Here is a 115,343-nt window from a genome sequence, read left to right as displayed (position 1 = left end):
GCTAGTGCCCGCAAGCTTGGCAACTCGCAATTTGTGTCAGAAACCGAACTGACCCGGCTGCAAAGTGAGCTGGCCCGGGCCGAAGCAGAGCTGGAAACGGCTCGGCTGGCCCTGACCCAAACGGAGCCGGCCGCCCCCTTTAGCGGGGTAGTCGACCGGCGCCATATCGAAGTGGGCGATGTGGTTCAACCCGGCAGCGAACTGTTGCAACTGGTGCAAATTGATAAGTTAAAAGTCACCGCTCAGATCCCGCAGCAACATGTAGCGGCTTTAGCTCCGGGGCAGGATGTTAAGTTGTTATTACTGGATGGCCGGGCATTGAACGGCACCCTCAGCTTTATCAGCTCTGCGGCAGATACCGCCACCCGCAGCTTTTATATTGAAGTAACAGTAGCTAACCCTGATTTACTGCGGATAGCCGGCGGCAGCGTCACGGTAGAAGTGCAGCTGGCGCCGGTCCAGGCCCATTTAGTATCACCAGCGCTGTTAAGCCTGGATAACCAGGGCAAGTTGGGTATCGCCGTGGTTGACGAGCAACAGCAGGTAGTGTTTTATCCGGTGCAGATTTTAGCAGCCGACAACGAGGGTGCCAGAGTCAGCGGCTTGCCCGAGCGGTCGCAAATCATTACTCAGGGCGCCGGCTTTGTTAAGCCCGGGAGCAAGGTGCGGGTGGCTGGAGCCAAGCCATGAATACCCTTATTCAGGCAGCCATTGGCCGCAGCCGCGCCAGTTTAATGTTACTGCTGTTCTTATTTATTGCCGGCATAACCGCCTATCTGACCATTCCCAAAGAAGCCAACCCCGATGTTGCCATTCCGATGATGTATGTGTCGATGTCGCTTGATGGTATCAGCCCCGAAGATGGCGAGCGTTTATTAGTGCGGCCGATGGAGCACGAGCTGCGCTCGTTAGAGGGCATTAAAAAAATGACCTCCACCGCCAGTGAAGGCCATGCCTCAGTAATGCTGGAATTTGATGCCGGTTTTAATGCCGATAAAGCGCTGGCTGATGTGCGGGTAAAAGTCGATGCGGCCCGGGCCAAACTACCAAGCGAGGCCGATGAGCCCACGGTAAACGAAATTAATGTCGGGCTGTTTCCGGTGTTATCGGTGGGTTTATCCGGCCCCATCTCTGAAAGTCAGTTAGTATATATCGCCCGCCAGTTGCAGGAAAATATTGAAGCCATTCCCGAAGTACTGGAAGTGGACATTGGCGGTGACCGCGAAGATATGCTGGAAATTGTGGTCGACCCACAGGTGCTGGAAGGCTATGGCCTGGATTACCAGCAACTGTTCAGCCTGGTGTCCAATAATAACCGGCTGGTGGCTGCCGGCAGTTTAGATACTGGCGCCGGCCGGATGGCCATGAAGGTACCCGGGGTGATTGAAGATTTAAACGACGTGTTGTCGATGCCAATTAAGGTCGATGGCGATACCGTTATTACCTTTGGCGATGTTGCCACCATCAGCCGCAGTTTTAAAGATCCGCTTGGCTTTGCCCGCATAAATGGCCAGCCTGCCGTAGTACTGGAAGTGAAAAAACGTGCCGGTGCTAATATTATTTCCACCATCGAACAAACCAAAGCATTAATTGACCAGGCCAGCAGCCAGTTCCCGCCCGGCATGCACGTTAACTACATTATGGACCAGTCAAAAGAAGTGGAAAACATGTTGTCAGACTTACTGAACAACGTGCTAACTGCGGTGGTACTGGTATTAATCCTGATTGTCGCCACCATGGGCATGCGCTCGGCGCTGCTGGTTGGCATTACCATTCCAGGCGCCTTCTTTGCTGGTATTCTGATGATTTTCGCCCTGGGCTACACCATGAATATTATCGTGCTGTTCGCCCTTATTCTGGTGGCTGGCATGCTGGTAGACGGCGCCGTAGTGGTTAGTGAACTGGCCGACCGCAACCTGGGCGAAGGTCAAAAGCCAAAACAAGCCTGGGCCAATGCCGCCGGCCGTATGGCCTGGCCTATCACCGCCTCTACCGCCACCACCGTCGTGGTGTTTATGCCGCTGTTATTCTGGCCCGGCGTGGTTGGCCAGTTTATGAAATACCTGCCGGCGACAGTGATCCTCTGTTTAGTGGCATCGCTGTTTATGGCGCTGATTTTCCTGCCGGTAATGGGTGGCATCAGCCGCGCTCAAACTGCGCCGCATCAGGTTGCAGTCAGCCGCGCCGGCAAGGCTTACCGCCGGGTGCTTAGTAAGTTGTTGCATAAACCCGGGCTAACCTTTGCCGGCATGCTGGCGGCAATGGCACTGATTTTCGCCGGCTACAGTAAATTTAACCATGGCCTGGAGTTTTTTCCGGCGGTTGAGCCGGAATCTGCCCAGGTCTGGCTGCGGGCGCGCGGCGATATGTCCATTTATGAGAAAGATGCGTTGCTGCAAAAAGTAGAGCAGCGACTGCTGGGTTTAGCCGAAGTCAAAGCACTGTACGCCCGTTCCCTGGCCAGCGCCGGCGGCGAGCTGGCACCTGATGTGGTGGGCACCTTGCAGTTTCAGTTTATCGACTGGTTTGAACGGCGCAAAGCAGCTGAAATACTGGCGGATATGCGTCAGCTAACCAGCGATATTCCCGGCATTATTCTCGAATTCCGCCAGCAGCAGGAAGGCCCGGCAGCCGGCAAACCGATCGAGCTGCAAATCAGCAGCATGGCAGCCGATGCCACCGAACAGGCGGTTAGCCAAATCATCCGCCAGATGCAGCAACTGGGCGGCTTTGTCGATATTGAAGATGATCGTAGCCTGCCCGGCATTGAATGGCGGATTGAAGTGGACCGCGCCGCAGCGGCCCGTTTTGGCGCAGACGTGCTGACAGTTGGCAATGCGGTACAAATGATCAGCAATGGCCTGCTGCTGGCTAAGTTTAGGCCGGAATACGCCAGTGACGAGGTGGATATCCGGGTGCGCTTTCCGCAAAACTGGCGATCCCTGGATCAACTGGGCCGCTTAACCATTCAAACCGCGCGCGGTCAGGTGCCATTGAGTAATTTTGTCAGCCTGGTGCCGGCACCAAAAACCAGTGTGATTAAACGGATTGATGGCAACCGGGCGGTCACCATTAAAAGCGATTTAGCGCCCGGGGCGCAGGTAAGCGAGCGCTTACAGGCGCTGCTGGCCAGTGATATGCAGCTACCTGACAATGTTATGGTGAAAACCGCCGGCGAAAGTGCTGATCAGCAGGAAGCCATGAGCTTTTTAATCAGCGCCTTTATTACCGCTATTTTCCTGATGCTGATGATTCTGCTGGTGCAATTTAACAGCTGGTATCAAAGCCTGCTGGTGTTGTCAGCTATTGTATTTTCCACGGCCGGCGTATTACTGGGCTTGCTGATCAACGGCCAGAGCTTTGGTATTGTGATGGTGGGCATGGGAATTATTGGCCTGGCCGGTATCGTGGTCAATAACAATATTGTATTAATCGACACCTTTAACCAGCTGCGTCAGAGCGGCATGTCCGCAATAGAGGCAGCGCTGGAAACCGGTTGTTTACGCTTACGCCCGGTATTGCTTACCTCTGTTACCACCGTCTTAGGTTTAATGCCGATGGTACTGGCGGTTAACGTTAACCTGCTTGAGCCCAGTCTCGGTTTCGGCGCCCCTTCCACCATGTGGTGGACTCAGTTATCCAGCGCCATTGCCGGCGGTTTAACCTTTGCCACCTTGCTAACATTGTTTCTAACGCCCTGCATGCTGGTGCTGGGTGAAAAACTACGGCCAGTTAGAGCAAGAATAACAGCTGATGTCGCAGATAGCAGTATTGTCAAAACTTCGCAGTTACCTAATCACGATCGCTAACTTAGGGTACCAGCCAGTACTGCAGCTGCTGTGTCTTTAAAAAGATTTCAGCCTCTGCTCCCTGCAACAAGGCGGTAGTTGCCAATATCCCCGCCAGTAGACAATTGGGGGCTGCCACCGTTACTGAACGCGGGGCGTTGGTTATGGGCCAGCCGGTTTTGGGGTTAAGGATATGGCTATAACGCACCCCATCTTTCAGTAAAAAGCGTCGGCTATCACCACTGGTAGCCAGCGCACCGTTACTTAAACCGACGGCCGATATGGCGTGTTCTGCCAATGAAGGGTTTTCAATGCCTATGCGCCATAAGCTGCCATCATCGCGGGGCCGGCTACAACGCATATCGCCGCCAAAATTAACCACCACGCTGGGCATCGCTGCGTCAACAAACTGCTGGCTGAGTAACTGCAGCACTTTATCTACCGCATATTCTTTGGCGATGCCACCCAGGTCCAGCTCCATCCCAGCTGGCAGCCACAGCCGGTTGGCGTTGCGTTTTACTTTATGCCAGCCAATAAAGGGCAGCAGCGCATCAAGCTGCTGCTGGCTGGCAATATTGGCCGAGCTATCAAACTGCCAGGCGCGGCGCAAAATGCCGCTGCTGATATCAAACAAACCCGCACTAAGCTGGTAGCAGCTGTCGGCGAAAGCCAACAACTGCATAGTTTCAACGTCCCGTGTCTGCCAGCTACCGGCCTGCCGGTTGAGCTCACTTAATACACTGTCACTGCGATAGCGGCTGTACTTTTGCTCAATGCGCTCGGCCTCAGCGGCAGCTAGCTCAGTGAGCTGCCGGCACAACACCATGTCATGCGGTTCCAGTAATATTTCACAAGGGCTGGCCATAGCTCGAAACTGGCCTACCACACAGTTTTTACCAGTACTAACCGTGATATCAACCATCTGGGTTCCCTGCCAATTGCTGCTTAGAACGAATAACTTACCTGTGCCGATATGGCAGTGACTTTTTCATACAGATCAATATCGGCCAATACTCCTGGCGCGGCTACACCATCATTTTGCGGGTTCTGCTGGTATAGCGCTATCCGAAATGACAACTCATTGCCTGCGGCCAACTTAGTGCCAAATTTTGCGCCCAGGGTGTAGGTATTCATTTTTCCAATGCGGTAATCAGCACTGGCAAACTGGGGCCGTGGGTCGGTTTGCAACATAAAGGGCATATAAAACTCAGCGGCACTTTGCTGGTAGTAACGCAACTGCGGCTCGGCATACCAGCCGCCTCCCACGGGCAAGCGCCACTTTAAATCAGCGGTATGCGATGTCAGCTCCCAATCGTCCCACATATAGCGGTATGAGGCATCTAAATAACTGCCACTTAAATGCAACTTGTTTTGCCAATACAGGCTGTGCTTAGTTCGTTTATCCGGCCGGTTTTCATACAAATTCTGCTGCACTTCACCATTACTGTTAACCACACTAACCAGCTTAAACGGGTCGGTCATATAGCCATCGGCCATACTTAGGGAATAGTTAAACTGCATTAACCAGTTGCGGTTTATCACCTGAGTTAAACCCAGTAATAAATCGACAGTATCTTTAGTGTCCTCTGCTCTGTCGCGAGTAGCATCAAACGCCGTCTGATAACTACCATCATCATCAAAATTACTACGCAGTAGCATGGGGGCAAATGCGCTAGCTATACCACCTTCTGGTGATACAGTGTCATGGCTTAAGGCCAGACCAAGCGATAGAGTGGTATTTTTCTGGTTAAAGTCCCGTGCCACTGAGCCATTCAGGCTAATCGATAAATAATCATACTCTTTTGATACATGGCCACCGCCGCTTACCCGCCAGTTCTGCGCAAATGGCTGCTCCCAATTGGCATCCAACTGCACCCGGGTATCATGGAAGGTATCATCCAACGGCGTGTCGCCCGGCGCTACATCATAGCTACCCCGGCCTGAGGGCCGGGTAAAACTTTGCACATAAGGCTGGCTGACTGCACCAGTGGCAGATGCGCCGGTCAGGGCATCCACTACCAGCCCCAGATTCAGATACTTATCATCACCAAAATCAGCGCGTGCAGTCAGAATGGCTTCTCCTGCACTTACCCGGTCAGTTTCGTTATACAGCAAAATGGCACTGTTAAACTGCCAGTCATCCAGCACGGTGCCTGCCTGCGCCGGCTGCCCGAGCAAAGCACAACTGGCAGCGGCCAATGCCGCGCTGATATTCGCCAGTTGTTTTAATTGCATCCGCAACCTCCACCGGCAAAACTACGGCCACCGCTGCTGCCTTCTTTGCTGAAGTAAATATGATCGTCCAGCCGGTTATCCAGCGGGGCACTGCTCAGCGCCATTTCTTCTTTTGCCAGTATGCCCCGCTCCCAGGGCTTAACGCCTAAACTGCTGCAGGCACTTAACTGGACCAACAGCAAAACGGCCGTAAATGCTTTAAAGACATTCCAGGGTTTCATTGTGCTTACTCCTCTGCCAGTAACTGGCGGATCTTTGCTTCATAGTCAGCAATATCAGCTTGTTTAAAACCAATATGGCGAAAGCGGATTTGGCCTTTTTTGTCGATCAGAAAGCTGCTCGGCATTCCCTGTAGCTGATATTGCTCGGCCAGCGCGCCAGCACGGTCATACAGCACCGCAAACTGGGCCGGAACTTGCTGTAAAAACCTGTTAGCGTCATCGCGCTCGCTATCTTCGTTTACCGCCAGCACCAGCAAGCCAGCCGCGGCGTGCTGTTGCTGCATAGTGTTTAACCAGGGAAAAGACCTGCGACAGGGTACACACCAGGATGCCCAGAAATCGACCAGTACCACTTTGCCTTGCAGCTGCTGCATACTGCTAACCGGGCTGCCTTCTAAATCACTGAGCTCGGTTGCAGCAACACTGCCAGATAGCAAACCACTGAGCAAACACCCGGCCAGTAACGTTTTGACAAACCGATACTGCATAACACCTCCGATACTTTGTGATGCAGGCTAACTTTGATTGCTTAAGCAAACCTTAAGCGCCACTACGGTTGGCTGGCTAAATGATATTGTTGCTGCCGGTACAGATAAGAGGGTAACAACACCTGGGCCAATGTATGCTTAACCTGCACAGCGTTCGGCGCCTGCTCCGACAGCACCAGCTGTTTCTGCTGCAGATGATAACGTGCACTGACCGCTGGCTGGCCGGGTCGCAAAATGGTCAGTTGCTGCTGCTCCATCAGGGCAAAATACTGATCGAACTGCATTAAGGCACGCCCCGGGCTGCTGTCATCTTTGCTAAAATCGCGGCCGGTTAGCGGGGTCTGGCCACTGATGCCCATCAACGATAATAAGGTTGGCGCCAGGTCTATCTGGCTGGCGACCGGCTTAATCCGTTTGGGTGCCACATCTGCACCCAATATCAACGCGGGAATATGAAACTTCTCTACCGGTACCAGATTGCTGCCGTATACCCGGTTGTCGTGATCGGCCACGATCAGAAACAGCGTGTCCTGCCAATACCCTTGCTGCCTTGCATGAGCAATAAATTTTCCTAAGGCAAAGTCAGCATACTTAACCGCATTGTTGGCGGTTTGCTTTGGTTGCTCATGCAACTCGATACGCCCATCCGGAAACTCGAACGGCGTATGGTTTGACGAGGTAAATACCAGACTGAAAAATGGTTTTTGTTGCTGGTGCATATCGGCCAGATGGCTTGCTGCAGCCGTGAATAAGTCTTCATCACTGGCGCCCCAACTACCAACAAAAACCGGGTTGGCCATCTGCGGTAAATCGATAATCTGGTTAATACCATTGCCGGTAAAAAAGCTGCGCATATTGTCAAAATGTGCCTCACCACCATAAATAAAGCTGGTGTTATAGCCCAGTTGGCTTAGCGTGCTACCCAAGGTATAAAAGTGCTGCTGCGATAACGACAGCTTGACCACGCTTTGCGCCGGTGTTGGCATAAAGCCGGATATTACAGCCTCAATGCCGCGAACCGAGCGGGTGCCGGTGGCGTACATTTGCTCAAACCACCAGCCGTCATGCTTCAGTTTTTCCAATTCAGGCGTTACCGGCACACCGCCGAGTGATGCCACAAAAGTGGCGCCCAAGCTTTCCTGCAGAATAATCACCAGGTTTAAGGGCTTATCACGTTGCACACTAGCTTCATGCTGATGCAGAGTCGGTAATTCAGGATCGTGAAAAATGGCTTGCTTTAACCAGGGCCAATCCAGTGCCAGCCTCAGCATCTCATCATCAGCCAGCTTGCCGTAAATTTCGCTGGAACGTGCCTCGTGCTTCATACTGTAAAGTGCATATAGCACTGAATACGGGGAGTTAATAATTAATGAATTGACCAGTGCATCACTGGTAATCGCAAACAGCGCCGGATTCGCAGGCCGATGTTCAGTGGTCGAACGCACTGCTGCAAACACCAGTAATAACACCAGTGGCCAGCTTAACCAGAAAGTTTTAGCCGGGTATGGCTGCGCTGTTGCTGTTACTCTGATGAAAACCCGATTTAGCAGCCACAACAGTAACGCAGTCACGGCTACACCACCCAATAGCATGGCGCGGTAACCTTGCCATAAGGTGCTGAATACTTCTTTCGGGTATTTTAAATATTCAATATAAAGCCGGTTCGGCCGGATGTCGTACTGCAAAATAAACTGCGGGGTCGATACTTCAATAAAGATAACCAGACAAAGCCCCAGCAACACCCAGCCATGGCTAAAGTAGCGCCACACAGTAAAACTGGCTTGATGGGCCAACAACGGCGCCAGCAATAACGGTATACTTAACCATAAGCCGGCCAGGATCAGATCGGCTCTTATTCCCTGTAGCAGCATGGTAGCGGTATCGCCGGCAGCGACGACTCTGTCGTACTGCCAGATAAACAAAACGCCCCGGCTGGTAGACAGCAATAATAACATTAACAACAGCAGAACCACATACTGCAGATAAGGGCCAAACAGCCTTACAAGTCGAGGGTCAACTCGCATACAACAACATCCAGATTACTTTTATTGCATGCTATTAGTTAAAGCTTAAGCAAAACTTAAGCTGCAGCGATTAGCCTTTGTGTAGTGCTAACTTGAGGGAGATTTAAATGAAATCTGAAGCAAAAGGGCTTAGCCGGCTGTGGTTTGCCAGCAAGTACTCCTGGCAGGGTTTAAAAGCTGGCTTGTACACTGAAGCGGCGCTCAGGCAAGAGGTCGTAGCCATGTTAGTACTATTGCCCGTGGCGATGCTAGTAAATGTCAGCGCCGCTGAGCGTGCCTTGCTGGTATTTTCACTATTATTCGTTTTTATAATTGAGCTGCTTAACACTGCCGTTGAAGTGGTGGTAGACCGGATTGGTGCAGAGCATCACCTGCTAAGCGGCAAAGCTAAGGATATTGCCTCAGCTGCAGTGTTATTTAGTTTACTAAGCGCCGCTTCGGTATGGGGCATTATTTTATGCTAGTGCTGCGCCAATGCATGCTTAACAGAACGTTTTGTATGCTGTTGACAGTTTATCTGGCATTTATGCTGCTGCTTGATATCGGTGGCGTCGACATTTGGCTGGCATCACAGTTTTATGCCTTAGAGGGCAACCAATGGGCACTCAGAAATCATTGGTTAACTGAAGAGATCATGCATAAAGGTGCGCGCAAACTCAACTACCTGTTTGCACTGGCCGTGCTGCACGCCACAGTCTATTACCATTGGCTGGATAAAACCAAACCTGCCTTGAGTAAAGCTTATCTGGCGCTAACACTCTCGCTGATAAGCGCTTTTGCACTTGTTGCTTATTTTAAAGCTATCACCAATATTGCTTGCCCGTGGAGCCTGCTGCTGTTTGGCGGTAGTGAGCCCTATATTCACTTATTGCAGCCACGCCCCTCTTATTTAACTTACAGCCGCTGCTTTCCGGCCGGCCATGCCAGTGTCGGCTATGCCTGGGTAGCGCTGTATTATTTTTTCCGGCACAGCCGGCCTGAGTACCGTTTTATTGGTTTAACTGCCGGTTTGGTTGGTGGGCTGGTGCTGGGCATTACGCAGCAGCTGCGCGGTGCCCATTTTATGTCACACGACATTACAACCTTATTTATCTGCATTTGCTGCGCCAAAATCGTTTTCTCATTGTTTTTCACACCTGAAAAAACACTAACAAACACCAAGCTTACTTAAGCTGCACTTAATGTCTGCATAGCATGATTGTATGTAAGTTTATTATGTTGCGCTTATTATGCTGACACACTCTGAAACATCTGCAAAACCGTTCCACGGCATATTTGCAGTGTGGCCGTTAAGTCCATGGCAACTAAATTTGCTAAGCGCTCTACTGCTTACCGCGGGCTATAATCAGATATTTATCAACAGTATGCTGGCAATAGCCAATACTAGTATCACTGTTAGCCTTACTACCCTATTACTTTTAATAAACTTGTTTTTATGCCAACTGGCAGGTGAAGGTCGCTGGCAAAAACCCTGGCTAATTACGCTTATTGTTGTCTGTGCGTGCAGTCAATATTTTATGCTTAACTATGGCGTGGTTATCGACAAGCATATGCTTAAAAACGCCATGGAGACGGATACCACCGAAATATACGGCTTGCTTAGCGTTAAGATGCTGCCGTATTTTCTGTTTAATTTAGTCTTGCCTGCGGCACTGTTATTGCTGATTCCGGTTGCTGCAAAAACGCCACTGGCAACAGCTAACAAAATCCGCTCAGCGCTTCGCTATTGGGCGGTGCTGCTCGGCACGCTAAGCCTGACTATAGTGCTGGTAGCCAGTCAGTTTCAAACTTATGCCAGCGTGTTTCGCGAGCATCGCTACCTTAAGCAGCAAACTTTGCCGCTAAGTGCCCTGACAGCAACTATTGGTTTGCTTGCTGCAACTCCCGCCAGCCCCCGCAGCCATCAGAGCTATGCCACAGATGCAGTGCAGCAGCTTCCCCCGGGGGCCAAACCCAGATTAATCATTTTTGTGCTGGGCGAAACCGTGCGAGCTGACCATTTAGGCATTAATGGTTACCCCCATGATACGACGCCTAACCTGGCACAGCGTAAGTTAATTAATTTTGGTGCTATCAGCGCGTGCGGCACGGCTACCGCGATCTCCGTACCCTGCCTGCTTAGTCATCTCACCAAAGATAACTACGATGAAGCCGTAGCAAAACATTCCGACAATGTGCTGGATGTGCTGCAACGCGCTGGTATTAAGGTGCTGTGGCGCAATAATAACTCTGGCTGTAAATCTATGTGTGATCGGGTTCAACCAGACAGCCAGTTTGCTATTAATAGTCGGTATCATTGCAACGATGGCGCTTGCCCGGACCTGGCACTGCTGGAGGGGTTAACACAACGCATTCTGCAGCAGGACAGCGCCAATTCGCAGTTAATCGTATTGCATCAACAAGGTAACCATGGGCCGGAATATTACAAACGCAGCCTGGAGCAACATAAGGTATTTTTACCGGAGTGCCGAACCAACCTACTGAATGAATGTGAGCAGCAACAGATTATAAACGCGTATGACAATGCTATCGTTAGCACCGACTTACTGCTGGACAATACCATCACTTTGCTAGAATCATTCAATGAGCGTTATGACACCGCGTTAGTTTACGTATCAGACCATGGCGAATCACTGGGTGAAAACGGCGTTTATTTGCATGGGCTACCTTACTGGATGGCTCCAGAGGCACAAACAAAAGTGCCGATGCTGTTTTGGTTGTCGGATAGTTTAAGCCATAACACCAAGCTGAACCACAACTGCCTGCAGCAAAAAGCCAACCTTAGTCACGATAATATTTTTGATACAATGCTATCGCTATTTGCGGTAAAAACGACAACACTAAGACCTGAACTAGACCTGCTATCCGCTTGCCGTAACAGCTAAAAGAAGAACAATCTGATGCGTATTTTACTGGTAGAAGATGATGAACTGCTGGCCAAGGGCATGATTACCCGTTTGAAGCGAATGGGCTATCAGCCGGAATTGTGTACCACAGGCAGCCAAGCACTGCTGGCGGCACAGGGCAGCAGCTTTGAGCTGATGATCCTCGATTTGGGCCTGCCGGATGGCTTTGCGCTGGACATTATCCGGCAGCTACGCCACGGTGGCGTAACGATGCCCATTTTGGTACTTACCGCACAAAGCCAGCTGGAAACCAAGCTTACCGCCCTGAACAGCGGCGCTGATGACTACCTGGTTAAGCCGATAGACGTATTGGAACTGGAGGCGCGGATCAGGGTACTTTGCCGCCGCCAGCAGCAGCGCACAGATGACAACCTGCAATTGGCTGGCATCAGCCTGAACCTGCAAAACCACCATTGTCAGTTTCAGCAGCAGGATGTCAACCTGACCCTGCGCGAATTTATGCTGCTGAAAGAATTTATGCTTAAGCCCGATCGGATTTTATCGCGCCAACAACTGGAAGAACTGAGCTACGGTTGGGATGGAGACAATGAAAGCAACGCTATCGAAGTGCACATTCACAATTTGCGCAAAAAACTCTCAGCCGATGTGATTAAAACAGTACGTGGGGTGGGCTATATGTTGGTAACTCAGTATGGCCATTAACAGTATTAAGTTTTATCTGTTATTGGGAATTAATCTGTTGATGCTGGGAACCCTGAGCTTAAATGCCTGGATATCTTACCATGATGCGCTGCACGAACTGGATGAAATTTATGATGCCGAACTGGCACGCAGTGCCAAGTTAATCAGCCTGTTGCTAAGCAGCAACCCTTTACCACAAACCAATACCGAACCGCTGGTAATCGCGGTGCCACATATTACCGAAATGGGTGAAGCACTAAGCGCCCAGCAAGAGCGGTTGCTCGATGGCCATAAGTACGAGGGCAAAATTGCTTTTCAGGCCCAGCAGGGTGACAAGCTGATTATGCTATCGGAAAATGCGTTGCAGTTTCCAACGCCAAAGCGTGAGGCCGGCTACCATGAAATCACCGAGCACGGCACCTTGTGGGTAACCTTTAGCTATTTTGTGCCCGAACATAATTTATGGGTGTTTACTGCCCAACGTGAAGATATCCGCGAAGAGCTGGGCGCCCACATTGCCCAGGCGCAGGTGCGGCCTATCCTGTTTATGATGTTACCGCTTAGCCTGCTAATTTATCTGGTTATTAAACTGGTACTACGACCGCTGAATCAGTTGCAGCAACAGGTTGCAAATAAAACACCTGAGCAACTGCATGAAATACAACTGGCGCTGCCAAGCGAATTGCAACCTATCCAAGGCGCAATTAATAGCCTGCTGCAACGGATCCGCCGCTATTTACAACAGGAAAAACGTTTCGTCGCAGATGCCTCACATGAACTACGCACACCGTTAAGCATTTTGCAGTTGCACGCACAAAACCTGAGTAGTGCCAAAGATCCAGTTGAGATAGCTGAAGCAATCAACGCCATCACAGAAGGCAGTAAGCGGATGTCGCATCTGGTCGATCAGCTGCTGTCTATCGCCCGACTGGACCACTTGCGGCAGATAAACTGCGCTATAGTGGCACTCACACCGCTGTTACATCAAAGCCTGTCACAGCTGCCAATAAAGTTGCTGGATAAAGTGAACTGGCAGTTGGAGCTGGATAATAGTTGTGAGGTCTACGGTGACAGTACCTTGTTGCAAAGTGTGCTGCGTAATGTGTTAGACAACGCGGCTAAATATTCTGTTACGGACGGTGTGGTGCAGGTAACCACGCAACAAAATGCAGAGATAACCACTATCCGCATCAGCAACGGTGGTGCAGTTGAACCTGATATCAGCCGGTTGGGAGACCGCTTTTACCGCCATCAACAACATCAGAACTCTGACGGCGCCGGATTAGGTTTATCCATTGTTAAACACATTGTTGCCTTGCACCATGGTCAGTTGAGTTTTAAACGAAATAGCGCCGGTGGCCTGGATGTTACGCTTACGCTGCCTGCAGCAGCGCCGGGGGAAAACCACCGCTAAACTCCGACCAGTGGTATAATTTCCGCTGCCACATTGTTAACCGGGCGCTTTGCGGTAGTATGAAGATAGATTGTTTAGCAAGGCTAATTATGCGTACATTACTGCTTCTGCTGCTATCTCTGAGTGTACAGGCTAATGCAGACTTTGAAATTCGCCTGGGAGTACATAATTTTCCACCCTATTTCGTGATGACCGATAATGATAATTGCGGCGGCGAAGCTGTAGAATTAACCCGCAATATCCTGCAACAAGGGAATATCAGGCTTACTACGGTATGCGCGCCACCGGCCCGCTTATATAAAATGCTACAAAATGGTGAGGTAGACCTAACCATCAATATCAAACACACCCAGGCTCTACCGGCAAATATTAGTTTTATTCAAACGCCCTTTGCACAGCTGTCATTAATCTTACTGTCCAACAGTTCTGCTGCAGCACCAGATAAACCCACTATTGCTGCCATTCGTGGCTTTGATTATCACGGCCAACGTGAGGTTATGGCAGCTAAGGGTTTTAGTTTCATTGACTTACCAGACAGTATTAGCGCGGTAGAAATGTTTGTAAGAGACCGCAGCACCGCTCTTCTGACTTACCAGGCCCCCTTTGATCATTATTTGCAACAACACAAACTGTCTTTTGAAAAACATTACCAGTATAAGGTACTGGAACATATTGATGCCTACTATGTTATTTCAGAGCAATCACCACATAAGGTCTATATTACTGAAACGCTGAACCGGTATGCCAGCAGCGAACAGCTAAGTTACTTTGCTCACTAACAATTAATTTTACAGCATGATTGCATGGTTAAGGTACAGAGTCGTCTTGCCGCCTTGCGCCCTGCTGTTGCAGTGCAATGGTGGCCAGTTGCAAATTGCTACTTTTTATTGCCGGGAACGGCCCGGCCAGGGTATCGATCGAATCTGGGTGTTGGCCAACACTTTCGCGGCGTAACTGCAGTATGATCTGTACCATAATATCCTGACGATTGGTGAACAAATGTCGCTGCAAGGCACTCAGCACCTGCACGTGCTAAATAGCTATCAGACTGACGATTACAGCATGAAAATTCCCCATTAAATCAACAACGGCTTTACGCCATTGACCAACATCCAGCAGCAACACACCGAAAAACTGACACCTTATATCGAAGCCTATCACCTGGCTGCAGACGATGTTCATCTGAGTGGAGGCCTGCCCAATGACGAAGTACCAAAGGCCGTGCAGCATTTCCAATGCCAGCTGGCCATCATTGGCAACAGCCATCAACGCAATATCAGTTCTGTGCTGTTTGGTGATACAGCGCACTATTTAACCCGGCATACGCCCTGTGATGTGTTGATAGTGAAAACCATGAATTAAAGTAAAAACTAGTGCTCTGGTTAGGCTTGTTCTGCGTATACTTTGCTCAATGTAATTGTGAGTAAGTAACCGGAGTATTCTGATGATCAGCTATGTAACCTTAGGTGTAAATAACTTAACCAGCGCTAAAGCATTTTATGGCGAATTGCTGGCAGAGCTCGGCGGTAAAAACCTGCTGGATATGGGTCGCATTGCCTTTTTTGGGAAAAGCATGGCGCAGCCGATGTTGGCAGTGTGCGAGCCGTTTAACCAGCAAGCCGCTAACCCGGGCAATGGTAATATGGTGTCGTTTCAGCCAGGCTCTAAAGAAAAGGTTGATGCCCTTTATCACAAAGCCATTGCCCTTGGTGCCAGCTGTGATGGCGCACCGGGTCAGCGCATTGCCGGTAAGTTTTACGGTGCCTATATCAAAGACGCTGATGGCAATAAGCTGTGCTTCTGCCACTTTGGTTAAGGGTTAAGGGCTAATGCAGTTAAACAGCGACTTTAGCCAGCGGGCACTGATACTGCCTGCTGCGTACACATTTATTGATTCACCGTTAGCCGGGGTCAGCCGCATGATGCTGGACAGAGCCGGCGGCGAAGTGGCGCGTGCCACCAGTATCGTACGTTATGCTGCCGGTAGCGGCTACAGCGGCCACACCCATGATGGTGGCGAAGAAATACTGGTACTGGAAGGTATCTTCAGTGATGAGCATGGCGACTACCCGGCCGGCACTTATCTTAGAAATCCACCCGGCACATCGCATCAACCCTTTTCAGCAAACGGCTGCACCTTACTGGTGAAACTCTGGCAGTTTGCCGCCACAGATCAGCAGCAGCTGGTGTTAAATACCCGACAGCAACAATGGCGGCCTGGCCTGGTGCCAGGCTTGTCGGTATTGCCGCTACATGAGCACGATGGCGTGAGTACCGCACTGGTACGTTGGGCACCGCACACCCAGTTTAACCGCCATACCCATGTTGGCGGTGAAGAAATACTGGTATTGGAGGGCCTGTTTTGTGACGAGCAGGGCCAGTACCCGGCAGGCAGCTGGCTGCGAAGCCCGCGCTACAGTCAACATGCACCCTTTACAGGCGCAGAGGGCGCGCTTATTTATGTGAAGGTGGGGCATTTAGGCGCTGGTTTGCTGGGCGATAAATTTATAACCTCTGAGCAGGCTAACTCAATATGAGCATCACCCTCAATGCCGCTGACTTATCAAGAGTCATTGAAATGGCCTGGGAAGACAGAACGCCGTTTGAAGCTATTGAGCAGTTGTATGGCTTAACTGAACCAGCAGTGATTAAATTAATGCGCCGCGAACTCAAGCCCGGCTCGTTCCGGCTATGGCGAGCCCGGGTCAGCGGCCGCGCCACTAAACATCTTAAAATACGCAGCCCGGAAATAAACCGGGCTTATTGCCCAACGCAGTATAAACGTTAACACTTGGCTTAGGGCTGCGCTAAGCGGGCTTGCTCCAGTATCGCCGTGAGTTCTGCCCCAAGGTGCTGCTGTAAAATCTGCTGATAACGCTCGGTATTACGATAACCCTGGCCGGCATTAAAAAACTCGGCCATTAACCCTGCCCAATCGTTATTCAGCGGCATAATAATACCAAAAGTTTCACCGCTGTCGTTGGCTACCGGGTGGTGGCGTAGTGGCATACCTTGTTGCTGAGCGCGCCAGAGGTTATAGGCATCAACATAGCTATACCAGGCACCGGAGGCCACCAGTTCCAGCAATTGCTGGTTAGAACCAGTACGGCCAATCTCTATGCCAGGCTGATATTGATCCCGCAATGCCCTGATCCGCACTTCATGCAGAGTGCCACTAAATGCCAGTGGTTGCATGCCGGCAAAGCTGGTTGCTAATTGCTCAAGGTTTTGAAGTTCTGCGATGTCAGCATGGCTAATCAGCACGGCCACATTATTTAAATAGGCCGGCGAAAACTGCAGCTGCTGCGCCCTGGCCTCGGTAATAGTAACATTACCCAGACCAAACACCCCACCATCGGCCGCCACTATGCGCTGATAAAAGCGGGTCCAGTCGGTTTCCTCTACAAAATTCAGGCTTACCGCCAGTTGCCCAGAAGCATTAAGCCAGGCAGCAAAATCACGCATTATCTCTACCGTCACGCCAGTTAATTGCTGCTGCTTATTGGTGTAAGCAAAGCCCTCAGCCGCCACATACAAGACAGTAAGCTCGCCAGCGCCCTGAGCTTTAGCCTGTTGCAGGCTAGCGCCAACATCGGTTGGCGGCATAGCCAGCTGTTGCCCAGCTTGCTGCGGCACCGGCTTACAGCTCATCAGCAGCAGTGATAAACCAATAATAACAGTGCTAAGTAATTGCTTTAACATGAGTCCCTCAATGTAGTGAATATCGCTGTTGTTTTAACATAGCTTAGCCGGCAAGGTTAATACACCGATAAGCCCAGTTGCCCGGCCAGCTGGGTAATCATATGCATACCACGGCACGAGTTACCAAAATTGTTCAGCTTCGGGCTCCAGGCGGCAATTACCCCATAGTTGGGGACTATGGCGGCGATACCGCCACCCACACCGCTTTTCGCGGGCAAACCGACGGTAAAGGCAAATTCGCCAGATTGATCATACATGCCACTGGTGGATAAAATGGCATTTACCCGGTGCGCATCGCGCCGGCTGCAGATGCTTTGCTCATTAACCGGGTGTATACCGCGGTTGGCTAAAAACAGCAGGCTCAGCGCCAGCTGTTTACAGCTCATTTCAACCGAGCATTGATAAAAATAATGATCCAATACATCCGGCACTTCCGCTTCAATATTGCCAAAGCTTTTCATCAGGTAGGCCAGCGCTGCATTGCGGTTACCATGCTCTTTTTCGGAATGATACACCGCATTATCTACCCATATTTGTTCAGTCAGCGCCAGCCGGCGGATAAAGGTCAGCGCTGCTGCTTTGCTGGCCGAATAATGGCTAACCAACATATCAGCAACAACCAGCGCACCGGCGTTAATAAAGGGGTTACGCGGAATGCCATGCTCCCATTCCAACTGCACAATAGAGTTAAACGGCTGGCCGGATGGCTCCATATGCACCCGCTGCCACAAGCTATCACCTTTGCGGTTCATCGCCTGCACCAAACCAAATATTTTCGACACGCTTTGAATGGAAAAGGCGGTATCGGCATCACCTGCACTGTGCACCTGACCATCAATGGTGGCGACCGCCAGGCCAATCTGATCCGGTGCCACCGCAGCCAGTGCCGGAATATAATCCGCCACCTTGCCAGCGTCAGGTAACTGTTGCGCTTCATCCAGCAAACTTTGCAGTAACAACGATAAATTTGATGGTTGTTTGGGTGTGCCTTCCATAATGCTCTCAGCGGCCAGATAAAGGCAGATTGTCTCAGCTCAGCCGCTATTTGCCAACCACTGTAATGCTTGGCTTTGCAATGCCGGAAAATTACATTAAAGTAACATTATCAGTGCAGGCCAATGTTTGATGGCCAAACCTTAAAGGGACTTACCATGAAACAAAACCTACTTTGCTGTTTATTTTTCACCCTTGGCTGGTTAGCGGGCCTAATGCCTTTAGTCGCTATGGCCAACCAGGCGGCACCGATATTCAGTGCGTACCCCAACGCCAAACTGCGCTCTTCGCTGGCTCAGGAATACGAGCAGTACCGCATATTCTTAACAGCCGATGTTGCGACAACAGACGCCAGCCTGGTTACCGCTGGCAGCTTGCATCAGCATTTTTATATGATCAGCAACAGCTCCAGCCTGCAACTGTTTCAAAACTATCTTGCAGCTGCTGAGCAAGCCGGTTTCCAGGTACTTTTCCAGTGTCACACTGAACAATGTGGCAGCGCCAGACAAGCGAAAGCCCTGGGTGATACGCTGTCACCTGAAAATGCTGTTTACAACTATCACCGTAATCCCTATTACCTGGTGGTGAAGCGCGACAGCGATCAGGGCGCGCTTTATGCGGCATGGTTTATTGGTGCCTTTAAAGATGATGTGGCGGTGGTACAGGTGGTGTTGCAGGAAAAACCACTGCGCACTGGCCTTATCAATGTTGCAGCGGACAGGCACAACGCAACCGACAGGCACAACGCAACCTATTGTTTACTTTTGGGCGATAAATAGATAATTTCACAATAAATATCAACATTGTTAACTTGTACTCACCCAAAAAGGATCAAGCCTGATGATACTGGCGAAAAAACTATTGTTACTCTGCATAGCGCTGTTACTACTGTTATCCTGCTCCGGCGATTCTGACGATTCCGTAAGCAATAAAGCAGCAGTAACACAGTATCTTGATGAGTTTATTGGTATTTTGCAGGCTAATGCCGTTACTCGTTATCAGGTGAACTGGCCGCAGCTGGAAAGTGAAGTAAAAACCCTGGCCAATTCAGCCGGCACCATCCCGCAGGCGTTTCCGGCTATTCGTCGGGCCCTGGAAATTATTGATACCAACCATAGCTTCTACCGGCCCGCCAATGGCGCAGCCATCATTTATCCCTCTACTGTTTCTTGCATAGAAACGGTACTTAGTGATGTTGCCGAGCACGAAGATATTGGCTACATCCGGGTTGACGGCTTTTCGGGTACCTCAGCCGAAGCCACTGCCCTGGCGACGAACATCCAGCAACGTATCCGTGAGCAGGATCATGCCGGGATCAGAGGTTGGATCGTAGACTTACGCCATAACAGAGGCGGCAACATGTGGCCGATGATTGCCGGCCTCGGCCCGCTGCTTGGCAATGGGATAGCCGGGTATTTTATTAACCCTGATGAAGTACAAACAAGCTGGGGTTATGAAGATGGCGTTGCCTTTATATCCAGCCCCATAGTGACCGTCCAACCCTACTACGAACTGTTAGTGCCAGCGCAAAAAATTGCGGTATTAAGCAGCCGCCAGGTGGCCAGCTCAGGCGAAGCGGCGCTAATCGCGTTAAAAGGGCTGGCGCATAGCCGAGTATTTGGTAGCGACAGCTGTGGTTTATCAACATCAAACAGTTCTTTTCAGTTGTCCGATGGTGCCCAGCTGTTGCTGACCACCGCCACCATGGCAGATCGCCATCTCAATGCTTATGGCGGACAGGTAGCGGTCGACGAGCATGTTGCGCAGCAAAATGTGTTAGCGCAAGCCATGGCATGGATACTTGCGCCTTAGCCACATACAAATTGCAATGACAGGTGCGGTACCATTTTTAGCTGGCCGCAATCTGTATTAGCGGTTGCTGGTTGATTTTTGTACAAAAGCTGATTATGGTGAGGGCGACGTTTATGCCTACGGCGTTGATAACGATTCCTTTTACATTGCTACCGGCCACTGGCGCCGGCACGACGACCAGTTCTGCCTTAACCTGACGTACAAAAATTTTGATATTGTTACAGAGTTACCCTATACACCTGATGATCAGAATATGTGCAGTAAAATGCTTAGTGCCAGCGATGAGCAATTAAGCTTGCGCACTGACCAAGGCACGGTTGAAACACTGTATAAAATAAGCGATAAGCCCAACCATAGCATGTCGCCAGCCCCCAGCCACCTGGCTGACAATGTCAGCAAAATAAAACCCAAACTGTTAGCGCTGAATGCACCGCCAGGCAGGTTTGGGCTTTATCCGTTGCCACCTGAAATGGCGCCGGCCAGTGTCAGCTTTAATATGTCACTAACACCACTGTCGTCAGAAGATATTGATGTTACTGCCTATGCCCACGTACAGATAGGCGACCCGGATAATGACTATCTGCGGGTGTCATTGCTGCAACCCAAAGCAGCCGACACAGCGCTGCTGATGATTGAATATATCATGCCGGGTTATAAACCTTTTCGCAAAGCCCTGGCCAGTGACATTGCGCCAGGTCAGCCGGTATTAATCCATTTAGCCTGGCAACCAGACGGCACCACCACGGTCAGCTATAAAGATCAGACAGTGCAATACACCTTGCCGCTGGTGCAATGGCAAAGCTATTTTATGGCGTCTAATACGCAAGCAACCTTTCAGCGGCTACCGGATGAGTAGTCTTTTCAGCTTGCTGCTCTGTTTGCTGCAAACTTTGTGGAATGAGCGCCAGCCATTGCTGAATTAACTCATGTTCTGGCTGGCTGATAACGGCCATTAACGCATGGTGGCGGCCGCTGATGTTATGTACAGTTACCGTTGGCGATTGCCAGGGAGCGTAGTAGTCAAAAGGCGCAATAGGGTCGGTATCCGAAGCCAGGAGCAGCGTTGGTGCAGTAAAATACTGTTGGTACAAGCGCAAATCGGTTTGCTCAGTGCTTACGCCAGCCTGTTAGCAACATTAGAACGGATAACAATAGGCATGGGTTTAAGCCATGAGTAAACAATTTCGACAAAATGCACACTTCCTTGCGGTACAATAACGGCTGAGTTGAGCTTATTCAGAAACAGCGCTGAACTCAACACCTGCGGCAAACAAAAATAACCGGATATTAACAATGCAAGATCTGCTGTACCTGCGTAATTACCCTGCCACTTTGCAACAGCAAGTGCGTCAGTTGCTGGCTGATAACAAACTGGGCACGGTGTTACAACAGCGCTATCCTGAGCAAAATCATGCGGTGCAAACCGACAAAGCCCTGTACGCGTTAACTATTGATTTAAAACGGCAATGGCTGAAAAGCAGCGAGCCGCTTAGCAAAGTGGTGTTTGACCCGAAAATTCATGTCATTAACAATGCCCTGGGTACCCATACCCAAATCAGCCGGGTGCAGGGCGGCAAATTAAAAAGCAAAAATGAAATCAGGGTTGCCGCGCTGTTAAAGCAACTGCCGCTGCCGTTATTGCAAATGGTGGTGGTGCACGAACTGGCGCACTTGCGTGAAAAAGACCATAACAAAGCCTTTTATCAGCTCTGCCAGCATATAGAGCCGGCCTACCACCAATTAGAGCTGGATTTACGCTTATATCTTACCTGGCTTGAACACAGCAACCTTAAAGCTTAATTAGCTGTGCTGGCCTGACGCAGCAACGCGGCAAAACGGTTTAGCTGCTCATCGTCAAAACAGGGCTCTTCAAACTTCTTCAGGTAAGTAGAGGTTGTATCAACATAGGTCACATTGGCCGGCATTTCGGTTTTAAACTGTGCTACCCGGCTAAAAGCAATCACTGAATGCACATGCTGTGCTAATGGCGTGCCGTGTAACTCTAAGTGATATTTTACCGCTTCCATATTCTTAAAATTCTGATGTAACGGGTTCATAAACTGCTTTTTAGCCCCAAAATACTGCCGCAGCCAGTTGGCCTCAGCCACATCGCCAAAAATACTGCCGCGGTAACCTTTCACCATAATGACAAAAATGCCAAATGGGCTAAGCACCAGGTGATCAACCACCACCAGTTCCTCTTTAGCCGTCAGCAGTTTCAGTTTACGAAAATGCCGGTAGCCCCGCGCCAGGCGCCAGCGCAACAGCCGGTTTAATTTATACTCAGCAAAGATGCCTTTAAAGCCAGGCAAATTCAGGCCAAGCCAGTTTGTCAGTAGAAACACCGCCAGCAACAAGGCAAAGATGTTGGCAATAATTAATGGCAGGTAATTCAGGAATTGGCTGATCAGCTTGTCAACGCTAAATTCAGTGTCAGCGCTTGCAGCATCATCAATTTGTACTGATACACCGGCAGCCGGCACCACTATGCGCGATGGTTCACTAACGGTTGGTACAGCTACCTCAGCCGTAGCAGTGTCTGCGATTTCGGTAGCAAGCTCCGGTTCAACAGTCGGCTCAGCCAGCAGTAACTCTGCCACTTGCGCGGGCACGGCAATTTGTTCAGCTGGCAACTCGGGCTTGGCTTGCTGATTGCTACCGGAACTTTGCTGAGGTGCTGGCACCGTTGTTTCTGCAGGTACAGGCGCGGGCCGCGCGGTAGGCTCCCGCGGCACTACCGGGTTTGGCTTACGGCAATACCGTTCATACTCGTTCTTGGCATTTCGATAATTGCTGCTTTGTGGCTGATGGCTGAAACGCTGTATTTGCTGATCCAGCAAAATGCAGGCACCCTCCGTATATTGCTGCTGGGCAAACGCCTGAGCACACATAAGTAGTAACAGCGGTATCAAAAATCGCACCCAGTGCATAGCATGTCTCAAAAAAAGTGTTAACTGATGCTAGCAAGGTAATCATAATGCAGCAATAGCTGTTTTATCAGAAGGTAGGGAGCATAGACTTTCTTTACTGATTGATAATCCTGCTACCCTTAACATGCGTAACTCAAAATAAAGGTGTCAATATGACAGGGTTATCATTAAACGTTTTAGGTCAACCATTGCAGGCATGTTGTTTTTCGCCGACAACAGGCTATTTTCGTGATGGTTACTGTCGAACCAACGATCAGGATATTGGTAGCCATGTTATTTGCGCTGAACTGACAGATGCCTTTTTGCAATTCACGCTGGCTCAGGGCAACGACTTAATTACCCCCAAACCAGAGTGGAATTTCGCAGGCTTGAAAGCCGGTGATCATTGGTGTTTATGTGCTCTCCGCTGGCAGGAGGCAGAAGCTGCCGGCGTGGCTCCACCGGTTAAGCTAAGCGCTTGTCATGGAAAAGCACTTAAGTACATTGAGTTGTCGTTGCTACAACAATACGCAGCTGGCTAATTTAGTAAAATAAAACCAGATTTTTAATCTAAGCAAGGTACAACAACTCTCATTACTGATGGCCCCAGGGCGCGGGGGGTAACTCAGCTAACGGTTGGCTTAGATCAAAATCGATACGCCAGCTCCACTCTTCTCCTCTTACCGTGCCATAGGTGTAACGCACGCCGGGCTCAATTTCGATACGCCAGCCCCGAAAATAACCCGACTCGGCAGTTCTTTCTAACGATTGAAACTGCTGTCGGATAACCGTGCCAGCGCCAACAGAAAAGCCGCCATACATAGTCACTTTGTCGTCATCGCCTTGTTGGGTGCGATGATCATGTCTTAGTTCCAATTGTTCGGGGTGTTTGGTAATAATCCAGGTACGCGAACGGTTCCAGCTCTGGCTGGCTTCCAGCTCAATATGAAACGGCAACTTTAACTGGGTGTCACTGCACTCCCGAAAATGAACTATCAGTAACTCCGTGCCGGTTAGCATATCGTCCCCCTCCGGCTCCAGCGTTAGCTTACCGGGGTAGGCGTTGCCACACTGCTTACTTAATTGCTGAAAAAACTGTTCAAAGGGTTGGCTTGCCGGCGCATCGGCCTGTGCTGACAGGCTAAATAGCAGCATGCTGCTTAACAGCGTTATCATTTTCATTGGCTTTATTCCACGTTTGCTAAATGCATTAGCCCGCAACAGTAACCAAAATCAGCCACTGGCGGAAGTGATTATTTTTAGCTATAGCTATCAGCACACTGCTGGCGTTTTGCCAATGTTCGCCGGTTTCTAAAAGAGGTGGTTATGTATATCTCAAAATGGTTGCTGTCACTTTTTATCATTATGTTTTTACTACTATTAAGCTGGACTTGCGCTCTGGTGATGCAACGTAACCCCCTGCCCTTTCCTGATCCGGGTTCCCGTATTTTTTCTACTCCCTCGGCCGAAGCAAAAGCCGCGGTGGTAGCCCTGCTGGCCCAACACGGTATAGCTGAACGGTTCCGGGCTGATAGTGATGGAGTATTGCGCTCCATTATGTGGGACGGCACCATTATCAACCAGCCAACGGCCGCAGTGCTGCAAAAAGTTGGCGGTGCCACTGCCAGTATTGGCATAGTGGTAACTGATCCGGTGCAAAGTGCCGAACAAGCTGCCGCCTTTTTGCGCCAGCAGGGCTTTCAGGCTGAGGTGGTGCTGGATGTCGAACCCACCCTGCCCATCGCCTTTGTGGTAACCGATGCGTTAAGCGGCACGGTGCTGAATTTTCGCAAACATATTATCCACCTGCCCAAACCCGACAGCCTGAACAACTAACAACATGGGGTTTTATGCTTAACTGCAATTTACATGATTATGTGGAAATTGTCTGCCTGTACCGCTACCCATTATGCCTGACGCTGGTTTCGGGCGAACAAGTGTATGGTACCGCGCTGGACACCCGCTATAACAGCGCCCGCCAGGAATGTCTGGTGCTTAGCCACGCAGGAACAGAGCAGTGGGTAGGACTGGACGATATAACGTTGCTGGAAGTAACTGTACCAAACCCGCATGTGCAGCAGATTCGGTTTAAGTAATTCAATCCCTGGTCCGTTGCAACAATTTGTCGCTTTGCCATTGCTGGCACTTTATGCTGTGATAAGCCCATAGCTAACCTGAAAGAATATTCTATGTTGAAGTGGTGTCGGCGCCTGCATAACTGGCTTGGTTTAATCCTTGTTGTCCAAATATTACTGTGGTTTTTAAGTGGCCTGGTAATGGCCATACTGCCCATAGAGCAGATACGAGGCGAGCATTTACGCACTAGCCCCACTGCTGCCTGGCACGATGCGCAAGTTAGCCCGGCAACACTGCTGGCACAACATAGTGCAGCAGCCAGTTTTAGTCTGAGCCAGCAATTAAGCCTGAACGATAGCAAACTTGGCGCCATGCCAGTCTATGTTATTGATGACGCTAACCAGCGTTTTCGCTACAGCGCGGGCAGCGGCCAGATATTATCAGCCCTGGCCGAATCTGACATACGCGACTTAGCCCAGGCTCAATACTTGGGCAGTGGCCAACTACGCCATAGCCAGCTACTCAGCGAGCTGCCTCAAGAAGTAAAAAACTTAACGCCACCACTGTGGCAGGTACAGTTTGCTGATAGTGATAACACCACTTTTTATATCGAGCCAGCCACAGGTGCCATCGCCAGAGTAAGAACCTCTGGCTGGCGGCTGTTCGACTTTTTCTGGATGCTACACATTATGGATTATCAGGACCGCAGCAACTTTAACAACCCGCTGCTTATTAGCACCGCAGCGGCATCATTACTGTTCACCCTTACCGGTTTAATCATGCTGTGGCAGCGCTACCGGCCAAGGCTGAGACTGAGGGTTTGACACAAAAAATGTAGATCTCAGGCCCAGAACAGACGGTAGCTAAGTAAAAGCCACGAAAAGGAAAACGGCCAATAATGCATAGTTCATCCGTGATATAGCGGCATAGCAGCAAAGCTGCGGAGTATTTAATCGTTATCTGACCCTAATTTTCTTTAATCATTATCTGACCCTAATTTTCTAAAAGCTATATATGCGCTGAAAGTAAGCAGCGCAATTCAACTTTTAAGGTTTACCCCGAGCGCATCAGGGCTGAAGGGTCAGGTCTTGTCAGGCTGAAGGGTCACAGGCTGAAGGGTCACACAGGCTGAAGGGTCAGGTCTTGCTTTTTGACTTTTTGGGTGGATAGCAAAAGGCAAGACCTGACCCCGAAAGTGAGACCTGACCCCGAAAGTGCTGTGACCCCGAAAGTGACCCCGAAAGCGCTTGGCAGATACCGCAAGCTATTTAATATTTGGCCAGAACGCCAATCGTTATGTACGCGTGGGAGTGCTGGTATTCGGCTTGCCCGTGCGGGTTTATGGTCGTGCATCCGCACTGGGTTTAGCTTTGATAGTATGGCGATTAAACTTACTGCTTTGATTGCCATAAGCCTGATATTTCATTGCAACTTATTTTAAGAATTTAAACAAGACTTAGCGGCATCAACAGTAACAGGTGGTAAAGTAAAGCCAGGTAATCTTTTTGCAACAGGAATTTATTATGGCTTTTGTACCACCGCTAAGCCCAGACGCCAACCCTGAAGTAGCTGAACTAGCAAAATTTTTTAACGAGACCCTGGGATTTTGCCCCAACAGTGTGCTTACCATGAGCCACCGCCCCGCCATCGCCAAAGCTTTTATTCAACTTAATATGGCAGTCATGGCCAACGAAGGGCGGGTAAGCTCAGCGTTAAAACGATTAATTGCTTATATGTCTAGCCATGTTACTGGCTGCCGTTACTGCCAGGCCCATACCATCCGGGCAGCCGAACGCTACGGCGCAGTCGATGATCAACTGCAAAATATCTGGCAGTTTCGCACACATCCGGCGTTTAACGCTGCCGAACGCGCCGCGCTTGAACTGGCTATTGCCGCATCTTCCGTGCCTAACGCCGTTGACGAAACCATTCAGGACGAGATGCGAAAACATTGGAACGCCGGTGAAATTGTAGAAATTATGGGGGTTATTTCGTTATTTGGTTATTTAAACCGTTGGAATGATTCAATGGCCACAACACTGGAGGAAGGTGCGAATGCCTCAGGTGAAGCCCTACTGTCAGCCCAGGGCTGGAACCCTGGCAAACACGGCTAAACTGATTTTTATGGCTAATACCCTATTTTGCAGTGTAACGCCGCTAACCTAATTAGACATTATGTAAACGATTGGTTCTTAGTATATATTGATAACTTAAATGTGAGTTTATAGTGAGTGAACTGCACGATGAAACTACCGTTTTGTTTTTGTATTTTGCTGTCTTTTGGGCTGCTTGCCCAGGCTAAAGCTTATGCTTCAGCACAGGAATATCAGTTTTATACTGAGCATCTTCCCCCTTACAGCTTTATGCAACAAAACCAGTTAACGGGCATCAATGTTGAATTAGTAAAACTCCTTTGCCAGCGCGCAAAAATAACCTGCAATATTAGCCTGCTGCCCTGGCGCCGGGCTTTTGATATGGCGCAGCACAATGTTTATAGCGGGGTATTTTCTACTTCAAGAAACGCAGAAAGAGAAGCGCTGTTTAGCTGGGTCGGCCCCATTGCCAGTGAACCCGGGTATCTATTTCGTTTGAAAGGCCGCACCGAAGTTAACCCTGCTAATTTAGATGAGGCAAAAAACTATATTCTTGCCGTTTCGCGTGGTGATAGATTGGAAAGTTATTTTCAGAGCAAGGGGTTTCGCTATGGCAGCAATATGATGGGCTTTTCCACCCGCACCGAACCCATACCGCTTTTTTTTGCACATAAAGTCGATTTACTGTCTGGCTCTAAACGATCATTACGCAGCTGGATGCTAGAGCATAATATGCCTGCTGACACTGCTGAGCCGTTATTTTTATTAGCAGACATCGGTGCGCACTACCTTGCGCTCAACCCCCAATTCCCTGCCGATGTTGCACTGGCACTACAACGCGAATTAGACATTATCCACCAAAATGGTGAACTCACGGCTATATTGCAACGCTACCCATAATAGTGTGCTCAGCATGAGCCACCGGCCCGACAGCCTGGCTAAAGAGAGTATGAGTAACCAACCCACAGGAGTGGCAATGCTAAAATGCGATTTACATGATTATATTGAGATTGTCTGCCTGTACCGCTACCCTCTGTGCCTGACACTGGCCTCGGGCGAACAGGTGTATGCTACCGCGCTGGACACCCGCTATAACAGCGCCCGCCAGGAATGTCTGGTGCTTACCCACGCTGGAACAGAGCAATGGGTAGTATTGGAAGACATAACGCTGCTGGAAGTAACTGTACCAAACCCGCATGTGCAGCAGGTTCGGTTTAAGTAATTCAATCCCTGGTCCGTTGCAACTGAGCAGCGATACTGCAGCACTAAATCTGCCCCTGATTTAACTAATTTTACGTCGCCCGCCAAAAACAACACCAAACGTTTAACATAACGTTAATCTTGTGATAATTTACATTCCTTTTATTTGTAAAGGGAAATTACCATGGCGACCAATAGTACTATCGATATCAACAGAATGAACAGCGAGCGCAAAGAGCTTCACATACTTTCGATGGAGCAGTTTGCCGAGTTTGCCACCACATTAAGTACACATACCACTATGGATAATGCCCGGTTTTCAGCTGGCATTGCCTCACAGCTTAGTGATGTGCGGCTGGCAAACCAGCTTATTGACGAATTGGGTCTTACCGGGAAAGCTGTTATTAAAGAAGTGAATAACCGAAGCTATGTTATTTTAAAAGGATACCCTGGCTTAAGGGAAAAGCTTACAGGCACCCGCTATCTGGCCAGCAACCCGAAGGTAGTAGATTTAGCCATTGGCCACAAAAGAGTTGGCAACGCTATGGTAAATGGTGCCAGACTAAGTATTTTTATCGCCGTGCCGATGACAGTGCTGCAATTTCTGATCACTGAACAGAGCACATTGCTGCGACTGGTTGGTACTATAGCAACAGATTTAGTAAAAATTGGTCTTAGTACCCTTGTCGCTACTGGCGCGGCAATGGTCGCGGGTACCATCACTACCGTTGCCGCCGGACCTATCATCGCCGCTATCGGTTTTGGTATTGCCACTGCAGTGACACTTGAATATCTGGACAGAACCTTTGGCGTAACTGACGCTTTGGTGAACGCTATGGAAAAAGCAAAACAACGCACATTCGGTGAGCTGGCTCGTCAGATAGTGACTTTTGAACGTAATTATATTAACGACGCTATTCGTCGTATGCAGTTCAGATAATTTATGCATCCAGTATTAAAAGTCGCGTTAGTTGTGCTGTTCGAGGCACTGGCCATCGCCTTTGCCTTGTTCTTTTTCTGGCGTATACAACAACAACATGCAGCAATTGCACAATCAGCCTTAGTTGAAATACAAAGCGGCACAGCGTTTTTGTTACTGCCGCTTATTTTGCCATTGCTGCATTTAATGAGTGTTGTCGAAAAGCAGTTTGCTACGGGCGCTAAACAGGCAAAATTCCGTAAATTACAAAGTAAGCTTTTTATCTTTTTGGTGTTAGTGTTGCCCGGTTCAGGTTTTGTCATAAACCAGATGGTCGTCTCGAAGCTAAAACATCAGGGATATCAAGCCTGTGATATGGTGGCATTTCAAACCCGTTCCAGCTTTACAACTTACAGTAAGGACACCGCTTTATGTCCAAAACCCTGATCACGATACTCTTACTATTCACCACGGCAACACAGGCGAGCGCTACGCAGCTGGAACTGAGTTGCAGCGTTATTCCTTTGGATTATCCGGGTTTTAGTCTGGACAATATTCAGGAAAGCGCAATAACACTTGATGCTTCAGGTACCGCAGTTATGCCTTTGTTTAACGTAAAGGATCATACTTTTATCGTTGGCGTGAACCGCACAGATATTACCGACCAGCCAGTTATTCTAGACTTCTATCTGCAAATACAACCGCCCGCCCCGGCGGCACCGGTTAGAGCCTATAGCGCGTCTTATTTCAGCCCGGCTACAGGCAAACACCATGCCCGGCTGGAACTGCTGCATTATGCTGATAAAGCAGAGCCCTATCCGTCAGGCCAGTTGGTGTTTGAGTGCTGGCAGTATGAGTAACAGCGGTGGTTTTTAGCCCAGCTACAGATTTGCTGCGTACGCGCGGCAAAACTGGCAGTTATAGCACTATCGGAGTAAACTTTAGCCACAGTGTGGAGGAAATATGACTCAGCCTTATTCCAACAGCGTTAAAGAAAAACCGGTGAAGTTTATGCCGAAAAAGCAAAACTATGAAACCAGTCTGCAGTACGAAGGCATGGCACTGAAAAAAGAAGACGCTAATAAGACTATTGAGCAACTCCATAAAAAGTATGCGCGATAAATACGGCGTACTACACGATGTATATTGTTACGCCGACAGTGACGTATTAATAAACTTTTTAAATATCAAAGATGCAGATAAGCTTGCTGAAGCTGAGGCCGCTTTTAGCGCAGCGCGTTACCGAAACTACCAATCAGCAGTTACTTCATTGGGTCAGCTTACACTGGCCCACCTACAACAATTACATCACTACTTATTTCAAGATGTCTATTCCTGGGCAGGACAGCTGCGCACCGTCGATATAAGTAAGGGCACCACACGCTTTTGCAATTGCCAGCGTATTAAGCCGGAAGCCGACAAACTGATGTTACTAATTCCAGCACTTGCTCAGATTAACAACAAAGATGCTATGGCTGACGCGATGGCGGATTTATATTGTGAGCTGAACATGCTACACCCATTCCGTGACGGCAACGGCCGGGCGCAACGTTTCTTTTTTGAGGAAATGGCATTTCTGCTGGACTACGAAATTCTTTGGCCGCCTTTATTACAGCAGGATTGGGTCAAAGCCAACGTTGCGGGTGTAAACCTTGACTTGGGACCACTGCAACATATCTTCAGACAAGCATTAGTGCCTTAACTGCCAGTTGCCAATTCCATCACCAATTTAATTTTGACCTGCCCCTAAAATTCACCGTTAATCAAGGCCTGCTTTAATTCGCTGCCAATACTGTTGCAGCACTAAATCTGACCCAGCCTTTCAGCAAAGGTGCCATGCTCTGCAATTTGCTGGTTATAAGTTGCGATGGCATCAGCATTCTGTGCCCGCCATAACTCTGCTTTCGCCTGGCTTACAGCAGTACGCAATGCGTTTTCCAACACGACAGACGGGCTGATGTTTAATGACTTAGCCTCAGCCAGCAAAGCTGCATCAACTGAGGTATTACACGCCGCCTTGGTATTCTGGCCCATGGTAAGCTCCAAACTAGGTTAAATCGATTCACATTGCACAAAAGTATAGCGCAAATTTCTTGCGCATAATAACTGCGCATATAAAAGCTATATATGTGCTGAAAGTAAGCAGCGGCATTCAACTTTCAAGGCCTGACCCCAGCTTTGGCCCTAGGCTGCCCAGCTCAAAAAAGGCGCATTTGACTCGTCATACCTGCATGCTACACTTTGTGTTAACTATTCACACAGGGGTTAAACCATGGCCAGAACAACCAGTGTTACCATTGGGTCGCAACTGGACGACTTTATTAGTGAATTAATTACAACAGGTCGTTATGGCTCAACCAGCGAAGTAGTGCGCTCTGCCCTGCGGTTACTGGAGCGTCAGGAAAAACAAATGGCAGCATTGCGACAGGCCGTTGCCGCAGGCGAACAAAGTGGAGAAAGTGACTTAACGCTAAGCCAGATTGCCGCGCAGGTGAAGCAAAAACACCATGTATAAGCTGTCGAAACTTGCCGCAGAAGATTTTGCCGCTATTTACGAATATACCTTGCTCAACTTTGGCGTGCGTCAGCACCCGGATCCGTGTCTTACTGGCTCAGCACCCGCTACAAAGTAAAACCTTTGTTGACGGATCAAACTTCAGTTGCTAGCATTACCAGTATTCAACCCTGAGCAGTAAGCTTGCATCAACTATCTAGATGCTTGCCGAGCCTCGGGGTTTTTATATTTAAGGCAATCGGAAATGTCTACAGCCATACTGATCGATGGCGCGTTTTTTATTAAACGGATCCGCCATTTTGAGCCCCATAACTATTTTAATGCCCAACGCATAGCCGACTTGGCGGTGCGCTGTGCACTGCTACATTTAAAAGATGGCGAAAGAGCAGAACGTTCACTTTATCGCATTTTTTTCTATGACTGCGCCCCACTTGAAAAGAAGATGCACAACCCGGTTTCTCGTCTTGCAATTGATTTTTCAAAATCTGACGAAGCTAAATTTCGACTTGAACTTCATCAGCGACTGCTGAAAAAACGCAAACTAGCTTTACGGCTTGGCGAACTGTCGAAAGCTTCAGAATGGGTGATAAAACCATTGGTTGCTCAGTCGATATTAAAAGGCCAGCGAAACTTAGCAACGACGCCTTTATTAGATTCAGAGGTTGCTATCAGTACGCGTCAAAAAGGCGTAGATATGCGTATTGGTATTGACATAACTACCCTGACATTAAAGCAGCAGGTTAACCAAATTATCCTCATTGCCGGAGACTCTGATTTTGTACCCGCGGCAAAGTTAGCTCGCCGTGAAGGCGTCGATTTTATACTCGACCCAATGAGGCAACCCGTACCACCTAAGTTAAACGAGCATATTGACGGGCTGAGAAGTACGTATTATGCGCGGCAGAATGGTTCCACTCCCGAAAGTGGTGCTAACAACGTTAGCTCTGAAAATCCTCCTCCTGGAAAATAACTCTGCTTTAGATTAAAACCCTGACAACAAATCTAAGCATGACTTATTGCTTACAGGTCGCAAAACTAGTCGCCAATGCTGCTGATTAAGCATCGAACTGCTGCATATGCAGCTTACTCAGTATCTTTTTGCTTTCTGCCGCCAAATTCAGCCTGGCGGCAAACTGGCGCAATTGCTCATCGCTAAAGCAAGGCTGGGTAAACTGCTGGATATAAGCAGCCACCTGCCGGATATAACATACCTGTGCCGGCAGCGGCGTTCTGAACTCTGCCCTATCACTAAAAGCCACTACCGACTTAACCAGACTGCTGTCGTGCATGCTTAAGCTCAGCGCAAACTTTACCGCAGCGGTGTGTTTATTGTTTTGCAGTAGTGGGTTTTGAAAACTGTGTTTGCGCCGAAAGTGCTGTACTGTCCAGTTTGGCTGGTGTTCACTGCCAAAAATCCAGCCCTGGTAGTTTTTCACTTCAATCACAAAAATGCCGTAGGGGCTTAATACCAGATGATCCACTTCGGTTAAATCGCCTTGGGCGGTTTGCAGTATCAGATTGCGATAATGTTGATTTGCAACAGGTAAATCACGCACTAACAGCCGGTGCAGCTGCCGCTCGGCCATCGCCCCCAAAAACCGCGCCCGGTTGCCAAACAGCAGTGCAATAAGCAAACCGGGCAGCACTAATAGCAATAAGAAGCCAATAATGTAGGGAATATAGGGCGTAAACAGGCTTAACATCATCGCGCCCATATCGAATTTTTGTGCCGGCGATGCAGCCTTAGCCGGCGCAGGCTCCGTAGCGTTATTAGCCACGGGCACTGCCGGTTTAGCCTGGATATTGGTAAGCACCAGCGGCTTATCCGGCGCCGGTATCGGGTTTTTGCAGTGGTTGGCAAACTCGCGTTTGCTGTCTAAATAGTTACGGCTTTGTGGCTGCGGGCTAAAGCGCGCTATTTGCTGCTGCAGCAAAATGCAGGTACCTTCAGTGTACTGCTGTTGGCCCAAAGCCAGCGGGGAGAACACTAACAACAGTGGTAAGGTAAAACGCCAACAGCGCATAAGTGGTCCCTGATATATGGAGTGCTGATGCTAGCAAGGTAGGGACTTAGCAGCAAGGAGCGGTGCACGTTTAATTGTTATCAACCCCAACTTTTCTAATTACAAATAATTAAAGTTTTGTTTTTCGTAGACACCAATCCCCCGCGACTGTAAATTACATTTAATTAACCACCCAATTACCAATTTAAGGGCAACCATGCTAAATGGGGCTATATCCAGTCTTGCTGCATACAAATTTAACATTCGCTCTTTTCATCCCGAACGAACCTTTGGCTGGAGCGGCATGATGTTTGAAGGCGATAACCGGGGTTTTTCATTACAATCCAGTGGTACCGGTGCCGTGACATCCCGGATTTGGCATATATTTCAGCTGAACACGCATAACTCTTCATACGCCCAAACGACGCGCTCTGATCCTTCCAGAGCGCCATGGAGCGACGAAGTTGAAGATTACCAGGGTGAGCTTGCACCACGCCACGAACTGCGGGAGTTCAGCAGTACAACCCAAAACAGCTATGTTAAGCATTACGCTGTTACCGGCAATTATTGGGGCGTTAATCATGCCATGCCATTGTCCAAAGAATTACAGCGAACCGTTGGCACCTCTTATGTTCCCAGGCTCGATGTGAAATACCAGATAAAAATCGATATCGACCGACTTAACCACCATATCGACCTTGTGGTGTATATCACCGGTGACGGCTTCCCCAATTGCGAAGCCTTTATTGTCGATCCCAGTGGCCAGAAAATTTTTATCGGGGTGCATGTCAGAAAAGGTGCCGCTCCGATAACACTGGCATTAAATCTGGATTACCCGATGATTGTTTGTGCATTGCGTATTCCAATCGATGTACACGGTAACTTTATGGAAACGGTTGGCGATGAGCTAGCCAGGCGCGCCAGCCATAGTCGAACTTTGCGATACCAGAATATAAATAGCTGGAACCATAAATTCCTTGCGATGAATCCAAACGACCGACGCTGCATGGTTGTGGAAAACTTTTCACTGGAGGGGTGCTTTAACTAATGCCAAAAATCCAAATCTTAGCGGGTATCAACAACATTGGGCGAAGCAGTCTGGCCGCCATATTATTGTGCTGTTCACTGGCAGCATGCAGCGAGGCTGTGCAACGCGACGCCGAAAGTTATGTTCTGCCGGCAAATTATGTCGGGGCCTTTTACATTATTTTCGACCAACCGACAGGTGCCCCTGCAATTAAACTTGAGCAAGCGCGGCTGTTTCAAATCCCGGATAACGGCGTATTGCTAACCCAGGAAAGGATTAGCGAAGGCGCTATTGCTGCCGATAAGCTACGTTTTTTCCGGCAGCAACCAGCCAACCAGCTTGCTGAAATATCCGCCCGCTGGTACAGCAGCATCGACCCCGAGCAAGCCTATCAAGACAGTACCACCTATATATTTGGCGGTGGTCCTGGTGTATACAGCAGCTCAGAGCTGAATTGCGATATCCACTTTCGCGGCTTTCATATCGGCACCCAAAGCCAGATCCTGGATCAGGTAAACCACTTTGAAATTGAAATCTTTATTAAGAACAATAAACTTGGCTGTGATTAGTAAAGTTTGTAACGGACATGCTGCAGGATCACCACTGACGCAACTCGGTTTAACAATTATTGGGCTCCCGGCCAGCCAGCGAAGGTAATTTTCTGTTCTGATAATTAAACAGATAACTCTGCATAACACGAAAAGCAAAGGTAGCAACCCCGAGCATTTCTGGAGATGGTTATGAGTGAAAACAACCCTATAAAGCCAAAGCTGGTGCATAGCAAACAGCCTGAAGCACGCCCTGAACCTGGCACGCCGGAATTTGATGCCTGGCTACTTAAGCGGGCGAAAGAGCGCGCTGCGAAGTATTTAACAGATGAGTACGATTTGGGTGACGATGAACGCGGCATACTCGCCGGTGGCTATGATCGTTTACTGATGTCTGAGGAAGAGCTGGCCGAGGAAGAAGAAGCCATGGAGCAAGCGCAGAAGCAAGAACGGCGTAAACACCTTAAGTCTGTTGACTCCAAGTAAGTAGGCCCCGGCTGCATTAAAGCTCGCAACCGATTTAATTTTCATCTGACCCTAATATTTAATTTAATTTTCATCTGACCCTAATATTTAATTTTCATCTGACCCTAATATTCACCCTAATATTCCCTATTGGCTCTGGCCGTCGTCCGGCTTTCACTACAATCGGGGTTTTAAAGGATACACAGGGTCAGGCCTTGAAAGCTACCTTAAAACTGCTGTCGAAACGCCTGCGCCATCAAGCCCAGTTGGTACATCAGTTGGTTAGACTTGGCTAAGTTATGGGCATCGGGTTGCAGGATGGCCATTAGCAGATAGCAGTTCTCGTTGCTAAAGCCTTGGCAGTAAACCAAATGAGTATCGCTGGTGCGCTTTAGCTGAGCCAGTAAAACCGGAAAGCCAGAGCCATTTGCTGCTAAGTGGATATGCCTAACCTGCTCTTGCTTAATGATATCGAGGTTAAACGGATGGTCATAGGCAACATCTTTGCCAAATAGCGCTGGCAGCATGCCGGATTTATATAGCCGGAAATCCTGAATTAACGCCGCGCGCTCTTCTGCAGTTAATACTTCATCCAGCACCTTGCTGGTAAATACCCGGATCACTCGCTAAATTCGCTCAACTTGGCTGTATCAGCCTCTAACAACAGTTTCTCACTAATCCGACTTATTTCTTGTAGTCTTGCTGCACCCGGCCGGAACAAACCAGGCTCTGCGGCGCCGGACGCTTCAATAATCCGCAACATTTTTTCGTATAGCGCGGCACTAAGCATATAACCCGTGGGCTTGTTGTTCGATAACACCGCCACCGGTTCATCAATAAAATACTGGCTTAAGTTTTTGCGGGCTTCTGATACTGAAACCGCCTTTTCGGCCAAAATTGCATGTGACGCCATAACACACCTCTAGTACAAAATTTAGTACATGATTAAATACAAAGCTAGTATGGTGCAGTGTGTGGCGGTTTGCAAGGCGTTTGAAAATAACAAAGGCCGCATTTGCGGCCTTTGTTATCTAACTACTTAAAGAGTTACTTTTGCTTTGCCTATTTAGCGGTATAGCCCTGATAAATCTTTGCTACCAACTCAGACTCTGCAAAATCGATACACTTCATCAGGTTATTTTGCTGACCGGCCTGGGTGGCGTAGTCTTTCTTTAACCACTGCAGTATTGGCTCTGCCAGTTCCTGATAAGCTTCAAGTGGCATGCCGCCAAACTCGCGATAGCCGTTTAATGCACTTACTGCCTGCTGGTGAATATCGCCATCGGAATAGGCCGTGGCTAAGCAACTGGCCTGGGCGTAGTGCTGAAACAGCTTAAGTTCGCTTTGCTGTTTAAACGCCATATCGGCCTGGACCATGCCAGACCCAGCCATCATTAAAATAAATGCCGTTAAAGCTGCTTTGGCTTTCACGCTTACTTAGTCATCATATTATCGAAAAAATCCCGGTATACTTTTTCATCCAGACCAATGTCTGGGCAGGTCAACGCATCTTGCCGAACAGCAGATAACTGCACCTTTCCGTCAGTTACCATTACCGCCTGCGATTGTAATGAGCAATTATCCGCTTCAGTAACAGACCATTTAGCTACCTTCGTCAGCGGTGCCGGCTTGCCTGCTACTATAAATACGTTGCTGTCCTCATACTGAAAATAGTCGTGATCTTTGTAGTCAATTTTAACCAGGTTGCACGGCGGCGTTAGCTGCAATTCTAAGCTCTTGCCCTCGCTGGTTACCGTACAAACATTATTGGCATAACTGACACTGATATTAGCCTGAGCGCACCAAGTAATCATTAGAATAACAGCCAGAAAAGCGAGGCGACTCATACTGAAATTTCCCAAAACACTACCTCGCATTTCTCTTAAAACGCTTCAAGAACGCCCCATACCTCACAAATCAGAATTTGGTGTCTGGCAAGTAAAACAAACTAAAGGGCATGCTACCCGTCACTTTGTTGGCGATAAGCGGGTTAACCATTTTTGTGCATCTCCTTCGCTAAAGTTGCCGATTAGCCGATAAACCTGTTCACTATTGGCCGCCGTAATAAAAATGGTGTTGTCCGGTGCATCGGCGTTTAGCCGAATATAAGCAGTGTAACGCCCATCGCTAAACACTTTAAGTTGAGTGGCAGCATCAATATTAAACACCCCAAGCAAGGCCTGCTGCTGTGCCGTTAACTCATGATTACCACGCCAGGAAAATAAGCGTTCTAATGCCTGCCCAGTGCTGGCACTTCCGGTACGGGCAGCCAAACCTGCCAAAGCTCTATCAGCACCTTCGTAACTCAGCACATCAAAACGGTTGTTGTTTTGCTCAAATACAATGGAAGGCGCAGTGCCTGCCAATACCTGTACGTTGCTGTAGGCGCCGGCTTTGGTACAAATGTTTAAATCGACAAAGGTCAGAACTAATTCATTGCTGGCGCAGTTAAACTCAGGCCACTCTGCCGCAACTGGCTGTGCTAGTAAGCTGCACGCTGACAAAGCCAGAAGTGATAACAGTAAGCATTTTCTATACAGCATTAATTGACCGTAAAGCCCTTAAACACCTGGTCAAGGTACAAGCACCTGCATCCCATGTGAGCTTTTTAGAAAATCAGCATAGCCATTCGTAACTTGCTGCTGCACATCATAATGCTTTTCAATATGCGAAAACTCCGCACAGCCACTGGTCATTACTATTGCGTCATCTTTACTAACACCGGACATGGCAAGCATTTTATCGTCTTTAATAATTCTAAGCGTGGCCACCATGATTGCTGTGCCAAAACTATCCTCTCGTACAAACGACGACACATACTTAAAGCTGCTTCCAGGCTGCGTTACATGCGACAACAGTAAAACATCGCTGTCGCTGCCTTGGCTAATGTTCCGGTAGTATTCTTGTTCTGACCCCGAGTAGGTAGTGAACATGATTGACGCCGGAACCCAGTTTTCTAAATCGTCTTCATCAATCCTGTTGCTGTACTCCAACTCCGCGATTTGATCGTAACCGGCTGGAATACGCCAGTCACAACCCATGTAATCCAGACTTGCAGCCTGACAGGCTGATGCGCATCCTAATAGGCAGATTACAATAAAGCTTGTAGCCGATTTAATTTTCATCTGCCCCTAATTCCCCTTAGGCAAAATACTGCCACAGATAAGCTGATAATGAACCGATGGCAATAACAGCAATAACGCCAAATAGGGGCCACCAGGAACGCGGCTTATTGTTGCTTTGCTGCGCATCAATCAACCGGTATGAAATAAAACCAAGCACTGCTGTTACCACAACAAAGCAAGCTATGGCGACATATACCAATCCAGTTTGCCACCAGGCAACCGCTGCAGAGATTAAGCCAGCATACAGAAAAACTTCAAATGACAAATCAGCGAGAAAGCGTCGCAAACCTTTAGTAAAGCCCGTGGCACGACTCATCTGCAAATGCCTTTCAAATTTATATTTTCTGGTTTAGCGCAAAACTCTTTAATCGGCAGCGGTGCCGGTTCCACTTGAGATAGCTCCATTACTTCTGCTACCCCCAGCTCTAATGTATGTACAAGTTCAAGCTCCTGCGATGTCATATTACTAACTACCAGTTTATTATAGCCAGGTGGCAAACCATCAGGGCGACCCGTTAAAACTGACTGAATAACTGCATCAAGCGATTTATGCCCTTCCGCGATAGCCTTAATACCAGCTCCGTAGGACGCAATACCAAAATTAGTAATTGCCACAGTAACTTTCGCACTGCCCGGCAGATTTTTATTACCTAACTTTCCGCCAGTACTGGCATAGTTGGTAAATTTACCGCCTAAAAGACGCCCGGCAATATCAGCTTTACGATATTTAAAGTTATAGCGAACAATGTCTGAAAGTATCGGCGTTTTACCATCTGTGATTTTACCAGTAATCTCATCACGCAATGGCTGAGTAATTTTCCAAAGTTCATTGGCTCTGATACTAGCAGCTCCCTTGTGCCCGTGTCCCCACATCCCCATTTGCATCTGCAGCTGAAATATTCCAATCCACCAAGTAATGGGATGGTTATATCCGCCTTTGATAAACCGGCGCCATGCCGCCTCGCTACTACCTGCAAAATTCGCAAGGAAGCGATCTTTCTCTACCTGTTCAACTTTTTGTAAAGATTCAACAAAATTTTGAATGTCCTGCTTTTCGGATGCATTTAAATTAAGTGCTGGCATAAATTCCTTTTTAATCACATAACCACATTTAACGTTACCGAATTTTACACATTTTGAAAATTAATTGAAACAAACATAGGCCAGCAAGTGAAAGTTAGTTTTCTGTTGTGGGTGGCTACCTGAAGCAAAACTACCCTTTGTGGACTGGCAATCGGCATTCCAACAAAAACCGGAAAATCGATGCGGTTGGATGTGATAGAAGCTAATCCCGACAAAACACCACTTTCAGGTCAGATTTTTACTATTGCGATGACCGCCTTTGAAGCCTATGCTGACGCTATTGGCGCGACACAAATTAAAATTATGCGCCCGTTAAACCAAAAGCTTATTTCGCTGTATCAGCAAAAAGGTTTTATTTATCAAAAGAGCTGGGGCAGCAACCCTGAACATCTGTGGAAATGGTTATGAGTAACAAAAAAGCAGACAAACCAAAACTGGTACATAGTAAAGACGTTGAAGCTCGTCCTCAGCCGGGCACGCCGGAATTTGATGCCTGGCTACTTAAGCGCGCTAAAGAGCGCGCGGATGAATATTTTACGGGCGAGTACGATTTGGGTGATGACGAACGCGGCATACTTGCCGGTGGCTATGACCGTCTGCTGATGTCTGATAAAGAGCTGGCCGAGGAAGAAAAAGCCATGGAGCAAGCGCATAAGCAAGAACGGCGTAAACACCTTAAGTCTGTCGACTCCAAGTAAGTAGGCCCCGGCTGCATTAAAGCTTGCAGCCGATTTAATTTTCATCTCACCCTAATTTTGTAATTTTGATAATTAAGTAACTATCTTAACAACAGCCCATTTTCACGCATGCTATTTTAATTAATTAGTATTGACAATTTTAAGGAAATTAAATGGCAACTACTCCCAAGAAAACATCTACAACTTCAAGAAAACCGGCTGCTACTCCCAAAAAGCCAGGTGCCGCCACTATTGTCAAAACAACTGACAAACAGGCTGAAGTAACTCTGAAGTCATGGAAAGATTTTTCCGATATTCTCTCATCACGAGTCAGGCCACATTTCAGCCTCTACGAAACGAAGAGAAAAATAAATAACTTACAATCAGAACTAAATATTAAAAACCAGATATCCAAGTTAGAACAAAGAGCGGAAAAGCTAAGTAGAGAACTATCTGAAGCTCTTGAAGAGCAAAAAGCAGCTGATACCCAAAGAGATGAGTTAAAGGGAATCATTGAAGAAATAAATGCCAAACAAAAACTGGAACATCTTTTTAGATGCCTCTCACCAGAAGCCCATGGAGTAATTGAATCTGACGCGAATTTTAGAGCCAACTTCGATGATGGCAAGCAGATCGAAGCTTTTGTGGTTTCAATAGATATACGCCGTTCTACTGAGTTAATGTTGAAAGCCAAAACTGCAAGTGCTTTTGCAAAATTCATAACTACGCTCTGTGCGGACTTCGATAATTTAATTAAAGAAAATTATGGTGTAGTGGACAAATTCACTGGTGATGGAATTCTTGCGTATTCTGATTTATGTGAACACCGATTCTGGTGAATGTGAACACCCAGATTTCCCCGCGTTGGGCTCAGTGCCTTTTTAACCTAGGTGTTCATTTTCAGTCAACTCTGATGTGACTTTTCGCATCGATTCCCCCTTTAATTTTAGTCTGTGAGCGTTGTGCATTAGTCTGTCTAAGATGGCATCGGCCAGCGTGTTGTCACCAATCGCCTGATACCATTCCTCCGTTGGTAGCTGGCTGATCATAATGGTTGAGGCATGCTGATGCCGGTCGTCCATGATCTCCATCAGATCATTACGCTGCGCCGCTTTTAAGGGTTCCAGCCCCCAGTCATCCAGGATAAGGATGTCATACTTAGCAATTTGCTTTAATGCCTTGCTGTAACTGCCATCGGCTTTGTGTTGGCTTAGCTCCAGCAGCAAGCGCGAGAGGCGGTAGTACTTCGCGCTATGGCCTTTCATAATGGCCGTATGGGCCAGAGCACAAGCCAGATAGGTTTTGCCGCTGCCACAGGGGCCGGTAATGAGGATGTTCTGGTGCTTAGCCACCCAGCCACAGCTGAGTAAACCCGCCATAGCCGATTGGTTTAAGCCGCGTGGTTGTTCATAGTTAATATCCCGTGCATTGGCCGCCACTTTCAGGGTGGCAGTGGTGAGGAGTCGCTGTTGCTTGCGGTTGTCGCGGCTTTGCTGTTCATGATCAATCAGCAGCTGTAACCGCTCATCGAACGCCAGAGCCTGATAGGTGCCGGGCTGCTCCAGTTGTTGCAACAGCGCCTGGGCCATGCCGTGTAGTTTTAGTTGTCTGAGTACAGTGATGTTGTGTGTTGTCATGGTGATTTACCTTAATGGAAGCTGTTGGGGCCGCGGATGTTTTCATGTTGCTGCGGTAAGGCTGGCAGGTTGTCGTCTTCCTGTACCAACGTATCGAGGTTGCTGCTGAGGATGGACTTGATGTTTTTTAGCCGGTCTAACTGCTGTTGGTTAGCAATGGCACAAGCCTGATTAATTCGCTCTGGTGGGTATTGCCGGGTCAGGTTGAGTAAGCCTAAACACACACGGTAGCTTTGCTGCTCATGGGCTTTGCTATCAAGCAAGCGCACGACCCAGGCTAAGGTGTCACTGCCGATATCTTTAGCCCAGTTCATTAATCGGCCACGGTTCCACTTATGGTGTTTTTCGTGGCGGATGGGCATGTGCTCTGGCGTGGTGCTTATTCCCCGGCGATGGATACGGGGATGGCTGGCGCCCCGTTTATTCTGGAAGTACAGCGTGATGAGGTTATCCGTGGCATGCAGCTCCAGTTTCTCGCCCACCAGCTGATGCGGAGCCGAGTACAGGTGCTCATCATATTGCACATGGTAATCGATGTTGAGCTTAACCATTTTGATGTACGTGTACTGATACGGCTCACGCGGTAAACGGCCAAGCGCAGGCTTATCTAACTGCTCGAACCATTCCTGGCGGTTGCCGGTAAATTGCTTAAACGGCCGGCTGTTGACGTCTTTTAGTAAGGCACTAATGCAGTGATTCAGCTCGGCCAGCGAGAAGAAGGTGTGGTGTCGCAGCCTGGCTAAAATCCAGCGCTCAATGATTTGCACGCCCACTTCCGCTTTAGCTTTATCCTTTGGCTTACGCGGCCTGGCGGGCATAATGGCGCAGCCGTAGTGGTTAGCCAGTTGCTGGTACGCGGCGTTGATGTCTGGCTCATAGCGACAGGCTTTGGTAACCCCGCTTTTTAAGTTATCCGGCACAATCAGCTTGGGCACGCCACCTAAAAAGCTGAAGGCCCTGGCATGGCTACCCAGCCAGTCCGGTAGCGTCTGACTTAAGGTGGCTTCCGCATAGGTGTAATTCGATGCGCCCATCACCGCCACAAACACCTGCGCAAAGCGGATTTCGCCGGTGCTGGCACAGACAATCGGTACCGTTTGGCCAGCATAATCCACAAACAGCACCTCACCGGCAATATGGGTCTGACGCATCGAGCGGCGCTGCTTTTTCTGCCACTCCATATACAAGTGGCAATACTGGGCATAGCTGTAGCAACGATTTGGGTAGTGCTGGGTGTATTCTTCCCACAGCAGATGTTTGGTCACACCCGGTTTATGCAGCTCTTTATGTACAGCTGTCCAATCCGGCAGTTCAAGTCTGCTGGATACGCATGAGTCAGCCTTGGGATAGATAAGCTGTGCCAGCGCACTATCATCGAGGGTGCAGATGGTTGGCCAGTCGATGCCTTGTTGCTCGGCTGCGCTGGTGACTTTTTGGATAGCGCCGATACTGACGCGCAGGCTATCCCTGACTTGACGAACGGATAGGCCAGCATGCAATCGTAGCCGGAGGATTTCACGAAGTTTACGCATTGATGTTCTCTGTCTGGTCATAACCGTATCCATCTGAAAATGAATAGGTTATCAGTGGTAACAATCAACGCGGGAAAAGCATTCTGGAATTATGTGAACACTGATTCTGGAAATCGGGCAAAAGTGTTCACTTTGCGCCAGAATAGGTGTTCACATTAAATCAGTACGGGTGTTCACATAAAACCAGAATCAGTGTTCACTTTGGGGCAGAATACGCAATTCTAGCGTACTTTACCAGATTCTACTCAGGCTCAGACGCAGGATTTTATGCATTAAAGGCTAGCCAGGAAGCGCATAAAGTGTTTTACGAAAGATACAAAGAGCATCGTTCAAGTTTCACCACGGTATTGAAAAACGTGGGTTTAGGTGTGGGTATCGATTTTGGAAATGTGCATTTGTTAAACATTGCTGGTGCTCTTACAGTAGTAGGGCAACCCGTGGTTTATGCATGCAGAATGGGTGGAGCTCCCGCAGGTGAAACTTACCTGAACCAACCAGCATATGAAGAAATTGCAGAAAAATATTCGGGAGCGACCATAATCGATGAAACAACTATAAACATAAAAGCTGAAGGAGAATTGCTGGCTTACTCAACAAAACTCAATGGAAAGCACGTTAAAATTCAAGTACCTGAATGGAACCATAAAGCTGAATGATTTTCATAAAGCTGAATGATTTTCATAGTAACAAAAAGGCCGCAATTGCGGCCTTTGTCTTATCTAACAACCCAGAAAATTACTTTTTCTTGGCTTTCGGGTTAGGTAAGTCAGTGATGCTACCTTCGTAGATCTCTGCCGCTAAACCGATAGACTCGTTCAGGGTTGGGTGAGCGTGGATGGTTAACGCGATATCTTCAGCGTCGGCACCCATTTCTACTGCTAAGCAGATTTCGCCCAGCATTTCACCGGCATTAATACCAACAATAGCGCCACCTAAAATACGGTGCGTTTCTTTGTCGAAAATCAGCTTGGTAAAGCCTTCAGTACGGGCAGAAGCAATGGCGCGGCCTGAGGCTGCCCATGGGAAGGTAGCGGTTTCTACTTTTAAACCCTGCTCTTTCGCTTCTTTCTCGGTAACGCCAGTCCAGGCCATTTCCGGGTCGGTGTAAGCGACTGATGGAATGCAGCGTGGGTCGAAGTAGTGCTTCATGCCAGCAATCACTTCAGCCGCTACGTGGCCTTCATGCACGGCTTTGTGCGCTAACATCGGCTGGCCGATAACGTCACCAATGGCGTGAATGTGGCTAACGTTGGTACGCAGCTGCTTATCAACATTGATAAAGCCGCGCTCGTCTACCTTAACCCCGGCTTTAGTGGCGTCTAACAGGTTACCGTTTGGCTTACGGCCAACGGCGACTAAAATTTTGTCATAACGTACTGCTTTATCCGGGGCGTTTTTGCCTTCAAAAGTCACGTATAAACCGTCTTTCTTCGCTTCAACCGCAGTAACCTTGGTCGACAACATAATGTTGAATTTTTTGCTGTTGTACTTGGTGTAGGCTTTTACCAGATCGGCATCAGCGGCCGGTACTAACTGATCAGCAAATTCTACTACCGATACTTTAGAACCCAGTGCACGATACACAGTACCCATCTCCAGGCCGATAATACCGCCACCTAATACCAGCATTTCGCCCGGAATATCTTTTAATTCCAGCGCGCCGGTTGAATCAATTACCCGGTCGTCATCTTTTGGAATAAACGGCAGCGCTACCGGCTCTGAACCGGCGGCGATAATGGCGTGTTCAAAGGTAATTTTGGTGTCGCCTACCTGTAAGGTGTTAGCACCGGTGAATTTACCGAAACCGTTTACTACCTTAACCTTACGCATTTTCGCCATGCCGCCCAGGCCATTGGTTAACTGGCTGACCACTTTGTCTTTCCAGCTGCGGATTTTGTCTAAATCAATTTTCGGCTCACCAAAAGTCACGCCGTGCGACGCCATATCGTGGGCGTCGTCAATCACTTTAGCAACGTGTAATAAGGCTTTAGACGGAATACAACCGACGTTTAAGCAAACGCCACCTAAGGTGCCGCGCGCTTCAACCAGGGTAACGTCTAAACCTAAATCTGCGGCACGGAATGCTGCAGAATAACCACCAGGGCCTGCGCCCACGACTACTAACTGAGTTTTGATATCGTTGCTCATCGTATTACCTTCATATTTGTCCGGTTTTCTGACAGCATTACTTTGTAGGGTACGGCTATCAGGCGAAAATAGTGGCGGAATTTTAACATCAGAGCCGCCGCTCTGTAACCCAAGATTGCGTTACTAATGTAAAATTACGCCAGTTTTTGCTGGCGTAAGCTACTTTTACATAATAATTTGCCGGATATCGGCCAGGTAACTGGCCAAAGTGGCAGTAAAGCGTGCTGCTAAGGCACCGTCAATTACCCTATGGTCGTAAGATACCGACAACGGCACCATTAACTTAGGTTCGAACTCTTTACCGTTCCATTTGGGTTTAATCTCAGATTTCGATACCCCCAGAATGGCCACTTCCGGCGCGTTAACTATCGGCGTAAACGCCGTGCCGCCAATGCCGCCTAAACTGGAGATAGTAAAGCAGCCGCCCTGCATATCGGCAGCTGTCAACTTACCTTCCCGCGCCTTGGCCGAGATGTCCATCAGCTCGCGTGACAGCTCAATAATGCCTTTTTTGTTAACGTCTTTTACCACCGGCACCACTAGCCCGTTGGGCGTATCTACCGCTATGCCCAGGTGAATATACTTCTTCATAATCAGGCTTTGGCCATCGTCCGACAGCGAGCTGCAAAAGGTCGGGTAATCTTCCAGCGCCTTGGCCACCGCCTTCATAATAAATACCAGCGGCGTGTATTTCACGCCCAGCTTTTTCTTATCGGCTAAGGCATTCTGCTCTTTGCGGAAGTCCTCCAGGCCGGTAATATCGGCTTCGTCAAACTGGGTAACATGCGGAATGCGCACCCAGTTGCGGTGCAGGTTATTACCCGACAGCTTTTGAATGCGCGATAACGGCTTGCTTTCTACTTCGCCAAATTTGCTAAAGTCGACTTTCGGCCAGGCGATTAAATCAAAGCCCATGCTATTGCCACCGCCAGCAGAACCAGCAGAGGCCGCACCACTTTCAACCCGCTGCACCAGCTGCTTAACATAGCTTTGCACATCTTCTTTTACTACCCGGCCTTTACGGCCACTGCCTTTCACCTTGGCCAGGTTAATGCCAAACTCACGCGCTAAGCGGCGAATAACCGGTGAGGCATGGGCATAGGCGCTGTTCTCAACAAAGCCGTCGCTGGACGCTGCGCTTTCTGGCGTTTTAGTTTCCGCTTTTGGCGCAGTGTCAGTTTTTGCTTCGGCTTTTTCTGCTGCTGGTGGTGCGTCGGCAGGTGCTGCCTCGCCATCAGCCGCAGCGGCAAATACCATAATCAGGCTGCCGGTCGACACTTTATCGCCAACGCTCACCTTAATTTCTGTGACCTTGCCATCGAACGGCGCCGGTACTTCCATACTGGCTTTATCGCCTTCAACACTGAGCAGTGACTGGTCAGCTTTAACGCTGTCACCCACTTTTACCAGAATTTCAGTCACTTCTACCGGGTCGCCACCAATGTCAGGCACTTCAACGTTTTTGCTGGCGCTGCCGCCTGTTTTTTTGGCTGGGGCACTATCCGCCTTTGGCTCGTCTGCTTTTTTAGCTGCAGCGGGCTTTTCATCGGCTTTATCTTCGCCAGCGCTTTCGCCTTCAAAAATCATAATCAGGCTGCCGGTTTTCACCATGTCGCCGGTTTTTACTTTAATTTCTTTGACCACACCGCCTGCGCTGGCCGGTATTTCCATGGCGGCTTTGTCGCCTTCCACGTTAATTAAAGACTGATCGGCTGCAACCTTATCGCCGACTTTAACCATAATTTCGGTTACTTCAACTTCATCTGCACCAATGTCCGGCACTTTAATATCAATCGTCATACGTTATCCCCTTACGCGTACAGCGGATTGGTTTTGGCCGTATCAATGCCAAATTTCTTAATGGCCTCGCTTACCACCGCTTTTTTCAGCTCGCCTTGTTTTACCAGCTCGGTCAGCGCAGCAACGACGATGTAACCAGCGTTCACTTCAAAATGCCGGCGCAGGTTCTCACGGCTGTCAGAGCGGCCATAACCATCGGTACCCAGCACCTTGTAAGACACAGCCGGTAAAAAGGCCCGTACCTGCTCGGCGTAGTTTTTCATATAGTCGGTTGCGGCAATCGCTGGCGCCGTGTTCATTACCGTGGCAATAAACGGCGTTTTGTCCTTAGCGTCCGGGTGTAACATGTTGTAACGCTCAACGTCCTGACCATCGCGCGCCAGCTCGTTAAACGAGGTAACCGAGTACACATCAGAGGCAACGCCGTAATCTTTGCTTAAAATCTCAGCCGCTTTGCGCACTTCATTAAAGATGGTGCCCGAGCCTAACAGCTGCACCTTGCCGCGATCGCCGTTGTACGACTCCAGTTTATAAATACCGCGGCGAATGCCTTCTTCGGCGCCTTTTGGCATGGCCGGGTGGTGGTAGTTTTCATTCATTACCGTAATGTAGTAATAAATGTTTTCCTGATCCGGGCCATACATGCGACGAATACCGTCCTGCATAATTACCGCCAGCTCGTAAACATAGGTTGGGTCGTACGAAATACAGTTTGGCACTGTACTGGCCAGTACATGGCTGTGGCCATCTTCGTGCTGCAAGCCTTCACCGTTTAGTGTGGTACGGCCGGCCGTGGCGCCTAACAGGAAACCGCGCGCCTGCTGATCGCCCGCCATCCAGGCCATATCGCCTACCCGCTGGAAACCAAACATCGAGTAGTAAATGTAGAACGGGATCATCGGCAAATCGTTGGTGCTGTATGAGGTGGCTGCCGCTACCCAGGACGACATGGCGCCCAGTTCGTTAATACCTTCCTGCAGTACCTGGCCGCCAGTGTCTTCTTTGTAGTAGCTGACCACAGAACGGTCTTCCGGCGTATAGGTCTGGCCGCCCGGGTTATAAATACCAATTTGCCGGAACAAGCCTTCCATACCGAAAGTACGGGCTTCATCGGCAATAATCGGCACTATTTGCTTACCGATATGTTCGTCTTTTAACAGAATATTCAGAATACGGGTGTAACCCATGGTGGTGGATATTTCACGCTTTTGCTCTACCAGCAATGGCTCAAAAGCCTCCAGTTCTGGCAGGGTTAACGGCTTGGTGAAATTAGGCAAGCGTACCGGAGTGTAACCATGCAGCGCCTGACGGCGGTCGTGCAGGTATTGCAGCTCAGGCGAGCCTTTTGGCAGTTCAATGTAGGGTAAGTCAGCTACCGCGTCTTCACTGATATAGTCTTCCAGCCCCAGGCGTTTGCGTAATTGCAGCACGTGGGTTAAGTCCATCTTTTTCACCTGGTGGGCAATGTTCTTACCCTCGGCCGCATCGCCCATGCCATAACCTTTGACGGTTTTGGCCAGAATAACAGTGGGCTTGTCGGTGCAGTTTTGCGCTGCCTTAAAGGCGGCAAACAGCTTGGATGGCTCGTGGCCACCGCGTTTTAAGGCAAAGATTTCTTCGTCGGTCATATCCGCCACCAGCGCGGTGGTTTCCGGATAACGGCCAAAGAAGTGCTTGCGCACAAAGGCGCCGTCGTTGGCTTTGTAGGCCTGGTAGTCACCGTCGACCGTTTCGTTCATCAGCTGCAACAGCTTACCGGTGGTGTCTTTGGCCAGCAGTTTATCCCAGCCGCGGCCCCACACCACTTTAATCACATTCCAGCCGGCGCCACGGAATAAGCCTTCCAGTTCCTGGATGATTTTACCGTTACCCATTACAGGGCCATCGAGGCGCTGCAGGTTACAGTTAACTAAAAAGCACAGGTTATTCAGTTTTTCGCGAGCGGCAAAGCTGATGGCACCGCGTGACTCCGGCTCGTCCATCTCGCCATCACCTAAAAAGGCATACACCCGTTGCTCTGTGGTGTCTTTTAAACCGCGGCCATTTAAATACTTTAAAAACCGCGCCTGATAAATAGAGGCGATCGGGCCTAAACCCATAGAAACCGTCGGGAACTGCCAGAACTCAGGCATTAATTTCGGGTGCGGGTAGCTTGATAAACCTTTGCCGTCGACTTCCTGGCGAAAACCATCAAGCTGGGCAGCCGTTAAGCGGCCTTCGACAAAGGCGCGGGCATAAATTCCCGGCGAAATATGGCCCTGATAATAGACTAAGTCGCCACCGTCTTTGTCATTCGGTGCGCGGAAAAAGTGGTTAAAACAGGTTTCGTAAAACGCGGCTGAAGATTGGAACGAGGCCATATGGCCGCCCAGATCCAGCTCTTTTTTCGAGCCGCGCAGCACGATCATAATGGCATTCCAGCGAATAACCGAGCGAATACGCCGCTCCAGATTGACATCGCCCGGGTAGGCCGGCTCTTGCTGCGGCGGGATAGTATTAATGTAGTTAGTGGTAACACCGGTTGGCATGGCCACGCCTTCTAAGCGGGCCTGCTCTAATACCTGTTCAAGCAGGAACTGCGCCCGCTCAATACCTTCGGTGCGCACCACTGACTCCAGCGCTTCCAGCCACTCTTTTGTTTCCAGAGCATCGATGTCAATCTTGCTGACTTCAGACATATCGAGGTTTCCTATGGTTGTTCACGCCCGCGGGCGCTGAAAATTAGTTGTTTTAACCCTGTTGCGAGCGGCGCAACGAGCGTTCGATCCGCGAGCGCTCTTTGTCCAGCGCTAACAAGGCTTCTTCAATAAACGCCAAATGGCCATTACTGGCCTGCCGGGCCAGCTCAGGCTGGCGGCTGATCACCGCTTGCATCAGACGGCGCCGGTGATCATTCAGCTTTTCGGCTATGCCGTCACGCTGTTGCAATGCCGCCAGATTAAGGCGGATATTCTGTTCCGTTAACGGTGTTAAACTTCTTACCAGGTGTAACAACACCACATTATGTGATGCTTCGGCCACTGCCAGATAAAACTGGCTAACCGCCTTGGCTTCAGCCTCGGCATCCTGAAACTGCTGATTCAGGCAAATTTCTTCGTATAAGCTTTTGATTTTTTTATGATCGCTCTCGGTACCGCGCAGTGCCGCATAATAAGCACAAATGCCCTCTAAGGCATGGCGGAACTCCAGAAAATCAAATTGTGAATCCGGATACTGCGCCATCAGGCTAAATAACGGATCGGTTAAATCCTTTACCAGATTATCGCAGACATAGGTACCGCCCCCCTGGCGCCGGCTAACCAAGCCCCTGGCTTCCAGCTTTTGAATAGCTTCACGTAACGAGGGCCTGGATACCGCAAAACGTTCCGCTAACTCGCGCTCAGACGGCAACTTTTGCCCGGGCGCGAAACTGCCTTCCAATAGCAGGTGTTCCAGTTGCGCCACTATCTGATCAGACAGCTTTGCTGGCTTTATTTTTAAATCAGCCATAATGGGTTAGTAAAGTCCTTATTTATGCGACAGCGGTAAATTGGTCTTACCAATAGTTAAAAGTGGCGTTACGGTAGCATTTTTACAATAACAAGTAAATAAAGCAGAGATCCACAGCAAAGGCAAAAACAAATTTTAATTAGAGTATAAACTCAAAAAATAGCGGAGCAACGCAGGCAGTATGCAATTGGTCTGACCAAGTTAAATGCTGACAATAAAATCCACTGGCGGCAAAGCTGTAAATTAGCGGGCGTTACGCATACAATAGCCGCTGTTTTTTTAACGGTATTGTCGGCGCGTGTCAGAACAGTTATTAGCTACGCTTAAACAAGCCTTTGGTTACAGCGCTTTTCGCGATGGCCAGGCCGAAATTATTGACGCTGCGTTAAATGGCCGCGACAGCTTTGTGCTGCTACCCACCGGTGGCGGCAAATCCTTGTGTTATCAGTTACCCGCGCTGCATTTGCCGCAGGTAACCATAGTGGTGTCGCCACTGATGTCGCTGATGAAAGATCAGGTCGACGCCTTGCAGGCCAATGGTATTGCCGCCGAATTTGTTAATAGTAGCCTCAGCCGCGAAGCGGTATTAGAGGTGTTTGCCAGGCTACGCCGTGGTGAGTTAAAGCTGCTGTATGTCGCCCCCGAGCGTTTATTACAACCGGCTTTTCTCGATCGGCTAACTGACGTTGGCGTCAGCCTGTTTGCCATTGATGAAGCGCATTGTATTTCGCAGTGGGGCCACGATTTCAGGCCAGACTATATGGCGCTGGCGCTGTTAAAGCAGCGCTTTGCCAGTGTACCGGTAATGGCATTAACCGCCACCGCCGATATTGCCACGCGTCAGGACATTGTGCAGCAGCTGACATTGCAAAACCCCTGCATTTATACCGGCAGTTTCGACCGGCCCAATATCCGTTACACCGTGCAGGAAAAATTCCGGCCACTGGAGCAGGTGGTCAGCTATTTAAAAGAGCAGGACGGCACGGCCGGTATTATTTATTGCAGCTCGCGGCGTAAAGTCGATGAGCTGAGCGGCCAACTTCGCGAGCGCGGTTTTAAAGTAGCGGCTTACCACGCCGGCCATGACAGCGAGCAACGTGGCCGGGTACAGGACGATTTTAAGCGGGATGATATTCAGATCATCGTCGCCACCGTGGCGTTTGGCATGGGAGTGAACAAATCAAATATCCGCTTTGTTATTCACTTTGAATTGCCGCGCACCATTGAAGCTTATTATCAGGAAACCGGCCGCGCCGGTCGCGATGGCGTGCCGGCTGAAGCCTTAATGCTGTTTGACCCGGCCGACATTACCCGCATGAAACGCTGGCTGGAAGCCGAAGAAAACCCTGCCCGGGCCGAAGTGGCCTGGCAACGCTTTCAGGCGATGGCCGCCTTTGCCGAAGCCCAGACCTGCCGCCGCCTGGTACTGCTGAATTACTTTGGTGAAGCCCGCCAGCAGCGCTGTGGTAACTGCGATATTTGCTTAAACCCGCCGCAGCAATTTGATGCCACCGAGCTGGCCCGTAAAGCGCTGTCTTGTGTGTACCGGGTAGAACAAAGTTACGGCATGGCGCATGTGATTGAGGTACTGCGCGGCAGTCAGAACCAGAAAATCCGCGAGCAGGCGCACGATAAACTCAGCACCTGGGGTCTGGGCAAAGATCACAGCCACGATTACTGGCTCAGTGTGTTACGCCAGCTGGTGCATTTTGGCTATTTACAGCAAGATATTACCCGTAACTCGGTGCTGCAATTATTACCAGCGGCCCGGCCGCTGCTGCGCGGCGAAACTAACCTGCAACTGGCAGTGCCCAGGCTGCAAAGCAGCCAGAAGGTACCGGCCAAGCTCGGTAACCAGAAGTATGACCGGGCCTTATTCGCCCGCTTACGCACCTTACGCAAACAGCTGGCCGAGCGCGACGATGTCCCCCCCTTCGTGGTGTTCAGCGATGCCACCTTAATTGATATGTGTCAGCGTTTACCTACCGACAATGGCAGCATGCTGGCGGTGTCCGGCGTTGGTAACACTAAGCTCAGCCGCTATGGCGCTGAATTTATTGCTGAAATTGGTGATTATCTGGCAAATCAAGGCTAAGCTTATGTTGCTTTTGTATAGCTTAAACGTAATTAAATAGCATCTTGCACTGTTAAATAAGTGCCCGATTAAAGCAGACTATGCTAAAGTTCCGGCTAAAGCTCCGGCTGAATTCCGGCACTATTTCCAGCAAACGGAGACCCTCTGTGGTAACGGCAAAACCCCTGTTAGTTGCTTTATTGTTGTGGTTTTGCAGCTGGCCGCTGCTGGCTGCGCAAAGTGAAACTAACCGACTGACCCCTTACACGGCTGACAAAGTCAGCATCCAGCATTTGTATGCTATCAGCGCCCGCAATGAGTTGACCCTGGAGGATATTCTGGCTGATCCGGCCTATCTTCATCGTTTTCAGGCCATTCAGGGCGATAAGCGGATCCTGTTCAGTGACCAGCAGCCGGTGTGGTTTAAGGCCCGCCTGCGTAATACCAGCAAGCAAGCTGCCAGCTGGTTGCTGGAATATAATTTTCCGATGGTCGATAAGCTCGAGGTTTACCGGGTAGACCGCGCCAGTAAAGATATTGAGCTGTTAAACCGCACCGGCAATGATTACCCGTTTAACGAGCGGGCTCTGCCCTACCGGGGCTATGTCACTGAACTTAGCTTCGGCCCGGAGCAAGAATTCGATGTTTATATACGGGTAGTCGATGCTGCGATAATTCCCAGTGATATTACCCTGTGGCAACCCACTGCTTTTATCCGGGTGCAGCAAGGTAACGCTATTTTTGATGGTGTATTAACCGGCATTCTGCTGATGCTGGCGTTACATAGTTTATTGCTGTTTAATCAGCAACGGCAGCGCCAACGGCTGTATCAGGCGCTGTTTTTTGCTGGCTTTGCCATGGTGTTGGCCATTTTAAATGGTCTGGCGTTTCCGCTGTTATGGCCGGACAACCCGGCGATCAATCTGGCTGTGCTGTATATTGCTTCGGGGTTAACCCTGTTATGTCTTAACCTGTTTATCCGCGCCAGGCTGGAACAGCCGCTATCGCAGTTCTGGCAAGTATTACATATGGGCAATAACCTGCTGACCCTTTGCCTGTTGTTCAGTCCGTTACTAATTGACGGCGAATGGCGCTTCTGGCTGTTGATGGGCTCTATTACTATGGTGCTAGGCAGCAATATTGTACTGACCTTACATCATACGATTGCCGGCCAGAAAAGTGCCCGCTCGCTGGCACTGGCCTGTTTCTTTTTACTGTTAAGCGCGGTTATTCTGACCACCGCCCAGTTGGGTTACTTTAAGCAATTACTGGATTGGCATTATTTAACCCTATTGCTGATCCTGCTCAGCATGACGGTTATCCACTATAGCCTGGACCATATTCACGCCGAACAAACCACCGACCAAGGCTCGCTGCAACAACTGCGTAAATACCAGACACTGTTTCAGCAGGCTGCAGAAGGGCTCTTTGTTGGCAATGCCGAAGGCCAGTTACTGAACGCCAACCCGGCGTTGCTACAAATTTTAGGGTACCAGCATCTTAACGAGTTACGTCAGGATGTTGGCGGCCACGGTATGGCCCGCTTTTATGCCAACCCAAGTGAACGCCAGGATTTTATTGCCCAGCTACATAAACATGGCCAGCAACAAGCAGAAATTCGTGGTTTACGCGCCGATCGCAGCCCATTCTGGGCGTTATTATCAGCCCGGCTGGTGCCGGCAACGGCTACTGAACCGGCCTATATTCATGGCTCAGTAATTGATATCAGCAAGCAGAAGCTGGCTTACGAGCAACTGAGTTATCAGGCAAACCACGATACCATTACCGGCCTTTACAACCGGCATTATTTACAGCAACAGCTTACCCGTAGCCTGTATCAGGCTGCCAAGCGCAACAGCAGCCTGCTGTTTATTGATGTGGCACAGTTTAATGATATTAACACCCGCTTTGGCCACAATGCCGGTGACAGCCTGTTAAAGCAGCTGGGCCAGCAGCTGGCTAAGCATTTAGCGCCGGCCGATATGCTGGCCCGACTGGAAAAAGACCAGTTTGCCTTATTGTCACCGGGTAAAAATGCCAATGAAGCACTGGTAGTGGCATACCGGCTGGTAGATCAAATCAAAGCCTTTGAATTCAGCTGGCAACAGCAACCATTTACTGTCAGCATCAGTATCGGCATCAGGGTAATTGATAACAGCCGGCTGGACAGTGACAGTTTCCTGCTGCAAGCGGCAACCGCAGCAGCGACCGCCCGCGACAAAGGCCAGAACCGGATCCACCTGTATACCGAACCGCTGCTAACCAGCTAAGCGGCTTGGCGTATAAATTTGCATCACCCCCTTGCTGAGTTGATCGTGCTCAGCGTAGAATGGCAACGCGATAATCCGTCGTTTCTTTATTAAGCAAATCCTTTATGTATTTCGTTCGGAGTCTGTATGCAACGGCTGCGTGAATTATCGCGTCGTGTTGAGGCTGTGTATGGCGAAATAGCGGAGACTTTCAACAATTATCAGCAACGCCAGGGCTTACAATGCCGCAGCGGTTGCGGTGAGTGTTGTCTGGCGCCGACTATTGAAGCAACCGTGCTGGAAATGTTGCCGCTGGCATTGTACTTGTTTGATCAAGGCAAAGCTGAACAAACACTTGCACAACTCGAGCAGTTAACTGAGCCGCAAGGCTGTTTCTTCTATCAGAAGCTATCGTTTGATGGCAAGCAGGGCCAGTGCAGCGTTTACCAGCAGCGGCCGAGTATATGCCGGATGTTCGGCGCGGGCGGCTATCGGGATAAAACCGGCCAGACGTCACTATCGGCCTGTAAAACCATTAAACTGGATAACCCAGGCAAGTACCAGCAAAGCCTGATTATGCTGCAAAGCGAGCCACCGCCGCTGATGATGCTCAGCAAAGAGCAGGTAAACGAGCTGGATTACCAGTTGGGTAACAACCATTATGGCATTAACACAGCTCTGCAATTGGCGTTAGAGCAGGTACTGTTTAAAGCCAGCTACAGTTTTGAGCAGACCGACCAGCAAATTGCCTGATACGGCCTGCTAAAAGAGCAGGCCGGTTAGAAACCAGCCAGCACCACCTTACCCATGGCTGTACCACTCTCCAGTAACGCATGCGCCTGGCGCAGGTTGCTGGCATTAATGCTACCCAGTGTTTGCTGCAGGGTGGTTTTTACCTGACCTTGCTCAATCAACCGGCTTAAATCGCTTAGCAGCTGATGCTGTAACTGCATATCGGCAGTGGCAAATAACGAGCGGGTAAACATAAATTCCCAATGTAGCGAAATACTTTTTTGCTTTAGTGGCATAATATCCAGGCCGCCGGCCGGGTCGTCGATCAGAGCCAATTTGCCTTGTGGTGCCAGTAATTTTACAAACTCGGGATAGTGCTGATCGGTATGAGTTAAGCTGGCAACATGGCTGACCGCATCGATACCCAGCTCAGCTAACTGCGGCTGTAGTGGCTTGCTGTGGTCGATAACATAATGTGCGCCCAGTTCTTTTACCCAGGCTTGTGTTGCCGGCCGCGACGCCGTTGCCACAATACAGACACTGGTCAGTTTGCGAGCCAGCTGCAGCAATACCGACCCTACGCCCCCAGCCGCCCCGGTAATTAACAATATGGGCCGGGGATACTTCAGGCTGGGCTTATCCAGCTCCAGCCGGTCGAACAGTAATTCCCAGGCAGTGATCGCCGTTAGGGGCAAAGCGGCGGCTTCGGCATAACTTAAATTGGCCGGCATCAGTGCCACTAAACGCTCATCCACTAACTGATACTCGGCATTAGAGCCACTGCGGTTCAGCGCACCGGCGTAATACACCTTATCACCCGGTTTAAACAGCGTTACTTCGTCACCACAAGCCACTACTTCACCCGCAGCATCCCAGCCCAGTACTTTAAATTCACCATCAGCCGGCGCCACCCGGGTGCGAATTTTGGTATCTACCGGATTAACCGACACCGCCGCCACTTTTACCAGCACATCGCGACCAGCAGCGTCTGGCTGTGGCAGTTCAATATCCAGTAATGCGTTGGGATCGCTGATGGCCAGCGAGTGTTGGTAGCCTACTGCTTTCATGCTGATTCCTTAATTTACAAATGATAGCGATAAGCCCAGAACTGACTTTGCCGTTCATCTGTTTTTTATTCGTTATAAAAAACAAGACTATCAGAAATTTTGGCCTCAGCCACTGTGTTCGATAATAATAGTGCATTGGCGGTTATATGTTATGCCTTAGCTAACGGGAAAACGGCCGCTTTATTGGTTATCATAGCCATAGTTAACCGCCTGCTGCTGAGAATCATTTGCCAGAATTAAGCCCGCTGTTTTTAGGATCCCAACTGCTTGCTGCTATTGCCTTTGGCTGTGGCATTTTTGCGTTCTGGCAGCAACAACGCAGCGCTATGCTGAAGTTCTGGTTTATTTCTGCCGTGCTTAATGCCTGCCATTTCGGCCTGCTTGGCCAGGTTGAAGCCGCGCTCTTTGTTGGCTTAACCGCTATCCGCTTTCTGGTTGCCGCCATGCAACCCCGCCAGCACTGGATGCTGTTATTTATGGCGGCTGCCACCGTGATACTGCTAACCACCTATAACAATCCACTAAACTTACTGCCTTATGTCGCCGCTATGCTGGGTACTTATGGCAGCTTTCAAACCCGACTTGGCCGGGTGCGGCTATGCATGGCGCTTGGCGCCAGTGCCTGGATTATCCATAACATCCTGGTAGGTTCACCGATGGCGGTATTGATGGAACTGGCTTTTTTACTGAGCAACCTGGTTGGCTTCTTGCGGGCCCGGCGCCTGGCCGCCAACCAGCTGAGCTGAGCTTACCCGGACGGCAGCTGGTCGCATATCAGCATTATTTTTTCAGCTCGCCCTTGCAGTTGGCTGCCAGCGCGCTCATTATCCTTATACACCCTGATTTCAAGCGAGCAGCAGAAACTTTGACGATGCGTTGGTTAAGTGCTATTGCCCTGATATTATACTTAAGCCTGCTGGTAACGCCGCAGGTGTCCAGTGTGCATGCCCGCTATTTTAGCCCATTAGCTGACAGCCAGATCCAGGCGATAGAGCCGTTAACCGGTCAAAGCAGCCTGCTTAGCGAGCAAGAAAGTAGCGATGACAACGACAACAGCCTGCTACTTGCCGCTGATAAGCTCCCTTTATACCTGAACCCGACCCTCAGCATTCTGCCAGCCAGCGTTGCACTGCTTCAGCTTAAGGCCGCTCATCCGGTGCGTGCTCCCCCTTTAACCTCCACCATTTAAAACATTTCCGGCATTTTTGCCACAACACAGTTTTTAAATAAGCCGGTGCGGCCTCTGCGTTCCGGCAGTGAGGAATACCATGAAGAAATTAGCTTTATTTCCTGTTGAACCTATTGATCATCTTGTACAACCTGGTCAGTTTGATCAGGCCAAATTAACCTCGCCAGCGTTGCAACTGGTCAGCGACTTTAAACAAAGCCAGCCTGACATGATTAACGACGCTGTGGCGGCCAGCGACGTACTGGCTTTAATGCAACTGGAGCGCTGTAAACTGAAACTGGTAGTTGATGAGCATGGCGAACTCAGCGGTATTATCCATCTGGAACAGTTATCAGATCAGGCCATTATGCGTCGGGTTGCGCTTGGTGATAATCGCCAGGAAATCAAAGTCGCTGATTTAATGCAGCCACGCCAGCGCATTAAAGCGCTTGCCTGGCAACAACTGCAGCACTGCACCGTTGCCGATGTCTTGAACACTCTGCAATCGACTGGTGAGCAACATTGTGTAGTTGTCGACCGGGAAACCCATCAGATCCGCGGGGTTATCAGTGCTCAGGACATTGCACGCCGGCTGCAATTGCCCTGGCATAATCGTCAGGCACCGACCTTTTTACAGTTGTTCGATAACATCAGCGCTTAAAACGGACGGCTGGTCGCGCTATGTTTGAACCTGAACGGCGAAACAGGTAGTTTAGCTGTTCAGGTTATTAACACGAGAACCCGCCCAGTGAAACTTTCCCATTTAACGTTATTATTAAACAGTAGCTTGCTATGCAGCGCCTTGCTGGCTGGTAAGGTTGCCTATGCTGCCAGCGTGCCACAGCCTGAACTTAATATGGCAGCGGCCAGCAGCCCGTATTTTGAAGCCGAAGATATTTTTGCGCTGGAATACGCCAGTGATGTGCAGATATCGCCCGATGGCAACAAAATTGTCTATGTGCGCAACAGCAATGACATAATGACTGACAGCACCCGCAGCAGCCTGTGGTTACTGGATGTAAAAACCGGCCAGCAATTGCCGCTGTTTGCCGATAATTTTAATTACAGCCAGCCGCGCTGGTCGGCTGATGGCAGTAAGCTGGCTTTTATTAGTGACCGCAGTGGCAAAGCACAGATCCATCTGCATTATCTGGCAGAGGCTAAAACCGCACAGCTGTCGCGCCTGCAGCAAACCCCCGCCAATCTGACGTGGTCACCCGATGGCAGGCAGCTGGCCTTTACCATGAATGTGGCCGCCAGTGAGGCTGACGTGCAAAAGCGGGTTAAAAAAGTGCAAAAGCCCGCCGGTGCCAGCTGGTCAGAACCCGCGGTAGTGCTCGACCGGGCCCGTTATCAGGCCGATGGTCAGGGTTTTTTAAAACCGCAATTCCGGCAAATTTTTGTATTACCCACCAGCGGCGGCAGCGCCCGCCAGCTAACCGCGGGCGATTTTCACTATGGCAGCGATTTAACTTTCAGCCCCGATAGCAAAGCACTGCTTTTTTCGGCCAACCTGGACCCGGAGTGGGAGTTTCAGCCCCGCGACAGCAACCTGTACCAACTAAGTTTAAGCAGCGGCCAGTTAACTGCCCTGACAACCATGCCCGGTACCGAGTCAGCACCGGTATTTTCGCCCGACGGCAAGCAACTGGCATTTTTGTGGCAAACCAATGCGCTGGTGCCTTATAGCAACAGCAAGCTGAAAGTGCTGGCGCTAAACAATAATAACATCAGCGATGTGGCAGCTGATTTTGATCGCAGCATTGGCGCAGCCGAATGGCTTAGCAACAGCAGCTTTGTCGTGCAATATGATGATCGTGGCCAGCGCAAACTGGCAACACTCACCCGCGCCGGCAAACTCACCGTACTGACCGCCAGCTTAGGTGGCGTATCGCAACCGCAGCCTTATTTAAGCGGCCAGTTTAGCCTGGCCAATAATGGTAATCTTGCTTACACCCACGGTAGCAGCCAGCGCCCCAGTGAAGTGGCAGTGCTGCAAAAGGGCAAAAGCACAATATTAACCGCCCTGAACGAGGATTTACTCGGCCACAAAAAACTGGCACAGGTACATGAGATTAGTTACAAATCGTCGTTTGATGGCGAGGAAATTCAGGGCTGGTATCTTACCCCGCCAGACTTTGACCCAGCCAGAAAATATCCGCTGTTATTGGAAATTCATGGCGGGCCGCACTTAGCGTATGGTACACACTGGAGCGCAGAAATGCAGCGCTATGCCAAAGAAGGTTATGTGGTGTTTTACAATAACCATCGTGGCAGTTCGTCGTATGGCGAGCGCTTCGCCATGCTGCTAAATGGCAAGTACAGCTCAGCCGAAGATTACGCTGACCACGACAGTGGGGTAAACGCCATGCTGGAACTGGGCTTTATAGACGAAAACAACCTGTTTATCGGCGGGGGCTCGGCCGGCGGCATTGCCACGGCCTATGCCATTGGTTTAACCAACCGCTATAAAGCAGCAGCCGTGGTAAAACCGATAATTAACTGGTTAAGCAAGGTGCTCACCGGCGACACTTACCTGTACCAAACCTTTCACCAGTTCCCGGGCGTGCCATGGGAAAACGTTGACCATTACTGGCAACGTTCGCCGCTAAGCCTGGTAGGCAACGTGCAAACGCCCACCATTCTGATCACCGGTGAGCAGGACCGCCGCACGCCCATTTCAGAGTCAGAGCAGTTTTATCAGGCGCTGCAAATCCGTCGGATAGACACCGCGCTGGTACGGATACCCGGGGCACCGCATGGCATTTCAAATAAGCCCAGCCGGATGATTGAGAAAGTAGAATATATGCTGGCCTGGTTTGAAAAATACCGCACGCCAAGCGAATAGTAGGTTAAACCAAACTCGAAAAGGTCACACAGGCTTACCCTAAGCCGACCGTTGAAGCCCTGGACGGGCGGAAACGAGCCCCCATGGATGGGTTTACGGCGTGTCGGAGTGGGTAAACCTGTTTGGCCTAAGCATCCCAGTGCTATATAGCTTTAAAATAGCGGTCTAAAATTGCCAGTGTATCGCGGATAGTGCCGATTCGCTGCTCAATAGTCGCATCAAGCGGCCGGATCCCAATTTTTGCGCCCAGCACCAGTAGCGCTTCAGGGTTAGTGCAAGCGGCCAGGCAATCATGCATGGCCTGCTCGGTCATCCAGCTACCGGGTTCGCCATGTGTTACTGTTTCGCTGCTGCGCGGTGGCTGATGGCTATCGCGCCAGGCACCGTAGTCGCTGGCGTGATCCGATACCCCGGAGAACATCACACCACTGAGTAAGCCTGCCGCCTGCGTGGCCTGGATATGCTCAAGCGCGCCTGCCACCGTTCGGGTTTCAAATACCGAACGACCCCAGTTAATTACCATACCCAGTTGCTGTGGCGCCGGCAGGGTTGCGTTTAACTGCTGCAGCACGGCCAGCTCATCAGTCAGCGCTAAAAAGCCTTTAGACGGCGCATGGCTGGCAACATAGGCATCACAGTGTTCAATCACAATCTTCGCCCCTTGCCAGTCCCAGCTCAGCAGGGTTTGCAGCGAGGCCAGCAGTGCGGCTTTGGAAGCCGCCGCTTTATGCCGGGCCGGTGCGGTCTGGATCATAATGGCACTAACAGCCTGGCGGCCCAGATGAGCGTTAAGTTTGCCAATGGCAACACAGGCTTGCTGCATAAAATCCAGTGCGGCCTGACGGCCGGCTTCATCAGCAGAGGCAATGCCAAATAACGGGTTCTGGCTAAGTGCATTCATAATGCCGGGAATGCAGGTAAACACATAATCCCATTTGGCATCGATATTAGCTAAAAACCAGTTATCATCATGCTGATGCAGGCTACCCAGAAACGGATGCTCCAGCCCCTTAATATTGGGCAGGGCTTTTAATTCATTATAAAAAGCCGTTTCCAGTTCAGGGCTCCAGCCGCTATGGTTGGGTGAAGCAGCATAAGCGCCAAGGGTGTATTTCATTGCACGTTTTTCCGTTTTCTCATCAGAGCGGTTTAATCATCAGGAGAGTTAAGGGTAAACACCAGATGTTTACGCATATCTTTTAGCACAAAGCCTTTTTTCAGCAGCAAACCGCTTAAGCGCTTTTGCCACAGTAGTAACTGTGGCTGCGCAGCATCCAGCGCTGCTTGCTCAGCAAATTGCAGCCGCACCAGTAACGAGCCAGGAAAAGCTTCATATTCCAGGCTAAACCAGCATTGCACCACGCCTGGCACTTCTGCTAGCGCCTGCTGCTCTAACGCCGTTACGGCAGATAGCACCGCAGCCTGTTGCTTAAGTTGTACTTTAGAGAGTTTTTTCATTAATTGGGTTTCTTATATTAACAATACTGCCCGGCCACCCAGCCGCTGGCCCAGGCCCACTGGAAATTATAGCCACCAAGCCAACCGGTGACGTCGACCACTTCACCAATAAAATACAGCCCTGGCTGGTTTTTTGCTTCCATGGTTTTCGACGATAAACCATCGGTATCCACGCCGCCGATAGTTACTTCGGCGGTGCGGTAGCCCTCAGTGCCATTGGGTTTGAAAATATAGCCATGCAGGCTGTTGGCAATCTGCTGCATGCTTTTCGGGTTTAATGCTTTCAGCGGCTGATTAACGAATACCTGCAGCTCCAGCAGTTTTTCAACCAGCCGTTTTGGCAGTAATTTAGCCAGGGCGGTTTTCACTTCCTGCTCCGGGTGGGCTTGCTGCTGAGTGGCTAAAAACTCATTTAAATCGGTTTGTGGCGCCATATTAACGATAACGTCATCGCCGGGCTGCCAGTAGCTGGAAATCTGTAAAATGGCCGGGCCGCTTAAACCGCGATGGGTAAATAGCATATCTTCCGGAAATAGCGTGCCGTTCGCTGCAGCGGTAACCGGCAAGGATACACCACTGATTTCCTCAAACACCGCTTTGTCGCCGGGTTGCCAGGTTAAGGGTACTAAGGCGGCGCGCAGCGGCAACACCTTTAAGCCAAACTGCTCGGCCAGCTGAAAGCCAAAACCGGTAGCGCCTAAATTGGGCAGGCTTAAGCCACCACTGGCAATCACTAAACTGTGACACTGCCGGTTAAGCTCTGGCGTCTCGACCGTGTAAACGCCATCAGCAAAACTGACGCCGCTGATTTGCTGCTGCAACGCAATTTGCACCCTGGCGGCTTTAGCCTCAGCAAGCAGCATCTCAACAATATCTTTGGCGGAATCGTCACAAAACAACTGGCCGAGGGCTTTCTCATGGTAGGCAATAGCATGCTGTTGTACCAGGGCGATAAAGTCCCACTGGCTATAGCGGCTTAACGCCGATTTACAGAAATGCTGGTTTTGCGACAGGAAGTTTTCCGGGCTGCAATACAGATTAGTAAAGTTACAACGGCCGCCCCCCGACATCAGAATTTTACGGCCCACCCGCTTGCCGTTGTCGAGCAGTAGCACCTTTCGGCCGCGCTTGCCGGCTTCAATAGCACACATTAGTCCGGCCGCACCCGCACCCACTACAATTACATCCCACTGCTGCATGTTGCTATGCCTGTATACCAGAAAAGCGGCTATTGTCGGTGAGTGGCTGTTAAGATGCAAATAGCATCCTTTATGCGGATTACTTATAACTAATAACCATTGGTTATATAATGATCGTCTGCAATGCAATTGCTGATGCCGCGTGCTGGCCTGCGCCAACTGCGTTGTTGCTTTTTTCAACATCACTCATAAAGCCCTTTTCCAGAAACAGGCTACGCCCACAGCATGGAAAGTTAACTCTTGTCACCATTTCGCGGATTTACACTTAGTTACACTTTGGTTAATAGTAACTGCGATGTTATCGCTGGTTTGCGATAAGCGGTCATCAGCGTCCAGGAAAACAATTACTATAAACAATAAGAGTGTATTCATGTATAAACCTAAATTTAGACTCAGCAAACTTGCTGTGCTTTGTATTCCAGCCAGTGTGTTAATGTCACCAGCGCTGCTAGCTGATGTTGACCAGGCCCGCCCGTTCGCCAGTGAGGCCCCGGCTAAAGCCGGCGTAGCAACAAACCATAATCAGAACCAGAAACGTTATATCGTTAAATATAAAACGATGGTAATGGATGAAGCAGGCCCGGGTTTGTTTTCGGCCACGGCCAGCGAACGCCGTCAGTTTAATTTAGAACGTCAATCAGAACATATGGCCCGTCGCGGTGCCAACGTCAAAGCTATCCTGGCTGCTCAAGGCGCTATCGCCGTTGAGCTGGATAAGGCTGCGTTGCTTGCCCTGCAGAACGATAACAACGTAGAGCTGGTTGAAGAAGACTACAAACGTTTCCCGCTGGCCCAGCAAATCCCCTATGGTTACACCATGGTGCAGGCCAACCAGGTGAGCGACCAGTTCGCCTCTAATCAGAAAGTCTGTGTCATTGACTCGGGTCTTGATCTACCACATGAAGATTTCCAAACCGGCAATATTACCGGCACTAATAATTCAGGTACAGGCAACTGGAACCAGGCAGGTGGGCCGCATGGCACTCATGTGGCCGGCACTATTGCCGCACTGAACAACAGTGTCGGCATGGTCGGCGTATTGCCAAATGGCAATGTTAAACTGCACATTATTAAAGTCTTTAATGAGGGTGGCTGGGGCTACAGCTCAACGCTGGCCAGTGCCGTTAATACCTGTGTCAGCAACGGCTCTACCGTCATTAACATGAGTTTGGGCGGAGCAGGCTCCAGCACAACAGAAAGCAACGCCATGCAAGCCGCTTTTGATCAGGGTGTATTACTGATCGCCGCAGCGGGCAACGATGGCAATACCGCTATGTCCTATCCGGCGTCTTACAATTCGGTGATCTCAGTTGCCGCAGTGGACAAAAATAAGCAGCTGGCCGACTTTTCTCAGCGCAATGCTCAGGTTGAACTGGCAGGTCCGGGCGTAGATATCCGCTCCACGTACCCTACAGGTACTGGCCTGGAGTCAATTATTAGCGTGGGTTCTAACGCCTACGACAGTAGCCCGATGACTGGCTCTGTAGATGGCTCAGCCAATGCAGCACTGGCAAACTGTGGCCTGGCAGAAACCACCTGTACCACGGTATCAAATCGCATCTGCGTTATTGAACGTGGCAACGTTAGTTTTGCTCAGAAAGTCCAATCCTGTCAGAACGGTGGTGGCCGGGCCGCTATCATTTATAACAATGTCGACGGTGATTTTGGCGGCACGCTGGGTGACAACCACGGCACCTCTATTCCTGCTCTGGCAGTTACCCGCGCTGTTGGCCTGGCTCTGATGAATCAGATAGGCCAAACCGCAGCGGTTAGCTCAGGTACCAGCAACTACGGTCTGATGAGCGGTACCTCTATGGCATCGCCGCATGTCGCCGGTGTGGCTGCGCTGGTTTGGAGCCATTTCCCACAATGTACCAATGCCCAGATCCGTAATGTGCTGGCGGTAACCGCAGAAGATTTAGGTGCAGCGGGCCGTGACAATTCATATGGCTATGGTCTGGTACGAGCCAAAGCCGCTTACGATTACATTAACCAGCAAGGCTGTGACGGTTCTGGCTCTGGCGGCGGTGGAGACCCAACCCCACCGGCAGATGGTGAATTGGTAAAAGCAGTTGCCAAAACCAACTTAGCTGGCGCCACCAATTCATCTGTCTACTTCACCTTTACCGTGCCAGCAGGCGCAACCGGGCTAAGCTTTACGATGTCGGGTGGTAGTGGTGATGCTGATCTGTATGTGAAATTTGGTAGTCAGCCTACTAAGTCCAGTTATGACTGTCGCCCATACAAAAGCGGCAATGCTGAAACCTGTAGCTTTGCCACACCGCAAGCCGGTACGTACCATGTGATGATAAATGCTTACAGTGCCTACTCAGGTGTCTCACTGGTAGCTGACTACACTGCAGCGCCAACTGGTGGCACCGGCGGTGGCGGCACCTTAGAGAACCTGAGCGCAACAAAGGACAACTGGCTGCATTACACGATTAATGTGCCTGCAGGTATGAAGACGCTGACCGCTACCAGCTCAGGCGGTACTGGCGACGCTGACTTGTATGTACGTCGTGGTGCTCAGCCAACCACAACTACGTATGATTGCCGGCCATACAAAACCGGTAATAACGAAAGCTGTAGTTTCAACAACCCGGCTGCCGATACCTGGCATATCAGCCTGCGCGCTTACAGTAGCTTCAGCGGCCTGAAACTGGTAGTGGAATACAAACCTTAACGCTGGTGTTATTCAGCTGAAAACACAAAGGGCGCCATTGGCGCCCTTCTTTTATTGCGGTAACAATTAACTAGGGATTTAACAAGCGATGCAACTGCGCTTTGGCTAAAGGCTCATCCTGTGCGGCGGCCAGTTGATAGTAATCGCGGGCTTTTACCAAGTCCCGACCAACACCCCGGCCGTTCTCATACATCCAGGCCAGATTATACTGGGCCAAGGCATAACCCTGATCCGCCGCCTGGCTAAACAATTCCACCGCTTTTTTGTCATCTGCTTTTACCAGCCGGCCATTTTTGTAAAACATGCCCAGCGCCGTTAACGCTCTGGGTACTTTTGCATCCAGAGAGCGCTGATATAAGGCTAGCGCCCGCGCTTCGTCTTGCGCCACACCATAACCTTTTTCATATAACCAGCCTAAATGCGCCAGTGCCCGGCTATGCTGCTTGTCAGCCGCCAGCTGGTACCAGTACACGGCTTGTTGATCACTCTGCTTGACGCCACGGCCGGTTTCAAAACGTAACCCCATATTAAACTGAGCATCGGCATCGCCCGTTTCGGCCACTTTCTGATACCAATAGACTGCTTGCTGTTCATTTTGCGCGACACCGCGGCCATTGGCATACATAAAACCTAAGTTATACATAGCATAGACTTCGCCCTGAGCAGCGGCTTGCTGATACCAGCTGACCGCAGCAGCGTCATCTTGCGCCGTACCCGTACCATTGGCCAGACGAAGCGCTGCTGTATACTGCGCAATCGCCAGCCCTTGTTTGGCCGCCGCTTCAAACAATTTAAAAGCCCGCTGTTCATCAACTGCAACGCCTGTGCCGTTGGCATAAGCTAAGCCTAGCTGGTATTGGGCATTAGCTGAACCCTGACTGGCTGCCAGTTCAAACAACTGGGCCGCCCGGCTTAAATCTTCCTGCCGGCCACTACTTTGCTGTAACAACATACCCAGGTGATAACTGGCATCAGCATCTTGCTGTGCAGCCGCACGCTCTAACCACTCTTTTGCCCGGCCAGTATTGGCACGAATGCCGCGACCGTACAGGTAACTGGCGCCCACTTCACGCTGCGCCGACGCCAACCCTTGCTCTGCAGCACTACTAAACAATCTGAACGCTGTAGCATCATTCTGGCTGACGCCGGTGCCGCTAAGATGCATCATGCCAAGCCGGAACATTGCCCTGGCGTGGCCCTGTGTCGCGGCTTGTTGCAGCCAGTTGGCCGCCTGCGCATGATTTACCGGCGCCCCTCTGCCGTCACTGTAACGGTTACCGACAATAAATTGCGCATCGACATCACCTTGTGCGGCCGCTTTTTCAAACCAGCTCAGCGCAGTGGCGTCATCCTGCTTTACCCCACGCCCGTTGGCATACATATAGCCCAGATTATATTGCGCCAGCACATGCTGTTGCGCAGCGGCCTGGCTATACCAATATACTGCCTGGGCATCATCTTTACTGACACCTCGACCGTTAGCAAACAGGGTAGCTAAATGATATTGCGCAGCGGCCATACCTTGCTCTGCTGCCGCCACAAACCAGTTAGCCGCTTCGGTAAAATCGACCGCAACACCGTGGCCATTGGCATATAACGCGGCAAGGTTAAACTGGGCATCAAGATGGCCAGTTTGTGCCAGAGGCAGCCACTGCGCCATGGCATCACTGTAATTGCCCCGATTAAATGCCCGCATACCGGTATCAAAATTGGCCGAGCCGGCAGCAACAGTACTGATACTGGCTGCTGCCACCGGGGGTTGTGCGTTAGTTTTTTCAGCACTGCGCTCCGCGGCCAGATTGTCATTGCGCTGCGTATCGCTGGCGGCCTGGGCGGCTGCCAGTGCAGCAGCAGGGTTGCTGGTGCGCATACTAAGTTCAGAAGTAGTGCTGACAACGGCAGATTCAGTCGGTGGGGCTTTAACTGCTACTGCAGGCTCAGCTACCGGCAATGGCCGTGCAGCATCAGCTGCTACCACAGCCTGGTCAGCCTTCAGCTGTTCGGCGCCACGTTCAATATCGCGCCGTGCCGCTGCTAACTCGGAAAAGTCAGTACTGTTGGACGCCGCCTGCTCCAGCCAGTAAGACGCCTGCAACGGGTCTTGCTCAACCCCCTGACCTAGCGAATAGGCTTTGGCCAGCTCAAACTGTGCCGCCGTTACGCCATCCATCGCCAGATCCTGCCAAAGCTCTACGGCTTTGGCATACCGGCCATCGGCAAACGCTGCTTTCGCCTCTGCCATTATTTCGGAATTATCTGCTGCTGCCATCAAACTGACTGCGAGCAATGCTGTTGTTATTATATTTAGCCGCATAGATGCCTCCTCCGCTGTCGTAGTTATACCAAAGTTCAACTAAGACACCAACAGCTTAATCTATTATAAAACGGTAAAATATTGGTGAAAGCAGCATCAGAAACTGCGACAAACCGTTGCTTATGCGGGTTTAACGGCTATTTTGCTAGCTGATAACCCTTTATAACATTTTTCCAGGCGCTCTGTTGCCAGTGGAATACTGCCAGTTTGCGTTGCTCTTTCTGCAGTGATCGCAATAAGCGGGCTAAATTGTGTTGCTGCCAGTCAGCAGCAGAGCGCCGGGCGCATTTATCAAAATCAATCAGCCATACCTTGCCGTTGTGATCCAGCAAAATATTGCGACAGTTTAAATCGGTATGATCAACCCCCAGCTGGTGCATCCTGGCAATCTCAGCCCCTACCGCTTGCCATTCCGGCTCGCTTAGTGCGCGCTGTTGTAAAACAGTAGCAAGGTCCTGACTGCTGCTAATCCGCGTAATCAGTAAATCTGCGCGGTAGCCAAAGCCCACCCGCTGATAGCGAGCTGCCACCGGTGTGGGTACCGCCAGACCACGCAGGCGCATCCATTGCAGTAAACTAAACTCCTGCATGGCGCGGCTAGACAATGCAGCTTGATAGAAAAAACGATCGTTAATGAATTTGCCAACCAAACCACCACGGTGATAGTGGCGCAATACCAGCGGTTGCTGCTGATGCTGCAAAAACCAGGCAGTATTGCGACCGGTTGAGCTGCCGCTGACCGCGCCGCGTTGCTGCCACCAGGCCGGGTTAAACTGCTCTGCGGCAATCTGGCTGAACTGATCGGTGCGGTACCAATATAATGCTTTGCCGGCATCATAGCGTTGCACATGGGTCAACGCGTCACCGTGCAGCAGATGGATCGCCGCTATACTACACGCGACAGCGCCCTGTTGTTCAACATAGAATTGGCGGGCCCGCTCGCCCTGCTGCTGACGAAGCTGACTGTCGGCCAGTAACAACGCCGTGCTTTGCTGCAGCTGCGCCGTATCCTGCACTATAGTTACCGCCTGACGTTGTGCCAGCTTGTTATAGGCCTCAGCAAAATTAAAATAATGTGGCCCGGTTTGCACCGCCTTACCAAAACAAATGGCTTCCAGCGGATTATGGCCACCGCGCGGGATCAGGCTGCCACCGATAAACACCAGACTGGCCTGCTGATACCAGGCCAGCAACTCACCCATGCTGTCAATCAATGCCACTTCGGTTGCCGCAGCAGGCACACCGCCCGTGCTGCGTCGCCATAATTGCAAACCTGCCTTGTCTGCCAGGGCTGCCACTTTATTAAAACGCTCGGGATGGCGCGGCACCAACACCAGCAGTAAATTACTGAATTGCGCCTGCAGCTGGCGGTAACACTGCAACAGCAACTCATCTTCGCCTTCATGCGTGCTACCGGCAACCCAGACTAAGCGATCACGCAGCGCAGGTGCAAGGCTGGCACTGTTTGTTGCCAGGTTCTCTGGCAGGCGCATTTCAAACTTTATATTGCCGCACACCTGCACCTTAGGGTGGCCCAACGCCCGAAAGCGTCTGGCACTGGCGCTATCCTGCGCCAGCAGTAAACTGACGTGTTGCAGCGCTGGCAGGGTAAGCCAGGCAAAACGCCGGTAGCCTCTGGCTGAGCGGGCTGATAAGCGGGCATTTACCAGTACGCTTGGGATCATGGCGCTGTGGCATTGTTGCAGCAAATTCGGCCAAAGCTCAGTTTCTATAATTACAATCAGCTGCGGCTGTAGCTGATTGATAAAACGTGAGATAGCACCCGGATAATCGAACGGCATATAACAATACTGTACCTCGCTGCCCAAGCGGCTGGCAATGGTGGCCCGGCCGGTTGGCGTGGTACAACTAACGGTAATGGGCTTATGCGGATAGCGTTGTTGCAATTGTTTAATTAACGGAATGGCGGCGATCACTTCCCCTACCGACACGGCATGTACCACTATACCACCCGCTTGCAGGTGAGCCGGCAGCCAGCCAAAGCGTTCGGCTAGCTGCTGCGAGTAGCGCCGGTCACGTAACGAGCGCCAACCCAGATAGCCCAGTAATGGCAGCAAGCCAAGGTACAGTAGCAACTGATAGGCAAAGCGACTTAACGCCTGGGCCATAATAAATTCCTGTATACACCGGCACTTCACCGGTAAAGGCTAAAGCCGCTATGATGCCAAATATCGGTGGCAGACACCAAAAGAATCTGTTTTGAGGCGGGCTTTAATGCTAAACTTTTTGCCTTTAAAGCCGGTTTAACCCCCTGATACCCAGCGCTGGAGTAGTGCATGTCTACTGTCGATTCAGATCCAACAGCCGTAGCCAAAGTAACAATGCTCGACAATGTTAAAGAATTTCTGTTGCGCTTTGCTGCTTCGGGTTTATTGCCAGGTAGCTGGTTTATACCTGACCGGCCAAAGCCCGAACAACTCAGCGCCCGCTCCGGCAGCTTGTCGCTGGAGGTGGTCAGCCATTGCTGGCAGTACAGCCATTTTCTGGCTTATCAACTGGCCTCTATCGTCAAGTATCCGCCAAACCGTTGTCAGTTAACCTTTACCTTGTTTTATTCCGGGCAAGACACTAAGACAGTGGCACTGCTGGAGCAATACCGGCATTTGCAAGTGGCTAATGTCAGCTGGAATTTTCAGGAGCTGCCCACAGCGCACTTGTTGCGCCGGGCTATTGGCCGCAACCAGGCTGCCAAAGCAAGCAGCGCCGACTGGGTCTGGTTTACCGATTGCGATGTGCTGTTTTTTGAGAATTGTTTTGATAGCCTGGCTGAGCAGTTACAAAACCGCCAGGACTTGCTGGTGTTCCCGCGCACCTTAAAAGCGACTGAGTTGCTGGAGGCTGATGCCACAGTGCTAACCGAGCAGGTCGACCTGAACACGGATATCTCCGGTAGTTTATTCAGTTTGCGCCACTATAAAAAAGCCACCGGCCCTATCCAGATAGTGCATGGTGATGTGGCCCGGCAATGTGGTTACTGCGACTCGCTTAGCGTGTATCAGCGGCCTAAGCCGGTATGGGTGAAAACCTATGAAGACCGCGCCTTTCGCTGGTTACTGGGTACTGATGGCATCGCCATTGAAATAGACAATCTGTACCTTATCCGCCATGTGCAAAAGGGGCGCTATCAGCCCACCAGCCGGTTTTCTGCCCTGCGCCGGATGAACCGGCGCATTAAGGCTGCCTTGTTTAATAAATAATACATAACATAATCTTTGTTGATAGCGGCGGGACAGTATGACAAGAACCCCAAGAAAAAATTTAAAACAAGCCATTAGCTGGTGGTGGACGACCCGGGTGATGGGCTTGCTGCGGATCCGTTTTGGCAGTACCGTTAAACGCCAACTGGCCAAACCACATGACACCATAGTTTTTAAACAAAATGCGCCTGAGTTAGCACCCGCGAAAGACAGTGGTATTACTGTCATTTTAACCGCCTATCGCCGCGCAAAATATCTACCTGATCAAATCGCCGCCTTACGCGCACAAACCGTGCCCCCCACCGAAATTTGGGTGTGGTCTAACAGCAGTGAGGAAGAGCTGATTGATGTGTCGCACCTGGCCGATCGGGTAGTGGTAGCCAACAGTAATTTTTTATTCTGGGGGCGCTTTGCTATGGCCAACCTGGCCCGCACCCGCTATGTGGCCTTTTTTGATGATGACGTATTACCGCAACCAAAATGGTTTGAAAACTGCTTAAACACCATAGAGGCCGGGCATGATGGCATTCTGGGTGGTTCCGGAGTGATATTGCCACCCGCTGGCGGGTACTCCAATAAAAACAAAGCCGGTTGGAATGGATTACATAGTACAGAAGTGGTGCCGGTTGATTTAGTAGGCCATGCCTGGTTTATGCGCAAAGACCACCTGAAATACATGTGGTTTGAACAACCTTTGCATTGGGAAAACGGCGAAGATATTCATTTATCCTATATGGCGCTGAAACACGGCGGCATTAAAACTCTGGTGCCGCCGCATCCGGCAGACGATCTGAGTGTCTGGAGCTGCCGGCCTGATTTTGGCAAAGTCGTGGGCAGAATGAATGTCGCCACCTCTAAAACCAAAGATCACCGGCCACTGCGCACTGAAATTGTTGATCATTACCGTGCTGACGGCTGGCAAATTGTTAGTGTTCGACAGGCTAATTAACATAGCACCCCAGCCAGCGCTGCTGGCTGAGGTTTCCTTAACGTTACAGTGCCGCTAACATCACTTCTGCTTTACTGACTTCAAAGGTTTTCGGTGCTTCAACGTTTAACTGTGTGACCACGCCATTTTCGACGATCATCGCGTAACGCTGCGAGCGTACACCACCGAAATCGCTGGTTTCCATGGTCAGGCCAATAGCTTTATGGAACGCGGCGCCGCCATCGGCTAAAAATACAATTTCTTCGGCATTCTGGCTTTTACCCCAGGCACTCATCACAAAGGCGTCGTTCACCGCGGTACAAATAATGGCATCGACCCCTTTGGCTTTTATCTGATCAGCCAGGGCAATATAGCCCGGCAAATGCGCGGCTGAACAAGTGGGCGTAAACGCACCCGGCACTGCAAACAGCACCACTTTTTTATTGGCAAATATCTGGCTGGTAGTCGGGTTCATTACCCCTTCTTTGGTCAGCTGCGAAAAACTGACCTCTGGTAATTTATCGCCGGTTTTAATCATAAGTCTTTCCCCTGAGTTGAGTTTGAGTAAATTTGTACTAGATAGCGGCGTTCACATACACATCAAAGCGATTATTCTTGCCGGTAACGGCCATAGTCGGTGCCTGTCCTGCCAGCCAGCCGGCGTAGCCAGGCCGCTTTACCACCACCCGCTTTTGCGCCAGTAGCAGTGCCGGCGCCAGTAAACTGTCAGCATCATCATCACTGCCCACCACGTCATGAAAGGCGCGCATTTCTTTTTTAACCTGAGCACTTTTTTCTCTGGCCGGAAACATCGGGTCTAAAAATACCACATCCACTGGCTCGCTCGTGGTTAATGCGGCCAGCGCTGAACTGTGGCACAGCTGCATTCTGGCGGCTACTGCTGTCAGCTGCGGCTCGGCCGCTGCCCTGCGCAGGCCATCAAATAATAAGGCGGCTACTACCGGGTTACGCTCAACCAGGGTGACCCTGGCCCCCAGGCTGGCCAACACAAAGGCATCACGCCCCAAACCCGCGGTTGCATCTAATACGCTTAACGTCGCCTTTTTGTTCAGCCCAACCGCTTTAGCAATAGCTTCACTTTTACCACCACCATGCTGACGCCGGTAACTGCTGGCGCCACTGGCAAAATCAACCAGAATAGCGCCTTGTTTTGCCAGACTGCTGTTCAGCAGCACCAGGGCGCCCTGCACCATACTAAGGTACCAGCCAGCAAATTTATCACCCGGGCTTTGCACTAAGCTAAGGCCGAATTGTTGCTGCAATTGCTGGCAATAAACATCAGTTAGCTCAGCAGAGGGTAGCAAGGGTATCGCTAACATCAACAATCTCACTTAACGGCTCACTCAGGGATAGGGCAACAGTGTACCTGTTGCCCCTGTGCCATTGCCAGAGTGAGTTTACTTTATTGCCACCAGGCTTCGCCGCTATCGGCTAACCCGGCCGATATTATCGGCGCTGTCGCGGTCAATTAACTTCACAAAGGGATCCACACCAGCAAACAGCGGCTGCTGCGCTAGCGTAAGTGCTATGACATTTTCGCCACTTCGCAATAAATGTTTTTGCAAGTACAACACATTGTTGTCACTGCTAAACTTGTTCGGATCGCCACTAAACAGGCCAATATCAATGTGCTCATTTAGCGGTACGCTAGTTTGCTGGCCCCGTTCATCAGCCTGCAGTTTATCGGCCATTATCGTCAGCACCACCTTATAGCGGCCATCGTCCAACAGCTCTGTGCTGGTGTTGGCCAGACGCAGATCGTACAGGGTGATATAGTTAAACTGATCGCTGATAAAAGCCGCTTCGGCTTCATCGGTGTCCAGACTGATAAACCGTACTAAATCTTCAGTTGTCGGAAAAGGGTCATTGCGGTACTGATAGCGCGCGGCAAACGCTTTTAAGTTAGCATTCAGCCGGCTTGCACCCAGCCGGTCGGCAATGGCCATCATCACCACTGACCCTTTCTGGTAATGAATGTAACTTTGGTTTTCTGAGCGCAGCAATGGCTGCTCGCCAATGCGCTCTGATGAACGGCCCCGCAGGTAGCTATCCAGTTCATATTTCAGAAATTTACGAATATTGCCCTGGCCGTATTTTTGCTGCATTACCATCAGTGCGGCATATTGCGACAAGCTTTCGGAAATGACTGCACTACCCTGTACATCGGCTGCGCCAACCTGGTGGCCCCACCACTGGTGTGCCACCTCGTGTGCTGTAACATAATAAACCGGGTCAATGTTGTCCGGATCCCGCAAGTCGGTTAAAAAGCCAATTTGCTCGGAGTAAGGTACGGTATTAGCAAAGCTCTGTGCAAAGCTGCGATAGCCCGGAAATTCGATAATCCGCATTTGCTGATGCTGATAAGGCCCGAATGCCTCACTGAAGTAGTCGATGGAGTCGCGCACCGACTCCAGCATTCGCGCCACATTCCACGGGTGGCCGGGGTGATAGTACACCTCAATAGCTATGCCATTATGTTGCTCGCGGGCCACTGCATAGCGGCCGGACGAAATGGAGTAGAAGTTGACCATTGGCTTATCCATTTTGTAATGGAAATAGTTGCGGCCATCTTGTTGCCATTGCCGCTGCAAATAGCCCGGCACTAACGCAGTCTGATCAGCACTGGTAGAAACCACGGCTTCAAACTGAATAAAATCTCCGTCCTGACCAAAAAAGTTTTGCCGATAAAAGCGGCTATCTTCCAGTTTGTTGGCCCGTTCACGCGGCGCTAAACCCCGCTTTTGCCGTTCATGCCGATCTTGCAGCTCGTAACTATCCTGATAACCAAAGCGTGGCAGCAGTTCCCAGTTATTAATAAAGGTGCCATTTTCCACTACGCTGTAATCAAAATTATTTTCTTTGATACCGCGATTCTGGCGCAGCAATCGTATTTCACCACTGACCTGCTCGCCGGGTTGTATCGGCTTAGCAAAGGTCAACCAGGATTGGCGAAAATGCTTATCACGCTCAGTTAGGGTAGCGTTATTAATAGTTATCGTCAGCTGCTCGGTATATTCCGGCCAAGTAACCAGCAAGCGCTCGATCGGCTCGGCCGACTTGTTCTGCCAACTCATCAGTAACCGGGCTTGTACTTCCCGGGCCTGCGGGTATATATCCAACTCAGCTTTTACCCGGGTCGTCACTAAAATCGGCGTATCTTTTAAATGAGCAAATTGCTTCTCATACTCGGCCTGCATGTCCATGCGCTGCTCAGAGGTTTGATAACTGTTAACAAAGCGGGTTTGCTGGACCAAAAAACCACCGCTTATCAGCGCCAGCAGCACACAGGCAGCTGCCGTTGTCATACCCGCCCGGCCCAACTGGTAAGGTAGCTGACGCAGCCGTACTTTTAGCTTTTGTAACGGGCCACGATGGTACAAACCATAGCCAACTATAAACAATACCGCAGCAATGGCGCCCCAATACAACATATACCAGCTATGCGTTTGCAGGCTCCAGCCGTAGCCGTTTAAGTCGGAATAGCCGATAGAAGGTGACATAGCAAAGTTATACAGGCTGTGGCCATAGCCCCAGGATGCCAACACCAGACTCAGCAAGTAATAGCCAACAAACAGCCCCATGCCCACATACTTGTTTGGGCTAACCACTTGCAGGAAAAACGCCAGCACTACCATGAGCATAAAGGGCAACAAGGTAAAATAGCCCAGCCTTACCAGGTATTGCGCCAGCTCCAGATCATCAATGCCTTTGATCAGTTGAAATACCACTGTGGTAGCGACAGCAAACAGATACAGCAGCGCCATAACCAGACATACTGCGACAAACTTGGCCAGCCAGAACACCAGATTGGGTACCGGCAAGCTGTCGATAATATCGCCCATGCCTGAGCTGCGTTCACGCCATACCACCTCCGCGCAGTAGTACACGGTCACCACCACCATAATCAGACTCATGGCGCCGACAATATCGCTAACCATGGCCTGGGTAACCGGCCAGTTCGAGGTACCATACCAGCCAAAATCAGCAAACATCGGCCCCACCAGGTTAACCACAGTCAGTAAGCCCAGAATAAAAAACGGCGCGGTAACAATCACCTGCCTAAACTCAAACTTCATCCGGGTAACAAACATCGGCACCACAGGAAAACCATTGGCTTTTTGCTGCAGAGTACTGAGTAGCACCAGTGGCGTAGCCCGCTGTTTGGCGCTGGTTTTTTTATCACGACCCCGGCTTAACTTGGGTAACTTGAATAAGCCGGCCATGGCCAGCAACACAGTCGCTACCGCTAACCATAACAAACGGTTTTGCAGCAACACCCCGCTTAAACTGACCAGTTCATTATTCTTTTCAATAATGGTCCAGTAGCGGCTAATGTCGGCATAGGTGCGCACCGCAAAGGGGTCGAGCAGGGCGGCTAACTCGCGATACTCTGGCATTCTGGCGAAGTTGCCGGCCAGGATATAAAACACCAGCAAGACGACAGCCACCAGATACAGCGCCATCATCGAGCGAAAACGGCGGGCAATGGCATAAAATAATGCCGATAAAATAAATAAGCTGGGAACGGATAGTAGAAAAAACGCGTTAAAATAATAACTTAATTGGGTTGGACCAAAGCGGCTGGCATCTACCCAGGGCATAAAACTGCCCAGCAGAATACCGAGAGGCACCGCCGCAAACACCAGCAATACTACCAGATAACTGCCGATAAAGCGGCCAAACTGGTAACTAAAGGGGGCAACAGGCTTGCTGTAAATCAGCTCTTCCATTTGGTGGCTACTGTTTCGCAGCACGCTGGCCCCGACAAAGTTCACCACCAGAAACATGGCAAAAATGCCCAGGGTTAGCAGGGTTTGAGCGATGGCAAAACTGCCGTTTTTTAATACCTCGCCACCACTACCAATGCTAACCGAGTTAGAGACCACCGACAAAAAGCTGATTAAAAACAGCATTAATACCACAACATAAAAAGACGGCTGACGTAAATAGTAGCTAAGTTCAAACCTGAGCATTGCAATAAACATCATGTCTCCTCAGGCTGCCTGGCCGGCAGGGTTACGCCGGGCATGTTGCAGGGTAGAAAAATACACATCTTCCAGGCTGGCAGCACAAGCAGTAAAGCCTGCAGGTGGCTCTGGCGCCAGCACATTTAGCACGGTGCGCCCGGCAAATAAGCGCTTCGATATCACTGGCAGGCTATGCTCCAGCTCGGCTGCCTCGCTTTGGCTGGCACTAATGCTCCAGATCTGGCCTTGCAGTTCTTTAACCAGTTGCTGTGGGTTACCTTGCAGCAAAATTTCGCCACCGGCCAGCACCGCCATATCAGGGCAGAGTTCAGCCACGTCATCAACAATATGGGTTGAAAGAATAATGACTTTCTCCTCGCCTAAACTGACCAGCAGATTGTGAAAACGGTTACGCTCTTCCGGATCCAGGCCGGCTGTCGGTTCATCAACAATAAGTAAATCGGGGTCGCCCAGCAACGCCTGGGCAATACCAAAGCGCTGGCGCATACCACCGGAAAAGCCACTGACTGCTTTGTCTTTGTGCTGATATAAATTGGTATGGGCTAACAAGCCTTCCACCACCTCTTTGCGCGGCTTGCTGTCGGTCAGCCCTTTTAAAATAGCCAGATGATCCAGCAACTTGTATGCGCTGATCCGTGGGTAAACGCTAAAGTCTTGCGGCAGATACCCCAGGGTTTTACGCAAGGCAGCCGGGTCTTGTAACACATCAATGCCGTTAAAATGAATACTGCCACTGTCGGCGTTTTGCAAGGTCGCTATAGTGCGCATCAACGACGACTTGCCCGCGCCGTTGGGGCCCAGCAAGCCAAACATACCTTTAGAAATAGTTAAATTAACGTTATTGAGTGCTTTAACACCATTATCGTAGGTTTTGCATAAGCCATTGATCTGAAGCATAGTAACTTTCCATGTGCTCAAAATTACTACGCTAACACAGGGTTAAAATAACAAGAAGAGGCTTTTTGTTAGCCACAAAGCTAATTTGTAAGCAAATATGGCGCAATGTAACTTAGCGCTGCATGCCTAGCTGGTTGTCGCCACAGCTTAGTGCCACAATTTGACTGATTTCCTGCAAGCTTAACCCCGACTGTTGTTGCCACAGGTTAAACTGCTGCTGAATTTGCTGCTGGCTGCGCTGGCTGTTGATGCCACCATCGAACACGCCATATGCACGCAGATAGCCTTCAATATCCTGAGTCAGTAAAAAGGTATCTTTGCCCACAGCCCGCAGCGCATAAGGCCCGGTATTACCGCCTAGCCGCGCCCCGTGTTTTTTTAAATAAGCCCATAAGCCAATAATGTTGTCACTGGGCCAGTCGGCAATAAAACGGCCAAAGCTGTGTTCGGTTTGCTGCACATCGTAAATCATCAGGGCATTGTGACGGATGGTAAATACTTTATTTAAATTGCGGATGATCCGCGGATCGGCGGCTTTTTGCTCCAGCATTTCATCGCTGAGCAATAGCACTTTTTCAATATCAAAATCGAAAAATAATTCGCAAAAGCCTGGCCATTTCTGCCGCACTACCCGCCAGACAAAGCCTGACTGAAATACTTTTTTGGTTAGCTCAGCCAGCAGCAGGCTATCGGGTAACTGCGCCAGCTTTGCCGCTGGTAACGGCTGGCTGGTAAGTGCCTTAACAGCCAGCTCGCCGCCTTTGCGTTCGCAGGCACGCTGATAAATTACCGCAAAATTTTCCACTGTGCCAGCCATACTACCCCGTGCTGTAATGTGCCTGTTGTTTTAGTAACTGCGGCTATCCACCAGTTTGCACTGACCACCGGAGAGCTCAACCTCAGGCTTGGGTACCACCGCACAATCTGATAATCGGCCCAGCCGTATATTTTCGGCTTCAGCTGCGGCGTTATAGGCAGCAATTTTGCTCAGAATGTCGGCTTCATTACCATTCTTGGTAGAGTAAGCAATATATTGCGCTGGCCCACCACAAGGCTTGTGGCCAAAACCGGCTACCCGGCACTGATTGTTGTCATCAGCACTGGCATCACCAATTAATGCCAGTACCTCCCGGCGCAACGCACTGACGTCTGGATCAACTTTTATATTCACTTGTTTGTCCCTCGCTTTAACGGCACCAATGGGATCTTTTTGCGGATCAATCAATTCTACCAGCGGCTCAGGTGGCAGCCGCTCCTCATTTGCCGCCTGACCTTGCTGACACCCCGTTAATACGAATAGCAGCAACGGTAGTAATGCGGTTTGGTATTTCATAAGCCAGCTTCCTTTTTATTTCATCCTGCCAGAGCATACCTGAATACGCAATTAATTAAATGTTAATGGCTTAGCCTGCGATACCCATATGGCGCAACAACGCTTCGTTCGACGGCTCGCGGCCACGAAAACCTTTGAATAACTCCATCGGCTCGGCGCTACCGCCACGCTCTAAAATCCAGCGCAGAAAATCGCGGCCGGTGTCCGGATTAAACACACCTTCTTCTTCAAAGCGGCTAAACGCATCGGCAGATAGCACCTCAGCCCATAAGTAACTGTAGTAGCCAGCACCGTAACCACCAGCAAAGATATGGCCAAAACCGTGCTGGAAGCGATTAAAATGCGGCGGTACAATAACCGACACTTCGCTGCGCACCTCATCCAGCAACTGTTGTACCCGGGCACCCTCTGCGGTGTTGTATTCGCTGTGTAAGCGCATATCAAACAGTGCAAATTCCAGCTGGCGTACCAGAAACATCGCTGACTGGAAGTTTTTCGCTGCCAGCATTTTCTGCAGTAAATCCTCTGGTAATGGCTCAGCCGTTTGGTAATGGCCGGAAATAATCGCCAACGCCTCTGGTGCCCAACACCAGTTTTCCAGAAACTGACTGGGTAATTCCACCGCATCCCAGGCCACACCGTTAATACCTGCTACCGCCGCCGCATCTACTTTGGTCAGCATATGATGCAGGCCATGGCCAAACTCATGAAACAGCGTTACCACTTCATCGTGCGTAAACAACGCCGGTTTGCCAGCAACCGGCTTATTAAAGTTGCAGGTTAAATAGGCCACCGGCGTTTGTAGCGTGCCATCTGGCAGCTGGCGCCGCCCGCGGCAGTCATCCATCCAGGCACCACCTCGCTTCTGACTGCGGGCATATAAATCGAGGTAAAAACTGCCACGCAGCTCGCCCTGGCTATCAGTAATATCGTAAAACCGTACATCCGGATGCCAGACATCGACGCCCTGGCGCTCGGTTACTGTTACCCCAAACAGCTTGTGAATCACGGTAAACAAACCCGGTACTACTTTGGTTTCCGGAAAATAAGGCCGCAACTGCTCATCTGAAACCGCGTATTTCGCCTGTTTCAGCTTCTCGCCGTAATAGGTAACATCCCAGGCCGCCAGTTCGGCGGCCTGAAACTGCTCTGTCGCAAAAGCACTAAGTTCAGCCAAATCCTGCTCGGCCTGTGGCTTGGCCCGCCGGGCCAGGTCGGTTAAGAAATCCAGTACCTGGGCCGGGCTGTCAGCCATTTTAGTGGCCAATGACTCTTCGGCGGCGTTATCAAAATCAAGTAGCTGGGCTAACTCATGCTTCAGTGCCAGCGTTTCATCAATAATGGCACTGTTATCGTACTTACCGGCATGCGGCCCCTGATCTGATGCCCGGGTGCAATAGGCACTATACATTTCCTCGCGCAGCTGCCGATTGTCAGCATAGGTCATAATGGCGATATAACTGGGGAATTCCAGGGTAAATACCCAACCGCTTAACTCACGGCTGCTGGCTTCCTCCGCCGCCGCTAAACGGGCATCTTCCGGTAAACCACTTAGCAGGGTTTCATCGCTGATATGTTTAAACCAGGCCTGGGTGGCGTCCAGGGTGTTGTTGGAAAAAGTGGAGCCCAGCTCAGACAAGCGGCTTTGAATTTCACCATAACGCTGCTTTTTGTCAGCGGATAAGCCAATACCTGACAATTTAAAATCGCGTAGTGCGTTGGTGATAACCTTTTGCTGTGCCGGGGCCAGGCCCGCAAACTCATCACTGTCTCTAAGCTGTTGATAGGCTTGAAACAGCCCTTCATGCTGGCCCAGCCAGGTACTGAAATCAGATAACAGTGGCAGGCAGCTTTCATAGGCCTCACGCAGCTCTGCGCTGTTTAGCACTGAATTTAAATGCGACACCGGCGACCACAACTTGCCCAACCGATCGCTGTCTTGCTCCAGTTGTGCTACCAGGGTGTGCCAACTGATGTTAGCCGCGGCCAGCAGCTGCTCAACCGCCTGGCGTGATTGGGCAATAGCCGCCTCAACCGCAGGTTTTACCTGCTCAGGTTTAATTTGCGAAAATGGCGGTAAATCGGTAAAGGTTAGTAGCGGATTGCTACCTGGTGCGGTGTGCTGTGTTGGGATAGCTTGCGACATATAACATCCTGCGAATGGCCTGAATAATGCTGTTTATGTTGGGCTGTCCGCAGCATTTGTCAAGGCGACAAGCACTCAGCTCGTCGCAATGTGCTTGTTTTTAGCAGCCGGCGGTCTTATATCTGACTGATAAACGACATTGCAGCAACATCATTGCAAAAAATTAAGGGCTCAATTATGACACGGCATTTTACTTATCTGGCAATAGGCGCCGGCAGTGGTGGTATTGCCTCGGCGAACCGGGCAGCAATGCGGGGCGTCAGCGCCGCAGTCATTGAAGCAAAGGCCGTGGGCGGCACCTGTGTTAATGTCGGTTGCGTACCAAAAAAAGTGATGTGGTATGGCGCCCATATTGCCGAGGCGATTAAGTACAGCACCGATTATGGTTTTAAACTTACCGAAAATGGCTTTGATTGGGCTACTCTGGTTAAAAATCGCCAGGCCTATATCGAACGTATTCATGCCGGTTATCAGCGCGGCTTTAGCAGTAATGGCGTCGAATATATCGAAGGTTTTGCCCGCTTTGTTAATGCCAATACAGTGGAAGTGAACGGCGAGCAGATCACGGCCGACCATATTACCATTGCCGTGGGCGGCAAGCCGCTGCTCCCCGATGTGCCGGGTGCTGAATATGGTATCGACTCAGACGGTTTTTTTGCCTTAACCGCGCAGCCGACAAAAGCCCTGGTAATTGGTGCTGGCTATATCGCGGTGGAAATCGCCGGCGTATTGCATGCGCTGGGTAGCGACAGCCATTTATTAATCCGCAAAGACCGGCCGCTGCGCGATTTTGACCCGGATATTACCGATATGTTGCTGGAGCGGATGAGCCAGGACAAACTACAACTGCATAAACATATCAATGTGACGAAAGTGGTGAAAAACCGCGATGGTACGCTAACGGTATACTGCGATAATAATGTTGAATTTACCGATGTAGACTGCCTGATCTGGGCCATTGGTCGCGAGCCGGCAACAGCCAACCTTAATTTGCAAGCCGCAGGCGTTACCGTTGATGAGCGTGGCTTTATTCGTACCGACCAATACCAGAATACCAATATCAAGGGCATTTATGCCGTCGGCGATATTACCGGCGAAGCCCAGCTGACGCCGGTAGCGATTAAAGCCGGCCGGCAACTGGCCGAGCGCCTGTTTAACCCGGCTATGCCTGATGCGCATATGGATTATTCGCTTATTCCCACTGTCGTGTTCAGCCACCCGCCTATCGGCACTATTGGCTTAACCGAAGCACAGGCCCGTGAGCAATATGGCGATGCCAATATCAAAGTGTACCGCTCCAGCTTCGCGGCCATGTATAACGCCATTACCAGCCACCGCGCCCTTAGCCGTTTTAAACTGGTCTGCGCCGGTAAAGACGAAAAAGTGGTGGGCCTGCACGGTATTGGCGAGGGTATGGACGAAGTATTACAAGGCTTTGCCGTGGCAATGAAGATGGGCGCCACCAAGGCCGACTTTGACGCAACCGTAGCACTGCACCCCACCAGCGCGGAAGAGTTCTGTACCATGACAGGTTAGTGTAGGAAAGGCATCTTACACACATAAATAAATCTGGAAAATAACCAATCACTGTCTACACTGGCTAGACAGTGAGTTTTTTCAGGATGATTTATGGCTTATCTCGTGCACTCGAACAATGTTTTCAAACAGACTGAACTACAAAAACTGGATGATGGTTCGTTCGATTGCAAACCAATTAAAGACAATTTAGGTTCATTACCAACCTTATTTACACATGACGGCAAAATTAATAACGAAGCCAATAGCTACCTCTTCTATCTGAAGGCAATAAAAGGTGCGAAAGATCTTTTGCCATGTGCGCAAGCTTTACATGCCTACTATCAATTTCTTGAAAACAAAGGGTTGGCATGGGATCAATTTCCTCCAATCAAAAGATTTAAGCCCACTTATCTCTTTCGCTCACAGCTGTTAAACCAAATCAGGCGAGGCGAGTTAGCACATAGTACTGCAAGCGTCCGAATGAACCAGATTGTTAACTATTACAAATGGTTAATGCACGATGGGTATTTATGCATAAATGGTGAGAAAGAAGCTCCTTTTAAAATTGAGTTCGTTTCAGTAAAAAGCAGCGGAATGCTTGCTCACATATCGCCAAAGTTCATTGTTTCAACAAGCGATCTAAGGATCAGAGTACCAAAGGACGCAAGCAGTAAAAATATTCGACCTTTATTTCCACTCACTCATGAATCACTTAACATTCTGACTCAGTACCTTCCTCGTGCATCTGAAGAGTTGCGCTTGCAGGTATTAATTGCCCTAGATACTGGAATGCGCATTCAAGAGGTGGCAACACTATCACTTAATGCTCTCGATACCGCGACACCATTAACGGAAAGTGAGCATCGCTACGACATAGTCCTGTCACCACAATCAACAGGTGTTCAAACAAAATATCTAAAGCAGCGGCGTGTTGAGATTTCTTCCGTACTATTGGCAACGCTCAATGAGTATCTCACCTCAGAACGGAGACTTAAGCGAGTAAAAAAACTGAATGAGAAGCTCAAAGCCTTTGTTGAAAACCCATCAAACCTAAAGCAGGTGACAGTTGAAAGTCTTGAGCGGTGTATGCGCCATGAACCCCTGTTTGTTAGTGAGCAAGGTAACCCTGTATCTGCTAAGTCTATCGAAGCCAGATGGACTGAGTTCAGAACTTCAATCAAGAAAACCTGTCCCTCGTTCATACATCGCTTTCACGACTTACGCTCAACGTATGGCACATACCGTTTAAGTGACTTACTTGAAGCAGGCTTATCTCCAGTGGAGTCCATGGAATTGTTGATGGCCTGGATGGGTCATCGAAACGAAACCACCACTTGGAAATATTTACACTATCTAAAGCGCAAAGAAGCATTCAAGGTAAAATTCGGAATTTTAGATGGCATCATGCACGAAGCGTTAGGAAACGATGATGAATAATGTCACCTATCTTAATGGCTGGGAACCAAACCTTTGCATTCAACTGGTTGCCGAAAACCAGTCAAGGCTACTAGATTTTAATCGATTCTTGATTAAGCATTTCCATAAGACGGAAATGCTACAGCAAGGTGGTCAATTTCAAGATGCAGAGCGCAAAGAACTCATACTTCGACTCAAATCTCGCTTTGATGAAAACATCGAAGAGGGAGTAAGCAATCGTACTCTGATTAGTATTTTTGTTGTTTGTTCACAATATCTTCGCTGGTGCGATACACACGACAAAGCCGCTTTTGTTCAAGCTTCTTTAGAAGGCTTTATGTTTTATCAGCAAACAAGGGTCTTGCAGGGTTTAATAAAAAGAAGCACATATAAGCAAAGGCGCAGTTTGATGTTCGTGATATTTCTTGATTTTTTAGACTTCCCATCAACTTACTTTAACAACGTTCCCGTTATGGGAAGCAGCGATAGCGAGCCCTTTGAGGCTTATACTCGTAGCGATTTAAACCAATTATTACCATTTCTACGAAGTCTATTCAAACAGACCTATGCGCAGTTTATTCAAGCACCCGAGATCCACATGGGTGCTAATAAAAAAACGGCTACCATGACCTTTAACTGGAAAGGTCAAACGTATCTGTTATACGCCGGTATTAGCAAAATGATGAGCGCCGCCACATACCTTTTGTCATACTATACTTATGCGAATACCAGTGATTTATTTAACCTAAAACAACCCTCTAATGCCTCAATGGCGGTTGGAGAGACATGGTACACCATGCCAGCTTTTAAACGTCGTGCGTTTAAAACCATTCAAGTTGAAATGGGTGAACATGAGTTGGACATACCAAAATATGCAATGCATTTTTTCGATAATTTACTTAATGCTTCACGACTAATTTCAAGCGCTGAAAACACAAACCTGCTTCAAACTGTTATTAAAAATGCAAGCACCCAGATGAGTCAGCCGACTCTTCAGACATTCCTTAAGCAATTTATAGATAAGCACTTTTCCTTTACTGACCAAAGGGGCCGTCGACTTCGGCCTATGGCTAGTCGTTTCCGTGAGACAGGTGCTCAAATCACCGCTTACCACCAAGGAGAAATGTTGAACGACATCATGCTGAGCAACACGCCAACAACTCGTCAGCGACACTATAGTGAAGGAAACCGTACCGCCAATAACGGCATGATGCAAGATGCGATGTCGATTCGAGAGGAAGAGATAAAAAGCGGTATAAACACGAAAGAGGCGCAAGCAAATTTAGGCATAAAGGTCTTGGTCATCGAAGAAGAATACAAAATCAACCTGCCTGAGTTAAGTCGCACACCTAATGGTACTAGCTGCACTACACCTTTTGGCGAAAAGTCAGAAAAATATACCAAGAGAGCTATTAGGCAAGGACTACTGCCTGAGGGCAAAAGACTTGCCTGCGCGGATTTACTGGCTTGCTTTGGTTGCCCTAGCCAAGTGATTGTTCAATCCCTAGCGGATATTTGGTGTTTACTAAGCTTTAAAGCTTGCCTCGAAGAATCACTCTACCTTCACCTCGATGCAAGCCACTATAGGAGAAACTTCGAAGCTATAGTGGTATTTATTGAAGGTAAAATTTTACCAAGTATCCAAAGTCAGCTACTAAAACAAGCAGAAGCAAAACTAGCTGATGAAGGTCATCACCCATACTGGCAAGAAGCCGACGCTGTCCTTGGTCTAATCCCTAAATCTTAAGCAGGTAGCATCATGAATACTCACCTATACGATGACAACATTTCTGAAGCCCACAAAATACAAAATGTTGACATTATTACCCTGTACCATGCAGGGCGTTTTAAGGAACTGGACGCGGCGGTTATCTGCATAGATCAGAAGGGAACAGTCACCGCAACCTTTGGCGATAGCAATTGGAATTGCCTGCCTTTCTCACGTAAAAGAGAAAAAAACAATCTCGTCTTTTCCGAGTTTAACGCCGCACCGAAACTACAACGTGAACTAAAAGTTTTTACTTTTGGTTGGCTTTTCAATAAAGGTCCAAAGCAGCGGATGAGTCTAAAATTCTCATCGGTCGTGTCGCGTTTGACCAATATTAAGAAAGCTTACCAATTCTTAATGCAAGAAAATGAATCATCGTTAGCCGCGCTTTCATCCTCCAAATTATGGTTAAAGTTTAAAAACTATCTCCAAGCACAGAACCTCTCCCAAAGCACAATTCAGCATATATTTATAAGTATCAACGCAGCTATTCATGATAGGGGTTGGCATAGAGTCTCGCTTAGTTTCGAATTTATTAAGCCTTGCTCAGAATCCGAAAAATTAAGCGACAGAGAGAAGCAGCAAACATTAGTTATTCCAGAGCGTTTATGTCATGCAATTTACGGTAAGGCCATACACCTGATTGAAACAGCAATTCCCTACGCGCAATTGATAGCAGATACGGAACAAGCGCTCCAATCAAATTACCAGGAGGGTAAGCGAATTGTTGATGAAAAAGTACAGCAAGATCGCTCTTTCGCTTTTATGAATGGCGATGGCAGTATTGACACTCAAAAATACGCACAGTGCATTGAAGATAATCAACCGCAACATCCTAAATCACTCATTGAGCCATTGGCCACTAAGCTCCCAGAGCTATCACTGAATAATTCTCCAGAGTTTAACCGATATTTAGGGCAGCTCTTTACCGCCAGCTACATTGTTTTGGGAGGGTTCAGCGGCATGCGTGAATCCGAGTTGGATAAACTAACACCAAATAGCTACTACACAGATACCATGTCCGGCCGTGTTTTTCACATGCTGCAAACCCACACATTCAAATTAGGAGAAAAGCGAGAAACATGGATAACAGCAGCTTCTTCGAAAGCAGCCATCGATTTAATGACGATATTAACTGAGCGATGGCGAGATGAAGCCACTTACCCAGATAAAAAATACACCAACACATTATGGCTAAATCAAAAATATCGTTCGCAGCCGCCTAAAGTCTTTGGTCATTGGAATTTTAGATTGCGACTTTTTTGCAAGCAATTTTGTTTTGTTACAACGGCAGATGATTATCAGGAATGCCTTGAATCCAATCCGCGCTCAGAGGAGAGCATCAGAAAAAACGTTATTGTGGGTAAGCCTTGGTGTCTTAGCTCACACCAATTCAGGCGCACCTTAGCTTTTTACTGTGTGAAGAATCGTTTGGGAACATTAGTTGCCCTCAAGCAGCAATTTAAGCACTTATATCTCGCGATGACTGAGTGGTATACCAACGGTGGCAAACTGGCAAGTTTACGAGGCTTAAAAGTAGATCCAAAGATCACGCAAGCTCTCGATGACATTAATGCGGAGACTACGACTAATAAAATCTATAAACAGTGGCACTCTGATGAAACGCTTTCGGGCTCTCACGGCAAGGCCATCATGAAGATGCGCGGTGATGTGCCTACCATCTACAGTTCTTGGGAGGTGATATACAAAGCCGTTAAAGACGGAAAGCTCACCCTGCACGGCTCATTACATAGCTATTGTAAGAACGGATACGAATGCGATATGGATGGTGTAGTCGCCCCTCAGTTTTGTGTGGACTGTAGCGCCGGGGGTAGCATTATTGATGAGCAACAAGCGAAATGGTGGCAGAAAAAACACAGTAGCTTGACCGCTTATATGGCGTCGGTTGAAGACATTTCTGTTAGTGAACGCAGTCATTACATAACCCAAATACGAGCAGCAGAGCTCGTTATGACCGACTTTAATATCCCATTTACGGCTTTCGAAGCGGAATTAAGGACAACAGCATTATGAGTAAGAGTGAAAATACCCTGCTACTACTTGAAGCTGCTCTTGAGCGTATAGTGCAAGGTAAGCCAAAACGCATACCGAACTTTCGCAAACTCAGCGTAAGAGCCGTGGAGGAAGAGGCAGATTTGGGAAATGGCAGCGGCTATTACTACCCTAAATTTGTGGAAAAAGTAAAACAGGTCATAAACGATATCGCCGAAGCCAAAGGCGAATATGTACAACCTGAAATTCAATCGGTTCGAATTAAGCTAAATGAACAAAAGAGGATCAAAAATAATTTCAAAGAAAAGTACGAAGCTGAAAGAGCAAAGTTAGCGTTGTTTGCGGCTAATCAGCACCATCTTAACGATAAGCTTGTTCAAGCCTTTGCTCGCATCGATGAACTGGAATATGAGAATGCTGAGCTAAAAGAAAAACTGGCAGAAGCTAATAGAAGTAAGGTGACAGCGATCAGACAGTAACGTTGATCCATTATAGCCGTGGGCTTAAGCATTAAACGCAAGCAGGAGATCTTTTGTGATCCACAAAAAAGCTTCTACAAGTATTTTCGCGAAAGTGTGACATCTCACACATTAAGGCGAGCTTTAAGCGAATCCTTAGAAATATCGCTGCGGCGCAAGTATTGCCCAAGCTTAAAAATGGGGAAGCTTTACATAGCCGGTGGAAAAATTCGCAAGGAAGTTAAAAAGCTATATTTTACAAAGTTACTTAAAACCGCTGCTTAGAACAAATAATTTTATAACCATAAAAAAGCTTGCTTCATTGTTCAACTTTTAGCCACAAGGATTAGCTAGTTAGTGGCTACTAACCTTCTGAAACTGTGTTTTTTTTCTTCGAATGTCAAGCCTTGTTAAAAACCAACTTACACACTATCTTGTGGTTAAGCACTAGGCTACGACTATATGTAGTATGGTGTGGGTTGATGTGATCTCTAACCGATTCGCACTCGGTTAGAGATCTGAGCATCAACCATGGCGGTTGCTACTCCCTTTCGCAGGAATTGAATTGTAGCAGCCAAATAATAACTTTCAAGCTAGGAGTTTTTAGCATGGCTAAGACGCAAAGCGGCAAGAAGAAAGTTCACGTTCCAGCTCATACCAAGAAAGATGGTACGAAGGTTCCTGAACACTACAGATCAACACCTAACTGATCAGCGTCTAAAGCCCCTGAATTAGGGGCTTTATTTCAACTACAATTTAGGAGCCTATCATGGCTAGATATATCGTTAATAAAAATGCTCAATCAACTGGCGAGCATGAAGTTCACAATGTAAATACGTGTCAGTACTTACCTAATGTGGAGAATCAGATTTCCCTTGGTGAGCATGCCACATGTCAATCCGCGGTGCAGGAAGCATATCGAAAGTTTCCTGGTTATAAATTTGACGGCTGCTATTACTGCAGCCTTAGTTGCCATACAAGATAAAAGATGTGGATACGGATGTCCCATATTTTAAGGCATAACAGCCGTTCATTTTTCGTAAGCCGTTGCTCTAGACGACCACAATTAGCTCATAACTGACTGTCAGTTTAGATTATAACATCTCATCTCAACTGCAAGGCCAGATATGAGCCACTACACATTAAACGCAAGCAGAAGATCTTTTGTGATCCACAAAAAAGCTTCTACAAGCATTTTCACGAAAGTGTGACATCTCACACATTTAGGCGAGCTTAGAGCGAATTCCCGCCAGCTTCCTGCGAGATTAGTGCTAAATTAATTCATACTTGTTGGCAATTGTTCACTGACTGATATACTGTATTTATATACAGTTTTTTGAGGTTTGTATGTCAGCAGTATACCTTGGTGATGCCAGTGTTTGGCCAAAACGTAAGATCCCACTTTATGGCGACCCGGTAAAAGCCGGGTTTCCTTCGCCTGCGCAAGACTATGTTGAGCGCACACTCGACTTAAATGAGCTATGTATCCGCCACCCGAATGCAACCTTCTTTGTTCGTGTCAAGGGCGACTCGATGATAGAAGCCGGCATTTATGAAGGCGATGTCCTGGTGGTAGACCGCTCCATTGATGCCGAGCATGGCGATATCGTTGTAGCTGCAGTGGGCGGTGAGTTTACCGTGAAAGAGTTCTGCACACACCCGTCACTTGCTTTACTGCCCCGCAACCCGGCATACAAGCCTATAAGACCTCGTAACGGCGAAGAGCTCAGCATTTTTGGTGTTGTGACGAACGTTATCCGGCAAATAAAATGTAAATGAGCCAACATATTTTCGCCCTGGTCGATTGCAATAACTTCTATGCCAGTTGTGAAAAACTGTTTCGCCCAGACCTGGCTGATACACCTGTTGTTGTGCTGTCTAACAACGATGGCTGTGTGGTAGCCCGCTCCAGGGAGGCGAAAAAGCTGGGTATCAAAATGGGCGTCCCGGTATTTCAAGTGCGCGAGCTGATGCAAAAGCATGGCGTAGTTGCCTTCTCATCCAACTATGCGCTCTACGCGGATATGTCGCAGCGGGTGATGAGCTTACTAGAAAGCCTGGCACCCCGGGTTGAGGTATATTCAATCGACGAAGCATTTCTCGATCTCACCGGGGTAGACTTCAGTCAGAACCTGACTGAGTTTGGTTTAACTGCAAGACAGCTAGTACAAAAGTGCACAGGTATCACAGTATGTGTCGGCATTGCCCCTACCAAAACATTGGCCAAACTTGCTAATCATGCAGCCAAGACCTGGCAGAAAACCCGCGGTGTAGTCGATTTAACCAGTAAAGAACGCCAGCGCAAGCTGCTAGCATTACTGCCAGTGGATGAGGTCTGGGGTATCGGCGGCAAGCTGACAAAACGCCTGCAGCAGTTGGGCGTCGACACCGCATTGCAGCTGGCTGATGCCGACCCTAAGTTTATTCGGCAACATTTCTCGGTTATGGTTGAGCGTACCGTGCGTGAACTTAATGGTGAGTCTTGTATTGCACTGGAGGAAATGGCGCCGACGAAAAAGCAGATTGTCAGCAGTCGGGCTTTTGGCGAACGAATCACCGACAAACAACAAATGCGTGAAGCGATTAGCGAGTACATTAGCCGCGCCTGCAAAAAGCTGCGTCAGGAGCAGCAAGAAGCAAAGTACTTAACCGTTTTTCTGCGAACCAGCCCGTTTAGTGATAAAGATGCACCTTATAGCGCCAGTAAAAGCGTTGAGCTTGACAGTCCAACTGGCGATACCAGAATTTTCCTGGCAAAAGCTATGCAGCTTTTAGATGGGCTCTGGCTGGATGGGTATCGCTACGCCAAAGCCGGCGTAATGCTTTCCGACTTTTACGACCCCGGTGTGCATCAACCAGGCCTTTTTGATGAGCCGCTTATTAAAAAAGAATCAGACCACCAATTAATGCAGCTGATAGATAATTTAAACGCCAAACATGGTAAAACCATTTGGTTTGCCAGCCAGGGTACCAAGCAGGACTGGAGCATGAAGCGTGAGTTACTGTCGCCGGCCTACACCACCAACTGGCGCGATTTACCAGTAGCAAAGTAAACGCGAAGATAGCGAAGTACTGCTGTGACACCGTGCTCATTTGAACTTATAATTCATTCGTCACAACTGACCTGGACTAGGAAACTGGTGTTGTCGATGCCGGAGCAATGTTCCCCCAGCCCGTGAGCGGGAAGGCTCCCCGGCTCTATACAATTCTAGGCATAGTTCGATAAGCACTCAGCAAAACAGCAATCCACTGCGGGTATTTAAGGCAAGCACATGCAAAACAATCAAACTTGTTCAGAACTGCAGCTCGAGCATGAGCTAGATGTCATTTTTAATAACGACATAGCTCAGATTAATGAGTGGCTTGATACGCCAATACCAAGGTTAGATGGCCAATGTCCCCGCAGCCTGCTTGCTACAGCCGAAAAACGCGATGAACTAATTCAAGTTCTGCACGAGATGAAGTTAGGGGAAATGATTTAATAGCTGCTTTGAACATTAATGCCGCTCGTAGATGCGGTAAATTTGAAATACAGTGGAGAATTTGACCGAAAGTTGCACCATGATATGGCCATAAGTCCCGAGTTGGGTACGACAACTCTTGATCTGATAATTAGGTTTCCGTTTAGAAACTCACACAAAAGCTCATAAATAAGTATTTATCCTCCCCGCAAAGCATGCCCTGTTTAGTTTATTAAACAGGGCATGCTTAGGATATGCAATCAGTGTTAAGGCTGAAGTACTAGTTAATACTTTGCAGCTATATCTAAATAGCCGTTGATCGGTACACTCCGCTTATCAAAGCGGGCTGTACCACCTATGGACCGCAGAACTGACCGAGATAGGAGCTTATTTCCAGCAATACAGGATGTCTCTGGCATCATTATGCAATCAGGGCAAGCACCACCTCTACCAGTACACAAAGAACCGGTGCCACATTGTGTTGCTTTCGGACTCAACATTGCGGTCAGCATTGCTGATCCTGAGTTACGCCAAAGTGAGGACAGGTTACCCAAGTCCATAGTTGTGCCATTGCGGTAGATGACAAAAGCCAAGTCAGCAGGAAAAATGTATTCCCCCAAAGACCCAAGGTCGAGTCCAGAATATTCAGATACATGCTTCATCAGCAAGTGCGAATAACTATGGAGCAAGGTGTACAAATAGAAATATACTGGTGGTGTTGTAGTTTCAGGTAAGTTGTCTAAAAATGGATTCATCTGCTTAGCTGCCCCTAGCAGGCCCGCCCCAATTTTCTCTCCGTCATTGAGCGTGAACATATCCGGGCAATTTAGACTGCCAAGCCATTCAAGAACAAGTTCTTCTTTCAGACGCACATATAATGCCTCATTGCTCTGTTGCACTACATAGACAGGATACCTCATCCTGTCGTTATATCTCACAGGCGGAAACAAATTGAGGCGAACGGGCATATTAATACCCCGTTTGTCTTGCAGAATTGGTGTAGACTCCATTCTCGAATACCCGAAGCTAAATCGGCACAGATCAAACTCTCTAATTAAGCCCATGTCTTCGATACCAAGTTTATCAAGCAATGTGCTTGTTACATTCTGTAGCTTTTCTGTCTCTTCTGTGTTTTCAGGAGCTAAGTCTGTATCTAACCGAGTGAAAGACACGTAAGGTTTTTTTCCATTTGCCCGAGTTTCTACATCTAATCGTGTGTTTTTAAGTGCTGCGTGCTCAACAGCTAGACGGAAAGGATCGAATTTCGATGCGAAAAGTGATTGTCTGTTCTGAAGATTTGAGACAACCGACAGAGGAAGATCTAACTTAGGTAGCAAGATCTGTCTTTGGCGCAGATCATCAACGATGCGTTGACGATTATTATATGCAACGTCTAGCAGCCCTTTCAAAGAGGCTCGGAATGCTTCCGGTAAATTCTCAGGCGGCTGTTCTGCTGCTTTAATTTGTTGTACGGCTGACAAATAGTCGGCAAGATCCTTTTGGCACTCCACTTTACCTTCACAGGCCTTTTGAACATCTCCATCCGTGAAAGGTTGAGCTGCAAATCCAAACTGTTTTGCTAAAAAATCTTTGAGTTCTGATTCTCTCTTCGGTTGCAATGTGGTTAGCAACTTCTGGCTACCGTCTTTAAAGTCGATAAACAAATCAGATTTGATATAGTACGCACTGGATGCACGATATGGAGTCGCCTGCATACGCACTTCAGTCAGCCGCTCCGGCGCCATAGCAGGACCAATAATACGTATAGTAGCAACATCATTCTGTAGCCATTTCGGAGAAAGCGGCTTGTCACAGGCTGCGCATTCAAAAAACCAATCACCAATACCAGCGGATCGCCGATTCAATTTGAACAAATAACTCCCGCAAACACAGCTATCTCGGCGCTTGACTGCTTTACCTTCGCTATCGTTCCAATGCCATTGGCCTGGAAAAGCTGCTTCCCAATGACCTGACCAGTGCACGAAAATAACGTCAAGCTGCTCCCAATCGCATCGGCCGGCCCTCTTGGGGTTTGGGCAATATTTGGGGGTGAGTTTATCAATTTTACTATCTAGATCGCTGAGAGTCTCATAATCCTGAAATATCCCACACGTTCGACAAACGAAAGTCAGAGGTGCCGGCGTGTACTCCATATGTGAAGGACGGCACAGATAGAAGCGATCTTGGCCAGGCAACTGAAACTCTGCCTTTGTTTGGTCCAAGAGGACTTGATCGACGCACTGAGCTGGCAAAACTTTATTCTTAGTAGGGTCATTATTCCTTGCTGACAAAGCAGTGTTGAACCAAGCAAGTCCGAGTTCTCTCATTCGTTCGAACACTAGAGTCATAGTCGACTCTGGCAAATCCGCAAACTCTCCGGCCGTAGAGCGAGCAATACATGCCCCTATTCCACCTTCAAAGGTAAAGAAGCTCTCTGGAGCGTAGGCTGTCGCAAGTTGATTACGAGACCTGTTCATTGTTTTGGCTTTGGCCATATTATTATCTCCCCTTAGCTTCTCGCTTCCGTTGCTTCATCCGTCGAATCGATATCGGCCCCGTCACCACGCCGAATAAATTTCATTGCCTTATATGTCATTCCTTCGCGAACACGCTTGTCAGACGCATCAATGCTCGATTCATGTATAAGGCCTGGTTGGTCTACATCACGTAGCGACGTCATCGGTCTCAAAAGGCTATCGCGTATGGCAAAAAACTGACCCAAACGAGTACCATTTACCAGCCGAGCAACGTTTAAATCTTGTTGGTAGTGTGTGAGTTGCTCCTTAAGTAGCGAGTAGTAGTACGTCTTTCCTTTAAGGGTAGGTGACAAAGAAAGACCTAATGCTTTTGCCATAAAAGTTTCAAGAGCTTCCATGTTGGCAGGAACTGCAAGAAAGTCTCGTACATCCGGAGCCATAAAATATGTTGGGCTGTTGTGCTTTATGCTGTCTTCTGCCAGACACAAGCGTTCGATAGCGTTAATACCACATACGTATTGCTGGAAGAAGCTTGGCATCACTCTTATTAGGGCTTTCTCTGCCCACCTATCAATCGCCGCTGGCAAAATCATTCGTTCAAGAAACCGATGAAAAATGTCGTGGATTTCTAGAACAAACCTATCGCGATACCTCTGGGGCACAGGCACTAGCAACGAAAAGCCCACATGTGTACGACCAACACGCGATGATGCTTGGATGTACTCCGCAATATCGGACGGGATACCCGCAAAGAACATTGCATTGAACTCTTCTACGTCAACTCCGTGTGAGATAGCAGACGTAGCGATGATAGACCGCAACGTTTCTTTAAGATCAGGGAATGGTTTGCCGGTGCTAACGCGCATCTCCGCTCGTCGAACAATATCTTGAATATCAGCTGCTGAGACTGAACCAGATATTAGCTCCGAGTTCAACGATTGATTCGAATAACCACAAGCATGGTGAAGTTTCTCGAATTGGACTTTTTCAGTATCAATTACCTGGTCACCTCCTTTCTTGTTGGTAACATAGGTTAGTGCAATCCTATGCAGATCAACCAACGTCAGTAGTGTTGAAGCATCTGCACCTTTAAGCATTCGAATGAACTGAGACTGCAGTGGGCCAGGCGACACCCAACGAATAAGCTCATTCCTAGCTATATCTAGATCGCATTCGTCCTCACTGCGAAGACGTTCATATAATCCCGTAACCATTAGATGATAATGTCCAAGCACTGAAGCCATGGCTACTGTGTGACGGTGACCGTTAGTCAACACAGAAGCATACACTCGGGCCCAGTGACTGCGGAGTTCTACGTCATCGATAGGAATTTCTGAACGCTCCGCATCGTCTTCAGTATTGCCTGGTTGTAATGGTGTGGCATAAAACGAACCGTATAATGTGTGCCCAGGATATGGGAATTGGATAGTATGATTCCGTTGGTAGAGATGACTCATTTGGCGTTGAGGCTCACTAACCGTTGCCGACGCAGCAATAATTTTTATTTTTCGGCGAACATTCGAGTCTGGTTCATATGAAAGATAGCCTTTCAACAGTGGTGACAGCTGGTCAAAGGAAGCTTCTAATGCAGACTCAAACAAACCCGAAAAAGTCCCTAAGGACTCGTCTAACAAATGGGCTTCGTCCTGAATAAGTAGGCTAGGATATGGGTCGAAGAAAAGTTTTTCGCCCGAAGAAAATGATGGAAATAGTTTTCGTGAAGTGGTACTCACCGACTCCGACCAATCTTTAGGCTTCATAGGGATTAGCAATCGCTCGCTTCCTGTTTCGGCGAGGGGGGCGAAACCGAACATTCCATAAAACTTGCGGATTGTTCCCTGTGACTGCCCGATAGCAGCGAGTTTATCTACAGTGCCCAGAAGTACAGATGGAGCTAAGCCGTAGATATCTTCGTCGACAATATAGAATGGTAAAGGTGTTGGCTTTGCAAATCTTGCATTCCAAGAACAGTTGTCTTTTGTTGCCGTGCAGTAATGCCCTAACGAATTGCCACCAGTACCAGAGTGACGGCGGAGTGCCAACAAACTGCCGTCTCTGTTGCCACAGAATGGACACGAAGATAGCTTGAGCCAGCGCTCACGAGCACTTTTATAAGGCTGTGAATCTTTCAGGTTGAGCTCTGAAGCTGGCAAAGCTATGTCGTCTGCTGGCACATCATTGTATCCGTCTTCAGAATGCCAATTCGGTGTGTTGCTACCGCCGACCCAGAATCCAAGCGAGAACGGTTCACCTGGATGACAGCGCATGTGTCGCACTTCTTCAGCTGCCCCCATCGTTGAGAATGTGCGACGTGCTTGCTGCAGGGTGAGTAGCCGCAAAGGATAACGCATTAGGGCAGAAACCCCTCTGTGTTTTCCTCTCAGTCGGTCAAGGAACAGCACGTATACAAGCAACCCTAAAAAAGCTTCAGATTTTCCGCCGCCTGTCGAGAAGTAAAGTAAAGTAACTGCATTAGCATTTTTCGCGACTTCGGGTGTGTAAAAGCTATGGAATACTGGTATTCGAGTGGCGAATGCAGGAATAGAAGAAAGTATAAAAGCAAGCTGGAAAAGTCGCCATTCATCGTAGCCTTTCGATTTTGAAACTTTAGCCATTGCAGCATTCATTGACAACCAAGCCTCGAAAGGAATACCAAGAGGTGATTCCTGGACACCAGGCCCGCTCCAATGCGAATGTGACTTTTCAAGTATCGCGATACCACAGCGAATTGCAGCTAGCTCACTTTGCCATGCAACGATATCCTGCTGCAGTTTTTCTTTCTCAGCTTTCAGCTGCTCATTCGCATTGGGTCCATCCAAACCCTGCTCTACAGGGTGATTTTCAACCTCGTTTATCCACTCCTCAAAGGTAGTCACAAGTGGTTTTAACCCCTGCAAGCAGCCAGGTAATGACAGTTTTTCGATACTGCGTTCTACTGCCCCATTAGTGGGGATAATTCTGGGCAGCACATAACGCGGTGTCCATGTAGTGGATAGCTTTCGTAATCCTTTATTGGTAGTTGACGTTATGCCGCCATTAAATCCCAGTGCTGGGTATTTGAGATATTGATTGTAACGGTAAGATGGTTTCACTCGATCCAAATGCATTAACAGATGATCTACTGCGGGAAGAGTCGCGGATACAGAAACTTGAAAAAGTGAGGGCTCCAACTCTTTAAAATTTTCCTTTGTGAGTGGAGCTGTCCAATTTTCCAGTGCAAGATGGATCGTCATGCGTGTAGTATCGATCGGATCCTTCATCACATTAACGACCCAACGAAGCTCAATTTGCGGTACAACAATTCTTAGATTAGACGTTCGCACTCTCTCTAGGTATTCTTTCCAGTTTAGAACATCGGACGGTTTAATTCGTGAACGTCGGTAACCCCATAGCTTTCCACCCGTTTCAGTGTCTAAGCTATTCGCCCAATCAGAAATCTGCTTAGCTATCGCCTCATTGAGAAGTTGAGTTGCTTTCTGAGCGTCGGTCTCGGCCGTTGCTGTCGTGAAGCTGAATGATGGTAGTGAGAGCTCTAGTCGAAGCCATTTGGGAGGAGGGGCGATGTCCTCAGCTAGATTGTCTGGCATATTTGCCCAAACTGTAACTTCTTGGGTAGGGGGTGTTTCTTCCACCTCGCCATTATTACCTTCTACAACTTCAGTTTCTGGTTCCTCCTCCAAAGAGGATCGATCCCGAGTATTGTCGAAAGGCAGTCCCATAGACTCATAAACATCTTTACGAGTCTGATAACTTTTGACCGACCACTCTAGATGCTTTTTACCACCTGGTAATTCATTTACGAGTTTGCTAAGGGCATCCTTTACTCTGCGACGAATTTCGTTGCGAGCATCTCGAGTAAGCGGGAATGTTGCTTCTAATCTCCCGCCAGGCTTCACCTCTTCTTCTGTAGGCAGAATGCGGAGATATACTGCTCCTGTTAATGAAACGCTTATCTCAGTGTCGATAGCTGCAGCTCTAACCTGAAAATCCATGCCATGTGCGCTAATACGAATTGGGTCAGCTTCTTCGTCGCCATCACGCTCTTCATCCGGCATTGGTAAAATGAATTCTGACATAAGTGCTGAACTTGGCTTCGCACTGTATATGACCTTATAAAATTCCCCTCGACCTGCTAAACGTGCGGATAAGCCATTTAGTAGGCTGTCAACTACTGCTTCCTTGTAAGCCGGATGAATATCGCGAGGGTTCTTGCTAAGAATCGGCACTTTTAAGTTCCTTCTTGTTTTTAGTTGCACGTGCCGTAGGAGACACAACATTTTCAACTTTGAAAACGCACTGAAGCGCATCTTGCTGAAGTTCCAAAAGGACTTCTTCAGAGATTTTTCGGTATACTATTGCACTTTCTGGCTGAAAGAGTATTTCAGCATATCTAGCGACCAGTTCTCTTCCAAGGGACTGATTCAGGCGACGGGCATTCTTCACAAAACCCCAATGACGCTCAGCATCGTCGTCACTAATAGCCAATGCCTTACAGAATATTTTGAAATACCTAGCATCTCTGGGGGCGTGAGGGCGTGAGTCGTTGTGTAGAGATAGTGCTAACCAATAATATACGCGTCCGGGTCGACATTTCTTTGCATGAGAATCTATTTCGACCATCCTAGTATGTATCTCACGTGCAAGCACTGAACGTTTCGACGATTTAAAAAACAACTCACACCGTCTCTGAACATCATCATGATAAAGTTTGAGTAGCATGCGAGTTGGGCTAACCATAGGGTCCGTAAGCTCTTTGTTTAAATGCAAACATGACTCTAACTTGTTGCGTAACTCATCACTCATGTCGAAAATGAAATCGCCTGGCTGAATAGTGCTAGCTGCCGCACGCCGGAACATCGGATCTTGTTCTGGCATGTAACGATAGACCCAGCCAGATATGTATGTTCGACGACCACCTTCCAAATCAAATAGATGGAATGAAGAATCATCACTCTGGCAAACTTGTCCTGTATCGTCAAATTGGAATGTCATTGAAACTTCACGAAGCTTGTTAATATTGATCGGGTTCGGAACCTCTGCCAATCGACGCTTAAGTTCTTGAGCTAACAGCCCAATCCTTCCCCTGTAAGCTTTGAACTCATCGATCTCTTTCATCGAGATTAATGTTTTAAGTGTGGACTCAGCTTGACGATAGGCAACAAGTACAGCAGTACCATGCGGTATTTTAGGATGAGTCAAGAGGACACGTATTACATCTGGGTTTATCCCAAGGAATACAAAATGATTGCTTACACAGTCACTTGTCAGTGACTTAGCAACCGCGGAAAGGGTATGCCATTCAAGCGTTGGCTCAACTGCTGCCCAATTATCACCAAATTTGCGTTGTAGAAAGCTACGAGCAAAAGACATGTAGTAGTTATTTGGTAATACTAATGAAATTCCCCGTTTACCTGGTCTACTTTGTTTTTTTATTTCGGTGAACAAGCGTGCAGCTAATGGGGTTGCGTCATTCCAGTCATCTATAAGCTTGTCTGTGCGTTTTATCGCATCTTCAACGGATTGCCGAGCTTGATTTAATACGCCTGAATGGAGCGCTGCAAGTAATGCTAATTTGACAGGTGTCCAAGCATTACGATTGTTGTTGTAGCTATAATCCTCGTTATCTGTTGACGCTGAAGTAAAATCTGAATAACCAGCTGGCATGTTCGACATGCGCAGAATATACATAACGGCTTGAAGAAGAGCATTGTATGCTGGTGTATCTTCGTCTCCAGCGAAAGCCATCAGATTTTGAAATTTAAGCGCAAGCTGAGATGCATCTCGGTCTACGATGCTTATACTGAAGTTTGAATTACTTCTCAGGGTTGGCGTCCAATTTGCCTCCTCAGGATTAACCGAGAGCAAAACATCTTTAGATTCTGCTGCCAGCACTTTAGTCGCGAACTCCAATTTGACTTCATTTAGTTGTGCACGGAAGACAAAGAACGTTTTCGGATCATCTGTTACGATGACAGAACCGCTATCCGACAATCCATTTTCGCGGGAATAACGTAAGTAGTCTGGGATGCGCTTGACTGCACTGTAATTTGTTTTTGCTGCAGCATCAGTTGCATCAAACAGCAAGACATCTGGTTTGCCTGAGTTTCTTAAAGCTGAAGACTTGAGTGCACTTTTCCAGCCACCTCTTTTTGCTGTATGGTGCAAGGCCATAAGAGCGGCGGGAGCCTTATTTGGAATACCCCATTCTGACCTTACTCTTTGGCGAAGAATACGTCGTTTTACAAGGCGATCTACATTTGAAAGAGTACGTTCAAGTGGACTGTCAACCGGAGTAATCCACTCCTGCTTTGTAGGGTCAAATACGAATGTCGGAACAAGCTCAGCTAGTGACGGGTTTGGAAGCTCAGGGTGCTGTATTCTAATATCATTAACGGCGCCAAGAAGAGCAATGAAAGACTGAGAAGATGTACTGCTTAGTTCGAACGTTGAGCCATTGTGAACTGACCATAATGATCTGAATAAATTGCTCAGCTGGACTTTGTCTGCCAGAACGGAATGAAGAGCGCCTCTGCAAGCATGAGTGGCTGGAAAGAGTAAAGTTCTAAATCCGCGTAGGTCAGATGAAAATTGTCGCTCCAAGTTGGCTAAAGCATGGAGCAAAGGAATTGAATTTAACTTCGCCGGCCACACTAAGCAAAGAGTTGTACTTTTGTTTTCTGCAGCTTCTAACAAAGTGTTTACCAGGTCAACAGTCCATGGTTGAGGCACTATAGGCTTTTCAGTGGTTCTGCATTGAAATTCTATATTGGCACTGCCAAAGCGAATTTGTCCCTCAGTATCTCTTCCTTGGTCGGATTCTAGTATTGGGCAACATGAGGCTTTGGTATTAAGACAATGTTGATTTTTCCGAGCCGCGGCTTGACGAGAAATGATCTTGCGAACGCGAGCTGTTAGCTCGGCTCTGGATTTGGCTCTGTCTGCAAGACGTTTAGCTAGAGACTTAGAGTCATACATTTGAAAGGCCCTCCGTGCCAAACATTCTCAATTTCTTATATGAGTTGATAGGCCAGAACCACAGCTTCATCCCAATCTTTCCCATTCAACAAAGCTTCACGGAGAATGGCTGGATCTGGCAGTGCGAGTTGGTTCAGCTCAAACACGGAAACATTTGTAGCACCAGAAATACATCGAAAGTAACGATCTACAGTATATGTGCTCAGGAGTTCCACCAAGTTAGTCGGAGTGAATTCCGGCTGTTCGACTACTTGCTCAAGGATCACTACATGATTCTCGCCTACAAACCCACCATATGTATCGAAAATATCTTGGCTTACGATAGCAGCAACAAGACGACGAGGCTGATCATTCGAAGTTACACGTTGCAACAGTACACAAGGTGATTTAATCACCGAAGAGCTATTTTTCAAACCGATATCTACAAACCGGTGTTCAACGTTCCACGTAGGGTTTTTTTCTATTTTAACAACGCCTCTAGAGGAAATGTCACGTGACCAAAGCAATGGGGCAACAGAGTCGGCATTAGCTAACTTTGCCTCCTCTAAAGATTCGAATTTCGGTCGCTTGTCTCGGTTCCAGACATAGGCGCCAATCCGTACTTTGAAGCCGTAGTCAGCCAATCTGAATTTTGAGGCAGACAGTTTCTTAACTAAAGTTACGTCCTCAATAGACCGTGGAATTGGCCACGTTAAACCATGATTAGGCAGGACGCAGTCACCAACGCTACTATATTTACCAGTAGCAGACACCACCGAGACATTGGCATGTGAATGCGCAGGATTTTTCTCAATTCTCCGACGTAATATAGTCAGCGCGGTCTCTTGCTCGACATCCATAAAGACACCCTGTCTATCACTGACCATACCGATATGTTCAATAGTTGTGTTATTGATCAGAAATTTACGCAGTTTGCTGAAATATTGGCCTGAAAGAAAGCTTGTCGGCGTAACAAGTGCTGCTCGTCCCCCTTCTCTTAATAAACGTGTGCAAAGCGCGATGAACAAACAGTATAGATTGGGTTGTGCATCAATTACTTCTGAATAGTCAGAGCGTAAAGGACTTAGCTCTTCTGCAGTCATTTTACGAAACGGAGGGTTGCAAACTACGACATCAATTTTACCCAACCTGGATTTAAGACTGCTGAGTGAGTTTGCCTGATAAACATTGAATTTTGGAGCAAAGTTAGTGCTTTGGATCTCATTATAAAGTGCCATGCAAAGAAAATGTTTGGAGAGCTCACAAAGAGTTGAATCTAAGTCAGTACCATGAAGGTGTTCCTCGATGTGTCCGAGAATTTCTCTTGGTGTAAACCCTCTTTCCAACAAAGCTGCTCGCATTCGAAGTGCAATCGGTGCCAGGAAAGCCGCACCTCCACAGGCTGGGTCCATGAATGATTGACTCCCAAAATCAGTTCCTTGATCTGCTAAATCAGTTAGCAATCCCTCGGTCAATGATACCGGAGTGAAAAACATTGCCATCTTCTTGCGATAGCTATCGTCAGCAAGAATCGCATAAGTCGAACTGAGCCAATATGTGGCGTTCAGAAATCCAATTTCGTTTAAGAGGATAACAAATTCTAGTAGCTTCGGCTCTGTAGCGATCGATGGTGAATACGGCATTGATGGCGCAGGGAGAGCAGAGAAGGAATGATTACACCAAACTCTTAATATAGTCCCTATGAGTGTCGCTGCATCGATGCCGTATTTCTGCTGAAGTAACCTTAATGCTCGTATTCGTCGTTTGATAGACAGCTTTAATTGTAGATTTACCAAAATCGCCGCCTACCAATCCAAGTGTTGGCGTTCCAAGAGTCGTCAGTCCATGCGATCGTCATATACTTTCCTTAGTGACTTCATCTACCTAAAAACCATGTCATCACGCCATTTGCTGTTCATGGACGAACACAACTTTGGAAACGAAGCAAAGTGCTAATAAATACGAAATTTGTGTCTTTTTGTGTGGTTTTAAACCTAATATGTCAAGTATCTTAGTTCTTGTCCATAAATTTTGTCCAAAGAGATTGGAGACTAAAAGTTGATATGAGTAACAATAATCACGATTCAGAGAACATTGAAAGCCAGAAGAAGCTGGGTGCAAAACAAAAATTTACCATATCGTACGATATGCCAGAAACAGAAGATCATACAATTGATGCCGTTGTTTTAGGTAAAAGTCTCATAAGTATGGCTGAATTAATTAAAGAAAGTGACAAAATACTTAATGGTGAACACTCCGAGGTTCAGATTGATGTGAAAGCTAACAAAGAGGGCTCGTTTGCAGTCGAGTTTGTTGCTTGGTTACAAGAAGGCGGAATAGATGTACTAAAAACGATAGGGATAACAGCTGCTTCAACAACAGCTGCGGGAGCAACCCTGTTTGGCATTGTTAAACATCTGCGAAGCAGAAAAATTCAAACCTCTTTAATCCAAACACAAAATGGTTTTACGAAAGCACTTTTAACATTAGAAGATGGTACTCAGATGGAGTGTGATCCTCGCGTTAAAGAGCTTCTTAGCTCGCATAGTGTGAGAAGCAAGCTTGCAACGGTAATCGAACAGCCCGCTAAAAATGCAGAGGGGGCTAAAATAAAAGTATTTTCTGGAGACAATGATGAAGAAACCTTTGTAATTGAGCAAGAAGATGTCCCATCATTTAAAGCTCCTACAAAGCGACTATTTCAAGAAACAGAAGTTACTAATCGCGCCGCAAATGTAGTATTTATTCAGATAAACAACAGTAGTCGTAATGGCTGGCGAGCTTTGATCAGGGATGAAGAATTTGCAGTCAAGATGGACGATGAAGGCTTTATGGAGCGAATGAATGCGAAACAAGACTTTCCAGTTAAAGATGAAATGTTTGAAGTAGATTTGGAAACAACTAAGAAAATCTATGATGGAAAAACTTCATATTCGTATAGAATTACAGAAGTGAAACGCCATCGCACCACCCAAGATAGGAAAATACTCTGAGCCTTATGGAACCGATCCTAATCGAAGCATTGATGTGGATAACTTTGTTATTAGCAACACCCGCTATTTGGTGGGTGTTTCGCACGGTTGGGGAAATTTTAGGACAGGTACTTTTCCCGGGAAAATTAATTGAAATTAAGTATGAAGATGATGATGGGCAGATTGTCGTAACCAAGGTTAATTTGGACGATGACGATGAATTGGTTAAAGTGTTATTACGAGCAAAAAAACACCAGTCAGGAGGGGTGAATGTCTAAAGCTTCTACTTTCCTGGGGGTTCCAATGGCTGCGCTTGTATCTGCAGCAATTTTCGCTACAGAACTATACAATTGTCCACACAAAGAAATCGTCATACCTGCTTTGCCGTTGATATTTGCGATTACCGTCACCGCGCTTAAGTATTTTGCCGTTTATTTCCATGTAGACAGCAGGACGGAGCGTAGAATTAAGAAACGTCTGATGAAGCTCAAAACAGCCCTTAATGATCCAAACTCTTCTGAAGAGGCCAAAGCCAGCTACCAAAAGCAATTTGATGAGGCGAATCAGGCCCTGATTAATTCTGACAATGCTGAGATTTCATCTATTGGTTAGCTCATGCCGTATTTACGATCCGATAAAGAGCCTGCAGTTGATGGCGAAGTGATTGACTACAAACTGACTTATGTTGTTAAAAGGCAAGGCCCGGTCTTACACCGAGCGTCTTTGCCGTGTTGTTCACGTTCATTGCTAGAAAATGCCAGCTAGATCCTCGTCGAACTCTATACCAGCTAAGTTGTGATTATCATATATCACTTTAAAGCTATCCGTTACAAACAGGCCGTGAGTGCCATACAATTCTGACTTAAATACTGACTTGTCGGCCAATGATTGCTGCTCAAATACCAATGTCTCAACACCACACTCAAACCCGTCTTCGTAATGACGTACTGTCTTTGTGGTATCTTCTTTCGCAAACTGCTGCGGAACAAAAATGTACATCTGCATATAGCCGACCTGAAGCGCTAAAAACTCTCCGGCATCAGCCAGCAGGTTTTTAAAAGCGTTATAAGCCTCTTCTGACAACAGCAAGTATGAGCCCCAGAAGGACACATCCGGTACCGGTAATCCTTGCTGGTATTCTGATGCCAGATCGCACCTGCTCGGTGTCCATTTATCCAGTAAACTTTCATTGGTTCTGGGTTGGCGCCGTACTAATGATAAATCTTCATCGCCAAGGATGTCAGCGAACGCAAATAGATCCAGCTCGGGGACTTCATAAGAATTCTCAACAGGCTTTAGTCGATATACTGTTATTGTCTTTTCCATTAATTCATTTTCCATCAGCCAGTCTTCCTCTCAAGAATATCAGCTGGATGCTCCCCTGTGCGAAGTTCACGCTTTACTGTTTGTAACCGTGACAAGAATACTCGCTCCGGCAGATTATCGTTTGAGAACTTCGACGCAATCCAGGTTTCATAGTTGTAGGTATGAATTGGTCTGTGTGCCGGCGATTCAGGTGTGGCCCAGTCATCAGCAGTGTTCTTAGCGAAGTTACGCAGCCAGATCCCATTTAGTGGGTCATTGATCCCAATACCAAAGGCATGCAGATTCAGTCGACTCCTAATAATCAGATCTTTTCGATGTTTGCCGGACCCCGGGATGATATGGTGAGCCTCATGAATTGGCGTTGGTTTAGGCTCACCAACGGCAAGTAAGTTTCTGGCCAACATCTTTGTTGGATGATGGTTTTCGGTTGCCAGTTCCCGAACAGACTTCGACTCGTTAGATTTGCGATAAGCCGTCAGATTTTCCTGGTACATAATGTGAGCAGCAATTTTACGGCGCTCCAAACGTAAGTGTTGCCAGTCTTTATCCCGCTTAGCTATGCGTTCAGCCCTCTGCTTTGTCGTCTCGTTAGCTGGAGCCTGGCTGTTTCTGCCGTTATGAAATTCACTGGCTTTAAGCTCGTACTGATAAATAATCATATCAAGTGGCGATGGGTTTTCAGGTCGTACAGGCCTTGGGAAACTCACATACTGAATTGGTTGGCTCGGCTTCATGCTGAAGATTGCTCCTGCGGACTTTTGCTGAATTTACAGCGATTTTAAATTCATAAAGTCTTTACATCAACCATATTAACACCTAGTTTTTACTATATATTAACCTTTGGGGCTGAATATGGATTATTCATTAGTATCGGACAAGCAAGCGGTCGCGCTTTTGAGTGAATGGAAAGAGATAGGCCATGACTTACCAAGCTTAGCAAAGCTAAAGAAGACGACAGCGTCTAATGGCATCATCGTACTGATACCAGGGTATAGATGTAACCAGTGGTATCAGGTTGGAAAGCCATTTTCAGCCTATCGCGATGCGATGGTTTTTTTTGGCGAACTGCTTGATAAAACTTGCTCTAAACATTAGCTCAAACCACGGGAAGGCATTGTGCTAAATACCCGAAAATTACCAAAATCAGTCATGTAAAGAAACCAAACGCAAGCATTTAACTAAGAAATTTTTACCAAACAAGCCTCGATGAAATTGCTCGTTCTGGCTAACTCAACCATTTTTATACGGGGTAAACCAGCCTGGTTGAGTTAGTGCGTGAATTTATAAATTTCGGCTGTAGAAAGCACACTACCAAGAAGAAAAGTGTGATCTTGTTTGGCAAGAGTATCCTGTTCACTTTGTATATGTGGGTTTACTTCAGATTCAACAGAAAACGAAGATCGAATAAATGCACAATCACTGAATTTCATCGAAGCAAAACGGTTAGGGGCTAATCCATTGACAGCAAGCAGATCAAACAGCACATTGCCCTCGAAATCAAGTTTTTCGAGTTCAACAGCCAGCTGTTTTAATTGACGCAAAGGATGGAAGTCTGCGGTTGCAGTTATGACTGCTATTCCACCAATAACGCGTATTGTTTTGATCATAAGTCTCACATTGTCGCTGTGTACAGGTTGTCAATTGCTTCATAGGCATCTTTAGATAAAGCGATAGCTTTATCTAGGGTGTCAACCATCCTACTACTAGAAACTAACTCTTCCATATGGAATAACGTATGGCGATTCTTTCTGTAGAAAGTATAACCGTTATTTAACGCATATTCCATGCCGGAATTTGCAACCAGAGTGGAACATTCAGGCTTCAAAGTGCATATACCATTTCTGACATCAAAAAAATCACCAAAACCATTTTCTGCATCATGCACCGACATACTGTATTCAGACATTTTCTGTTTCAGAACACCTTCCAACGCTCGGAGATCTGGATATAGTAATAGGCAATAATCTGGGAGCTGGGGCGAGGCAAGCTTCACACAGCAGCCAGAAATGAGTAGCTTTCTAACTAGATCTGGTAAATATTGATAGCTTTTAGGAAATAAGCTTTTTACGTAATCTTCAGCCATTTCTTTCCTAACTATCTCAGCGCTACTTTCGTCTTGACGATATAAGACTTGTTCTAAACCTTTAAGATCCAGCAAGTCTGTTAGCATGAATATGACCCGGCGATAGCAAGATAAGGGTTTCCCTTGTATTTGCAAAACCCTTGTTTGTCGATGATGAGTGAGAGTCAGTTGATCTTGATGAGAGATGCTTCTTAAGGTCACCAGCTTGCACTTGTCATCGTCTCGTTTGATTTCCATCTCAATATCTGTTGACTCCACAACACAGTCCAGAATTGGGTCAAATGAACTCGCAGTTATCCCCTTCAGAGCAAAATTTACGTTTTCAAATTCTGCAGGATCTATCGTAGCTTTAAGATAGACAGCAAATGTTTCGCCGAGCCCATGATTCTTACCGAGTTTCCAATGAATCGTTGTTGTACCAGACTTGTTTAGGTGCAGGTCTACCGTAGCAAAATCCAATCCAGCTGCACCAAAAACAACTCTTTTCTTATTTGGTGTTTCTTGAATTTCGCCATCTAGCTGAAAACCATTCAACTCCAAAAATTTATAGATCGCGGGGATAAGAATTTCCCTATTTAAGTTCAGATCTTTGTAATCAGACATGGTTTCCCTTCCCTATAAGCAATGTGCGGAATAAATAGTAAAGTTGTTTAAAACGAGCCTAACATGTTTCAAGACGAAATTCTTACACATTGCTTTTAGGCATTAAAGATAATTAATTGTGGTTTATCAACATACTAGAGACCCTCGGATTTTAGCCCTATCAATTTATGGTTCTCGCTCAAAAAAGACTCCAGCCCAATAAGAATTAACAATTAAATGTAATGACGAAATTAAACACGTTCAAGCCGTCCCAGTTGAAAATATCGAAAACACCTGCTGCCTGTAATTGCCTTTTAGGCTAAATAGTAATGCCGAGTTGGCTAGATTCTCTTCAGGCTCTGAGGCATAGCAATTCCAACTTTCACCCAAAGCCTGAAATTTAGTGTTTTGAGAGGAGTTAATGCCAGTTCCTATACTCAAAGGCGGCTCAGGGCTTGCTGGCGACTCTTCCTTTTCAAAGCGAATTATTTTTTCCGGAATGTCTTGCTGTAACCGCTGTGCAAATTCCAATAGGGATTTTTCTGCGAAACTTATTAACCATGCCTTATTGTTTGCTAGCCCCGGCATTAATCGAAGTACCCGACCAAGTACCTGACGGAAAAACAATTCGGTTCTTACCAAACTAAGGTGTGCACATACCCGAAGCCTTGGTATGTCAGTACCCTCTGAGACCATTGAAACACTGACTATCCATTGGCTGTGGGATGTCCTGAAATTTTCAATAACTGCTTGAGGAGATGGCTCACGGTAGGTAACCATTACAGTCGTTTGATTAAATTCACTCTGTAATATGTGTTTTATTCGCCTTGCCTCACGTACTGAACTTGCTACGACCAAACCTGCAGCGTTAGGCTGCTCTTGTCTTGCGATGTGGAGCTGCTGCACTGCTACTGTTAACAGATGACGCAAAGCCTGACTGTCCGCCAGGAGCTCTGAATACCGAAGCTCAGAATGCTCAATTGCTGACTTAAGCGATCCATAGGTTTCCTCATTTACCTGCAACTTGTCATTGTCTATCAAAACGACTTCAGGCAGCCGGCATACACCATCATTTATAGCGTCTGCAATGCCATAGACATAGTCACAGTGAATCGTCTTATCTGGGTCGATATAGCTCGCCAGAGTAATTGGCGCCAGATCACTGCGCCATGGCGTGCCAGTCATCGACAGTATGTACTTTGCCTGACTCCCCAAACTGCGCAGAACCTCTCGTCCCCAGGCGTTGGCAAATTCTGGCTCGTCACCACCACAGTGATGAATTTCATCAAAAACCACTAAGACCCGACTTGTTGTCAAAAAGCTCCAGTCAGCTTTCTTACTGCTCGCGAGGTATTGATAAGTATAAACTCCGCCGGCGGCGCCTAGTTGCCCATGCATAGACTTAGCTAATACTGAATAAAATGTTGTCCGCATGCTATTAAGCACGGCAACTGAGGGGGCAAAGCACACTACATAGTCAATTTCATTGGCATCAAACAAGCGCTTTGCAACTACCGCAGCCATTACTGTTTTACCAGCACCAGGTGTCGCTAATGCCATGAAATGTCTTTGCCGACGCTGAAACTTTTGAAGTGCCAATGATGCGCAGTCTTCTTGCCATTGACGTAGCTGCATTAATTAAAATCCTGCAGAACGCTCTCTATGGCAGACAGACGTCCCTGGTACAAAACAGCACGTTCTTTTGCGGACATGAATTTTGACTGAAGGGAATGCTTGAGTTCTGGGAACTCCCTGGACAGCTCCTGATACTCCTGGGCCTCTGCACTGGCAGAAGCAAGAGCGGTGCTGTAATCATTAAGCTTTCTCTGCAATGCCACTAAGTCCGGTTTTATGTTGGTTGCTGCGGGAATTGCAGCGGTGCTCATGGTTTCTGCTAACTGTTGGCCATTGTCACTCAATGAATAGGTATTTTTCTGAGGTTCTGTCGGATGTTTGCTTACCGTTAAAACACCTTCTTGGCTCAGCACCCATACCTGTTTATAGACTTTTATCCCCAGGTGTTTACTTGAAGTAGCTGTTATAAGACCAGTGCATAACGATTTTAAGTCGCTAATCGTGAAATTATCTAGTCGATGCTGATGAATAAGGGCAAGCAACGTTTTACGAACTGACATACTACATTTTCCTGACAGTTATGGATGCGGATCGGATATAGCAAAACTTAGGATTCCTAAGTATACTCTACTATCAAAAACTAAGACAATCTAAGTATTCCGGTATCAGAAAATGAACATCCTTTGGCATCACATACACCTTTCCCAATTCGACTTAAACAGGCCAGAAAAGCGAAAGCCCTCACACAAAAAGAGCTTGGTATGCGCATTGGGCTCGACATTAATACTGCTAGCAGCCGCATGAATCATTACGAGACTGGCCGGCACCTGCCTGACTACGATATGGCCAAGAAACTAGCAGAGGAGTTAGACGTCCCTGTTGCCTACTTCTATTGCGATTCTGATGAAATGGCCAAGTTACTGATGTCGTTTCATAAGCTAACCACAGAGCAACAGCAAAAGGTGCTGGAATTTATCAATGCCCAAAAGGGAAGTTAATATCACTGTTCTGGAAGGTTAAACTGGTGCCCCAGACAGTTCTTTTGCTCTGAAGCAGATCCATATAAAAATCAGATCCCATTAAGATCTTTTATTATTCTCAGAAACGCTCGATTTTTTAGCTTTGCTAAAAGTGTCACAAGTAACAGAAGTTGTGATTTTGAGTGCATTAAACGCAGGTAAGATTAAAGAAAACGCCCAAGCAATTTAGCTTGGGCTAGTCTCATGTCCCTGGTGGTCTGCAGGTCGCAGTGATGTACCAAGGCCCTCGGTTTAAATACTATCTGCTTTTTAATACGGTATCAATTACATTAGGCAATGTGAATTCTTCAGCCTACTACTGGCAAAAACTCTGGAAAGTGATACAGTTGGATCCAGTATTTTTAGGAGAAATCACCGCGATTTGGTGTTTTTCTGGAAAAGGCGCACAACCCTTGTTTCACATAACTTTCCAGATTTATTTCAGAAATGACCTGTGTCGGTATTAGCCTACCATGAGATAATTGCGCTGATTCATTCCTTTAGCACAGTTAAGTACTGCTGCTCAGCCCTCGTTCCAGCTATCAACACCGTCTTAATCATAAAAATTGATTAAGACGGTCATTAAAAGTGGCTTTAATTGTTGAAAAATCAGGTCTATAGTCTGTTGTATATAAAACCGGGAGCCTGTTGTATTCCCATTCGATAAGCACAGTACAAGGAGTAAGACATGGATAACGGCAACAATAACACCGGCGGTAAATGCCCGGTGATGCATGGCGGCAATACTTCTGCCGCGTCAAACGAAATGAACTGGTGGCCTAAGGCCCTTAATCTTGACATTTTGCACCAGCACGACAGCAAGACCAACCCGCTGGGCAGCGATTTTAACTATGCCACAGAATTCAAAAAACTTGACCTGGAAGCGGTGAAGAACGATCTGAAAACCTTTATGACCAGCAGCCAGGATTGGTGGCCAGCTGATTGGGGCCATTATGGCGGCCTGATGATCCGGATGGCCTGGCACAGTGCAGGCTCCTACCGTATAGCCGATGGCCGTGGCGGTGCGGGTACCGGCAACCAACGTTTTGCACCACTGAATAGCTGGCCTGATAATGCTAACCTCGACAAAGCGCGTCGCCTGCTGTGGCCGATTAAGCAAAAATATGGCAACAAATTGTCGTGGGCCGATTTAATTATTCTGGCCGGCAATATGGCGTACGAGTCTATGGGCTTAAAAACCTTTGGTTTTGCCGGTGGCCGCGCCGATATCTGGCATCCGGAAAAAGACACTTACTGGGGCTCAGAAAAAGAATGGCTGGCGCCCTCTGGCAGTGAAGGTAGCCGCTACTCTGGCGAGCGCAACCTGGAAAACCCGTTGGCAGCAGTAATGATGGGTTTAATTTACGTTAACCCGGAAGGTGTCGATGGCCAGCCTGATCCACTAAAAACCGCCCACGATGTGCGTGTCACCTTTGAGCGGATGGCGATGAATGACGAAGAAACCGTTGCCTTAACCGCTGGTGGTCACACTGTAGGTAAATGTCATGGTAATGGCCGCGCAGAAAATCTGGGGCCTGAACCTGAAGCAGCTGAGCTGGAAGAACAAGGCCTGGGCTGGAACAATCATAAAACCCGCGGTATTGGTCGCGATACCATGACCAGCGGCATTGAAGGCGCCTGGACCACCCACCCGACAAAATGGGATAACGGTTACTTCTACTTATTATTTACTTATGACTGGGAACTGAAAAAGAGCCCGGCGGGTGCCTGGCAGTGGGAACCGATCAACATTAAAGAACAAGATAAACCGGTCGACGTGGAAGACCCGTCTATCCGCCTCAATCCGATTATGACTGACGCCGATATGGCAATGAAAATGGATCCGGAGTACCGCAAAATTTCCGAGCGTTTCTACCAGGACCCTGCCTATTTTTCTGACGTTTTTGCCCGTGCCTGGTTTAAATTAACCCATCGTGATTTGGGGCCGAAAAGTCGCTATTTAGGACCAGATGTGCCAACAGAGGATTTAATCTGGCAAGACCCGGTACCCGCTGTTGACTACACCCTAAGCGATAGCGAAATTAGTGAATTGAAAGCGAAGATACTGCAAAGCGGTTTGTCTATTGCTGAACTGGTGGCCACCGCCTGGGACAGTGCCCGCACGTTCCGCGGCTCAGATTACCGCGGCGGCGCCAACGGTGCCCGCATTCGCTTAGCGCCACAAAAGGACTGGCAGGGTAATGAACCGGAGCGCTTAGCGAAAGTATTGCAAGTGCTGACAGCGATTCAGGCTGGCCTGAGTAAAAAAGTCAGCATCGCCGATTTGATTGTGCTTGGCGGTAGCGCTGCCGTAGAGCAAGCAGCCAACGCTGCCGGGGTTGCCATAACGGTGCCTTTTGCACCAGGGCGGGGTGATGCCAGCCAGCAGCAAACCGATATCGACTCATTCGAGGTGATCGAACCCATTCATGATGCATACCGCAACTGGTTGAAAAAAGATTATGTGGTGCAGCCAGAAGAGTTAATGCTGGATAAAACCCAGTTACTGGGTTTAACCGCCCCTGAAATGACGGTGTTAGTGGGAGGTATGCGAGTGCTGGGTGCTAACTATGCCGGCACTAAACATGGTGTCTTTACCGACCAGCCTGGTGTACTGAGCAATGACTTCTTTGTTAATTTAACAGACATGAATTACAGCTGGCAGCCAGCTGGTCGCAATCTTTACAATATTGTCGACCGTAAAACCGGCACGGTTAAATGGACAGCCACCCGGGTTGATCTGGTGTTTGGTTCAAACTCCATTTTACGCTCCTATGCAGAAGTGTATGCGCAGGACGATAATAAACAAAAGTTCGTACATGATTTTGTTAAAGCCTGGGTAAAAGTGATGAATGCAGATCGCTTCGATCTGGTTTAACATTTAGCCGCCGCAAACAAAAACCGCTGCCGGGCAAAGCCGGCAGCGG

The 115,343-nt window shown here is 48.5% G+C and carries 112 protein-coding genes (1 of these 112 running past the window's edge); 62 read left to right on the top strand and 50 right to left on the bottom strand.

Annotation, left to right across the window (positions count from 1 at the left end; all coding sequences use genetic code 11):
* Positions 1–690, top strand: the 3' portion of a protein-coding gene (locus WG68_RS13660; protein WP_046558257.1) for an efflux RND transporter periplasmic adaptor subunit. Its footprint begins 387 nt before the window's first position; the window shows 690 of its 1,077 coding nt (coding positions 388–1,077); its start codon lies beyond the left edge, outside the window; it ends in the stop codon at positions 688–690.
* Positions 687–3,809, top strand: a complete 3,123-nt coding sequence (locus WG68_RS13655; protein ID WP_046558256.1) for an efflux RND transporter permease subunit — start codon at positions 687–689, stop codon at positions 3,807–3,809. The genes WG68_RS13660 and WG68_RS13655 overlap by 4 nt, the downstream gene beginning before the upstream one ends.
* A 1-nt stretch (position 3,810) precedes the next feature.
* On the opposite strand, the gene WG68_RS13650 is transcribed toward WG68_RS13655, so the two are convergent.
* From WG68_RS13650 to WG68_RS13630, 5 genes are all read right to left on the bottom strand, one after another.
* Positions 3,811–4,710: an FAD:protein FMN transferase gene (locus WG68_RS13650; RefSeq protein ID WP_046558255.1), complete on the bottom strand. Its 900-nt coding sequence runs from the start codon at positions 4,708–4,710 to the stop codon at positions 3,811–3,813.
* A gap of 23 nt (positions 4,711–4,733) precedes the next feature.
* The gene (locus tag WG68_RS13645; RefSeq protein ID WP_046558254.1) at positions 4,734–6,023 is read right to left on the bottom strand and encodes a DUF3570 domain-containing protein; all 1,290 of its coding nucleotides are present in this window, start codon (positions 6,021–6,023) and stop codon (positions 4,734–4,736) included.
* The gene (locus WG68_RS13640) at positions 6,014–6,244 is read right to left on the bottom strand and encodes a DUF4266 domain-containing protein (RefSeq protein WP_046558253.1); all 231 of its coding nucleotides are present in this window, start codon (positions 6,242–6,244) and stop codon (positions 6,014–6,016) included. The genes WG68_RS13645 and WG68_RS13640 overlap by 10 nt, the downstream gene beginning before the upstream one ends.
* Positions 6,245–6,249: 5 nt before the next feature.
* On the bottom strand, positions 6,250–6,732 hold the full coding sequence (locus WG68_RS13635; RefSeq protein ID WP_083981893.1) for a TlpA family protein disulfide reductase: 483 nt from the start codon (positions 6,730–6,732) through the stop codon (positions 6,250–6,252).
* Positions 6,733–6,794: 62 nt separating this feature from the next.
* A complete protein-coding gene (locus WG68_RS13630) occupies positions 6,795–8,756 on the bottom strand; it encodes an LTA synthase family protein (protein ID WP_046558252.1) in 1,962 nt (653 codons plus the stop codon).
* 107 nt (positions 8,757–8,863) lie between these two features.
* Here WG68_RS13630 and WG68_RS13625 point away from each other — a divergent pair, with 107 nt between their 5' ends.
* The 6 genes from WG68_RS13625 (at position 8,864) to WG68_RS13600 (ending at position 14,497) form a co-directional block, all read left to right on the top strand.
* Positions 8,864–9,220 (top strand): diacylglycerol kinase, encoded by a 357-nt coding sequence (locus tag WG68_RS13625; protein ID WP_046558251.1) that lies wholly within the window; start codon positions 8,864–8,866, stop codon positions 9,218–9,220.
* Between the two features lie 35 nt (positions 9,221–9,255).
* The gene (locus WG68_RS13620) at positions 9,256–9,927 is read left to right on the top strand and encodes a phosphatase PAP2 family protein (RefSeq protein WP_161796371.1); all 672 of its coding nucleotides are present in this window, start codon (positions 9,256–9,258) and stop codon (positions 9,925–9,927) included.
* A gap of 58 nt (positions 9,928–9,985) precedes the next feature.
* The gene (locus tag WG68_RS13615; RefSeq protein ID WP_046558250.1) at positions 9,986–11,641 is read left to right on the top strand and encodes a phosphoethanolamine transferase; all 1,656 of its coding nucleotides are present in this window, start codon (positions 9,986–9,988) and stop codon (positions 11,639–11,641) included.
* A 15-nt stretch (positions 11,642–11,656) separates the two neighbouring features.
* Positions 11,657–12,325: a winged helix-turn-helix domain-containing protein gene (locus WG68_RS13610; RefSeq protein ID WP_046558249.1), complete on the top strand. Its 669-nt coding sequence runs from the start codon at positions 11,657–11,659 to the stop codon at positions 12,323–12,325.
* Complete coding sequence (locus WG68_RS13605; RefSeq protein WP_046558248.1) at positions 12,315–13,718, top strand: sensor histidine kinase; 1,404 nt, start codon at positions 12,315–12,317, stop codon at positions 13,716–13,718. Before WG68_RS13610 ends, WG68_RS13605 begins: the two co-directional genes overlap by 11 nt.
* A gap of 89 nt (positions 13,719–13,807) precedes the next feature.
* Positions 13,808–14,497, top strand: a complete 690-nt coding sequence (locus WG68_RS13600; protein ID WP_046558247.1) for a transporter substrate-binding domain-containing protein — start codon at positions 13,808–13,810, stop codon at positions 14,495–14,497.
* A gap of 28 nt (positions 14,498–14,525) precedes the next feature.
* Here WG68_RS13600 and WG68_RS19665 read toward each other — a convergent pair whose 3' ends face one another.
* On the bottom strand, positions 14,526–14,693 hold the full coding sequence (locus WG68_RS19665) for a hypothetical protein (protein WP_161796369.1): 168 nt from the start codon (positions 14,691–14,693) through the stop codon (positions 14,526–14,528).
* A 126-nt stretch (positions 14,694–14,819) separates the two neighbouring features.
* Between WG68_RS19665 and WG68_RS13590 the strand changes: the two genes are divergently transcribed.
* From WG68_RS13590 to WG68_RS13575, 4 genes are all read left to right on the top strand, one after another.
* Positions 14,820–15,080: a universal stress protein gene (locus tag WG68_RS13590; protein ID WP_046558245.1), complete on the top strand. Its 261-nt coding sequence runs from the start codon at positions 14,820–14,822 to the stop codon at positions 15,078–15,080.
* 82 nt (positions 15,081–15,162) lie between these two features.
* A complete protein-coding gene (locus WG68_RS13585; RefSeq protein WP_046558244.1) occupies positions 15,163–15,534 on the top strand; it encodes a VOC family protein in 372 nt (123 codons plus the stop codon).
* Positions 15,535–15,547: 13 nt separating this feature from the next.
* A complete protein-coding gene (locus WG68_RS13580; RefSeq protein WP_046558243.1) occupies positions 15,548–16,255 on the top strand; it encodes a cupin domain-containing protein in 708 nt (235 codons plus the stop codon).
* Complete coding sequence (locus tag WG68_RS13575) at positions 16,252–16,506, top strand: TIGR03643 family protein (RefSeq protein ID WP_046558242.1); 255 nt, start codon at positions 16,252–16,254, stop codon at positions 16,504–16,506. The genes WG68_RS13580 and WG68_RS13575 overlap by 4 nt, the downstream gene beginning before the upstream one ends.
* 8 nt (positions 16,507–16,514) lie before the next feature.
* On the opposite strand, the gene WG68_RS13570 is transcribed toward WG68_RS13575, so the two are convergent.
* Together WG68_RS13570 and glsB are read right to left on the bottom strand one after the other, a co-directional pair.
* Positions 16,515–17,420 (bottom strand): substrate-binding periplasmic protein, encoded by a 906-nt coding sequence (locus tag WG68_RS13570; protein ID WP_083981891.1) that lies wholly within the window; start codon positions 17,418–17,420, stop codon positions 16,515–16,517.
* Between the two features lie 56 nt (positions 17,421–17,476).
* Positions 17,477–18,415, bottom strand: a complete 939-nt coding sequence (gene glsB / locus WG68_RS13565) for a glutaminase B (protein ID WP_046558241.1) — start codon at positions 18,413–18,415, stop codon at positions 17,477–17,479.
* Positions 18,416–18,571: 156 nt separating this feature from the next.
* Here glsB and WG68_RS13560 point away from each other — a divergent pair, with 156 nt between their 5' ends.
* The 3 genes from WG68_RS13560 to WG68_RS13550 all read left to right on the top strand — a co-directional run bounded on the left by WG68_RS13560 (position 18,572) and on the right by WG68_RS13550 (position 21,081).
* Positions 18,572–19,192, top strand: a complete 621-nt coding sequence (locus tag WG68_RS13560) for a hypothetical protein (protein WP_152663113.1) — start codon at positions 18,572–18,574, stop codon at positions 19,190–19,192.
* 61 nt (positions 19,193–19,253) lie between these two features.
* Positions 19,254–20,225, top strand: a complete 972-nt coding sequence (locus WG68_RS13555; protein WP_052749100.1) for a S41 family peptidase — start codon at positions 19,254–19,256, stop codon at positions 20,223–20,225.
* A 64-nt stretch (positions 20,226–20,289) separates the two neighbouring features.
* Positions 20,290–21,081: a hypothetical protein gene (locus WG68_RS13550; RefSeq protein ID WP_046558239.1), complete on the top strand. Its 792-nt coding sequence runs from the start codon at positions 20,290–20,292 to the stop codon at positions 21,079–21,081.
* Here WG68_RS13550 and WG68_RS13545 read toward each other — a convergent pair.
* Positions 21,041–21,322: a hypothetical protein gene (locus tag WG68_RS13545; protein ID WP_046558238.1), complete on the bottom strand. Its 282-nt coding sequence runs from the start codon at positions 21,320–21,322 to the stop codon at positions 21,041–21,043. The genes WG68_RS13550 and WG68_RS13545 overlap by 41 nt on opposite strands.
* A 196-nt stretch (positions 21,323–21,518) precedes the next feature.
* Here WG68_RS13545 and WG68_RS13535 point away from each other — a divergent pair, with 196 nt between their 5' ends.
* Positions 21,519–22,025, top strand: a complete 507-nt coding sequence (locus WG68_RS13535) for a M48 metallopeptidase family protein (protein WP_046558236.1) — start codon at positions 21,519–21,521, stop codon at positions 22,023–22,025.
* Here the strand turns inward: WG68_RS13535 and WG68_RS19180 are convergent.
* Complete coding sequence (locus tag WG68_RS19180) at positions 22,022–23,137, bottom strand: nuclease-related domain-containing protein (protein ID WP_161796368.1); 1,116 nt, start codon at positions 23,135–23,137, stop codon at positions 22,022–22,024. The genes WG68_RS13535 and WG68_RS19180 overlap by 4 nt on opposite strands.
* Positions 23,138–23,307: 170 nt before the next feature.
* On the opposite strand from WG68_RS19180, the gene WG68_RS13525 reads away from it, so the two are divergent.
* A complete protein-coding gene (locus tag WG68_RS13525; protein WP_046558235.1) occupies positions 23,308–23,676 on the top strand; it encodes a DUF2237 family protein in 369 nt (122 codons plus the stop codon).
* Between the two features lie 52 nt (positions 23,677–23,728).
* On the opposite strand, the gene WG68_RS13520 is transcribed toward WG68_RS13525, so the two are convergent.
* Complete coding sequence (locus tag WG68_RS13520) at positions 23,729–24,316, bottom strand: hypothetical protein (RefSeq protein WP_152663112.1); 588 nt, start codon at positions 24,314–24,316, stop codon at positions 23,729–23,731.
* Positions 24,317–24,460: 144 nt separating this feature from the next.
* Here WG68_RS13520 and WG68_RS13515 point away from each other — a divergent pair, with 144 nt between their 5' ends.
* The 11 genes from WG68_RS13515 (at position 24,461) to WG68_RS13470 (ending at position 31,124) form a co-directional block, all read left to right on the top strand.
* Positions 24,461–24,970 carry a hypothetical protein gene (locus WG68_RS13515; RefSeq protein WP_046558234.1) on the top strand — a complete coding sequence of 170 codons (510 nt, stop codon included), beginning with the start codon at positions 24,461–24,463 and terminating at the stop codon, positions 24,968–24,970.
* A 14-nt stretch (positions 24,971–24,984) separates the two neighbouring features.
* Entirely contained in the window at positions 24,985–25,230 is a 246-nt protein-coding gene (locus tag WG68_RS13510) for a Rho-binding antiterminator (RefSeq protein ID WP_046558233.1), read from the top strand.
* 93 nt (positions 25,231–25,323) lie between these two features.
* Positions 25,324–26,034, top strand: a complete 711-nt coding sequence (locus WG68_RS13505; protein ID WP_046558232.1) for a PepSY domain-containing protein — start codon at positions 25,324–25,326, stop codon at positions 26,032–26,034.
* A gap of 699 nt (positions 26,035–26,733) precedes the next feature.
* Complete coding sequence (locus WG68_RS13500) at positions 26,734–27,324, top strand: carboxymuconolactone decarboxylase family protein (RefSeq protein ID WP_046558231.1); 591 nt, start codon at positions 26,734–26,736, stop codon at positions 27,322–27,324.
* Positions 27,325–27,453: 129 nt separating this feature from the next.
* Positions 27,454–28,203 carry a substrate-binding periplasmic protein gene (locus WG68_RS13495; protein ID WP_052749097.1) on the top strand — a complete coding sequence of 250 codons (750 nt, stop codon included), beginning with the start codon at positions 27,454–27,456 and terminating at the stop codon, positions 28,201–28,203.
* Between the two features lie 13 nt (positions 28,204–28,216).
* The gene (locus WG68_RS13490) at positions 28,217–28,525 is read left to right on the top strand and encodes a Rho-binding antiterminator (protein ID WP_235357739.1); all 309 of its coding nucleotides are present in this window, start codon (positions 28,217–28,219) and stop codon (positions 28,523–28,525) included.
* A 162-nt stretch (positions 28,526–28,687) separates the two neighbouring features.
* Entirely contained in the window at positions 28,688–29,443 is a 756-nt protein-coding gene (locus WG68_RS13485; RefSeq protein ID WP_052749096.1) for a hypothetical protein, read from the top strand.
* Between the two features lie 3 nt (positions 29,444–29,446).
* On the top strand, positions 29,447–29,869 hold the full coding sequence (locus tag WG68_RS13480; protein ID WP_046558229.1) for a DUF1240 domain-containing protein: 423 nt from the start codon (positions 29,447–29,449) through the stop codon (positions 29,867–29,869).
* Positions 29,854–30,282 carry a hypothetical protein gene (locus WG68_RS13475; RefSeq protein ID WP_046558228.1) on the top strand — a complete coding sequence of 143 codons (429 nt, stop codon included), beginning with the start codon at positions 29,854–29,856 and terminating at the stop codon, positions 30,280–30,282. Before WG68_RS13480 ends, WG68_RS13475 begins: the two co-directional genes overlap by 16 nt.
* Positions 30,283–30,385: 103 nt before the next feature.
* On the top strand, positions 30,386–30,544 hold the full coding sequence (locus WG68_RS19725) for a hypothetical protein (RefSeq protein ID WP_162836469.1): 159 nt from the start codon (positions 30,386–30,388) through the stop codon (positions 30,542–30,544).
* The gene (locus WG68_RS13470; RefSeq protein WP_046558227.1) at positions 30,534–31,124 is read left to right on the top strand and encodes a Fic/DOC family protein; all 591 of its coding nucleotides are present in this window, start codon (positions 30,534–30,536) and stop codon (positions 31,122–31,124) included. Before WG68_RS19725 ends, WG68_RS13470 begins: the two co-directional genes overlap by 11 nt.
* A 101-nt stretch (positions 31,125–31,225) precedes the next feature.
* On the opposite strand, the gene WG68_RS13465 is transcribed toward WG68_RS13470, so the two are convergent.
* Positions 31,226–31,456 (bottom strand): type II toxin-antitoxin system CcdA family antitoxin, encoded by a 231-nt coding sequence (locus WG68_RS13465; RefSeq protein ID WP_046558226.1) that lies wholly within the window; start codon positions 31,454–31,456, stop codon positions 31,226–31,228.
* 238 nt (positions 31,457–31,694) lie between these two features.
* Here WG68_RS13465 and WG68_RS13460 point away from each other — a divergent pair, with 238 nt between their 5' ends.
* The 3 genes from WG68_RS13460 (at position 31,695) to WG68_RS13455 (ending at position 32,907) form a co-directional block, all read left to right on the top strand.
* Complete coding sequence (locus tag WG68_RS13460) at positions 31,695–31,937, top strand: type II toxin-antitoxin system ParD family antitoxin (RefSeq protein WP_046558225.1); 243 nt, start codon at positions 31,695–31,697, stop codon at positions 31,935–31,937.
* The gene (locus WG68_RS19940; protein WP_268753174.1) at positions 31,930–32,055 is read left to right on the top strand and encodes a hypothetical protein; all 126 of its coding nucleotides are present in this window, start codon (positions 31,930–31,932) and stop codon (positions 32,053–32,055) included. Before WG68_RS13460 ends, WG68_RS19940 begins: the two co-directional genes overlap by 8 nt.
* 126 nt (positions 32,056–32,181) lie before the next feature.
* Positions 32,182–32,907 carry an NYN domain-containing protein gene (locus tag WG68_RS13455; RefSeq protein WP_083981890.1) on the top strand — a complete coding sequence of 242 codons (726 nt, stop codon included), beginning with the start codon at positions 32,182–32,184 and terminating at the stop codon, positions 32,905–32,907.
* Positions 32,908–32,992: 85 nt separating this feature from the next.
* Here the strand turns inward: WG68_RS13455 and WG68_RS19175 are convergent, their stop codons facing one another.
* Entirely contained in the window at positions 32,993–33,961 is a 969-nt protein-coding gene (locus tag WG68_RS19175; protein ID WP_052749095.1) for a nuclease-related domain-containing protein, read from the bottom strand.
* A 196-nt stretch (positions 33,962–34,157) separates the two neighbouring features.
* On the opposite strand from WG68_RS19175, the gene WG68_RS13445 reads away from it, so the two are divergent.
* The 3 genes from WG68_RS13445 to WG68_RS13435 all read left to right on the top strand — a co-directional run bounded on the left by WG68_RS13445 (position 34,158) and on the right by WG68_RS13435 (position 36,001).
* Entirely contained in the window at positions 34,158–34,988 is an 831-nt protein-coding gene (locus WG68_RS13445) for a hypothetical protein (protein ID WP_046558224.1), read from the top strand.
* Positions 34,988–35,536, top strand: coding sequence for a DUF6843 domain-containing protein (locus WG68_RS13440; protein WP_046558223.1), 549 nt, complete (start codon positions 34,988–34,990; stop codon positions 35,534–35,536). The genes WG68_RS13445 and WG68_RS13440 overlap by 1 nt, the downstream gene beginning before the upstream one ends.
* A gap of 171 nt (positions 35,537–35,707) precedes the next feature.
* Positions 35,708–36,001 (top strand): hypothetical protein, encoded by a 294-nt coding sequence (locus WG68_RS13435; RefSeq protein WP_046558222.1) that lies wholly within the window; start codon positions 35,708–35,710, stop codon positions 35,999–36,001.
* 206 nt (positions 36,002–36,207) lie between these two features.
* On the opposite strand, the gene WG68_RS13430 is transcribed toward WG68_RS13435, so the two are convergent.
* The 8 genes from WG68_RS13430 to WG68_RS13395 form a co-directional block, all read right to left on the bottom strand.
* Positions 36,208–36,603: a type II toxin-antitoxin system YafO family toxin gene (locus tag WG68_RS13430; RefSeq protein WP_046558221.1), complete on the bottom strand. Its 396-nt coding sequence runs from the start codon at positions 36,601–36,603 to the stop codon at positions 36,208–36,210.
* Positions 36,600–36,893, bottom strand: a complete 294-nt coding sequence (gene yafN / locus WG68_RS13425) for a type I toxin-antitoxin system antitoxin YafN (RefSeq protein WP_046558220.1) — start codon at positions 36,891–36,893, stop codon at positions 36,600–36,602. Before yafN ends, WG68_RS13430 begins: the two co-directional genes overlap by 4 nt.
* A 149-nt stretch (positions 36,894–37,042) precedes the next feature.
* Complete coding sequence (locus tag WG68_RS13420) at positions 37,043–37,375, bottom strand: T6SS amidase immunity protein Tai4 family protein (protein ID WP_152663111.1); 333 nt, start codon at positions 37,373–37,375, stop codon at positions 37,043–37,045.
* Between the two features lie 38 nt (positions 37,376–37,413).
* Entirely contained in the window at positions 37,414–37,794 is a 381-nt protein-coding gene (locus WG68_RS13415; RefSeq protein WP_046558218.1) for a hypothetical protein, read from the bottom strand.
* A 153-nt stretch (positions 37,795–37,947) separates the two neighbouring features.
* Positions 37,948–38,523, bottom strand: a complete 576-nt coding sequence (locus tag WG68_RS13410) for a hypothetical protein (protein WP_046558217.1) — start codon at positions 38,521–38,523, stop codon at positions 37,948–37,950.
* A 30-nt stretch (positions 38,524–38,553) separates the two neighbouring features.
* The gene (locus WG68_RS13405) at positions 38,554–39,105 is read right to left on the bottom strand and encodes a hypothetical protein (protein WP_152663110.1); all 552 of its coding nucleotides are present in this window, start codon (positions 39,103–39,105) and stop codon (positions 38,554–38,556) included.
* Positions 39,106–39,121: 16 nt separating this feature from the next.
* Complete coding sequence (locus WG68_RS13400) at positions 39,122–39,421, bottom strand: hypothetical protein (RefSeq protein ID WP_046558215.1); 300 nt, start codon at positions 39,419–39,421, stop codon at positions 39,122–39,124.
* A complete protein-coding gene (locus WG68_RS13395; protein ID WP_046558214.1) occupies positions 39,418–40,188 on the bottom strand; it encodes a hypothetical protein in 771 nt (256 codons plus the stop codon). The genes WG68_RS13400 and WG68_RS13395 overlap by 4 nt, the downstream gene beginning before the upstream one ends.
* A gap of 180 nt (positions 40,189–40,368) precedes the next feature.
* On the opposite strand from WG68_RS13395, the gene WG68_RS19170 reads away from it, so the two are divergent.
* The 3 genes from WG68_RS19170 (at position 40,369) to WG68_RS13380 (ending at position 41,704) form a co-directional block, all read left to right on the top strand.
* The gene (locus WG68_RS19170) at positions 40,369–40,596 is read left to right on the top strand and encodes a hypothetical protein (protein WP_052749094.1); all 228 of its coding nucleotides are present in this window, start codon (positions 40,369–40,371) and stop codon (positions 40,594–40,596) included.
* Complete coding sequence (locus WG68_RS13385; protein ID WP_046558213.1) at positions 40,593–40,886, top strand: hypothetical protein; 294 nt, start codon at positions 40,593–40,595, stop codon at positions 40,884–40,886. Before WG68_RS19170 ends, WG68_RS13385 begins: the two co-directional genes overlap by 4 nt.
* Before the next feature lie 152 nt (positions 40,887–41,038).
* Positions 41,039–41,704 carry a hypothetical protein gene (locus WG68_RS13380; RefSeq protein WP_046558212.1) on the top strand — a complete coding sequence of 222 codons (666 nt, stop codon included), beginning with the start codon at positions 41,039–41,041 and terminating at the stop codon, positions 41,702–41,704.
* 42 nt (positions 41,705–41,746) lie between these two features.
* Here the strand turns inward: WG68_RS13380 and istB are convergent, their stop codons facing one another.
* Complete coding sequence (istB, locus tag WG68_RS13375) at positions 41,747–42,502, bottom strand: IS21-like element helper ATPase IstB (RefSeq protein WP_046558211.1); 756 nt, start codon at positions 42,500–42,502, stop codon at positions 41,747–41,749.
* 11 nt (positions 42,503–42,513) lie between these two features.
* Positions 42,514–44,055: an IS21 family transposase gene (gene istA / locus WG68_RS13370; protein WP_046558210.1), complete on the bottom strand. Its 1,542-nt coding sequence runs from the start codon at positions 44,053–44,055 to the stop codon at positions 42,514–42,516.
* Positions 44,056–44,333: 278 nt separating this feature from the next.
* Here istA and WG68_RS13365 point away from each other — a divergent pair, with 278 nt between their 5' ends.
* Positions 44,334–44,690 carry a hypothetical protein gene (locus WG68_RS13365; RefSeq protein WP_152663109.1) on the top strand — a complete coding sequence of 119 codons (357 nt, stop codon included), beginning with the start codon at positions 44,334–44,336 and terminating at the stop codon, positions 44,688–44,690.
* A gap of 79 nt (positions 44,691–44,769) precedes the next feature.
* Here WG68_RS13365 and lpdA read toward each other — a convergent pair whose 3' ends face one another.
* From lpdA to pdhR, 4 genes are all read right to left on the bottom strand, one after another.
* Entirely contained in the window at positions 44,770–46,182 is a 1,413-nt protein-coding gene (gene lpdA, locus WG68_RS13360) for a dihydrolipoyl dehydrogenase (protein ID WP_046558209.1), read from the bottom strand.
* Positions 46,183–46,347: 165 nt separating this feature from the next.
* Positions 46,348–47,982 carry a pyruvate dehydrogenase complex dihydrolipoyllysine-residue acetyltransferase gene (gene aceF / locus WG68_RS13355; protein WP_046558208.1) on the bottom strand — a complete coding sequence of 545 codons (1,635 nt, stop codon included), beginning with the start codon at positions 47,980–47,982 and terminating at the stop codon, positions 46,348–46,350.
* Between the two features lie 11 nt (positions 47,983–47,993).
* Positions 47,994–50,660, bottom strand: coding sequence for a pyruvate dehydrogenase (acetyl-transferring), homodimeric type (gene aceE, locus WG68_RS13350; protein ID WP_046558207.1), 2,667 nt, complete (start codon positions 50,658–50,660; stop codon positions 47,994–47,996).
* A gap of 52 nt (positions 50,661–50,712) precedes the next feature.
* Positions 50,713–51,471 carry a pyruvate dehydrogenase complex transcriptional repressor PdhR gene (gene pdhR / locus WG68_RS13345; protein WP_046558206.1) on the bottom strand — a complete coding sequence of 253 codons (759 nt, stop codon included), beginning with the start codon at positions 51,469–51,471 and terminating at the stop codon, positions 50,713–50,715.
* Positions 51,472–51,769: 298 nt separating this feature from the next.
* On the opposite strand from pdhR, the gene recQ reads away from it, so the two are divergent.
* The 3 genes from recQ (at position 51,770) to WG68_RS13330 (ending at position 56,547) form a co-directional block, all read left to right on the top strand.
* On the top strand, positions 51,770–53,566 hold the full coding sequence (gene recQ, locus WG68_RS13340; RefSeq protein WP_046558205.1) for a DNA helicase RecQ: 1,797 nt from the start codon (positions 51,770–51,772) through the stop codon (positions 53,564–53,566).
* A gap of 146 nt (positions 53,567–53,712) precedes the next feature.
* Positions 53,713–55,815, top strand: coding sequence for a sensor domain-containing diguanylate cyclase (locus tag WG68_RS13335; protein ID WP_052749092.1), 2,103 nt, complete (start codon positions 53,713–53,715; stop codon positions 55,813–55,815).
* Between the two features lie 126 nt (positions 55,816–55,941).
* Positions 55,942–56,547 (top strand): YkgJ family cysteine cluster protein, encoded by a 606-nt coding sequence (locus tag WG68_RS13330; protein ID WP_046558204.1) that lies wholly within the window; start codon positions 55,942–55,944, stop codon positions 56,545–56,547.
* A 26-nt stretch (positions 56,548–56,573) separates the two neighbouring features.
* Here the strand turns inward: WG68_RS13330 and WG68_RS13325 are convergent, their stop codons facing one another.
* Positions 56,574–57,593 (bottom strand): zinc-binding alcohol dehydrogenase family protein, encoded by a 1,020-nt coding sequence (locus WG68_RS13325; RefSeq protein ID WP_046558203.1) that lies wholly within the window; start codon positions 57,591–57,593, stop codon positions 56,574–56,576.
* A 227-nt stretch (positions 57,594–57,820) separates the two neighbouring features.
* Between WG68_RS13325 and WG68_RS13320 the strand changes: the two genes are divergently transcribed.
* The 4 genes from WG68_RS13320 (at position 57,821) to WG68_RS13305 (ending at position 61,609) form a co-directional block, all read left to right on the top strand.
* Positions 57,821–58,339, top strand: a complete 519-nt coding sequence (locus tag WG68_RS13320; RefSeq protein WP_052749091.1) for a YgjV family protein — start codon at positions 57,821–57,823, stop codon at positions 58,337–58,339.
* Between the two features lie 125 nt (positions 58,340–58,464).
* Positions 58,465–58,782 carry a hypothetical protein gene (locus tag WG68_RS13315; protein ID WP_052749090.1) on the top strand — a complete coding sequence of 106 codons (318 nt, stop codon included), beginning with the start codon at positions 58,465–58,467 and terminating at the stop codon, positions 58,780–58,782.
* A 79-nt stretch (positions 58,783–58,861) separates the two neighbouring features.
* Positions 58,862–59,422, top strand: a complete 561-nt coding sequence (locus WG68_RS13310; RefSeq protein ID WP_046558202.1) for a CBS domain-containing protein — start codon at positions 58,862–58,864, stop codon at positions 59,420–59,422.
* An 87-nt stretch (positions 59,423–59,509) separates the two neighbouring features.
* A complete protein-coding gene (locus WG68_RS13305; protein WP_235357738.1) occupies positions 59,510–61,609 on the top strand; it encodes an alpha/beta hydrolase family protein in 2,100 nt (699 codons plus the stop codon).
* Between the two features lie 142 nt (positions 61,610–61,751).
* On the opposite strand, the gene WG68_RS13300 is transcribed toward WG68_RS13305, so the two are convergent.
* The 3 genes from WG68_RS13300 to WG68_RS13290 are packed head-to-tail and all read right to left on the bottom strand — an operon-like array spanning position 61,752 to position 64,266.
* Positions 61,752–62,726, bottom strand: a complete 975-nt coding sequence (locus WG68_RS13300) for a DUF4862 family protein (protein ID WP_046558201.1) — start codon at positions 62,724–62,726, stop codon at positions 61,752–61,754.
* A gap of 32 nt (positions 62,727–62,758) precedes the next feature.
* The gene (locus WG68_RS13295) at positions 62,759–63,067 is read right to left on the bottom strand and encodes a hypothetical protein (RefSeq protein WP_046558200.1); all 309 of its coding nucleotides are present in this window, start codon (positions 63,065–63,067) and stop codon (positions 62,759–62,761) included.
* A gap of 17 nt (positions 63,068–63,084) precedes the next feature.
* The gene (locus WG68_RS13290) at positions 63,085–64,266 is read right to left on the bottom strand and encodes a BaiN/RdsA family NAD(P)/FAD-dependent oxidoreductase (RefSeq protein WP_046558199.1); all 1,182 of its coding nucleotides are present in this window, start codon (positions 64,264–64,266) and stop codon (positions 63,085–63,087) included.
* Positions 64,267–64,636: 370 nt separating this feature from the next.
* Here WG68_RS13290 and WG68_RS19990 point away from each other — a divergent pair, with 370 nt between their 5' ends.
* Positions 64,637–66,949 (top strand): S8 family serine peptidase, encoded by a 2,313-nt coding sequence (locus WG68_RS19990; protein ID WP_046558198.1) that lies wholly within the window; start codon positions 64,637–64,639, stop codon positions 66,947–66,949.
* A gap of 70 nt (positions 66,950–67,019) precedes the next feature.
* On the opposite strand, the gene WG68_RS13280 is transcribed toward WG68_RS19990, so the two are convergent.
* Both WG68_RS13280 and waaA read right to left on the bottom strand, forming a co-directional pair.
* Complete coding sequence (locus tag WG68_RS13280; protein ID WP_046558197.1) at positions 67,020–69,263, bottom strand: SEL1-like repeat protein; 2,244 nt, start codon at positions 69,261–69,263, stop codon at positions 67,020–67,022.
* Between the two features lie 137 nt (positions 69,264–69,400).
* Complete coding sequence (gene waaA, locus WG68_RS13275; protein ID WP_046558196.1) at positions 69,401–71,392, bottom strand: lipid IV(A) 3-deoxy-D-manno-octulosonic acid transferase; 1,992 nt, start codon at positions 71,390–71,392, stop codon at positions 69,401–69,403.
* 168 nt (positions 71,393–71,560) lie between these two features.
* Between waaA and WG68_RS13270 the strand changes: the two genes are divergently transcribed.
* Together WG68_RS13270 and WG68_RS13265 are read left to right on the top strand one after the other, a co-directional pair.
* On the top strand, positions 71,561–72,481 hold the full coding sequence (locus tag WG68_RS13270) for a glycosyltransferase family A protein (RefSeq protein WP_152663108.1): 921 nt from the start codon (positions 71,561–71,563) through the stop codon (positions 72,479–72,481).
* Between the two features lie 37 nt (positions 72,482–72,518).
* On the top strand, positions 72,519–73,430 hold the full coding sequence (locus tag WG68_RS13265; protein WP_083981888.1) for a glycosyltransferase: 912 nt from the start codon (positions 72,519–72,521) through the stop codon (positions 73,428–73,430).
* 43 nt (positions 73,431–73,473) lie between these two features.
* Here the strand turns inward: WG68_RS13265 and WG68_RS13260 are convergent, their stop codons facing one another.
* The 7 genes from WG68_RS13260 to prlC form a co-directional block, all read right to left on the bottom strand.
* Positions 73,474–73,947: a peroxiredoxin gene (locus WG68_RS13260; protein ID WP_046558194.1), complete on the bottom strand. Its 474-nt coding sequence runs from the start codon at positions 73,945–73,947 to the stop codon at positions 73,474–73,476.
* 37 nt (positions 73,948–73,984) lie between these two features.
* Positions 73,985–74,749 carry a class I SAM-dependent methyltransferase gene (locus WG68_RS13255; protein ID WP_046558193.1) on the bottom strand — a complete coding sequence of 255 codons (765 nt, stop codon included), beginning with the start codon at positions 74,747–74,749 and terminating at the stop codon, positions 73,985–73,987.
* Between the two features lie 105 nt (positions 74,750–74,854).
* Positions 74,855–78,418, bottom strand: coding sequence for an ABC transporter permease/M1 family aminopeptidase (locus tag WG68_RS13250; protein ID WP_235357737.1), 3,564 nt, complete (start codon positions 78,416–78,418; stop codon positions 74,855–74,857).
* A gap of 6 nt (positions 78,419–78,424) precedes the next feature.
* On the bottom strand, positions 78,425–79,315 hold the full coding sequence (locus WG68_RS13245; protein WP_046558191.1) for an ABC transporter ATP-binding protein: 891 nt from the start codon (positions 79,313–79,315) through the stop codon (positions 78,425–78,427).
* 112 nt (positions 79,316–79,427) lie between these two features.
* Positions 79,428–80,132 (bottom strand): DNA-3-methyladenine glycosylase I, encoded by a 705-nt coding sequence (locus tag WG68_RS13240; protein ID WP_046558190.1) that lies wholly within the window; start codon positions 80,130–80,132, stop codon positions 79,428–79,430.
* 30 nt (positions 80,133–80,162) lie between these two features.
* Positions 80,163–80,648, bottom strand: coding sequence for a hypothetical protein (locus WG68_RS13235; RefSeq protein ID WP_046558189.1), 486 nt, complete (start codon positions 80,646–80,648; stop codon positions 80,163–80,165).
* A gap of 70 nt (positions 80,649–80,718) precedes the next feature.
* Entirely contained in the window at positions 80,719–82,794 is a 2,076-nt protein-coding gene (prlC, locus tag WG68_RS13230) for an oligopeptidase A (RefSeq protein WP_046558188.1), read from the bottom strand.
* A 177-nt stretch (positions 82,795–82,971) separates the two neighbouring features.
* Between prlC and gorA the strand changes: the two genes are divergently transcribed.
* The 8 genes from gorA (at position 82,972) to WG68_RS13185 (ending at position 93,449) form a co-directional block, all read left to right on the top strand.
* Positions 82,972–84,330: a glutathione-disulfide reductase gene (gorA, locus tag WG68_RS13225; RefSeq protein WP_046558302.1), complete on the top strand. Its 1,359-nt coding sequence runs from the start codon at positions 82,972–82,974 to the stop codon at positions 84,328–84,330.
* Between the two features lie 93 nt (positions 84,331–84,423).
* On the top strand, positions 84,424–85,749 hold the full coding sequence (locus tag WG68_RS13220) for a site-specific integrase (protein ID WP_046558187.1): 1,326 nt from the start codon (positions 84,424–84,426) through the stop codon (positions 85,747–85,749).
* Complete coding sequence (locus WG68_RS13215) at positions 85,739–87,475, top strand: hypothetical protein (protein ID WP_200897599.1); 1,737 nt, start codon at positions 85,739–85,741, stop codon at positions 87,473–87,475. The genes WG68_RS13220 and WG68_RS13215 overlap by 11 nt, the downstream gene beginning before the upstream one ends.
* Positions 87,476–87,487: 12 nt before the next feature.
* The gene (locus WG68_RS13210) at positions 87,488–89,530 is read left to right on the top strand and encodes a hypothetical protein (protein WP_083981887.1); all 2,043 of its coding nucleotides are present in this window, start codon (positions 87,488–87,490) and stop codon (positions 89,528–89,530) included.
* Positions 89,527–89,988 carry a hypothetical protein gene (locus WG68_RS13205; RefSeq protein ID WP_046558184.1) on the top strand — a complete coding sequence of 154 codons (462 nt, stop codon included), beginning with the start codon at positions 89,527–89,529 and terminating at the stop codon, positions 89,986–89,988. The genes WG68_RS13210 and WG68_RS13205 overlap by 4 nt, the downstream gene beginning before the upstream one ends.
* 1,326 nt (positions 89,989–91,314) lie before the next feature.
* The gene (gene umuD, locus WG68_RS13195) at positions 91,315–91,746 is read left to right on the top strand and encodes a translesion error-prone DNA polymerase V autoproteolytic subunit (RefSeq protein WP_046558182.1); all 432 of its coding nucleotides are present in this window, start codon (positions 91,315–91,317) and stop codon (positions 91,744–91,746) included.
* The gene (gene umuC, locus WG68_RS13190; RefSeq protein WP_046558181.1) at positions 91,743–93,020 is read left to right on the top strand and encodes a translesion error-prone DNA polymerase V subunit UmuC; all 1,278 of its coding nucleotides are present in this window, start codon (positions 91,743–91,745) and stop codon (positions 93,018–93,020) included. Before umuD ends, umuC begins: the two co-directional genes overlap by 4 nt.
* A 219-nt stretch (positions 93,021–93,239) precedes the next feature.
* Positions 93,240–93,449 (top strand): antitoxin Xre/MbcA/ParS toxin-binding domain-containing protein, encoded by a 210-nt coding sequence (locus WG68_RS13185; RefSeq protein WP_046558180.1) that lies wholly within the window; start codon positions 93,240–93,242, stop codon positions 93,447–93,449.
* Between the two features lie 263 nt (positions 93,450–93,712).
* Here WG68_RS13185 and WG68_RS13180 read toward each other — a convergent pair whose 3' ends face one another.
* The 4 genes from WG68_RS13180 to WG68_RS13165 are packed head-to-tail and all read right to left on the bottom strand — an operon-like array spanning position 93,713 to position 104,655.
* Positions 93,713–95,923, bottom strand: coding sequence for a hypothetical protein (locus WG68_RS13180; protein WP_046558179.1), 2,211 nt, complete (start codon positions 95,921–95,923; stop codon positions 93,713–93,715).
* 14 nt (positions 95,924–95,937) lie between these two features.
* A complete protein-coding gene (locus WG68_RS13175) occupies positions 95,938–100,131 on the bottom strand; it encodes a DEAD/DEAH box helicase (protein WP_046558178.1) in 4,194 nt (1,397 codons plus the stop codon).
* The gene (locus tag WG68_RS13170) at positions 100,118–102,880 is read right to left on the bottom strand and encodes a hypothetical protein (protein WP_046558177.1); all 2,763 of its coding nucleotides are present in this window, start codon (positions 102,878–102,880) and stop codon (positions 100,118–100,120) included. Before WG68_RS13170 ends, WG68_RS13175 begins: the two co-directional genes overlap by 14 nt.
* Before the next feature lie 35 nt (positions 102,881–102,915).
* On the bottom strand, positions 102,916–104,655 hold the full coding sequence (locus tag WG68_RS13165) for an HsdM family class I SAM-dependent methyltransferase (protein ID WP_200897598.1): 1,740 nt from the start codon (positions 104,653–104,655) through the stop codon (positions 102,916–102,918).
* Between the two features lie 267 nt (positions 104,656–104,922).
* Between WG68_RS13165 and WG68_RS13160 the strand changes: the two genes are divergently transcribed.
* From WG68_RS13160 to WG68_RS13150, 3 genes are read left to right on the top strand one after another with little or no spacing between them, the layout of a single operon-like run.
* Positions 104,923–105,852 (top strand): hypothetical protein, encoded by a 930-nt coding sequence (locus WG68_RS13160; protein WP_046558175.1) that lies wholly within the window; start codon positions 104,923–104,925, stop codon positions 105,850–105,852.
* 5 nt (positions 105,853–105,857) lie between these two features.
* A complete protein-coding gene (locus WG68_RS13155) occupies positions 105,858–106,109 on the top strand; it encodes a hypothetical protein (RefSeq protein WP_046558174.1) in 252 nt (83 codons plus the stop codon).
* Positions 106,102–106,443: a hypothetical protein gene (locus WG68_RS13150; RefSeq protein WP_046558173.1), complete on the top strand. Its 342-nt coding sequence runs from the start codon at positions 106,102–106,104 to the stop codon at positions 106,441–106,443. The genes WG68_RS13155 and WG68_RS13150 overlap by 8 nt, the downstream gene beginning before the upstream one ends.
* 135 nt (positions 106,444–106,578) lie before the next feature.
* On the opposite strand, the gene WG68_RS13145 is transcribed toward WG68_RS13150, so the two are convergent.
* Entirely contained in the window at positions 106,579–107,172 is a 594-nt protein-coding gene (locus WG68_RS13145) for a hypothetical protein (protein ID WP_046558172.1), read from the bottom strand.
* Positions 107,172–107,891 (bottom strand): AHH domain-containing protein, encoded by a 720-nt coding sequence (locus WG68_RS13140; RefSeq protein ID WP_046558171.1) that lies wholly within the window; start codon positions 107,889–107,891, stop codon positions 107,172–107,174. The genes WG68_RS13145 and WG68_RS13140 overlap by 1 nt, the downstream gene beginning before the upstream one ends.
* 118 nt (positions 107,892–108,009) lie before the next feature.
* On the opposite strand from WG68_RS13140, the gene WG68_RS13135 reads away from it, so the two are divergent.
* Positions 108,010–108,252 carry a hypothetical protein gene (locus WG68_RS13135; RefSeq protein ID WP_046558170.1) on the top strand — a complete coding sequence of 81 codons (243 nt, stop codon included), beginning with the start codon at positions 108,010–108,012 and terminating at the stop codon, positions 108,250–108,252.
* Between the two features lie 173 nt (positions 108,253–108,425).
* Here the strand turns inward: WG68_RS13135 and WG68_RS13130 are convergent, their stop codons facing one another.
* The 4 genes from WG68_RS13130 to WG68_RS19165 all read right to left on the bottom strand — a co-directional run bounded on the left by WG68_RS13130 (position 108,426) and on the right by WG68_RS19165 (position 111,957).
* Positions 108,426–108,764 (bottom strand): type II toxin-antitoxin system RnlB family antitoxin, encoded by a 339-nt coding sequence (locus WG68_RS13130; RefSeq protein ID WP_046558169.1) that lies wholly within the window; start codon positions 108,762–108,764, stop codon positions 108,426–108,428.
* Between the two features lie 5 nt (positions 108,765–108,769).
* A complete protein-coding gene (locus tag WG68_RS13125) occupies positions 108,770–109,843 on the bottom strand; it encodes a type II toxin-antitoxin system RnlA family toxin (RefSeq protein ID WP_046558168.1) in 1,074 nt (357 codons plus the stop codon).
* 240 nt (positions 109,844–110,083) lie between these two features.
* Positions 110,084–111,457: a DEAD/DEAH box helicase gene (locus WG68_RS13120; protein ID WP_046558167.1), complete on the bottom strand. Its 1,374-nt coding sequence runs from the start codon at positions 111,455–111,457 to the stop codon at positions 110,084–110,086.
* A complete protein-coding gene (locus WG68_RS19165; RefSeq protein ID WP_052749089.1) occupies positions 111,457–111,957 on the bottom strand; it encodes a hypothetical protein in 501 nt (166 codons plus the stop codon). Before WG68_RS19165 ends, WG68_RS13120 begins: the two co-directional genes overlap by 1 nt.
* Positions 111,958–112,080: 123 nt before the next feature.
* Here WG68_RS19165 and WG68_RS13110 point away from each other — a divergent pair, with 123 nt between their 5' ends.
* Both WG68_RS13110 and katG read left to right on the top strand, forming a co-directional pair.
* On the top strand, positions 112,081–112,395 hold the full coding sequence (locus WG68_RS13110; protein WP_046558166.1) for a helix-turn-helix domain-containing protein: 315 nt from the start codon (positions 112,081–112,083) through the stop codon (positions 112,393–112,395).
* Between the two features lie 709 nt (positions 112,396–113,104).
* On the top strand, positions 113,105–115,294 hold the full coding sequence (gene katG / locus WG68_RS13105) for a catalase/peroxidase HPI (protein ID WP_046558165.1): 2,190 nt from the start codon (positions 113,105–113,107) through the stop codon (positions 115,292–115,294).
* Positions 115,295–115,343: the final 49 nt, after the last annotated feature.

This window comes from Arsukibacterium ikkense, from assembly GCF_000987775.1.
GTDB lineage: Bacteria > Pseudomonadota > Gammaproteobacteria > Enterobacterales > Alteromonadaceae > Alishewanella > Alishewanella ikkense.
The sequence above is the reverse complement of the archived record's forward strand: the minus strand, read 5'-3'. Positions and strand labels throughout refer to the sequence as shown.

Coding starts and splice junctions, on each gene's coding strand:
- WG68_RS13655 (WP_046558256.1), top strand. CDS start 687: ATGAATACCCTTATTCAGGCAGCCATTGGCCGCAGCCGCGCCAGTTTA.
- WG68_RS13650 (WP_046558255.1), bottom strand. CDS start 4,710: ATGGTTGATATCACGGTTAGTACTGGTAAAAACTGTGTGGTAGGCCAG.
- WG68_RS13645 (WP_046558254.1), bottom strand. CDS start 6,023: ATGCAATTAAAACAACTGGCGAATATCAGCGCGGCATTGGCCGCTGCC.
- WG68_RS13640 (WP_046558253.1), bottom strand. CDS start 6,244: ATGAAACCCTGGAATGTCTTTAAAGCATTTACGGCCGTTTTGCTGTTG.
- WG68_RS13635 (WP_083981893.1), bottom strand. CDS start 6,732: ATGCAGTATCGGTTTGTCAAAACGTTACTGGCCGGGTGTTTGCTCAGT.
- WG68_RS13630 (WP_046558252.1), bottom strand. CDS start 8,756: ATGCGAGTTGACCCTCGACTTGTAAGGCTGTTTGGCCCTTATCTGCAG.
- WG68_RS13625 (WP_046558251.1), top strand. CDS start 8,864: ATGAAATCTGAAGCAAAAGGGCTTAGCCGGCTGTGGTTTGCCAGCAAG.
- WG68_RS13620 (WP_161796371.1), top strand. CDS start 9,256: ATGCTGTTGACAGTTTATCTGGCATTTATGCTGCTGCTTGATATCGGT.
- WG68_RS13615 (WP_046558250.1), top strand. CDS start 9,986: ATGCTGACACACTCTGAAACATCTGCAAAACCGTTCCACGGCATATTT.
- WG68_RS13610 (WP_046558249.1), top strand. CDS start 11,657: ATGCGTATTTTACTGGTAGAAGATGATGAACTGCTGGCCAAGGGCATG.
- WG68_RS13605 (WP_046558248.1), top strand. CDS start 12,315: ATGGCCATTAACAGTATTAAGTTTTATCTGTTATTGGGAATTAATCTG.
- WG68_RS13600 (WP_046558247.1), top strand. CDS start 13,808: ATGCGTACATTACTGCTTCTGCTGCTATCTCTGAGTGTACAGGCTAAT.
- WG68_RS19665 (WP_161796369.1), bottom strand. CDS start 14,693: ATGGTACAGATCATACTGCAGTTACGCCGCGAAAGTGTTGGCCAACAC.
- WG68_RS13585 (WP_046558244.1), top strand. CDS start 15,163: ATGATCAGCTATGTAACCTTAGGTGTAAATAACTTAACCAGCGCTAAA.
- WG68_RS13580 (WP_046558243.1), top strand. CDS start 15,548: ATGCAGTTAAACAGCGACTTTAGCCAGCGGGCACTGATACTGCCTGCT.
- WG68_RS13575 (WP_046558242.1), top strand. CDS start 16,252: ATGAGCATCACCCTCAATGCCGCTGACTTATCAAGAGTCATTGAAATG.
- WG68_RS13570 (WP_083981891.1), bottom strand. CDS start 17,420: ATGTTAAAGCAATTACTTAGCACTGTTATTATTGGTTTATCACTGCTG.
- glsB (WP_046558241.1), bottom strand. CDS start 18,415: ATGGAAGGCACACCCAAACAACCATCAAATTTATCGTTGTTACTGCAA.
- WG68_RS13560 (WP_152663113.1), top strand. CDS start 18,572: ATGAAACAAAACCTACTTTGCTGTTTATTTTTCACCCTTGGCTGGTTA.
- WG68_RS13555 (WP_052749100.1), top strand. CDS start 19,254: ATGATACTGGCGAAAAAACTATTGTTACTCTGCATAGCGCTGTTACTA.
- WG68_RS13535 (WP_046558236.1), top strand. CDS start 21,519: ATGCAAGATCTGCTGTACCTGCGTAATTACCCTGCCACTTTGCAACAG.
- WG68_RS13525 (WP_046558235.1), top strand. CDS start 23,308: ATGACAGGGTTATCATTAAACGTTTTAGGTCAACCATTGCAGGCATGT.
- WG68_RS13520 (WP_152663112.1), bottom strand. CDS start 24,316: ATGAAAATGATAACGCTGTTAAGCAGCATGCTGCTATTTAGCCTGTCA.
- WG68_RS13515 (WP_046558234.1), top strand. CDS start 24,461: ATGTATATCTCAAAATGGTTGCTGTCACTTTTTATCATTATGTTTTTA.
- WG68_RS13510 (WP_046558233.1), top strand. CDS start 24,985: ATGCTTAACTGCAATTTACATGATTATGTGGAAATTGTCTGCCTGTAC.
- WG68_RS13505 (WP_046558232.1), top strand. CDS start 25,324: ATGTTGAAGTGGTGTCGGCGCCTGCATAACTGGCTTGGTTTAATCCTT.
- WG68_RS13500 (WP_046558231.1), top strand. CDS start 26,734: ATGGCTTTTGTACCACCGCTAAGCCCAGACGCCAACCCTGAAGTAGCT.
- WG68_RS13495 (WP_052749097.1), top strand. CDS start 27,454: ATGAAACTACCGTTTTGTTTTTGTATTTTGCTGTCTTTTGGGCTGCTT.
- WG68_RS13490 (WP_235357739.1), top strand. CDS start 28,217: ATGAGCCACCGGCCCGACAGCCTGGCTAAAGAGAGTATGAGTAACCAA.
- WG68_RS13485 (WP_052749096.1), top strand. CDS start 28,688: ATGGCGACCAATAGTACTATCGATATCAACAGAATGAACAGCGAGCGC.
- WG68_RS13480 (WP_046558229.1), top strand. CDS start 29,447: ATGCATCCAGTATTAAAAGTCGCGTTAGTTGTGCTGTTCGAGGCACTG.
- WG68_RS13475 (WP_046558228.1), top strand. CDS start 29,854: ATGTCCAAAACCCTGATCACGATACTCTTACTATTCACCACGGCAACA.
- WG68_RS19725 (WP_162836469.1), top strand. CDS start 30,386: ATGACTCAGCCTTATTCCAACAGCGTTAAAGAAAAACCGGTGAAGTTT.
- WG68_RS13470 (WP_046558227.1), top strand. CDS start 30,534: ATGCGCGATAAATACGGCGTACTACACGATGTATATTGTTACGCCGAC.
- WG68_RS13465 (WP_046558226.1), bottom strand. CDS start 31,456: ATGGGCCAGAATACCAAGGCGGCGTGTAATACCTCAGTTGATGCAGCT.
- WG68_RS13460 (WP_046558225.1), top strand. CDS start 31,695: ATGGCCAGAACAACCAGTGTTACCATTGGGTCGCAACTGGACGACTTT.
- WG68_RS19940 (WP_268753174.1), top strand. CDS start 31,930: ATGTATAAGCTGTCGAAACTTGCCGCAGAAGATTTTGCCGCTATTTAC.
- WG68_RS13455 (WP_083981890.1), top strand. CDS start 32,182: ATGTCTACAGCCATACTGATCGATGGCGCGTTTTTTATTAAACGGATC.
- WG68_RS19175 (WP_052749095.1), bottom strand. CDS start 33,961: ATGCGCTGTTGGCGTTTTACCTTACCACTGTTGTTAGTGTTCTCCCCG.
- WG68_RS13445 (WP_046558224.1), top strand. CDS start 34,158: ATGCTAAATGGGGCTATATCCAGTCTTGCTGCATACAAATTTAACATT.
- WG68_RS13440 (WP_046558223.1), top strand. CDS start 34,988: ATGCCAAAAATCCAAATCTTAGCGGGTATCAACAACATTGGGCGAAGC.
- WG68_RS13435 (WP_046558222.1), top strand. CDS start 35,708: ATGAGTGAAAACAACCCTATAAAGCCAAAGCTGGTGCATAGCAAACAG.
- yafN (WP_046558220.1), bottom strand. CDS start 36,893: ATGGCGTCACATGCAATTTTGGCCGAAAAGGCGGTTTCAGTATCAGAA.
- WG68_RS13420 (WP_152663111.1), bottom strand. CDS start 37,375: ATGATGGCTGGGTCTGGCATGGTCCAGGCCGATATGGCGTTTAAACAG.
- WG68_RS13415 (WP_046558218.1), bottom strand. CDS start 37,794: ATGATTACTTGGTGCGCTCAGGCTAATATCAGTGTCAGTTATGCCAAT.
- WG68_RS13410 (WP_046558217.1), bottom strand. CDS start 38,523: ATGCTGTATAGAAAATGCTTACTGTTATCACTTCTGGCTTTGTCAGCG.
- WG68_RS13405 (WP_152663110.1), bottom strand. CDS start 39,105: ATGAAAATTAAATCGGCTACAAGCTTTATTGTAATCTGCCTATTAGGA.
- WG68_RS13400 (WP_046558215.1), bottom strand. CDS start 39,421: ATGAGTCGTGCCACGGGCTTTACTAAAGGTTTGCGACGCTTTCTCGCT.
- WG68_RS13395 (WP_046558214.1), bottom strand. CDS start 40,188: ATGCCAGCACTTAATTTAAATGCATCCGAAAAGCAGGACATTCAAAAT.
- WG68_RS19170 (WP_052749094.1), top strand. CDS start 40,369: ATGCGGTTGGATGTGATAGAAGCTAATCCCGACAAAACACCACTTTCA.
- WG68_RS13385 (WP_046558213.1), top strand. CDS start 40,593: ATGAGTAACAAAAAAGCAGACAAACCAAAACTGGTACATAGTAAAGAC.
- WG68_RS13380 (WP_046558212.1), top strand. CDS start 41,039: ATGGCAACTACTCCCAAGAAAACATCTACAACTTCAAGAAAACCGGCT.
- istB (WP_046558211.1), bottom strand. CDS start 42,502: ATGACAACACACAACATCACTGTACTCAGACAACTAAAACTACACGGC.
- istA (WP_046558210.1), bottom strand. CDS start 44,055: ATGACCAGACAGAGAACATCAATGCGTAAACTTCGTGAAATCCTCCGG.
- lpdA (WP_046558209.1), bottom strand. CDS start 46,182: ATGAGCAACGATATCAAAACTCAGTTAGTAGTCGTGGGCGCAGGCCCT.
- aceF (WP_046558208.1), bottom strand. CDS start 47,982: ATGACGATTGATATTAAAGTGCCGGACATTGGTGCAGATGAAGTTGAA.
- aceE (WP_046558207.1), bottom strand. CDS start 50,660: ATGTCTGAAGTCAGCAAGATTGACATCGATGCTCTGGAAACAAAAGAG.
- pdhR (WP_046558206.1), bottom strand. CDS start 51,471: ATGGCTGATTTAAAAATAAAGCCAGCAAAGCTGTCTGATCAGATAGTG.
- WG68_RS13330 (WP_046558204.1), top strand. CDS start 55,942: ATGCAACGGCTGCGTGAATTATCGCGTCGTGTTGAGGCTGTGTATGGC.
- WG68_RS13325 (WP_046558203.1), bottom strand. CDS start 57,593: ATGAAAGCAGTAGGCTACCAACACTCGCTGGCCATCAGCGATCCCAAC.
- WG68_RS13315 (WP_052749090.1), top strand. CDS start 58,465: ATGCGTTGGTTAAGTGCTATTGCCCTGATATTATACTTAAGCCTGCTG.
- WG68_RS13310 (WP_046558202.1), top strand. CDS start 58,862: ATGAAGAAATTAGCTTTATTTCCTGTTGAACCTATTGATCATCTTGTA.
- WG68_RS13300 (WP_046558201.1), bottom strand. CDS start 62,726: ATGAAATACACCCTTGGCGCTTATGCTGCTTCACCCAACCATAGCGGC.
- WG68_RS13295 (WP_046558200.1), bottom strand. CDS start 63,067: ATGAAAAAACTCTCTAAAGTACAACTTAAGCAACAGGCTGCGGTGCTA.
- WG68_RS13290 (WP_046558199.1), bottom strand. CDS start 64,266: ATGCAGCAGTGGGATGTAATTGTAGTGGGTGCGGGTGCGGCCGGACTA.
- WG68_RS19990 (WP_046558198.1), top strand. CDS start 64,637: ATGTATAAACCTAAATTTAGACTCAGCAAACTTGCTGTGCTTTGTATT.
- WG68_RS13280 (WP_046558197.1), bottom strand. CDS start 69,263: ATGCGGCTAAATATAATAACAACAGCATTGCTCGCAGTCAGTTTGATG.
- waaA (WP_046558196.1), bottom strand. CDS start 71,392: ATGGCCCAGGCGTTAAGTCGCTTTGCCTATCAGTTGCTACTGTACCTT.
- WG68_RS13270 (WP_152663108.1), top strand. CDS start 71,561: ATGTCTACTGTCGATTCAGATCCAACAGCCGTAGCCAAAGTAACAATG.
- WG68_RS13265 (WP_083981888.1), top strand. CDS start 72,519: ATGACAAGAACCCCAAGAAAAAATTTAAAACAAGCCATTAGCTGGTGG.
- WG68_RS13260 (WP_046558194.1), bottom strand. CDS start 73,947: ATGATTAAAACCGGCGATAAATTACCAGAGGTCAGTTTTTCGCAGCTG.
- WG68_RS13255 (WP_046558193.1), bottom strand. CDS start 74,749: ATGTTAGCGATACCCTTGCTACCCTCTGCTGAGCTAACTGATGTTTAT.
- WG68_RS13250 (WP_235357737.1), bottom strand. CDS start 78,418: ATGATGTTTATTGCAATGCTCAGGTTTGAACTTAGCTACTATTTACGT.
- WG68_RS13245 (WP_046558191.1), bottom strand. CDS start 79,315: ATGCTTCAGATCAATGGCTTATGCAAAACCTACGATAATGGTGTTAAA.
- WG68_RS13240 (WP_046558190.1), bottom strand. CDS start 80,132: ATGGCTGGCACAGTGGAAAATTTTGCGGTAATTTATCAGCGTGCCTGC.
- WG68_RS13235 (WP_046558189.1), bottom strand. CDS start 80,648: ATGAAATACCAAACCGCATTACTACCGTTGCTGCTATTCGTATTAACG.
- prlC (WP_046558188.1), bottom strand. CDS start 82,794: ATGTCGCAAGCTATCCCAACACAGCACACCGCACCAGGTAGCAATCCG.
- gorA (WP_046558302.1), top strand. CDS start 82,972: ATGACACGGCATTTTACTTATCTGGCAATAGGCGCCGGCAGTGGTGGT.
- WG68_RS13220 (WP_046558187.1), top strand. CDS start 84,424: ATGGCTTATCTCGTGCACTCGAACAATGTTTTCAAACAGACTGAACTA.
- WG68_RS13215 (WP_200897599.1), top strand. CDS start 85,739: ATGATGAATAATGTCACCTATCTTAATGGCTGGGAACCAAACCTTTGC.
- WG68_RS13210 (WP_083981887.1), top strand. CDS start 87,488: ATGAATACTCACCTATACGATGACAACATTTCTGAAGCCCACAAAATA.
- WG68_RS13205 (WP_046558184.1), top strand. CDS start 89,527: ATGAGTAAGAGTGAAAATACCCTGCTACTACTTGAAGCTGCTCTTGAG.
- umuD (WP_046558182.1), top strand. CDS start 91,315: ATGTCAGCAGTATACCTTGGTGATGCCAGTGTTTGGCCAAAACGTAAG.
- umuC (WP_046558181.1), top strand. CDS start 91,743: ATGAGCCAACATATTTTCGCCCTGGTCGATTGCAATAACTTCTATGCC.
- WG68_RS13185 (WP_046558180.1), top strand. CDS start 93,240: ATGCAAAACAATCAAACTTGTTCAGAACTGCAGCTCGAGCATGAGCTA.
- WG68_RS13180 (WP_046558179.1), bottom strand. CDS start 95,923: ATGGCCAAAGCCAAAACAATGAACAGGTCTCGTAATCAACTTGCGACA.
- WG68_RS13170 (WP_046558177.1), bottom strand. CDS start 102,880: ATGTATGACTCTAAGTCTCTAGCTAAACGTCTTGCAGACAGAGCCAAA.
- WG68_RS13160 (WP_046558175.1), top strand. CDS start 104,923: ATGAGTAACAATAATCACGATTCAGAGAACATTGAAAGCCAGAAGAAG.
- WG68_RS13155 (WP_046558174.1), top strand. CDS start 105,858: ATGGAACCGATCCTAATCGAAGCATTGATGTGGATAACTTTGTTATTA.
- WG68_RS13150 (WP_046558173.1), top strand. CDS start 106,102: ATGTCTAAAGCTTCTACTTTCCTGGGGGTTCCAATGGCTGCGCTTGTA.
- WG68_RS13145 (WP_046558172.1), bottom strand. CDS start 107,172: ATGGAAAATGAATTAATGGAAAAGACAATAACAGTATATCGACTAAAG.
- WG68_RS13140 (WP_046558171.1), bottom strand. CDS start 107,891: ATGAAGCCGAGCCAACCAATTCAGTATGTGAGTTTCCCAAGGCCTGTA.
- WG68_RS13135 (WP_046558170.1), top strand. CDS start 108,010: ATGGATTATTCATTAGTATCGGACAAGCAAGCGGTCGCGCTTTTGAGT.
- WG68_RS13130 (WP_046558169.1), bottom strand. CDS start 108,764: ATGATCAAAACAATACGCGTTATTGGTGGAATAGCAGTCATAACTGCA.
- WG68_RS13125 (WP_046558168.1), bottom strand. CDS start 109,843: ATGTCTGATTACAAAGATCTGAACTTAAATAGGGAAATTCTTATCCCC.
- WG68_RS13120 (WP_046558167.1), bottom strand. CDS start 111,457: ATGCAGCTACGTCAATGGCAAGAAGACTGCGCATCATTGGCACTTCAA.
- WG68_RS19165 (WP_052749089.1), bottom strand. CDS start 111,957: ATGTCAGTTCGTAAAACGTTGCTTGCCCTTATTCATCAGCATCGACTA.
- katG (WP_046558165.1), top strand. CDS start 113,105: ATGGATAACGGCAACAATAACACCGGCGGTAAATGCCCGGTGATGCAT.